Origin of the sequence: Sorangium sp. So ce124, from assembly GCF_051525235.1 — a bacterium.
Classification (GTDB): Bacteria; Myxococcota_A; Polyangia; order Polyangiales; family Polyangiaceae; genus Sorangium; species Sorangium atrum.
The window spans coordinates 11182179-11297521 of record NZ_CP150312.1 but is presented as its reverse complement, the minus strand read 5'-3'; the positions used below and the strand labels follow the sequence as shown (position 1 = coordinate 11297521).

The window sequence follows — 115343 nt, the reverse complement described above, 5'->3', positions numbered from 1 at the left end:
GAGGACGTGCCTCCGGTGCTCCCGCAGGGGGGAGGGCGCCCGGCCTCCGCGCTCTCAACGAGCGGCTCCTGGGTCGTTCCGCTGCGGCTGTATGTGGTCGCCTTGGGTCTTGCCTGCCGCAGGCACGCGAGGCACGCCCGCCGCGAGGCATGTGCTTTCGTCCATCGACGCCTCCGGCACGGGTTTCTAAGCGGCGCAGAGGCTCGACGACAGGATGGGGGTCGCCGAACGCGTACTCCCATCCTGTGGAGGGATGCGGATCGCGTAAGGCTCTCTATGTCCACCAGCGCGTGCACCGTGGCTGCACAGTGAAACGGCCACTGCGCGGAGATTGACTTTCGGATCGCGTTTGCATTTCCTAGCCCTGGGATTCACCGAATAGCCGGGCGACACTGTCTCGACCCAGGGGAGGCGACGTCTTGCCGTACCGCGACAAGCTGGATGCTGCTTCGGGCACGGGGAAGCTCATCACCGTCCGCCGCTATCTCGATCCGGTCGCGGCCCAGATGGACCGCACGCTGCTCTCGGCCAACGGCATCGAGTGCCACGTGTTCGAGGCGGCGAGCTACAACCCGCTGCTGAGCGGCGCCGCCGGCGGCACGCAGCTGCAGGTGCGCGAGGGCGATCTCCAGCGCGTGGAGAGGCTCCTCGACGTCCATCCCGGGGAGGCGGCCAGCAACGACGACGAGGAGGAGGCAGGCGGGGTCCGCTGCCCGCGCTGCGAGCTCGCCTACTGCTTCCACGAGCGCCTGCGCCTCGAGGGCTCGAGCGCCGCCACCGCGCTCACGATCCTCGCCGCGCCGCTCCTGCTGTTCCTGCCGAGGCGCTGGCACTGCCACAAGTGCGGCCACGTCTGGGACGATCCGAAGGAGGGGCCCGCCGCGATGACGAAGCTCGAGGAGGGCGATCCGCGGCCGGTCTTCCGCCTGCGGCGCGCGCACTCGGGCATGGGCCTGTTCCTCGGCCTGTTCGCGGGCTTCTGCGGGGCGCTCCTGGTCACTGCCGCCCTGCCGCGCGCCGGTGGGGAGCTCGCCTTCGCCGTGCTCGTCGGGGCGCCCTTCATCGGCTGGGCCGTCGGCCGCTGGTGGCAGTACGATCTCTGCTCCGAGCCGGGCTGCCGCACGGCGCTGACGTCCGATCGGAGCGAGTGCCCGCGCTGCAGCGGCGCCATCGCCGGCGTCATTCGGTCGGCTGATGAGCACTACGCGGCGGCCGCGGATTTCCGGCGCGAGCTCAGCGCGCTGCGGGCGGCAGACCGGGCGCGCGAGGGCGAGAAGAAGAAGAGAACGAAGAGGCGGCCAGCCAGCGCTTCGGGTTGAGAACGAATGGCCGTGGCTGCCGAACACGCGGATCGCCGCGAACGGTGATCCCGCCGTTCCACGGTTTCGAAAAGCGCCCGGCGAGATTGACTTCCGGATCGCGTTTGGATTTCCTGGCGCTCGCGTGGAGGAGGTCGCCCGCATGCCTGACAGCGCTCTCACCGCCGTGGTCGATGACAAGATCTGGACCCTGGACCGCCCCGTGTGGTTCAGCGGGGTACGGATGCGCGCCCGCACCACGGTCGTACGCCTCGACGACGGCAGTTTGCTCCTGCACACTCCGGCCCCTCCCACCGATGCGCTGACAGAGCAGCTACGAGCCCTGGGCCCAGTGCGCTGGCTGGTGGTACCCAACTGCTGGCATCACCTCGGGGCACCCGCGGCGGCGGCCCATTTCCCTGACGCGAAGGTGGTGGGACCGGCGTCGGCGCTCAACAGGAACAAGGCGTTGAAACTCCACATGGATATCCACGACGCCCAGTTCGGCGAGCAGGTCCCTGAGTTCGAGGCCTTGCCACTTCAGGGCGTGCCGTTCTGGGACGAGACAGTGCTCTACCATCGGCCAACGCAGACCCTGCTCGGCGCAGACATCGTCCTTTGCGCCGGCGCCAAGGACCACTGGACTTTGCGTTATGCCGCGCGCATTACCGGCTTTTACGAGCGGGTGCGCGTACCCCCCGACGCCAGAAAGAAGATTCCGGACAAGGCCGCGGCCGCGCGCTCCATCCGTGCCATGCTGGAGCGACCGGCCCAACGTCTCATCGTAGGGCATGCCGAGGTCATCGGAGAAGGTTGGCGCGACCACCTCGCACAAGCCTGGCGACTTGAGGGCGTGGAGGTGTAAGTCGACAGCGCCGCTTCCACGCGGCGCTCGCCGAGCGCCAGCCCCGTCGATCGGGCGCCCGCCATCAGGCCCATGGTGAGGCGCTCGCCCCGCACGCACCCTCTCCTCTCAACCAGCCGCTGCTCTCCAGCCCCTCCCTCCCCGGCCCCGCGCCGCTCAGCCAGCCTCCGCGAGAAAGGCTGCGAGCTTCTCTGGGTTGCGGTGGGCATAGATCCCTCGAATCACGCCCTCGTCGACGCTCACGCTCACGGCGGCGATCAGCCGATCTTCGTCGTGGACCAGGAGCCCCGGGGAACCGTTGAACCACCGCGCCACGAAGCGGTAGCGGCCGTCGGGATGCGCCGCGGCGCTCCAGACGCGGACGAAGAAGGTGCTCACCGCGTCCGCGCCGCGGAGCACATGGGTCACCGTCTCGGCCTTGCCGCCCCCGTCCGCGTGGAGCTCCACGCCCTCCGCGAGCAGGCTGCGGAGCTCGTCGATCCGGCCAGCGCGGGCGGCGTTCAGGAACGCGGTCAGGAGGCGCTGGTGCTCGGTGGACGACGCCGCGAACTTCGGCCGCGCGTCGCGGACCCGCGCGCGGGCACGGGAGGCGAGCTTCCGGCACGCTGCGCTCTCCTTGCCGAGCAGGGTGGAGATCTCATCGAAGCTGTAGCCGAACACGTCGTGCAGCAGGAACGCGGCGCGCTCGTTCGGCGTCAGCCGCTCCAGGGCGTGCATCAACGCCACCGAGACGGTCTCGTCGATCTGCGGCTCCTCGTCAGGGCTCCGCGTATCCTCCATCAACGGCTCCGGCAGCCATGTGCCCACGTAGGTCTCTCTCCGGGAACGCGCCGATTGCAGCGTGTTCAACGCGATGCGGCTGCACACCGTGACGAGCCACGCGCGCGCGTCGCGGATCTGGTCGACGTCTGTCTGGCTCCACTTCAAGAACGTCTCCTGCACGATGTCGAGAGCGTCGGCGCGCGTGCCGAGCATCCGGTAAGCGAGCCCCTCGAGGAGGGAGCGGTGGCTCTCGAAGAGATGCGTTCGGTGATCCATGACGGTTACTCGATGGCGTTGGACATCAGCACGGCGAAGCGCCAGCCCTGCGCCGTCCGCCGGAAAACATGCGTGTACTTCTGCCGCGCGGCGAAGACGCCCGCGGCGCCGCCGCGCCGCATGGCCACCTCTTGCCGGCCCATCTCGACGGCCAGGTCGCCGCTCCCCTCGATCCGCTCCGGCATCTTCCTGAACGACGCGAAGCTCGCGCTCCGGAAGAGATCCGCTTCGCACGCGAGGAACCGCTCGCGGCCGGAGACGACATCGTGGCCCGGGATCAGGAGCTGAATGTCGTCGGTGCAGAGCGCTGCGTAGGCCTCCGCGTCGCCCTGCTGGATGGCAGCAGCCTGCGCAGCCCGCAGCCCGCCGATCTCCCGGCGATCTTCCTCGGTGAACGGCCCGAGCCACACAGGCTCTCCAGGAGAGGCGAAGAGACGGTCGATCTCGGCCCGCGCGCACGCTATGCGACGCGACCGAGAGACCTCGTCTCCGCTCATCCCCTCCAGCGAGATCACGTCGACCTTCGTGACGCCGATGAAGGCCAGTATCGCCCGCAGCGTGCGGGTCTGAAGCTCGTCCGCGGCGGCGGGCGAGGCGACGCCGCCGCGCGTCGTCACGACGGACGCCGACTTGCTGGTGAGGAGGCCCACGTAGCGCCCTTCTACCTGCGTGAACGTACGGTCATTGCGGATGACGTGATCGAAGTACGCCTTGAGGGTCGATGGCAGCGTGAGGTTGTACAGCGGGCTGCTGATCAGCAAGTGATCGGCCGAGCTCAGCTCGTCGATCAAGGCGTCGGACAGCACGAGGCCCTCGGGCGGCGGCCCCCCGGAAGGCGGCTGGGGCGCGAGAAACGCAGCGATGGTCGCGGCGTCGAGGTGCGGCACCGGATACCGGGCGAGGTCGCGAACGATGACGCGGCCGCCTGGATTCGACTCTGTCCAGCGTACCTGGAAATAGTCCGCCACGCTCCGCGAGATCGACCCTTGCGTGCGGGCGCTTGCATCTATCCTGAGCAGCTTCTTCATGTCCTCTCCGGGTGGGGTCCGCTCCCAGGACAAAGCAGCCCACCCGAATGTGACCGCCGGCGCAGCACGGACGCAGGCGGTCGCGCCCGGCACGTCGGCCCGCCCGCTCCGCCAGGCTCCCCTTGCTCCACGCCAGCGCAGCGGCGCTCGGGGACGAGCTGGCCGCCAGGGTCGTTCACGCGGCGATCGGGCAGCTCCTCGGCCTGCTCGACCGGATGGGCCTGCGCAAGGCGCACGCGGGAGAAAAACGAGACCTTCAAGTTTCGGAACTTGACAGTTCCGGAACCGCCGGGTATCGATAAGTCCAGAGGTCGAGAGGCAACCTGGATGACTCGGAAGGAAGGCGACTCGGTTGAGGTCCAGCCCGCACAACCCGGGCGAAAGCGAGACCACTCGCGCGACGCTGAGATCCTCGACGCGACGCTCGAGGTCCTCGCGGAGGTGGGCGCTGCGGGCCTGACGATGGACCTGGTGGCCGCGCGAGCAGGAGCCGGGAAGGCGACCATCTACCGCCGTTGGACCTCGAAGGCGGAGCTGGTCATCGACGCCGTCGCGCACATGAAGCGCAAACAGGTGGATCTCGAGCATCTGCCCGACACGGGCACGCTCCGCGGAGACCTCCTCGGCTTGTTCAAGCCGCAGTCGATCGAGGAAGCCGAGCACAAGCTCAAGATCATGACCGGGCTCGCCTCGCTGCTCTCGCAGGAGCAGGCGCTCGCCGAGGCGGCAAACAGCGCGGTCGTCCAGCCGTGGGCCGAAGCGCATTTCGCGCTGATGCAGCGAGCCGTCGCCCGCGGCGAGATCTCGGCGTCCGCCGACATCGGCACGCTGTCTCAGGTCATCCCGTCGATGGCCGCCTACCGCACCCTGGTCCAGCGCAAGCCGATCGACCTGGCCTTCCTCGTGTCGATGGTTGACGGAGTCATCGTACCAGCCCTCCGGAATCAGCCCTCCGACGTGCCACCAGACTCGCCAGGTCACCGACCCGATCACGCTGCCTCACGGGTCGACAAATCCCCGTCGCGCCGACGATCCGCGAGCGCGCGGGCACGCTCAAAACCCTGAAAATGCATGGGAGAACGTCATGACCGTCAGCGTTACCAACCACCTCAATTTCCGCGGCGACGCCCGAGCGGCGCTGGAGTTCTACCAGCTCGTGTTCGGCGGTGACATCACCATCGTGACCTACAAGGACGCACAAAACGTCCAAACTCCGTCGGAGGCCGATCAGGTGATGTGGGGCCAGGTCGCTGCCAAGAACGGCTTCCGAGTGATGGCTTACGACGTGCCTTCCCGCATGCCATGGGAGCAGGGTAAGAACGCGTTCTTTGTCTCGGTCCGCGGCGACTCGGCCAAGGAAATCACCGAGCTCTGGGAGAAGCTCTCCGCTGGCGCGACCGTCGCGCAGCCTCTGGCGCAGTCGGGGTGGACGCCCCTCTACGGGATGCTCAAGGACCGCTTCGGCGTCACCTGGGTCCTGGATGTCGCCACGGAGTACAAGGCCCCCTGAGCCAGAGGAAGAACGCGTGGAATCGCCGCGCCCAGGGCCCGACGCTGGGGCTCCCGCGCCGATGAAGACCGAGCGTGGGTGATTGTGCCGCGCTTCGCAGCCTCGGTGTGGGGTCCGCCGGGCGAGGGCCCGCGCGTCGACGCACAGCAGCTTCTTCGCAGGAGACAACGATGGCCCAGATCTTTGGAGCGACGTCGGCCACAGAGGAAGTCCTCGCGGGCCGCGATCTCAGCGGCAAACGCATCCTGGTCACCGGCGTCTCTGCCGGCCTCGGGATCGAGACGGCGCGCGCGCTCGTGGCCCATGGAGCCCACGTGGTCGGCGCAGCGCGTGACCTGGCCAAGGCGGAAGCAGCCACCCGCCGGGCGCAGGCGGCGGCTACCGGCTCCGGCGGCCTGGAGCTGGTAGAGCTGAACCTCGCCTCGCTGGCGAGCGTCCGTCGCTGCGCCGACGACCTGCTGAAGCGCGGGGAGCCGTTCGACGTTCTCATCGCCAACGCCGGTGTCATGGCGTGTCCGTTCGGCCTGACCGACGACGGGTTCGAGCTGCAATTCGGCACGAACCACCTCGGGCATTTCGTGCTCGTCAATCGGATTGCGTCCTTGCTGCGTGGAGGCTCGAGGGTGGTGGCTCTATCGTCCTCGGGACATCGCTACTCGGACGTCGACCTCGACGATCCGCATTTCGAGCGCACGCCTTACGAGCCGTTCGTCGCGTATGGGCGCTCCAAGACCGCGAACATCCTGTTCGCGGTGGAGCTCGATCGACGCCTCCGTGAGCGCGGGACGCGCGCCACCGCTGTGCACCCGGGCGTCATCGAGACCGAGCTCGGGCGCCACCTCCCCGACGACGCCCTCGCGACCTTCGTGGAGCGGAGCAACGCGGACCTCGCTGCTCGAGGCAAACCGCCGTTCGCGCTCAAGACCATTCTCCAAGGCGCGGCGACCTCGGTCTGGGCTGGCGTGGTGGCCGCGGCGGACGAGGTGGGAGGCCGCTACTGCGAAAACTGCCATGTCACAACGAGGGTGACCCTCGACCCGATCGATCCCATCAGCGAAGGGGTCCGCCCGTACGCGCTCGATCCGGAGCGGGCAGCGGCGCTCTGGGCGAAGAGCGAAGAGCTGGTCGGCGAGCGCTTCTGAACCTACTGGCGAGAGCATGCATTCCTCAGAAGCCCACTCGTCTCCCTCGGGGCTGCTGGCCTTGCTCTCCCATGAATGTCGCTTCAGCGAAAATCAAGGCATCGAGATAACGATGGTGGTGATGGCACCTTGGAGGAGGGACGACCGGCAACCCCGGCGTCGCCGCCGGCGCGGCGGCGCTGCTCCCCGCGCTCACCGCGGCGCTCGCCGCGCGCCTCGTCGCGCGGTGGTTCCACCTGGCGGCATGCGCCATAGTGCGACGCGTGTCGCTCGACGCTGCGATCCACTCCGTTGCCGGCGATCCGCTCACCGACATCCTCCGGCTCACCCAGGCCACCTCGGTCATGGCCGGAGGCATCGCCGCCGGTGGCCGCTGGGCCGTCCACTTCCCGCCGCCCGGCGAGATGAAGATCTCGCTCGTCGCCAAGGGCGGCTGCTGGTTCCGCCTGGACGGCCACAAGAAGGCGATCCGCGGCGAGCCGGGGGACGCGGTGCTCCTGCCCGGGAGAAAGGGGTTCCTCGTCGGCAGCGATCTCTCGGCCCCGCCCCTCGACGTGAGGTGCCTGCTGGCCCAGAAGCGCCACCTCTTCTCCACCATCGGTGACGGCTCCGAGGTGCTGCTCCTCGCCGGCGGCGTGACCCTCGATCCGCGCCACGCCGACCTCGTGCAGAGCGCGCTTCCGCCTTTTCTGCACGTGCACGCGACCGCGCCCCAGGCAGCCCCCATCCGCTGGCTCATCGAGCAGCTGCTGGCGGAGCAGACCGCGCGCGGCGCGCCGGGCGCCTTCCTCTCGGCGTCGATGCTGGCGCAGCTGCTGTTCGTCCAGATCCTGCGCGCCCACCTGGCCACGGCGCCACGCCTGCCCGCGGGCTGGCTGCGGGCCCTCCGCGACGAGCGGCTGGCGGCGGCGCTGCGCCTCCTCCACGGCGAGCCGGCGCGCGACTGGAAGCTCGAGGAGCTGGCTCGCGCCGCGGCGATGTCGCGCACCACCTTCGCCGTGCGCTTCAAGGAGGCCGCAGGGACGGCGCCGCTCCAGTACCTCACGGCGTGGCGCATGCGGCTGGCGGAGCGGCGGCTGCGGGACGAGGCAGCGCCGATCTCGCAGATCGCCGCCGCGCTCGGCTACTCGTCGGAGAGCGCCTTCAGCCAGGCCTTCAAGCGCGTCACCGGCAAGCGGCCGCGGGACTACCGCAACGAAGCGCGCGGCTGAAGTTCGTCGATCGTTCCGTACGCTCGCGACAGTCATCGGCACGCTCGCGCATGGTGCGTTCGATAGGCCATCGCTATCGATGAGGACATGCGAACCGTGCTCGTCCTCGGCGGCACCGGGCTCACCGGCCGCCGCCTCGTCAACGTGCTGCTCCAGGAAGGGTTCCTGGTCCGCTGCGCCGTGCGCAACCTCGACGCCGCCCGCGCCAGATTGCCCGCCGCCGCCGAGCTCGTGCGCGGCGACATCGCCGACCGCGCCTCCATCGAGGAAGCGGCTCGCGGCTGCGAGGCCGTGTTCAACTGCGTGCACACGCTCTCGCCGCAGAAGGGCGCCGCGCCCGGCGAGACCTTCGTGGACACCGAGGTGCGCGGCCTGGAGAACGTGGTGGCGGCCTGCCGGCTCCACGGCGTGCGGCGCGTGCTCTACGTGACCTTCCTGGGCATCACGCCCGACACGCGCTCGATCTGGGCACGCGGTCGCTGGAAGGCCGAGCAGATGCTGCTCGGCAGCGGGCTCGACGTGACCATCCTCCGGCCGGGGCAGATCGTGGGACGCGGCGGCTTCGGCTTCGAGACAACGCTGGCCAACGCGCGGCGGCGCGTGGCGCTGATCCTCGGCAGCGGCCGGAACCGCATGCAGAACATCGCGCTCGACGATCTCGTCCATTACCTCGTCCGCAGCCTCGACGAGCCGCGCACCTTCGGCCGGGCCTTCGACGTGGGCGGCGACGTGGCGTTCACCACCGACGAGATGGTCGACGTGGCGGCCCGCGTGCTCGGCCGGCGCCCGCCGTGGAAGCTGCACCTCCTGCCCTGGCTGCTGGCGCCGTTCGCCGGGCTCTTCGAGCGCCTGGCTGGCCTGCCCCGCGGCGCCTTCGCCGACCTGCTGCTGGGCGTGGACGCCGACCTCGTCGGCGATGTGAGGCCGATCCGCGCCATCATCCCGCTCACGCCCATGCCCTACGCGCAGGCCGTCGAACGGGCGCTCGCCGCTGGCGCCTGATAGGCGTCGATGCGTCGTCGCTGGCCCCGGAAACCTTGAAAAGGCAGGACAGGTATCGGCAAGTCCACCACCGCGGCCTCGCCATCCTGGAAGGCTTGCAGCTGGAGGACATGCCGCCCGGCGACCACGACGGATCGCCCTGCCGTTCACGCTGGCCACCCTGGGCGCGAGTCCGGTCCGTGCCATGCTGCGCCCCTGCGCTGCTGGACCGAAGGACGCCTGACATGAGCCTGCAAACCACCCGCGACACCTGCCTTGCCCGCGACGCAAGCGACCCGCTGCGCCACCTGCGCGACGAGTTCGCGCTGCCGGACGACGTGATCTACCTGGACGGCAACTCGCTGGGTGCTCGCCCCAAGGCGTCGCTGATCCGTGCCAGGGAAGTGATCGAAGCGGAATGGGGCGACGGCTTGATCCGTAGCTGGAACACGGCCGGATGGGTGCACTTGTCCCGCCGCCTTGGCGACCTGCTGGCCCCGCTGATCGGCGCCGGCAGCGGCGAAGTGGTGGTCACCGACACGACGTCCATCAACCTGTTCAAGGTGCTGGCCACCGCCCTGCGCCAGCAGCAGGGCACCGCGCCCCAGCGCCGGGTGCTCGTGTCGGAGCGCGACAACTTCCCCACCGACCTGTACATCGCCGAGGGCCTGACCGAGCTGCTGAAGATGGGCGGCGGCGCAGCCTACGAGTTGCGCCTGATCGACTCGCCCAAGGAGCTGCCGCAGGCGATCGGCGACGACGTGGCGGTGCTGATGCTCACCCATGTCAACTACAAGACTGGCTATATGCACGACATGGCCGCCGTCACGGCGCTCGCGCACGAGGCCGGCGCGCTGACCGTGTGGGACCTGGCGCATTCCGCAGGCGCCGTGCCGGTGGACCTCCACGGCGCCCGCGCCGACTTCGCCGTCGGCTGCACCTACAAGTACCTGAACGGCGGCCCCGGCGCGCCGGCCTTCCTGTGGGTGGCGCCGCATCATCAGAACCGCTTCTGGCAGCCGCTGTCCGGCTGGTTCGGCCATGCCCGGCAGTTTGCGATGGAACCCGCCTATGCCCCCGCCGACGGCATCGGCCGCTTCCTCTGCGGCACCCAGCCGATCACCGCGCTTTCGCTGGTGGAATGCGGGCTTGCCGTCTTCCGCCATACCGACATGGCCGCGCTGCGCGCCAAGTCGCTGGCGCTGACCGAGCTGTTCATCCAGCTGGTGGAAGCCCGCTGCGGACAGCATCCGCTGACCCTGATCACCCCGCGCGACGGCGCCCGCCGCGGCAGCCAGGTCAGCTTCGAGCACCCGCAGGGCTACGCGGTGATGCAGGCGCTGATCGCCCGTGGCGTGATAGGCGACTACCGCGAGCCGCGCATCATGCGCTTCGGCTTCACCCCGCTGTATACCCGCTTCGTCGACGTCTGGGACGCGGTGGACGTGCTGCGCGACCTTCTGGAGAGCGGCGCCTGGGACAAGCCGCAATTCCACAAGCGCGGCGCGGTGACCTGATCCACCCGTACCCTGAACGACAAGGAGTCGCCCTCCTGCGGCCAGCGAGCGGCAGCGCCGGCGTCGCCATCGCCCTGGCGATGGGGGCAGGCTGCGTCATCGCGCCGGGCCGGAACGAAGCGGCGCTGGAAGATCTGGCCCGCCGTTTCGGCCCGCGCGTCAGCACCGTGAGGCTCCCCGGCAGCGAGGAGGACGACGAGGGCTTCATCTCACCTCGCCCGCCGCTTCACGGCATATCCGTACGGGACCGGCCAGGTCGGCTCCGCCTCGAGCTCCTGCTGGGCCTTGATCGCCCAGTAGGGCTCGCGCAGCAGCTCCCGGCCGACGAACACCAGGTCGGCGTCGCCGCCCGTGATGATCTCGGAGGCCTGCCGGGGCTCGGTGATCAGCCCGACCGCGCCGGTGCGGATCCTCGCCTCCTCGCGGATCCTCTGCGCGAAGCCGACCTGATATCCCTTGCCCACCGGGATACGGGCCCTCGGGACCAGGCCTCCGGAGGAGGCGTCGATGAGGTCGACCCCGAGGTCGCGGAGGCGGCGAGCGAGCTCCACCGAACCATCGATGTCCCAGCCGCCCTCGGCCCAGTCGGTCGCGGAGATGCGGACGAAGAGCGGGAGATCCGCCGGCATGTGCCGGCGCAGGCGCTCGGCGACGCGCAGGAGGAGGCGCATCCGGTTCTCGAGGCTGCCGCCGTAGGCGTCCGTCCTGTGATTGCTGAGGGGCGAGAGGAACTCGTGCAGCAGGTAGCCGTGCGCCGCGTGGATCTCGAGCACGCGGAAGCCCGCGCCGAGCGCCCGGCGCGCGGCCGCCTCGAACGCGTCGACAACGGCGTCGATGCCCGCCTCGTCGAGCGCCAGCGGGGCCGGATCCCCCTCGGCGAACGGCAGGGCGCTCGGGGCCACCACCGCCCAGCCGCCCTCCTCCGGTGTCTTGAGCCGAGCGCCGCCCCGCCAGGGCACATCGCAGCTCGCCTTCCGGCCGGCGTGCGCGAGCTGGATGCCGGCGATCGCGCCCTGGGCCTCGACGAACCGCGCGATGCGCGCGAGCGGCTCGGCGTGCGCGTCGCTCCAGATGCCGAGATCGGCCGGCGTGATCCGGCCGTCCGGCGTCACCGAGGTGGCCTCGACCATCGCGAGCGCCACGCCGCCGACCGCGCGGCTGCCGAGGTGGACCAGGTGCCAGTCGTTGGCGAGCCCTCCGCGAGCCCAGTACTGGCACATCGGGGACATCACGACGCGGCTCCGGAAGCGGACGCCGCGGATCGTGAGCGGGCTCAGGAGGTCAATCTCGGGGATGTCGCGGTCGTGCTCAGCGTCCGCCAGGCAGCCGTGGAGCAGGCCGCCGACGTCCTCGGTGACGGCGTTCGTCGCGTGGGTGATGTGCATTCCGGTCCTCCGGTGGAGGGCCCGAGAGGGGCCGTGAGGGTCGCCCGCGCCGGCGTTGCAACGATGCTGCCACGGGGGTGCCGCGCGCCACGCCCGAGATCGGCCGCTGCTGGCGGCCGCCACGAGCATCCGCCATGATGGTTCGGGGGCTCTCGTCGGTTCGCGTTCGCAGTTCGTGTCCACGGGGCGGGTCGCCCTGCTCGCGCCGTCCCCCCGCGACCCGGCCGCGCTCGCTCCCGGCTCGCCGACAACCCCGGAATCGAATCAACAGGAGCCCTGAATGAGCATGGAACGACAGGAGATCTCCTCGTGGGCGGCGATGCCGTCCGTGCCCGACCACGGCGTCGCGCGCGCCGCGCCGTGGGCGACGTGATCGCTGCCCTGATATCCGACAGCTGCCGTCACACGACCGCCGCCGATCTCGACGTTTCAGGCGGCTTCATGATCTGAGCGATCCGCTTCGCGAGCGCACAGGACATCCCGAGCCGGGGACCTCTCCACCCGCCTGACGAAGCCCAGCACAACGAGGGCCATGAGCGCGCAGTAGGCCGCCAGCGGCCATGCCGTATCCCCAGGCAGCAGGATGACGAGCGTCGTTCCGACGATTCCCACGACCAGGCTCTCGATGCAGTAGTAGAGCGCGGTAGCGGTGCCGGCGACGTGGCTGAAGCGCTGGAGCGCGCCATTCGCCGTCACCGAGCTGGCGAACACGATGCCGATCGCGATGATCCACATGGGCGGGATGAACGTCCAGAACGACGGAGAGGCCATCACCTGCCCGACGGCGAGCAGCGCGGCTCCCAGGAGCAGCATCCCCATCCCGCGGACGAGGCTCCCGGCCCTTCCCCATCGCGCCACGAATCGCTTCGCGAACCGGGTCGTCGCGATCATGACGAGGGCGACGGTGGCGAAGGCGAGGCTGAAGACGAGCTGAGAGAAGCCGACCCGATCGATCAGGATCCGTGACGCGGTCGAGAAGAAGACGAAGAACGCGCCCATCGCCGCGCTGAAACCGAGCGTGTAGGTCCAGAACGACGCGTCCGCCAGGATCCCACCGAGCGCCGCGCGTGGCTTCGACGCGTTCACGGGCCGAGTCTCGTGCCACCTCGGCGCCGCGTTCAGCGCCGCCGCGGTGGCGGCGACGCCGAGCGCAATGAAGATCGCGCGCCAGCCGAGGTGGTCCGCGAGCAGAGCGCCGAGCGCGGGTCCCAGCGCGGGCACGAACGCCAGCATCGAGCCGAACAGGCCGTAGATCACCGTCCCCTCGGCGCGCTCCGCATAGACGTCGCGCACCGTCGCGAAGGTCGCGACGAGCGCCGCGGCCGCGCCCAGCGCCTGAAGAATGCGAAGAACGACGAACGCTGCGGCGGATACGGCGCCCGCAAGCAGATACGACGCGGCCGCAAACAAGGCTGCGCCGCCCAGCAGGACCGGCCGGCGGCCAATCCTGTCCGAAATGGGCCCGAACACGAGCTGTCCCGCGCCCAGGACGACCATGTAGAGGCTCAACGTCAGCTGAATGACCGCCGGCGATGTGCCGAGGATGCCTGGCATGATCGGCACCACCGGCAGGTAGACATCCATGGCCAGCGAGGCCAGCAGGTCGAAAGGAGCCATCAGCAGCAGCGCTGCGGACAGCGAGAAATTCCAGGTTCTTGATATTGTTCGAGGCACGACGATACACCCGCGCAAATGGTGGACATTCGGCGGCGATCTGCCTCCAGGACGGCGTTCGTCGAACGATCGAGAGCAGATGGCCGCAGCAACGATTTCAGGGGTTGCTGCGGCTCAATCGTCTGACTGGGCTGTATCCATCCTTACACCTGGGCGTAGCGTTCGTTGCGGACGGTGACAGGATAGCGGCCATCGAGCCGCTCGTCGAGGGATCACGAAGCCTCGACGCCCAGCCGCTCCTCGCGCGCCCTCCAGCCGTGAGCCACAGTAACGGCAGCGCGAGCTACGGCTTCCCTCCCGGGATCGGCGCATAGGCGTGGTGGATCCGGCGATCGGCGTCACGACCATGAGGCGCATCTCGGAGCCGTTCTTGGTCGTGAACGTCCAGTCGTCGATGCCGGTCGGGAACTGCCGCAGCCTCGCCTCGATCTCGCTCAGATCCTGCTGCCCAACGCATCATCGCAGCGCATGCCGGCGTCATCGCAGAAGGTTGCCGCGACCGCCTCGCACAGGCCTTGCGACTGGAGGGCGTGGAGGTGTAGTTTGCGAAATCGGGGCATGCCCGCCCCCTCGCCGCACAGGCCCCCACAACAACGATCGCTCGTCCGAGCGGCGGCTCCGCATCGGTTACGTGTCACCCGACTTCCGAACCCACGTCGTGATGTTCTAAGCACCGCTCATGGGCAAAACAGCCAAACTGCTTTCGGTCCCGAAAGAGCGGCAGATGGAGGCGCTCCTCGCACGCAGCGCCGAGATCCGCGACGAATTTCGAGCGTGCTTTTCGGTCTCGCCCGGACACCCGAAGACGCACGAGGAGCCGCGGGAGGCCGAAGAGCCCCATTTCGACGGGCTCTGGGTCTTCGGGGACGGGCCCGGCGTCGAGGTGGGCGACACCGGCGCGTACGTCGGAGCCGAGCTCCTTTGCAATCGCGCGCTCGGGGAGCGCTCCTACGTGCAGTACGAGTACCGCATCGAAGCGCTCGATCGTCGTTACAAGGGCGACTACGCTCCGTATTACAGGAGCCGCGGCAGGATCCTGAAGCACATCGGAAAGCGCCTCGAGCTCTTCTGCGCGTACTCGCTGCTCGAGCTCTACGAGTTGGTGAAGGGCCGCGGGGTCGAGGACACGACGCTCGACGCCCTCTTCTCGCCCAGGCACGTGAAGGCCATGTTCACGGCGTTCCGCGTGCCGATCCGCTTCACCGGCGACCTCGGTTGAGGTGCGGCAGTCGCCGATCCGGGCCGCGCTCGCCGGCGCGGGGACGCCCGACGGCGCGGAGCCAGGCGGCCGCGCCGATCGCGATGACGGCGAGCGGGGCGCTCCACCCTGGGCCGCCGGCGGCGGGCGGCGCCGCGCTGCAGCGGACCAGCTGATCCTCGGCGCACTCGGGCGCGAACCCGTGTGGAGGGATGGGGTTGCAGGTCGACGCGGAGAGATCCCGAGGGGGGTAGATCTGGCAGATGCCCGCGATATCGTCCTCGTGCAGCGTTCGGAAGTTCATCGGGTCCGACCTGTCGTACCTGGCGTGCATTGTCGCCTCGGGGCCGGCCATGGAGTGGTCGAGGCCCAGGAAATGCCCGGCCTCGTGCGTGACGATGGCGAGCAGATCTTCCCTCGGCGCGGCGGAGTCGTCCCCGACGGTGAAGTCGTAGAGATCGCTGTTGATCTCCATGTCGGCCCCCCAGAGCTCACCGGTCTTCCTGTCGAACTGCACCGTCGTGAGCGCGAGCATCTCGGTGTTGTGCCCCGAGCTCGCGAGCCACTCCATATCGCGGAAGACGACCACGTTGGCGTTGCCCGGCACGAGGCCGTCGACGATCCTCGTCTTGCCGTCCCTTGCGTTGAGCTCCACCGCTCCACAGGCGACGGGCCCGAGGTTCTGGACGCGGAGCCCCGGCGTTCCCCCGTCGCAGGGCGCCTGCATCCACGTGTCGAACGCGGCATCGAGCACGTCGGAGATCTCCTGGTAGGAGATCTCGCTGGACGCGTCTTCCTGGATGCTGAAACCAATGCAATCGCCCGCCCAGCGGAGCGGCTTGCAATCACCGACCGGCTGGTCGTCCTGTAGGCAGAGCTCCGACCTCTTGCAGGTGTTCGAGCGGCAGTAGGCCGACGCCTGCTGCGCGCTCGCCAGCACGGCGAGCGCGGCCGCCACGCAGGAGCACCATGCACGCTTCATCGACATCGACTCCTCCACGATCGGTTGACCCTACGGCGACGGTAGCAGCGCGCGGCGGGCGCGTGGGGATTTCGCCGGCGGCGCCCTTGCCGCCCGCTGGCCTTCCGCCATCCTGAGCGCGATGGGGCGTGCTCGTGGGTGAGGCGGGCGGCGGAGCCGATCCGGCGCAGGGCGGCGCGGCTCCGGCGCAAGGCGCCGCGGCGGCGCAGGACAGCGCGGCTCCGGCGCAGGGCGGCGCGGGGGCGCCGAGCTTCCTGTGCGACGCGATGCTGGGCGGCCTGTCGCGCTGGCTGCGCGGCGCGGGCTACGACGCCATGTTCGAGCACGGCATCGACGACGGCGATCTCGTGCGCCTCGCGCAGCAGACCGGCCGGGTGCTGCTGAGCTCCGACGCCGGCGTGTTCGAGCGGCGCTCCCTGCGCACCGCGGCCGTGCGCGGGCTCTACGTGCCGCGCGGGCTGCGGCCGACGGAGCAGGCCGGCTTCGTGCTGCGGGAGCTCGGGCTGCCCGTGCGGGACCCCCGCTGCATGGCGTGCGGCGGCGCGCTCACGGCCGCCCCGAAGGACAGCGTGCGGGATGCGGTGCCGGCGGTGGTCGCGGATCGCCACGACGAGTTCTGGCGGTGCGACCGCTGCGGCAAGGTCCTTTGGAAGGGCAGCCACTGGGATGGCATCGTCGCCGGCTTGGCCACCGCGGCCGGCGCCGCCGCAACCGAAGCCCCGGCTCCGCCGCCGGGCAGCCGCAAGCCTCCGCCCTGACGCGGACGGCGGGCAGGATCGATTCGCCGGCCAGAACCGCCCGACGACGACTAGGTCGCTCGCCCGAGCGTCGCGAGCCGATCTGCCCCCCGTGGGCTTGCGACATTCCCAGGAGCGGCGCATGGAGCGCCCGCACGGCGGCGGTGCCCCCGATTGTCGCAGGAGAGAGCGCATGAGATCGCTTGCGGCGCTGATGTCCGAGAGGGTTGTGCGTCTCATCGAGGAAGACGAACCGGATGGCCTGCGACTGGCACCCGGGCACGTCCTGCTGCGCACGCTCGAAGTCGGCGTGTGCGGAACCGACCGAGAGATTGCGGCATTCGCCTATGGGTCGGCGCCGGCAGGGACGGACCGGCTCGTGCTGGGACACGAGGCCCTCGCGGAGGTCGTGCGCACCGGCGCGGGCGTGGCTCGCGTTCGCCCAGGGGATCTCGTGGTGCCGACCGTGCGCCGTCCCTGCAACCGAATCGAGTGCCCGGCCTGCCGCGTCGGGCACCAGGACTTCTGCACGACGGGGCAGTTCGTCGAGCGCGGCATCTCGGGAGCAGGCGGCTTCATGACCGAGCTCTTCGTCGAGGAGGAACGCTACCTCGTCCCCGTCCCTCCGGCCGTCGGCGAGCTCGGCGTCCTCGTCGAGCCGCTGAGCGTCGCGGCCAAAGCGTTCGCCCAGCTCGACGCCATCCTGGCCCGCCTGCCATGGGACAAAGACAGGGCGCAGGCCCTGGTCCTCGGCGCCGGACCGATCGGCGTGCTCACGGCGATGGGCCTTGTCGTGAAGGGCTATCGGACCGTCGTCTTCTCGAGAGAGCCGGATGACGACGATCGGGCCCAGATCGTGCGCAGCATCGGCGCCGACTACGTGTCGAGCGAGTCCACCGACATCCACGGGCTCGCGAGCCGCATGGGCCGGTTCGATGTGATCGTCGAAGCGGTCGGCGTGCCAGAATTCGCGTTCCGGACGCTCCCCGCGCTGGCGGTGAATGGCACGTTCATCCTCACAGGCGTCCCCGCGCCGAGGCCCGAGTTCGGCTTCGACGGCGCCGGTCTGATGCACAACTTCGTCATGCAGAATCAGGTGATGTTCGGGACCGTGAACGCTGACCACGCCTCGTACGAAGCCGCCGTCCGGATGCTGGAGCAGTGCCTAATCCGGTTCCCCGACGCCGTGCGCCGCGTGATCGCGCGACGGGTTGCGCTCGACGAGGCGCCGGCCTTGCTGCGAGCAGCGGGGGGCGGTGTGAAGACGGTGATCCAGATCGGAGAGGCCTCGACGAAGCGGCGCGACGGAGGGCTTCCGGCTCCCGGACGGAGCGCGGCGCGATCGGCCTCTGCGGGAGCGAGGGAGCGGTGAACCAGAGGCGAACGCTGCGAAGTCAAGCCTGGTGGGACGACGCGGGCAATCCGGAGATGACGGCGCTGTACCTCGAGCGCTTCCTGAACTTCGGGCTGACCCGCGGAGAGCTCCAACGCGGGCGCCCCATCATCGGGATCGCCCAGACGGGGAGCGATCTCGTGCCGTGCAATCGCCACCACCTGAGCCTGGCGGACCGCGTCAAGGACGGCGTGCGTGACGCCGGCGGGATCCCGCTGGAGTTCCCGGCGCACCCGCTCCAGGAGACGGGCAAGAGGCCCACTGCAGCCCTCGACCGGAACCTCGCGTACCTCGGGTTGGTGGAGGTGCTCTTCGGCTACCCGCTCGACGGCGTCGTGCTGACGACGGGCTGCGACAAGACGACGCCGTCCTGCCTGATGGCGGCGGCGACGGTCGACCTCCCCGCGATCGTCCTCTCGGGCGGGCCGATGTTGAACGGGTATTACCAGGGAAGGCTCGCCGGCTCGGGGCTCGTGGTCTGGGAGGCGCGCAGGCTGCTGGCGGCTGGCAAGGTGAGCTACGCGGAGTTCATGGACATGGTCGCCGCGGCTGCGCCCAGCGCGGGGCACTGTAATTCCATGGGAACGGCATTGTCGATGAACGTCCTCGCCGAGGCCGTCGGCATGACGCTGCCAGGGTGCGCGGCGATCCCGGCGCCCTACCGGGAGCGGGCGCAGATGGCGTACGCTACTGGACGTCGGATCGTGGAGATGGTCCACGAGGACCTGACGCCGAGCGCGATCATGACCAAGGCCGCGTTCGAGAACGCGATCGCCGTCGCCTCTGCGATCGGCGCATCGACCAATTGCCCGATCCATATGAATGCCATCGCGCGCCATGTCGGGGTCGACTTGACCGACGACGATTGGCAGAGGGTGGGGCAAGACGTCCCCTTGCTCGTCGACTGCCAGCCCGCCGGGCGCTTCCTGGGGGAGGACTTTCATCGCGCGGGCGGGGCCCCCGCGGTCATGAACGAGCTGCTCCGCGCGGGCCGCCTCCACGCCGACGCTCTCACGGTATCCGGACGAACCGTGGGTGACAACGTGGCCAGCGCCGTCGCCACCAACCGCGACGTGATCCGACCGTACGAGGACCCCCTCCGCAGCGCGGCAGGAGTGCTCGTCATGAGCGGGAACCTCTTCGACTCGGCCGTCATGAAGACGAGCGTGATCTGCGATGCCTTTCGCGACCGCTACCTGTCGGATCCAGAACATCCGGATGTCTTCGTGGCGCGCGCCGTCGTGTTCGAGGGGCCGGAGGATTACCACGCTCGCATCAACGACCCGTCGCTCGGGATCGACGAGAGCTGCATCCTCGTCATGCGCAATACGGGGCCGGTAGGTTATCCCGGCTCCGCGGAGGTGGTGAACATGCAGCCCCCCGACGCGCTGATTCGACGTGGGTTGACGTCGCTGCCCACGCTCGGCGACGGCCGCCAGAGCGGCACCTCGGACAGCCCCTCGATCCTGAACGCGTCGCCCGAGTCCGCGGTGGGAGGGGGCCTTGCGCTGCTCCGGACGGGGGATCGCATCCAGATCGATCTGCGGCGGCGCCGCGTCGACGTGCTGCTCTCCGACGCGGAGCTCGACAAGCGCCGCAAGTCCCTGAAGCTGCCGCAGCTCGAGAGCCAGACTCCATGGCAGGAGATCTACCGGAGCACGGTCGGTCCGCTGTCCAGCGGCGCGTGCCTCGAGCCTGCCCTTCGGTACCAACACCTGGTGCAGCTTCGCGGGCTGCCCCGTCACTCCCACTGAACGGTTCTGGAAACGGAGGTGAACCCCATGAGCATGGAAAGGACGGGGCCGGTCGTCGTGCTGGACTACGATTTCGGCGACATTGACGTCGAGCGCTCTCTCCTGGAGCCGGCCGGCTTCGAGGTCGTCGCCGCGCAGTGCAAGACCGAAGAGGATGTCGCGGCTGCCGCCCACGACGCCGCCGGCGTGCTCACGCAGTACGCGGAGGTCAAGGAGCGAGCGATCTCGGGGCTCCGGCGCTGCCGGGTCATCGCCCGGTACGGCACGGGAGTCGACACCGTCGACGTCGCGGCGGCGACAAGGCGCGGGATCCGCGTGACCAACGCGCCGAACGACTGGTGCGCCGACGAGGTCGCCGATCACGCCGTGGCGCTCCTGCTCACGCTCGCCCGCAAGCTGCCCGCCTACGATCGCGCCACGCGCCGTGGCTCCTGGTCCTGGCAGGACGGCCGGCCGATCCACCGGATACGGGGAGCGACCCTGGGGCTCCTGTCCTTCGGCGCGATCGCCCGGGGTATCAGCGCGAGGATGGCGAGCTTCGGCGCGCGAATCATGACGCACGATCCCTTCCTCGACCCGGACGAGATCCGCGCCGCGGGCGCCGCGCCGGTGCCCTTCGGCGAGCTCCTCGAGCGCTCCGACTACCTCGTCCTCCAGGCGCCGCTGACGACCGAGACGCGTGGTCTCATCGGGGAACGCGAGCTCCGGCGCATGAAGCCGACGGCGATCCTCGTGAACACCGCCCGCGGCCCGATCATCGACGACAGCGCGCTCTACCGGGCGCTCAAGGAGGGCTGGATCGCGGGCGCCGGGCTCGACGACATCGCCGAGGAGCCGGCCAAGCGGCGCGACTGGAAGCCCACGAGCCCGCTCCTCTCGCTCGACAATGTCGTCATCACGCCCCACGCCGCATACTACTCGGACGAGTCGATCGAGTTCGTCCGACGGTTCGCGGCCAACGAGATCGTCCGAGTCCTGTCCGGACAGGAGCCGATGTCGCCCGTGAACCTCATGGCCGCTTGAGGCCGCCGCCTCGTCGACGCCAGCGGGCACGATGGATGCCTCCGAGGGAGGCATCCATGAAACAATCAGCCCTGAACCAGTCGAAGGAGCTGTGGGTCGACGTGAGTGTACCGATCCGTAACGGGATGGTGCACTGGCCGGGCAACCCCGAGGTAAAGATCGTCCAGACGCAGGATCTCCAGCGCGGCGATCCCGCGACCGTCTCCCATCTCTCGCTGGGCACGCACACCGGCACGCACGTCGATGCTCCGGCTCATTTCATCGTCCACGGCGCGGGCATCGACCGTGTTTCGCTCGAGCGGCTCATCGGGCCAGCGCGCGTCCTCGATCTCGGAGAGTATGATCGCATCACGCCGGCCCACGTCGATCCCGCCGACATCCGCCCCGGCGATCGCGTCCTGTTCAAGACGGGAAACTCCGCGCACTGGGACGAAACGCAATTTCGCTCGGATTACACCTATCTGTCATTCGAGGCGGCCAATCACCTGGTCGAGCGAGGCGTCTGGACCGTGGGGATCGACTACCTGTCGATCGGAGGCATGGATCGCGGGGCCGAGACGCACCATGTCCTGCTCGCCGCCGGAGTCTGCATCATCGAAGGGCTGGATCTCTCGCGCGTCGAGCAGGGTTGGTACGACCTGGTCTGCCTGCCGCTGCGCCTCGAGGGTCTCGACGGCTCTCCTGCCCGGGTCGTCTTGCGCCGGCGGCGATCGGAGAGATCGGAGAACGAAGCGGCGCCCGAGATGCGGCGGTGACCGGGCGTCGTTTTGCCGCAAGGAGGCTGGCTATGGAGGTTGCGAACATTCGTGATGTGCCGATCCCGGCGAGTCGAGTCGGCCTCGGGACCTGGGCCATGGGCGGGTATCAATGGGGCGGCGCCGACGACGACATGTCGGTTCGAACGATTCACGCGGCGCTCGACCTCGGGATCAACCTGATCGACACAGCGCCGGCCTACGGGTTCGGCCACTCCGAAGAGGTCGTCGGACGGGCCGTCGCCGAGCGGGGTCAGCGCGACCGGGTCGTCCTTGCGACCAAGGTGGGCCTCGAGCGCCGCGGGGACGCGCTCTTCAGGAACGGGACGCGAAGGCAGATCTTCGAGGAGATAGAGCTCTCGCTCAGACGGCTGCGCACCGATTACATCGATCTCTATCAGGTTCACTGGCCGGATCCGCAGACCCCCTACGAGGAGACGGCCAGGGCCCTCCTCGAGCTCCAGCGTGACGGCAAGATCCGCGCGATCGGCGTCTCCAACTATTCGATCGACGCGATGGTCCGGTTCCGCGCCGTCGCGCCGATCGCCTCGGCCCAGCCGCCGCTGAACCTCTTCGAGCGGCAGGCGGAGGGCGACATCCTGCCGTGGTGCCACGACAACGGGGTCGCCACGCTCACGTACGGCGCGCTCTGCCGCGGGCTCCTGAGCGGCGCCATCGACGAGAAGACCGCGTTCCAGGGGGACGACCTCAGGAAGACCGATCCGAAGTTCCAACCCCCACGCTTCGCGCAGTACCTCGAAGCCGTGAGGCGCCTCGAGCGATTCGCGCGTGACCGCTACGCTCGGAGCGTGCTCGCGCTCGCGGTGCGCTGGGTGCTCGACCAGCGGGGAGTCTCGGTGGCTCTCTGGGGCGCGCGACGACCGGATGAGCTCGCGCCGATCGGCGATGTGATGGGCTGGCATCTCGACGACGAAGCCCGCGCTCACATCGACGCCGTGCTCGCCGAGACGGTGCGCGATCCGGTGGGTCCCGAGTTCATGGCGCCGCCGGAGCGCCGAGAAGCCATGGCTCCGGCAGCCTGACCCCTACCCACGCCAGAAGTCCGGTCATCTCCGGCCGGGCTTCTGGCGGGCAGAGCGGGTCGCCGTCACGTGGGTTCGAGCTGGTCCGAGCTCCCTCGGCCCCCGAACGCCTCACGCCGCTCTCGCCCCGGGCTCCGGGCGCGCCCGACCGAAGGCGTCGCTCCTGCCCCAGCGCCCAGGGATCTCGAGGAGTCGAATCTCCCCGAACTCGCCAGGGACCGCCGGATCGACGAGCAGGCGATCGCCCATCGGCTCCAGCCCGAGCACAGCGCGCAGAAAGAGCATGGGAGCCCCCGTGGCCCAGGCCTGCGGGCTGCACGCGGTCGGGTACTCGACAGGAAACTTCGTAAGCTCTCGTGGATATCCAGCGAACGCCTCCGGCAAGCGGTAATGGAAGAACGGCGCCGCGGCCAGGTTGCTCGTCGCGATGCGCCCCGCCTCCACCCTGAAGCCGTAGCGCCGGAGCCCGAGCGCGATGAGCGAATTGTCATGCGGCCAGACCGTGCCGACGTGATACCCGATGGGATTGTACCCGCCCTCGTCGTCGGCCATGGTGCGCACGCCCCAGCCGCTGAACAGACGAGGGCCGACGAGGTGCTCGACCACCCTCTCCACCTTCGACGTCTCGACGATACCGCTCCAGAGCAGGTGGCCGATGTTGGACGTCAAGGAATCGACCTGGCGCTTGTGGCCATCCAGAGCGAGCGCGAAGAACCCGCGATCGTCGATCCAGAAGTCTTGATTGAATCGACGCTTCAGCTCCGCCGCCTCTCGCTCCAGGCGCGCCGCGAGCTCGGGGTCCCGCCAGAGCTCACGAGCGAGCCGGGCGCTCCGCACCTTCGCGTCGTAGACGTAGCCCTGGATCTCACAGCACGCGAGGGGCCGTGGCGCGAGCGTTCCATCATGAAATACGATGGAATCCCACGAGTCTTTCCAGCACTGGTTCTCCAGTCCAGTCTCGGGGTTGCGCGTGTCGTATTCGACATACCCGTCGCCATCGCGGTCACCCCACTCGTCGATCCATCGAAGAGCGGCGCGCGCGGTGTGTTCCATGGCCAGGACGAGCTCGGCGTCGCCGGTCCAGCGTTCGTACTCGTCCAGCAGGACCAGAAAGAGCGGAGTCGAGTCCGCGGAGCCGAAATAGGGGGAATGGGGCCGCTCTTCGAAGGCTGTCAGCTCGCCCCATCGAACCTCGTGGAGTATCTTTCCTGGCTCCTCGTCGCGGAAGTCGTCCCGGCGGCTGCCCTGCCGGCGCGCGAGGTAGCGGAGCGTGGAGCGCGAGAGCTCGGGGACGAAGGGCAACGCTTGCAGGCTCGTGATGATGCTGTCGCGGCCGAACGCCGCCATGAACCACGGCAGGCCAGCGGCCGGAATGGCGGCGTCCGGCATGAGCTTGGAGAAGAATCGAAGCGCGGCGAGGTCGATGAGGCTCCGCTCATAGGTCCGCGCGAGGGCGTCGTTCGAGGTGATGAGCCGTGGCGCCCTGTCGATCCAGCTCTCGAGGCTGGTGCCGATGTTCGGTCGCGCGTGGTTCTCGCCATGGGCGTACTTCACCCGACTGTGCCGCTCCTCCAGGCCGTCGATCGCCGCCAGGACGTCGAGGCAGGTGCTCCAGCTGCCGTGCGGCTCGATGTGCACCCGGAACGTCAGGCCGGTTGGATCGACCTGCGCGGGCTGCGACGCGGAGATCCATGTTTCGCGCACGAATCGCTCGCGACGGTATCCGAGGACGAGCCGCGCGTCTTCGATGCGGTGATAGCGCTCGCCCTTCTTCTGGAGCATGTCCTTGACCTCGAACAGATCGGCGAAGTCGGCGGCGGCCTGGATGCGGACCTCGAGGTCGACGGGGGCCTTTCCGTGGTTCATGAGCAGGAGGTCCTCGTGGAACCCGTCGCCCGCGAACCGGGTTCGGACGATCGACAGGGTCGATTCGACGTACATGGCGGCGGGCCTCGGGACGAGGAAGAACTGAGCCTGGAAGTACTGCACGTCGTCGGTGGACAGCGCGGCCGGGACGATGCCGTCGATCGTCAGGATCCATTCGGACAGAAAGCGCGTATCGAGGTGAAAGAGGCCGAGCGGCCGGTTGACGGAGTGTTCGATGTTGCCGCGCACGTCGCTGACGACGAAGGTACCGCCGTCCAGGATGCTCACTTGCCGTTCCATGTGCCCCTCCGATTCCCGTGACGAACTTTCACCGCGTCGCCTCGAGAGTCTGTTCGTCCCCCGGGCAGAAGGCGCTCTGAAACATCTGTGCGACGGCCATGTCTCCTCGCACGCCGACGCGGCCCTGCATGATCGCCGTGATCAGGTTCTGCTCGCCGCGCAGGATCCTCAAGAAGTCGTCGAGCGAGCACGAGAGCTGGCAATCCTCGCTCGCGCTCTCGGGCGCGATCCCGAATTCCCCGTCGTTGACCTCCACGACGACCCGCTCGTCGTCGCTGAACTCCAGGGCGCAACTCTTCCGTGTTCCTCGCAGACGGGCGTCGCGCCGCCCCGCCACGAGGGCATTGATGAGCTTTCTTGCTTGCAGCATGACAGATCCGTGTGTCCGGGTTGCCAAGTACACCTTCGCGCCTCCGGCGGCGAGGCAAGGGGCGTGCCCATCCGCGTGCTGTCGCGGAGCAGCTCTCGGCGGATTGCCAATTTGGTGCATGAGCGAGCAAACGTGGTGGGGCACGGCGCTGCGGACGCGGATCGGATCAGGCAGTCTGGGCGGCGAACGATCGGCTCCAGGATTGCGGTCCAGGCACGGACATGCATAGTGTAGCGATGTCAGCTCCGCTCGAACACTACGGTCTCATCGGTGACACGACCACGGTCGGTCTGGTCTCGCGTTACGGCTCGCTCGACTGGCTCTGCCTGCCACGCATCGACTCAGACGCGTGCTTCGCGAAGCTGCTCGGACGCGACGACCACGGCTACTGGACCATCCGGCCAGCCACGGCGATACGAAGCTTGGAGCGGCGCTATCGGCGGGACACGCTGGTCCTCGAGACCGAGTTCGCCTGTGAGAGCGGCCGCGCGCGCCTGATCGACTTCATGCCCCCGGGCGTCGCCCCGCGCGACGCCAGCCGGCTCGTCGACGGAGCCCACGACGTCATCCGCATCGTCGAAGGAATTGAGGGCGAAGTGCCGATGCACTCCGATCTGAGGGCGCGGTTCGGCTACGGCCGCGTGATCCCGTGGATCCAGTGTGACGGAGGCCGAGCGACGCTCACGTCTGGACCCGCCGCGCTTGCGTTCAGCAGCCCAGCATCGCTTGACCCCGACTGGAACGCCGCCCGATTGGAGACGAACTTCGTCGTCCGCGCGGGTCAGCGCCTTCCGTTCACCCTCACGTTCTACCCGTCGCATGAACACGCGCCGGCTCACCCCGTCGATGCGGAGCAGGAGCTCGCGCGAACCGAGCGTCACTGGCGAGAGTGGGCGGGCCGTTGTCGCTACCAGGGCCGCTGGCGTGATGCCGTCATGCGGTCGCTCCTTACGCTGAAGGCGCTCACCTATGCGCCCACGGGTGGGATCGTGGCGGCGCCGACCACGTCCTTGCCGGAGGACCTCGGCGGCTTTCGCAACTGGGACTATCGCTACTGCTGGTTGCGCGACTCCACGCTCACGCTCGACGCCCTGATGCGCGGCGGGTACCTCGAGGAAGCTCAGGCCTGGCGCGACTGGCTCATGCGCGCGGTCGCCGGCGCTCCTGCGCAGCTGCAGATCATGTACGGCGTGGCCGGGGAGCATCGGCTCACCGAGATCGAGCTGCCGTGGCTCCCGGGATACGAGGAATCGAGACCGGTGCGGATCGGCAACGGAGCCTACGATCAGTTTCAGCTCGACGTCTACGGCGAGGTGCTCAACACGCTTTACGACGCCCATGCACAAGGCCTGCCGGATCTGCCGCACACGTGGGACCCCATCGTGGAGATCGTGGACTTCGTCGAGAAGTCCTGGCAGCGGCCGGACGAAGGCATCTGGGAGGTGCGCGGGGCGAAGCAGCTGCACTTCACGCACTCGAAGCTGATGGCCTGGGTGGCCGTGGATCGCGCCATACGCATGAACGAGGAGTTCGGCGTTGGCGGACAGCATCGACTGGAGAAGCGGCTCCAGCGCTGGCGCGCGTTGCGCGAGGAGATCCGCCTCGACCTGCTCGATCGCGGATTCAACACGCGCGTCGGCGCGTTCACTCAATCGTACGGCTCGGAGGCCCTCGACGCCAGCGTGCTCCTGATCCCGCACATGGGCTTCCTGGCCGCGGATGATCCCCGCATGCTGTCCACCGTCGCGGCGATCGAGAAGGGCCTCACCCGGGATGGCCTCGTCCTGCGCTACGCGACCGAGACGGGGGTGGACGGCCTGCCGGGGCACGAGGGGACCTTCCTCATCTGCAGCTTCTGGCTCGCCGACAACTACGCGATGGTCGGCCGCCTCGACGAGGCGGAGGCGCTCCTCGATCGCCTGGTCTCCCTCGGCAACGATGTCGGCCTGCTCGCCGAGGAGTACAGCCCCGAGCTGCGTCGCCAGCTCGGCAATTTTCCGCAGGCGTTCTCTCACATCGGGCTCGTCAACACCGCTCACATCATCGATGCAAGGAGAGCTGGGAAGGAAGTGTGCTTGCCATCTGCGGCGTAGTATGCCGTATCCGTGAGCAGGAGAGACGATACCGTGAAGCCTACCTAACCGCGAGAGCCGCGCACCATCCGTCGAAGATCGGACCCTGACGACAAGGAGGGCGAGGCCCTCAACAACGCCTTCGACCTGTTGCGTGAGATGACCTCGGCCCGCAGGCTGTCGACCCTCGTGAGACGACCGACGCGCGCGGAAGTCCTCCAGGCGGCCGACGACCACATCGGGTATTTCCCGCTCGATGAGCCCCGCGAGCGAGCGCGCGAGCTCCGGGAGGCGGTTCTTACCTGGAGAGAGGGCGAGGAGGTCCCGCAGGCAGTGTACGAGGCGGCCCGGCGTTTCTGTCTTTCGCTCGGCATAAGGGTGCCCGCCTGCGGCTGGGAGAACGACGACGGCTATCAGGTCCGGGCGATCGATCGCGACACGGGCGAAGCCGAGCCGCCGCCCGCGGCGGAGGCCGCGGCCGCGCCGCGGAGCTACGGAGACGCGTCGAAGAAGGCGGCTTGGCTGGCCCAGGCGGTCGCGGGCGCCGTGAACATCGCCGGCGCGCTCGCCTCGCCGCGCTTGTGGGCCAAGGCGACGTCGTGGCCATCGCGAGAGCACCTGATCGAGCACGTGGACCAGCTGCTGTCCGCCTTCGGAACGGAGCTCGATCAGCAGAAATTCGCCGCGCCCGCCCGGAGGCTTCGCGCGCTGCTGTCGGCCTGGGAGCCAGGGCCCGAGATCCCCAAAGGCATCTCGGCGGCCGCCCGCGAGCTACTCGCCGCGCTGGGAATCCAAGAGCCTCCCGGCGGGTGGGACGCGCCCGAGGGGCCGCTGGAAGGGCCGAGCAACGACAACGCATAAGGCATGCTCGCCGGCGGCGCTGCACGTGACGCGAGCGCACGACGCGCGGTGGACGTTCCCGCCGCGGAGAGCGACCATGGGAGCGGCCATCAATACAGCGGCTGGTGCTGGGGCGAGGCGCTCGTCCTACCCTACTCCGGATCGAGCAGGGTAACCGGTCGCGGCGATCCCGCGCGCGGACCTACGGCGAGAAGCGCATCATCTCGGTGGAGAAGCCGTCGCTGCCCTGATTCGCCTTGTCGCGCGTCTCGTCGAGCACTTCCGCGATGCCGCCCGGGCCGCCTTCGCCGATCTCGAACGTAACGCGATCCAGGGTGAGCTGCTCGTCGTCGGCGTAGGCGATGCCGATCGAGGGCCCGCCTGAGCCCCCGCCACCGTAGCCGCCCATGCCGCCCCAACCGCCGTAGCCGCCTCGGCAGGCGTGTTCGCCGAGCATGGGCGGATCCAGCCCCGGCGGGCCTCCTTGCACGCCCTGCCCGCCGAACTGGCCTCGGCCCCCTCGACCTCCGCCGCCGCCCGGGCCCGTGATGACGCGCGTCTCCCGCAGGGTCAGCTTGCTGCCCGGATGGGCGAAGATGGCGATGCTCGCGCCGCCCGCAGCGCCGCCGTAACCGCCCTTGCCGCCGCAACCGCCGCCGCCGCCCGAGCCTCCCGACGCGCCGCCCAGCGCCGCGTTGCCGCAGGCGCTCCGGCCACCCGGCGCGCCGCCGCCCCCTCCGCCCCCCTGGCCGGGCGCTCCCGTGCCGCCCTGGCGGCCGGGCACACCTTCCCACCCGGCCTCGGTGAGACGTCCACCCTCGCCGGCTGCGCCAGGCTCGCCCGGCGCGCCGTCTGCCCCACGGCGACCGTCCTCGCACCGGGCGCCGTCCTTTGCGCCCGCGCCGCCCAAGCCTACGTAGCTCGAGTTCGAGGCCGTCAGCGGCTTGCCGTCCTCGGCATCGCCACCGCGGTCCGGGGTCCCGTCGCCCCCTTTGCCGCCCGTCGATACCATGTCGCCGCACACGGTTGTCACGGCGGGCGCGCCGGCCACGGTCGCTGCCGAGCAAGCGTCCCTGCCGATCGCTCCGATCTCCCCGTACGATGGCTGCGGATCGACGTAGACCGCATCCTCGCCGTGCTTGCCTCCCCCGCCCCTGTCCGCCTCAATCACGCTCCGAAGCACCTCCACGACCGCGCCCGGCTGGAGCTTCATCGCGATGGAAGAGCGATCCGGCTCCACCATGCGCCTCTGCTGCACTTGCATGTCCACGATCGTCGATACGCCATCGGTGGCCCCTTCGCCGTCGTCCTGCGCTGCCACCACGGTGATCGGGGGACCCCCGGCGTCTGGAGAAAGGAGCGTTACCACCCCGCTGGCTGACCCTTCCGTGTAGTGGATCCATCTCGCCCAGCAAACGAAGCCGCCCCACAGATCGATGCCGGAGCGCAAGGTGATGCCCTCAGCGTAAGAGTCGGTGCAGGCGAACACCCGCCCGCGAGCACGCGGCGCGAGCGCGACCGCACGGGCGAGCGTCTTCACCGGTTTCTCCATCGTGCCGGGATTGCCGTCGTCTCCAAACGACCGGCTCGCGAACACCCCGCACCCAGCCTGCACGCGCAGCGCGGCGAGCCCCTGGATACACTCCTCCTCCGAGGGCGCGGCCGAGGGCTCTGGGTCACAGGTGCCCCCCTCCGCGCACGGTGGGACGAACGGCTCTGCTCCGCACCCCAGGGCGGCTGGAGAGGACAGCAGAAGGACCCATGCGGTGCTTGTGATCTTCATGTTCCTCTCTCGGTCAATCCCCGTGCGAAATCCCTCATCGGGGCGCCGCAATCAGCTCGGGGAATTCCCAGAGGACGGCCGTACAGCCGTCCTGCCCTTTGGCTTTGTCGTCGCTCGGATCGCCTCCGTGTCCCCCGGCACCGGGGGCTCCCCACCTCCAGTCGGCGCTCTCCGTGAGGTGAACACTGCTGTCCACGCGCGCGACGGCGATGGAGACGCCCCCGAGCCCTCCGCCGCCATGGCCGCCTTTGCCTCCTGTACCGCCGAATCCACCCTCGCATGCAAAGTAGGCTGTGCCTGGGATAGCTCCAGGGGCGCCGCGTGGCCCGCCCTTGCCCCCCTCTTGCCCCCTCCCTCCGTTGCCGCCGCGACCCCCATCGCCGGTGAGGATGTCGGTCTTGTCCACCATGACGTGAGCATGCAAGGCGATGATCCCGAAGCTACCGCCTCCATAACCGCCGCCTTGGCCACCGCGCCCCCCGCAGCCTCCACCCCCGCCCGAGCCACCGGACGGTCCGCCTTGCGGATCCACAGGGCGGCACTGCCCGTTCGTTCCGACGCCGCCCCCGCCGCCGCCTCCCTGGCCGATCCTCCCGTTCTGGCCGTCTTGCCCCGAGAAACCCTGCCAGCCGCGCGCGCTGATGGTTCCGTACTTGAGCGGCTCCTCCACTCCCTTCCCGGCTCCGACCCCGTTCGCGCCGGGCCCTCCATCGCCACCCCACTCGCCCGGTGTACAGCCCATTGGCCCGCCCTTTCCTCCCTCACCGTTGTGCATCGCGCCAGCCCATGGCGGCGGTGCGCCTGGCTCGCCGTCGCCGCCCGCCGCGACGTCGCCGTCGCCGCCTGCGCCGCCGATCGAGCTCGTCCCGTCCTCGCACACGGTCATCGCCGGCGGAGCGCCCTCGGTCCAGTCCGCTATGCACCCGGGCGCGCCCGGATGGCCAGGTGCCCCATCCGGCGCCCGCCACGGCGCATCCCGGGGAGCGCCATCGTTCCCATCCGCCCCATCGGCACCGTTCCCTGCCAGGATCTCGCTCGACACCACGTTCACCGCGGCGCCCTCTCGCACGATCATCGCGATGGACGACCCGCTCGGCCGAATCGCGTCCGCCGCCACGAGCCGCACGCCGAACACCACCGACGTTATGCTCGCCTGTCGCGCCTCCACGATGAGCGGCACCCGCTCCGGCGCCGGCGCGATCTCGGTGAGGCGGTCCTTGCCGCCCCAGGTCCACGCCTCCGCGCCGCAGTCCCGGCCGCCCCAGATTGCGACGCCCGACGGCAGCGAGATCCCCTCCTCGAAGTCCTCCGCGCAGGCGTACACCCGCCGCGTCCCCCCGGGCATCGACGCCTTATCCACCGCGCGCTGCAGCGTCCTGACGGGCGCTTCCCTCGTCCCGTCGCTCGCGTCGTCCCCGCTCCGCGCGACGAACACCCCGCATCCGTCCTTCGCCGGGCTCGTCGCGGGATCGCCGTCACACGGCGACGCCGGCAGCGCCGGCGGCGTCTCGCCGGGGAGCGGCTCGCAACTGTACGTCGTCGTGCAGTCCTCGGCATAGGAACACCCTGCGCCCCCCGCTGCGCTCCCGCAGCCGAGCGCGATCGCCGCGACCGAACGCAGCGTTCCTCGACCTTGCCGCCCGCGCGTTCCCATCGCCCCTCGTCGCCTCACCACACCCCCTGAAGAACGAGCCCGGCCTGCGTTCCCGTAGCGCTCGGAATCACATGAACGCCTTCACGGGCCGGCGTGCCGCCGAGGAGCCATCCCTCCGCGAGGAACGATGCCGCCGTCGCGACCCCGAACACGGCCCCCGTCACCAGCGCCACATTGCCGAGCGTGGCGAACCGGCCCCGCTCGGCCACCTCGTTGCGGATCTCCGCGCACGGCGAGGGCGCGTTCGGCCACCAGCACGTCGTCGGCGTCCAGCCTTGCCGGCGGCGCACCATGTCGCGCTCGGTCAGGTTGCCGTCAATCACATCGGCCCGCAGCAGGAACACCGTGCCGGCCGCCAGCGCCGCCGTGGCGAGCGCCACGCCCCCGATCCGGAGCTCCGTCAGGGGAAGCGACCGCCGCGCTGCCGGAGGTGGCGACGGGGCCGCCGGCCGCACCGGGCCGGCGCCGGCCGCCGTGAGCGCGCCGCGCTCCTGGGCGCCGCGCTCGGGCGCGCGAGGCAGCTTCAGGGTCAGCGAGCTGGCCTTGCCCGCCTGCCCGTCGAACGCGCCCACCGCCTCGCTGTGGCCATCCAGCCGCGCCCGCACGGTGTGCTGCCCCGGCTCCAGGAACAGCTCGTACGTCGGCGCACGGCGACCCAGCGCCTTGCCGTCGACGAAGACCTCGGCGTCCGGTGGACTCACACCCAGATAGAGCGTCACCACCCGGCGCTCGGCCTTCAACAATCCTTCTTCGGCGCGCTCCAAAAGCGGGCTGCGGAGCGCGCCGCGGTGTCTCAAGCTCTGCGCCAGGTGGTCTGCCGCGCCTCGATAGCTGCCCAGCGCCAGCTCGCACAGGCCGAGCTCCGCGGCGATCTCGGCGCGCTCCGCGTCGGTCGTCCACGCCGCGTCGACCGCCTTCAGCGCCGCCTCGTACGCCGCCTCGGCCTCGGCCCATCGCCTGGCATCGCGCGCCTGCCGAGCGCGGCGCAGCAGATCCTCCGCGGTCGATGTCTCCTGCGGCCCCGCAAGCCCTTGGGGATCCTGCGCGCTCGCCACGCCCTCCAGCGCCGCGACGACGCCGACAAAGACGCACGGCAAGACGGAGAGGAGCGCATGGCGCACCCCACGCTGGATACTCCTGCGCGCGAGCCCATGTCAACGCGCACGGTCCCGCGACCGCCGAGCCTCTTCGTATATCCGTCTCGCGGTCCAGTGAGCTCACGATGGTCGGAAATCGTCCTCAAGCGACCGGACGCATGAGAATTTCAGCAATGATGATGCAATGCGTGACTCCGCTCCGGAAGGCTTGAGGACGGAACGAGCACCGCGCCCACGACGGCTGCTGGGCCCCCGTTGAGATCCGCAGCGGGCGGAGGTGTGGCGGCGGCGGAGGAGAGCTCACCGAGCCGCTGGTCCTTTCTTCGGGCTCGCCCATCGTAGGGCCACTCGCCGCGCCTCCTGCGAGGGCTCGGTCGATTTTTTGACCGTCGGGCCGGGCTCGGATCGTCTGCTGGACCGTGGACCGACCAACGCCGACCTGCCCTGTACCCGCCCGCGTGAGATCGCTCATCAGCTACGCTGGGGTGCCCGAGCGGGACCGCGACGACGTCGCGCAAGACGCCATGGTGCGGCTCTGGGAGCGGCGGGAGCAGGCCCGATCGGCGAGGAACCCGAGCGCGTGGTGCGACAGCGTCGTCCTGAACACGGCCCGCGATCACCGGCGAGCGTCGCGCAGGCGCGAGGAGGCGCTCACGGGCCTCGACGAGGCGGCGCTCTGCGACGAGCGGGAGAGCCCCGAGGAGCACGCCATCGCTCGCCAGGAGGCGGAGCTGGTGCGGCAGCTCATCGAGGAGATCGGCGAGCGGTGCCGCGGGGTGTTCATCGCGTGCGAGCTCCTGGAGCGGCCGATCGCCGAGGTCGCCCGAGAGCAGGAGATCCCGCTGGAGACGGCACGAAGTCGGCTGCGCCGGGCCTGGGAGGAGTTCGAAGAGGCGGCGGCCCGCAGGGAAGCGAGGCAACGAGGCCGCGGCGCTCGCCGGCTGCGCGCCGCGCTGTTCCCGCCCTGGCTCCTGGAGCGGTGTTCCTGGTGGCGACGTAGCCCCACGCGCTGGGTGGCGCGAGGCTTTGCCGTCGCCTGCGCGGCGGCGCTCGGCGCGCTGGCCGTGGGCCCGATGGAGCCCCTCGAGCCTCTCCACCCCTCCATGGCCATTCTGCTCTCCAGGAGGACGACCGGGCCGGCAACCGAACAGGCCGCGAGGGGCCCCGCCGAGCCGGCGCGCGTGAGCGGTGCGCTGGACGGGGCGGTGATGGCCCTTCCGGCGCTGGATGGGGCGGTGACGGCCCCTGCCGTCTCCGCCATGCCGACAGGCTGGCCAGCGGCGCAGCGCCGCCCGAGGATCAGCTCCCGCGAGCAGGAGCTGATCGCCCGCGCACGGACAGCCATGGCGGCCGGTGATGTCGTGTCGCTCGTCGAGGCGCGACGCCTGCTGGAGGAGCATGGACGCAGATTCCCGCGCGGTCGCCTGGCTGGTGAACGCGAGGCGCAGCTGGCCGGGCTCAGGTGATGACCGCGCAGTAAACATCGACGCGAACGACGTGGCCTTCGTCACGGAGGCGGTGCTGGACCACCGTGGTTCGCGGCCTTTGTCATAGGGGATTGAGCGCTTCCTGAGCGGGCGTCGCGCGCCGTGCGACGTCCGCTCAGGAGCGATCGTGTCCGCGCGCCGACGAGCGTTCGCGCGGGGCATTCACGTTTCACCTGGAGGCGAGCCATGGAGCTTCTGGCGCTGCCCTCGCGAGGGGCGATGATGCATTCCATCAGAACACACGTCTTCACCGACGAGCCGGCTCCTCCGGCCCGGCACGACAGGACGGCTCGTTCGAGCGCATCCGGCGCGCCTCGCACCGCGCAACGGACAGCGGCGCAGCCGAGACCCAGGAAGAACAAGGTGAAGCCTGCCGCAAGCCCGTCTCGGGCTCATGCGTTCCAATGCCTCCTTCAGGGAGAAACGATTCGGCGCGTTCGCCGGTGGCTCGCGCGGCTCCGTGTGCCCGAGCGCGATCGGCACGACCTGAGCCAGGACGTCTTCCTGGCGGCTGTCATGAGCTTCGGCAGCTATGACCCAACGCGTGGCCCGATCGCGCGGTGGCTGAACGGGCTCGCGGTGAACCTGGCTTCGCGTTACCACGCGAAGGCATCTCGGCGGAACGAGGTCATCACGGACCCCGTGGAGCTGTGTAAGGCTGGCGAGCGCGCGACCGCCCTCGAGCTCCTGCTCGCAGCGGAGCGGCGGCGCCTGCTGAGATCAGTCGTCCGGGAGCTGCCGTTCGAGCTGCGTTCGGTGCTGGTCCAGCGCGACCTCCACGAGATCCCCATGAGAGACATCGCCGAGACGAGAGAGATGCCCCTCAGCACGGCGTACAAGCGGCGTACGAGAGCGCTTCACAGCGCGCAGGAAGCGCTCGCGAGACGCCTGGCTGCGTGGGATTAGCGCTACGCGAAGCCCCGGGTTTACACGCGACCGGGTAGCATGGTGAAGCAGCGAGAGAAAAAGCGGTGATGTCCGGAACCAGATCGGTGCAACCCGCGTTCCAGACACTCGCCCGGCGCGTCCCGGACACCCGAATCTACCGAATGCACCGCACGCGACGGGTATGGCGCCGATGAGCACCTACGGCGTCCTCGCGCACCGGGCCCCGAAGGGGACGCCGCTGATCGACGGGACGAGGCCGTTACGTCGGGACGAGAGCAGGTCCGGCGCAGTGGACCGGGGCTGCTCCGAGTCATCGAACTCGAAGCTCCCGCCGCGGAACCCCCGGCCCGTGGCGCTGGTCAAATTGGCGCAATCATTACATTCGTTTGGATAGTCTGCTGCGTACCAGTCCAGGACCCACTCCCGCAGGTTCCCGGCCAGGTCCGCCTGCCCCCACCTCCCGTCTCCCTTCGGCGACCGCGACCCGACGGCCTGGATATCGCTGAACGCACACTCGCCAGACGCAGACCGATCCCCTGCGCAGTCATACACCGCATAACTGTTATCGATTCTGGTCGAGCTCGCCGGATTCGACCACGGATACGCCCGCTGCTCGTCTCCTCCTGCCGCCGCGTAGTTCCACTCCGCCTCCGTCGCTAGCCGGCCCCCATCCCACGCGCAGAACGCGAACGCCACATACCAGTTCAGGCAGTTCATCGGCAGGTGCTCGGTACCTCCGTCGGTGTCGTCTCTCCACGTCTTGTAGGTCGGGCTGCAGTTGACTGCTGCCTTCAATGCCGCTGCGTCCGCGGGCAGGTTGCTCGTCCACTCCGCATTCCACCCGCTCCCCTCGATCAGCGGGTGAGCCCCCGCTCCCGGCGCCGGCTTGCTCCCGGGATACGCCTCCACGAACCTGCGGAACCGCCCCACCGTCACCTCGAACCGCTCCAGCAAGAACCCGCTCACCGTCGCTGGATACCTCGTATCGTTGTCCCGGTTGAACGTGCCTCCGGGCGCCGCCTCCGCGGTCGCGCAGCAGCTCTCGTCGCTACCCGGCCCGCACGTCTCGGCCAGTCCGACGCAGCTCGGCGGCACGCACTTCCCTCGGTCGCATACGGGCGCTGCCGCAGGACATGGCTCCGCCTCCTCCCACGCCCCGTGTTCGTCGCACCGCTGCGGCCGGTCGTCCGAGCAGCGCACGTCCTCCGGGCCGCACTCGCCGATGCACGTTCCGTCGACGCACGTCTGCCTGGCGCATGGATCGCCGTTCTCCCACCGCCCATCGACACATCGCCGCGGCGTGTTCTCCGAGCACTTCGTCTCGCGGCCTGAGCACTCCGGGACGCCCCCACCCACGCTCTCGCCGCCGCTGCCCTGCGCCGAAGCGCCGGTTCCACCCGCCCCACTCCCCGGAGCATCACTGTTACCGGTACTGCCGGGCGCACCGCCAGACCCTTCACCTGGTTCGTAGCTGGACGAGTCCGCGCCGATTGAACATGCGCAGCCGCCCGACACGGACACCGCAATCCCTGCCAGAGCCGTCGCCACCGACACGTTGAACCACGTCGAGCCTGCCATGGCGGTGCAGTCTCGTCCTCTCGCGGCCCGGTAGTCAAGGGAGCAGAGAACGTTCTGCCCTGGACGCAGGTACACCTCCACTGAGCTCGTGCTACGTGCGCGCCGACGACGCGGGACGCGGGTGCTGGACCGCTACAGGCACGTGTTGTCGACGACCACGCCGGTCTCCCGGAAGCGCAGGGTCCCCGGCTCCCCGTCGAGCGTGATGGTGATATCCATGTCGATGACGCACGGGATGCCGGTGTCCGGCTCAGCCTCCCACGTCATCGTCCCGGTGGCCCCGGTCACCGCATAAGCGCGCTCGTCGGGGTCCGGCATGCCCGTGTCAGTGCAATCGCCCATCTGGTCGGTGAGCGCCACGTCCAGCACGCCCCAGAGCCCCTCCAGCTCGATCCCGGCATAGAGCGGATCGCTATCGGCGAACGACGCGATCGAGATCACCAGACACCGATCCTCTCGCAGGTCCGCGTGGTGCACGTAGACACGGTCGTGATCGGCGATCACGTAGTCTGCGCTTGCGCAAACCGTATCCCTCGACGCGTTCACCCCGGCCGCGTGCGCCATGCACTCATTGCAATAGGTGCGCTGATCGCACCCGCAGACCCCCTGACATTCGTCCGGACATCTCCCGACCCGCGGCCTCGGCGCGCATTCGCCCTGCGCGTCTTCGGCGCACGTCGTGTCGGGCGTCGCGCAGTACTCCGCCTCGCCGCAGGTCGCTCCCACGTCCCCTCCGCAGGCGACCGGCGCTGCGCCTCCGCCTCCGCCTCCGCCGTCGCCGGTCGTGCCGCCGCCAGCGCTGCTGCTCGCGTCGCCGCCAGCGCCGCCGCCTCCGATCGGCGACACCTGTTCGTCATCGCTGCAGGCGGCGAGGAGGAGTCCGCACAGCAAGGAGCCAAGGAGCTCATGTCTCATGAACGGACTATGCCATGACCGCTCCCCGGAGAGGAGCGGTCACGGCGCTGTCATGCCCCTTCCTATCCTCGAGGCGCCTGGCCCCTTGCGGAAGCGCCGCCGCGCTGCCGCCGGCGAACCGCGCCGGCCAGCGCCAGCGCGATCGCCGCGAGCGGCGCCCCGAGCGAGCCGCGCGCGCCGGCCACGGTGCAGCCGCAGCCGCCGTCCGCGCCGGAGCCGCCCGCGGCGGCCCCGCCCGAGCCGCCGCCGCCCGAGCCGCCGCCGACACCGCCGCTGCCGCCCGTGGCGCCGCTGCCGGCCGGATCCGTGAGGCCGCCGCCCGCGCCGGAGTCCAGGCCCGAACCCGTCGAGCCGCCGGTCCCGCTGGCCGCTGTCGTGCTCGTGTCCTCCACGCAGGCGCCGCCGGAGCAGGTCTGCCCGCTCGGGCACACCGCTCCAGCGCACGAGTCCACGCACGTACCCGCGTCGCAGCGCTGGCCAGGCGGGCACTCGACGCCGACGCAGGCCGACTCTCTGCAAAGCCCGCTCGCCTCCTCGCACGCGCGCCCGCTCGGGCACGGCGTGCACGGGCACTCCGGCTTGCACACGCCGCCGTCGCAGACCGTGCCCTCCTCGCAAGTCACGGTGCTGCACGGGTCGACGCACACCCCGACCCGGCACACCGTCGGGAAGGGGCACTGCACTCCATCACAAGGCGCGCGGCACCGCCCGCCGACGCACACCTCGCCCGCGTCGCACGCGACCTCGGCGCAAGCTGGCTCGACACAGAACCCCGCGGCATTACATGCCTTGTCCGAGGGGCACACGAACTCGCCCCTGCCGCACGCCTGCACGCACACGCCCCGGTCGCAGACGTGATCCGGCGGGCAGAGCTCGCCTTCGTCGGTGGCGCCGTTGCAGTCGTTGTCGAGCCCATCGCAGGTCTCCTGCGACGACGGCACGAGCCCCTGGCAGGTGAGCCCACCCGCCGCGCACTGGGTCACCCCTGGCGCGCACACGCCGGGCAGCCCGGTGTCGCACGGCTCGCCGCCGCCGGTGCAGGTGAGGCCGCTGAAGAAGTAGACATAATCGTTGTAGTCGCCATCGTTGTTGAAGTCGCCGGGGTTCGGGCCGACGTCGCCATCCTCGAACGCGACGTAGAACGCGTTCGGCGTCACCGTCGAAGCGTAGATGACGGCGGTGACCCAGGGCCCGGGCGCGGTACAGCCCGTGCACACCTGATTCCACCGCTGCTCGGAGTAGTGGATCTGCGAGCCGAGGAGCGCGAAGCCGATCTGCCCGCCCGCATAGGCGAGATCGCTCCGGATATCCGCGGCGGTGATGACGGTGCCAACGGCGGAGCCGGCGGGGACGATCTCGTGGATGTCGCCGCGCGCCGGCGGCGCCGTGGCAGCGGGATCGACGTTGTACCAGCCGACCCCGAGGCGAGACCCTGTCTGCCTGAGCACCAGCTCCGCCGTGAAGCCGCAGAGCGGCGAGAACGTGGACGGCTCGGTGTTCCCATCGGCCTGGTAGTCGAGCGCCTCTCCCCGGTTGGTGAACAGGGTGTAGAGCTGGACCTCGTTGTTCCTCGAGTCCCGCGGCATGACGCTGCCGTTCGGCTGCGTGACCAGCGCGCTCGCGGGGAGCGACGAGAGGCCGATAAAGAGCGCTCCCGAAAGGATCAAAGCGCGTTTCATCACCTGGTGATACAGAGACGCGCGCCCCAGCGTCAACGGAAACATTCCGTGACAGCAGACAGGCGAGATGTCGGGCGCCCGCCTACAACACCGCTCCGCTGACGCTCATGAGCGTGAAAGCCTCTGCGCTCGCGGCGGTCCGCTCAGGCGACGCTGCGCGCGGGCCCGGACGCGGGCGCGACGCCGTAGGTGACGCGATAGCGCTCGTACCGCTCGAGGAGCTCGCTCGTGGTCTTGGGCATCGGCACGCGCGCGCGTGTGATGTACGAGATCACGTTCTTGCCACGGACGATCAGCTCGACGCCCTGGGCCGCCTGCTCCCGCTCGTGGGGCGAGGCGTCCTCGCCGAGCAGCGGCCGGAAGGCGGCGAGCTTCTCCGCCGACACGACGAACGACGTCCAGACCTCGAAGATGTCGTCGTCGGTGCGCAGCGTCTCGCACTTGATCTTGGCCGCGTGCGCGAACTCGCGGGCCAGGCGGTCCAGCCCGGCGAACGTCGGCGAGCCCGTGAAGGTGGCGATCATCGCGTCGCGAATGCCGTCGATCGCCCTCATGCTCTGGGCGATCTTGACATACCGGCTGTTGTAGAACGCCTCGATCGGGAACGAGAACGCCTTGAAGGGCTCGCCCCAGAGCTCGTCGAGCCCCTCCTCGCCGCTGCGGTGGAGCACCATCTTCCCGAGCGTCAGGGCCTCGAGGAGGTGCTCTCCGCACTCGCGCATCAGGGCGTTGTCGGGCTCGATGGTGACGCCGAGCTCCTGGATCTCGACGAGCTTGGTGAAGATATCCGCCGCCCGATTGAAGATCGCGCCCGCGAGCATGGCGGCCTTGACGCGCTTCCGCTGCGGATCGGCCTCCGACTCGAAGGCGAGCCGCGCCTCGTCCAGCCGTTTTCCTGGGACGTTGATGCCGTGCTCGACGTGGTTGAACAGGCGCCGCGTCAGCGCCTCGATGAGCCGCTTCTTCGCGAGCAGCGTGTCGGCCGGCGCCTCGTAGGCCTTGATCCAGTAACCGTAGTAGTAGACCCGCAGCTGGCCGTCGATGACCTGCTTTTTCCCGAGCGGTATCGCGCTTTCCATGGCCCGCCTCCGATCGGCTGCCAGGCGGCGCCCCTGCGCGGGATGCGCGCGGGGGAGCATGCCCGTGCGACAGCCGAGTAGCATGGGCGCAAGGCGGCCCGCAAGCCGTGAGCGACGCGATCCGGCGGAGTCCTCCGCCGGAAACCGGGACTTAACCGACAGGAAAGACAGCGGCTCGCGGCGTCGCCGCGGCCGAGCGCCAGCCCGCGCGCCCGCCGACCTCGGGGGCTACTGCGCGCACCCCTCGAGCTCGGCCATCATGCGCCAGAAGGCCATGGCCTTGTTCTCGCAGGCGCCCTGGGTCGTGTGCGTGTGCTCGTATTCCGTGTTGCCGGACGTCTCCACGTCGTAACGCGGGTGCTGCATCGGGATCTCGACGCCGCCCACCGTCGCGGTGTGCCGCTCGCCGTCCGCGTAGACGTCGAGGTCCTCGAAGTCATAGAGGATCTTCCCGTGATCCCGGCAGAAATCGCGGATCTGCTGGTTGCGCTCCGTACGGTTCACGCCGTTGTATTCCTCGTCGCCGGGCCCCGTCATGTAGATGAAGGTCACCTCCGGGAACTCCTCCCCGAGCGCGTCGAGCACGTCGAGGTACCGCTGCACGTCCTCCTCGGTCTGCTCCGAGATCTCCGAGGACCACGCCCACATCGAGTACCGGATCTCCGGGTGCGCGCCGAGGATGGTGCGCACGTCGTTGATCCCGGCCTCGGTCGCCCAGTACTCCTCGCCCGGGATGAGGTTGGTGTCGATCATCCCGTCCCACATCAGGAAGGCGCCTTCCTGCTGCGGGACGTCGCAATACTCCGTCTCGAAGGCGTAGGTAGGCGTCTTCGCCTCGATGCTCTCGGCGCCGACGATGATCTGGAAGCCGTGCGAGCGGTGGGCGTAATGGAAGACGAAGTCCCCCGACGTGAGCGCCTCGGTGCAGCTCGCCGGGATGCCGTCCAGGCTCGCGTGCCGGTGGTCGAAGGTCCGCGCGTTCGCGGGATCGGGATTGGGATCGCCGCCCGACGCCGTCGTCACCCCGCCGCTCGACGCCGACGTCGACGTCGACGCGCCGCCCGACCCGCTGGTCGCCCCGCCGCCCGACCCGCTGGTCGCCCCGCCGCCCGACCCCGTGGTCGCCCCACCGCCCGACCCGCTGGTCGCCCCGCCGCCCCCGCCCGTCCCACTCCCGTCTGCCGGGCTGTCGTCTTCTCCGCAGGCCAGCACGCCGAGAGCGAGGGAGAGACCAGCAACGATGATAGTTGAATTGCAAAACAATTTGTTCATTGCAGTGTGGATTCTAGACGGAGGCAAGGAGATCGCAATAGATCTCGCAGGCGGTCTCGTGCTGCCGCGCGGGGGTCCGGATGTGGGGGCGCCGTGGTTTCTGGCGGCGCGGGCTCCGGCGGACCGCCGCGGAGGCCCGGCGTGCTGCGCTGCGCAAGCGGGGCCCCGGTGCGCCGGCCACCTGCGCGCCACCAGCGCGCAGCGTCGGCCCGCGCGGCGTCCGCGCTCGCCGTCGTCGCGAGCGCATCCCCCTCGCCGAACACCGCTGCTGTCAGGAACTTCACTCACCGACGGCGCTGCCGACGCCCGCGACGGCGCTGTCGACGCCCGCGTCGGACCGCGCCTGTCACGGCGCTCCGGGGAGCCATCTCGTGGCTGTATCGCGCCCGAGGCGCCCGGAACGTGGCGCGCAGAAGGACAATCCATCTAACATCTCCCGGCTCATCGTGGCCGGCGCCTTTCCTATCCTGTACGCTCCCCTCGCCTCCCCTCGGCTATCAGGAGGAAGCCATCACCATGCAGTTCGCTCCGGATTCCGTCGTAGGTGGGAAGTATCGTCTTGAGCGACCTCTCTCGCACGGCGGGATGGGCTCGGTGTGGGTGGCGCGACACGTCAACTTGGGCTCTCTCGTCGCGGTCAAGTTCATGGACCCGACCTATGCTGCGTCGTCGACGTTCCTCGCTCGCTTCGAGCGTGAAGCGAGGATCGCAGCGAGCCTTCAGAGCCCACACGTCGTCTACGTCCAGGACTTTGGCGTCGACGACGACACTCCGTACCTCGTGATGGAGCTGCTTCAGGGTGAGGACCTGGGCACGCGCCTCGAGCGCGTCGGCCGGCTCTCTCTCGTGGACGCCACCCTGATCCTCCTGCAGGCCGGCAAGGCCATCCGTCGCGCGCACGACGCCGGCCTCGTCCACCGCGATCTCAAGCCTGCCAACCTGTTCCTCGTGCGTGTGGAGGGAGAGCAGGACGAGGTCGTCAAGATCCTCGACTTCGGCATCGTCAAGGAGACGGGCGCGGTGCTGACGGAAGAGGTGACCCGCACCGGGGAGCTGCTCGGCTCGCCCCACTACATGAGCCCGGAGCAGGTCCGGGGCGAAAAGGACATCGACCAGCGCAGCGATCTCTGGTCGCTCGGGGTCATCCTCTTCTATGGCATCACCGGCGAGCTGCCCTTTCAGGGGGCCCAGCTCGGCGCCGTGATCGCCAACATCCTGGTCGGTCCGGTGCCCAGCGCGTCCCTGATCGCGCCCGACCTGCCGCCGGAGATCGATGCCTTCTTCGCGCGGGCGCTGGCCCGCGAGCGGGCGGAGCGCTTCCAGTCGATCGGAGAGATGATGGGCGAGCTCCGCCGTATCGCGGGCACTGCGTCGCCATCGATTCCGGATCTGCAATCCCCGTGCTCCGGCGTGCCGAGCACCGCTCGGCCGAGGCTCAGCGGGACGATAGCGCTCGACGCCGCCCAGCTCGACGAGCCAGCATCCGCGCCTCGCTCGGCGGGCCCCGGCACCCTGACCATCGCCGGATCGACGGCGCAGGAGGCCGGACAGCAGCGGCCTCAGCGCGCGATGCTGGTGGCCGGCATCGCGATGACGATGCTGCTCGGCGCCGGCGTCACCATCGCGGTGGGCGGGGGCGGAACGAGCGGCGGGGACGCAGTGGGCGCGAAGGTCGCATCGGCCGGCGCGCCGGCGTCAGCGGAGGTCGCCGCCAGCGTGTCGGCAGAGGTCGGGCGCTCCTCGGAGCCGCTGGAGAGCGTGACACCCGCGGTGCCCGCTGCGGAAGCGACGGGCTCGGCAGCGGACGTCGCCGGCGAGACCGCGGCGCCCTCGACGTCCACCACGGCAGCACGGCCGCCGTCGAGCGCCACGCCCAGGCCACCGCACACGGGTGTCCCCGCTCCTGCCAGGAGGCCGCCAATCCCGCCGACGACTACGCCGGGGCTCGACCGCGCACCGATTCCGGAGGTGCCCTTCTAGCGCGGAGACCTCCTTGTTGGCATTTCATGAGAAAGATTGAACAGGGAGGCGGGGAGATTTGTAGGATTTTCCTCCCCGTCTCCCCGCCTCCCTGTGAATTCTCTCGAAAAAAAAATCGAGGGGTGACTTCAGCTCACCGACAAGACACGTGTCAGCGCCCCGCGTTTCGATGCCGGCGACGAAGCGTCAACAGCGCAAGCCCCATGGCGACGACCGCTGCGTACGAGCTCTTCGGCCTAGAATCGCCGGTAACGACCGCGCACCCGCCTGTCTCACCCGATTCACCTGCAGAATCCGAGCCGGCGCCGGAGGTGGCGCTGTCAGCAGCGCCGCTCGTTCCGCTCGTTCCGCTCGTTCCGCTCGTGCCGCTCGTGCCGCTCGTTCCGCTCGGGTCGCTGCCGCCCGTCGTGGTGACTTCGCCGCCGCCGGCGGGCTGCCCGCCAGAGCCGACGGTCACCCCCTCGCCCACGCCTCCGCCGTCACCCGAGGCGCCACCGCTCCCCGCAGCAGGCCCGGCGCCGCCGACGTTCTGGTCACCCCCGGAGCCGTCGCCCGAGCCACCCGTGCCGCCGCTGCCGGCAGCCTCGGAACAATCGGTCTCCGGATCGGCGCCACCGGCCTTGTCGAGACCGAAGAACGCGAGGATGGCGTCGGCCTCGTACGCCATGGAGTGCGCGCCGTTTCTTCCTGACCAGGCCTCGAACACCGTCTGGTTACACTCGTTCTTCCAGAACTGGCGATCATAGGTGGTCCCGCCCGATGTGATCATGTCGGTCGAGGTCGGGGTCTCGCTCAGCTCGAGGACGTTCGTCCATTCCTTGATCGCCTCGGCCTGGTTCTTGTAGTTGATCGTCGCGTCCGCCGTGCCGTGGAAGATCTGGAGGCGGGGGCGATGCCCCGTATACCCAGGATACATCCCGCGGACCAGGTCTCCCCATTGCTGCGCCGACTTGCTCGTCCTGCCCCCCGCGCAGTTGTTGCTCCATTGCTGGCCCGCGTCGAAGCCGTCCGCCCAGCACCCGGCTGCCACCCCCGCCCTCGCCGCGCCGGCCCGGAAGATGTCCGGGTACACCGCCAGCATGGCTTGCGTCATCATCGCACCGGAAGAGCCGCCCATCACGTAGACGCGCTTCGGGTCGCCTTTGTACTTCTCGAGCGCGTACTTCACCATCTGAGCGACGGCCTGCGTGTCGCCTCCGCCGTCGTGGGTCAGGGATTTCGTTGTGCCCACATCCCAGCAGTTCCGGCCGGTGGCCTCCGGAAGGATGATGATGAAGCCGTTCTTGTCGGCGCCCGCTTTGACACCCGAGATGCTGTTGAAGAACGAGCTCACCGGCGTGCTGCAAGAGTGGCAGCCCACCACGATGGGCGGGTTCTCGGCCAGCTTGTCCGGCACGTAGATGTTCATGTTGACGTAGCTCGGGACGCCGTTCGCTCCCCACGTCGCCCGGCTCACCGCCTGCACTGACGCCGCGTACACCGGCATGGCCGCGAACAGCCCCAAAGAGAACGACGCGACCACGAAAACGCGATTCTGAAATCGACGCATGTTCGATGACCTCTAAAGCTGGCGTCGCCGACGACGGCGCGCGATTGGCGCGTGGATGCTATCGATAGAGGAACTTTGACGCAAGCCGCGTCGGGTTCTTCCAGCTGAAGAAAATTGAACCAAGACCTTGCGCATCATGGAGCCTTCTTGCGCTGTGGATGGCCGTGAACCCGCAGCTCACCCCTTCACGCCGGGCGGGCCGCCTTTCGACCTCGCTGCCGCGCACCGCTCTGCATAGACGGCCGGTGTGAAGCCGACCTGGGCCTTGAATTCCCGGATCAGGTGCGCTTGATCATGATACCCGAGCTCCTGCGCGAGCGCCGCCCACGCGACGGGCGCGCCCGTGGCCACGCGCTCCGCGGCCTCGTGGACGCGCGACCGCCGGATGATCCACTTGGGCCCGACGCCGATGTACCGCTCGAACGCGCGGTGCAGCGTGCGGACCGAGACACCCGCGACCCGGGCGAGATGCTCGGCGCGGTGGATGTCGCGGTCTTCCTGCGCGCGGACGGCGAGCGCCATCGCCTCGCCGAGCCCGGCGTCCTCCGGGCCCTTGCGCGCGCGCAGGAGCTCCTCCACGGCGCGGATCGCGACGGCGTCGTCCGGCTGGTCGAGCGCGGCGCGCTCGAACGGCCCGGCCGCGTCGCCGAAGATCTCGGCGAGGGGGACGACGCGGTCGACCAGCCGGCGCATGGGGAGGGGCGCGAACGGGAAGAAGCCGCCTGGCTTGAACTTCGTCGCGACGACGCGCCCCGTGCCCTCGAGCCGGACGACCTCGCGCCGGGTTCCGATGCCGTGCACCGCGGAGCCCGGCGCCTCGATGGCCAGGTTGACGCAGGGGTGCGGCAAGACCTCCTGCTCGAAAGGAGCGGCGAGCGACCAGCGGACGACCCAGTGCCAGTCGACGAGCCTGGCCAGGTCCGGCGCGGGCGCGTGGCGGTGCAGCTCGAAGAAGCGCTGGAGACCCGCGGCGGGGTTCAGGATGCCGCGGGTGGGGTCCTCGGGGGTGATGCTCGGGCTCATGATCGCGCGTGGCGCTGTTTTACAATACGGCGCCTGGCCCGGGCAGTAGAAGCGTCCGCCCAGGAGGCAGCAACATGGCTGATTCGACCACGACCCCGAGGGGCAACCTCGTCTTGTTCCATTCCCCGAACTCGCGCTCGGTGGGCACGCGCATCCTGCTCGAGGAGCTGGGCGCGCCCCACGAGCTCCGCGTGCTGAACATGAAGGCCGGGGAGCAGCGCAAGGCCCCTTACCTCGCCGTGAACCCGCTCGGGAAGGTGCCCGCGATCCTGCACGACGGCGCGCTCGTCACCGAGCAGGTCGCGATCGTCATTTACCTCGCCGATCTGTTCCCGGAGGCCGGCCTGACCCCGGCCATCGGGGATCCGCTGCGCGGGCCGTACCTCCGGTGGATCGCGTACTACGGCTCGTGCTTCGAGCCGGCCATCGTCGATCGGGCGATGAAGCGCGATCCGGCCCCGGCCGCGACGTCTCCGTACGGAGATTTCGATACGATGTTCGGCGTGGTGGCGGAGGCGCTCCGGAAGGGGCCGTATCTGCTCGGCGACCGATTCACGGCGGCCGACGTCCTCTGGGGCAAGGCGCTGGAGTGGATGGTGAAGTTCAAGCTCGTGCCCGAGCTGCCGGAGGTGACGGACTACGTCGCGCGGGTGTGCAGCCGGCCGGCGTTCACGCGGATCGCGGCGAAGGACGCAGAGCTCGCCGCGGCGCTCGAGGCTGCGGCCGCAGCGGAGGCGCGGGCGAGCTGATCGCCGCTCAGCACGCCGTCTGCTCCGGCTGCCCACCCAGCTGTTTCACCGCCCTCGATCCCGCCTCGATCCCGCGCCGCAGGCACTCCGCCTCGCGCGCGCCCTGGAGCTCCGCGGTGATGAACCCGGCCGCGAACGCATCGCCGGCCCCGGTCGTGTCCACCACCTCGACCTGAGGCGCCGGCTCGTCGAGGCGCACGCCCTGCCGTCCGCCCACCGCCGCGCCCCGCGCGCCACGCTTGATGATCACCCGCTCGAAATAGGCGCCCAGCGCGATCATCTGCGCTGTGAGGTCACCCGCGCCCGAGAGCGCCTCTGCCTCGTCGGCATTAGCGAGCAGCGTCGACATCCCTCGTGTCCACTCAAGGAAGTCCCCGACCCCCACCTCCCGCAGGAAGCCCACGGACGCGGCGTCGAGGGCGATCGGGACGCCGCGGCGCCGCGCCTCTTCGGCGAGCCGCAGCGCTGCCCGCCGAGGCCCTCCGGCGAAGAGCGAATAACCCGAGAGGAGCACCAGCCGCGTCTCGTCCAGGAGCCCCACCGGCATGTCCGAAGGCTCGAGCGCGAGGTTCGCCCCACGGTCGGTGAGGAAGCTCCGCTCCCCGTCGGCGTCGACGAGGATGACCAGCACGCCCGACGGATTCTGCGGGTCGGCCACGAGGATCGGGTCGACATGGAAGCTCCTGAAATAGGCTTCGAGATGCGGCTTGTCCCTGGCTCCGACCCGGGCGACGAACGACACCTTCGCTCCCATCGAGCCGAGCCACACCGCCTGATTGGCCCCCGAGCCTCCGGGGCGGCTCTCGATCTTGGCGCGCCGGTCCGAGCCGCGCACCAGCGGCCCCTCGGGGCGGACGATCACGTCCGTCATCACGTCGCCCACCACGAGCACGCGGCCGGCCTCGCTCATGCCTTCGACTTCGTTTTCGACTTCGACTTCGACTTCGACTTGGGCCTGGCCCCGAGTTCGCTCATCGCCACCGCGATCTCCGCCGCCACCGCCGCGTTGTTCTCGACCAGGGCGATGTTCGCGATGAGGCTCTTGCCCTCGGTGAGCTCGAAGATGCGATTCAAGAGGAACGGCGTCAGGTCCTTCCGGCTCACCCCCTCTGCCTCGGCGCACCGGATCGCCTCGTCGATCCGCGCCTCGATCGCCCTGGCGTCCATGGCATGGCTCTCGGGGATCGGGTTGGCCACCAGGACCCCGCCCATGCCGAGCTCGAACTGCAGCGCGATGACCCTGGCCGCTTCCTCGGCGCTCTCGATCCTGTGGTCCACCTTCTGCCCGCTCTGCCGCGCCCAGAAGGCCGGGAAATCCTCGGTCTTGTAGCCCAGGACCGGAACGCCCTGGGTCTCCAGCGTCTCCAGCGTCTTGGGAATGTCGAGGATCGACTTGGCCCCCGCGCAGACCACCGCCACCTGCGTCTGACTCAGCTCCTCGAGGTCGGCGGAGATGTCGAAGGTCGTCTCCGCCCCGCGATGCACGCCGCCGATGCCCCCGGTGGCGAACACCTGGATACCGGCCCAGGCCGCCGCCATCATCGTGGTCGCCACGGTCGTCCCGGCCATCCCGCCCAGGACCAGGAGCGCCGCCACGTCGCGCCGCGAGGCCTTGGCCGCCTTGCCGCCCCCCCTGGCCAGCCGCTCGAGATCGTCCCCCTTCACGCCCACCTCGAGCTTGCCGTCCATGATGGCGATCGTCGCCGGCACGGCGCCGTTCCGGCGGACTACCGCCTCCACGCGCTGCACCATCTCGAGGTTCTGCGGATACGGCATGCCGTGCGTGATGATGGTCGACTCCAGCGCGACCACCGGCCGGCCGCCAGCGAGCGCTTTCCTGACCTCGGATGAGATGGAGAGATAGTCCTTGATCGACATGCTGAGATCCTTGGGCGGCGAGGGTTTGGCGGCTATAGAGGCACCGGGCACGAGCGTCAAGCGGCCGCAACATTGCGGTACCGCGACCTCGCACCCATTGCCATTTTCGTTTCTATTTCGCCCCGTCCCCCTCTGTGCCCCTGTTGCTGGCTACGCCTGCGCCAGGCCAGAAGGATCCCTTCAGAGGACAGCGCGTCCAGACGGCGTCGACAATCAAGGTTTTCGTGGCCGCCGATGGCAGTGGACATCATGCCCCCTGCGATTCGGCCGCCCCGAAAGAGCGACGCCATATCGACAATTTATCTACACATCGAAAGGGCGCCTCCACTCCACAGCGTGCGGGCCGATGTGTCGAGAACCGTGACATGTCACGCCGAGAACCGTGACATGTCACGCCGAGAACCGTGACATGTCACACCGAGAACCGTGACATGTCACGCCGAGAACCGTGACATGTCACACAGGATCGGGCCGCATGTCGCGCCAGGAGTCTCATGACTGGCGTACGGGGCGCGGCTTACGGGGAACTCTGGCGATTCCCGAATGTGGCACGTGACATGCAATCGCGCTCGGAAGAGCGAACATGAGGCGCATGCGCAACGTCGCGTACGCGCCGAGCCTTGCAGGATCAACAAATCCGCGGGCCGAAACTGCCTCGCAGAGCGACAACCATGAGCGCGTCGTACTGGAGCATACATACCAAACGTTCGGGGAAGCCGATCGTTGGTCAACCTTGGGAAAGTGGAACGGACACATGAAGAAGCTCGCTACGTTGACAATCCTCCCCGCATTGGGTCTTCTATTGAGCTCGGGCGACGTGTCGGCTGGAGCGACAATGAACGCCGCCGCGTGCCACCTGGTCAATGGCGTCGATGTATCGCGCGCGACCAACGCCATCATGAATCTATCGAGCAATTCAATGACCGTCCATTGCGCAATCCCGGTAGACCATCAACTCGGAGGAACGGTGACTTTTCGGGTCCGCATGTTCGACAACAACGACACGAACGGCGCGAACACGATATGCATCGGATACGCACACGACCAGGACGGCAACGGGCTCGGCGAGACTCCAATCATTGAGTCAGGGACCGGGACCTTCACCGGGAGCGTGGCAAAAACCGCCACGATCACCGTTTCGCCGCAGAGCGCTTCACACATATACGGCGTCAGCTGCTTGATTCCAGGAGGTGGATCGTCTGGCCTCCAGACCGTGCGCGTCTACTAGATTGATTCGAACCAACCGATCCGAATCATGTAGATCCTGAACTCGGGGCGTCCATGCGGGAACCAGTGATTGAACGACGATCGCACCGGCTGTTCATCCTGCTAGCCGGCATAGCAGCGCTGCTAGGCGCATACGTTTTGGGGCGCATTTCAGCTCCCTCGACGATCGAGCGCGAGGGCGGATTGATTTCGGAGGACGGTCGGCGCCCCGGAGCCCTGAAACGCGGAGCTCATCGTCCGCGAGCCGCGGCATTGAAGGCTGCGATCCGTTCGCAGCATGGCTCGGCGGGCGAGGATACGGTCGGCCCTCTCGAGTCCGACCAGCCTCGCACCAGCGGTGAGCGGGACGGCGAAGAGCTCGATAGTATAGACGTGCGCAAGCCGCTCGAGCCCGAGGAAGAGGAGCGTTCGTTGCACGAAGCGCGAATCGCGTTCTGGGACAAGTTGAGCGCGCGAGTCGACGCCGAGCCGCCTGATCCAACATGGCGTCGTGAGACAGAGCCGGTGATCACACGGGTGATTCCCGAGCAGCTGGGTCCACAGGTCAGCGTCCACGATGTCGTCTGTGCTTCCAGCCTTTGTCGCGCGAAGCTGACCCACCCCGAATGGCCACGCATTCCCAACGATAAGTTCCTCCAGTTTTCCTTGAACCGCGGATCGCTGGGACCGATGGAGATCCAGCTGGACACGCGGGAGAAGGGCGCCACCGTTCTGTTTTTTTTGCGCAGAGAGCATGCGCCCGCAGAATACGAGCTGTGATATTCGCTCGGGCTGCAAGGGCACGTGCCAGCTCAGCGTGATGAACAATCGCAGATTCTCTCGAACCAGCCCATGAAGGACCGCCTCCTCGAGACCTAGGATCCGGTGGACTGGTACCGCCGCTCCCCGAAGCGCCAGATGCGCAGCGACACGAGCAGGAACGCCACGCCCACGAGCGGCGACGCCCAGCGCGCGGCCTCGGGCAGCGCCGGGACCGTGGGGCGATCGAGCAGCGCGCCCGCGGGGATATAGCTCACGAACGCGAGCGGCACGACGAACGTGAAGAAACGCCGGAACCAGTCGCGGTACAGGGTCAGCGGGTACTGCGCCGCCTCCGTGCCGCCATAGGTCAACGCGTTCATGATCTCCAGCGACTCGATCGTCCAGAAGCACAGCGTGGCCTGGAGCACGAGGAGCCCGTAGAACACGCAGGCGCCGCCGACAACCGCGCCGGCGAGCAGCGCCAGCTTGGCCGCTGTCCACCCCACGCTCAGCGCGCTACCGGCCCACAGGAGCATCACGAGGCCGACAGCGAGCCGCCCTGCGCGCAGGAACTGGAACTCCCCGGTGGCGACCTGGAACGCCGTGGAGCGCGGGCGCAGGAGGAGCCTGTCGAAATCGCCCGACCTCACCATCGCGGAGAAGGTGTCGAACCCGCGGCCGAACGACTCGGCGAGCGCGAACGAGACGTTGACGAGGCCGAACAGCAGCGCCACCTCCGCGAAGCGCCACCCTCGGACCGCGCCGAACCGGTCGAACAGCGCCCACGCCCCGAGCAGCTCGATGCCCACCGTGATGAACTGCCCGACCGACCACATCACGAACGACGCGCGATACTGCATCTGCGCCCGCAGCGACGCGGCGGCGAGCCGGAGGTAAAGCCTCGTTGCATCGAGCGACATCTCGTCTGTTCCCCCTCCGTCAACCGCCCTGCACCACGAGCCGGCGCAGGCCGCGCGCGACCATCGCCCTGCCGAGCGCCACGAACGCGGCGGTCCACAGCGCCTGGTGCAGCAGCACGCCGGGGAGCGCCCCCGCGGGCAGGTGCCCGAGGTAGAGCCGGAACGGCGCGTCGACCATGCCCCGGAACGGCAGCGCATCGAGCCACGGCAGCATCCACGGCGGAAACAGCGGCAGCGGCACGATCATGCCGGAGGCGACGAGCACGAGCGACGGCACGATCCGCGCAATCCCGTCGCCGGACGTCGTCCACAGCATCGTCGACGTCACCGCCGTCGCGAACGCGCCCACGAGCGCCGCCGCGCCGACCATCGCCGCCGCCCACGCGCCCGCGGCGGCCAGCGACGGCGGCAGCCCCATCCCGAGGAGCGGCACCGCGACCGCGAACATCGGGACCGCGCGCAGCAGCGTCGGCGCGACGCGCGCGGCGAGCGCGCGGGCGAGCCAGAGCGCGTGGAGATCGAGCGGGCGCGCCAGCTCGTAGCCCACCGCGCCGGTGCGGATCAGCTCGCGCACCTCGGGGTCGGGGTTCGTCGAGAACGGCAGCAGCTGGAAGAACGCCTGTCCGAGCCACGTGTACGTGATCGCCTGCCCGAGCGCCATCGGCGGCGGCGCGCCCGACATGGCGTTCCCGTAGAACGCCTCGAGCACCATGACCTTGATGAACCCCCAGAACAGCTGCGTGCCGAACCCGGCCGCGGCCGCGGCGCGGTACTGCAGGAGCGCGCGGCAGCGCGCCCGAAACACGGCGGCACAGGCAGCGAAATTGCCCGCAAAGCTCTCGAACGGCGCGCTCACGGCGGCGCCCCCGCCTCGCCGCCCTCGCCGTAGAGCCGCGCCACGATCTCGTCGATGGGCGGGTTCTGCACCAGGAGGTCGCGCACCGGGTAGCGGGCCGTGACGCGCCCGACCAGCTCGGCCGTCGAGATGGCGGCGGGGTCGAAGCGCAGCGTCACGCGGGCGCCCTCGCGGCGGATCACCTCGGCGCGCGGCTCGGCGATCTCCGCCGCGGGGTCCGCCAGGTCCACGATGAGCCAGCGCTCCGCGGTGACCTGCGCGCGCAGCGCCTCGAGCGAGCCGTCCGAGAGCACCCGCCCCCCGGCGATGAGGATGACCCGCGAGCAGAGGGCCTCGATGTCATCCATGTCGTGCGTCGTCAGGATCACCGTGACGCCGCGCTCGCGGTTGAGCCGCTGCACGAAGCGGCGCACAGCGAGCTTCGAGACGGCGTCGAGGCCTATCGTGGGCTCGTCCAGGAAGAGCAGGTCGGGCGCGTGGAGCAGCGCGGCCGCGAGATCGCACCGCATGCGCTGGCCGAGGCTGAGCTGCCGCACCGGCGTGTCGAGCAGCGGCCCGAGGTCGAGCATCGCGACGAGCTCGTCGCGCGCGCGGGCGTGCTCGGCCGCGCCCACGCGGTAGATGTCCCGGAGGAGCTCGAACGAGTCGATCACCGGCAGATCCCACAGGAGCTGGGTGCGCTGGCCGAACACGACGCCGAGCCGCCCCACGTGCGCGACGCGCTCGCGCCACGGGACGCGGCCGGCCACCTCGCATCGCCCCGAGTCCGGCACGAGGATGCCCGCCAGGATCTTGACCGTCGTCGACTTGCCGGCGCCGTTCGGCCCGATGTACCCGACGAGCTCGCCCCGCTCGAGCGAGAACGAGACGCCCGCGAGCGCGTCGACGGCGCGGTAGCGCGGGCGCACGAGCCCGGCGAGCGCTCCCAGGGCGCCCGGCCGGCGCTCGGCCACCCGGTACGCCTTGCGCAGGTCCTCGACGACGATCAGCGGCATGACGGCGGGCAGGGTCTCACGGCGGCCCGGGAGCATACTGGACCTGGGCCGAGCGGCCAGCGCCGCGAGCCCCGCGCCGCCTTCGCCGTGCGCTGCCGGCCTTCAATGCCGGATACACAGACGACGCTTCCCGCAGAGGATTATCCGACGGCTCGGGCCCCGCCACCAGATCTCCCTGTTCGCGCAGGGCCCGCGGCCCAAGCTCACCACGAGCGCGCGCGGTCCGATTCCGCGATGGCCGCGCCGGCGCGCGCGGGTTACGGTACCCGCCGCCTCGATGCCGCCCGATCACAGCGCGCCCCCTGGCGATCGATCCCTGTTCCCGTCGTTCGACGGCCCCGCCGGCTTCGACCGGATCCGCGCCGACCTCCCGGCCTTTCTCCCGGCGATCCGCGTCGTGTGCGAGCGCCACGGGCTCTCGTCGGGCGGGCTCTCCGCCTTCGCGCACGGGACCAACGTGGTCGTCTCGAACGACGCAGGCCAGATCATCAAGCTGTTCCCGCCCTTCCTCCGGCACCAGTTCGAGGCCGAGCGCCTCTCGCTGGGGCGCTTCCACGGGACCGTCCCCGTGGCCACGCCGGAGCTCCTCTGGCAAGCGGAGCTCGAAGGCTGGCCCTACCTCGTGATATCGCGCCTCCCGGGGCGCACGCTCGAAGAGGCCTGGCCCGCGATGAGCGGCGCTGAGCGCGCCGAGGCGCTCGCCCGCATCGGCGAGATCATGAGGGCCGCCCACGCGCTGCCCACCGCTGGACTGGAGAGCATCGATCTCGGCTGGGATGCGTTCCTGGAGCGCCAGATCGCCGGATGCGAGAGCCGGCACCGGCGGATGGGCTTGCCCGAGCGCCTCGCCTCGCAGATCCCGGCTTACCTCGAGTCTGCCCACGCCCTCCTGCCGAGGTCCGTGGTCCCGGTCCTGCTGACCGGCGAATACACCCCGCAGAACCTCCTCGTGACCCGAGCGGACGGGAGGTGGCGCGTCACCGGCATGATCGACTTCGCGGACGCGTGCCTCGGAGCACCCGAGTACGATCTCCTGGGCCCGTGCCTCTTCCTGGCAGCCGGCAGCGCGGACCTCCAGCGCGCCATCCTCGGCGCCTACGGATACCCGCCTGCCGACCTGGGCCCAGCGCTGAGTCGCAAGCTGATGGCCCTCGCGCTGCTGCACAGGTACAGCCACCTCAGGTTCCAGCTCAGGCTCGAAGGATGGGAGTCCCAGGTCTCCTCGCTCTCCGAGCTGGAACAGACGATCTGGCCGTTCTGAAGCAGGATCTGCCTGTCGCTGCCCGCGAGCTCGGCGGCTCGCGGTCGGCGCGCCCCGTCGCGATCACCTGGCCGCGAGCAGGGCGGCGACGTCCTCGCAGGTGTGCTCCTCGACGGCCCGGCAGTTCGCCAGGTCAGCCCACGGCCTCCAGCCGCACCCCTCGGCGTCCTCCTCGCACGCTGCTTCGACGTCCGGGGAGACGACGAGGTCGCAGATCTGATGCGGCGACGGCGCCTCCCACACCGGCGTCGGCCCGCACTCCATCCCTTCGCGCCCGCAGTGCCTCTCGCGGGTCTGCACCAGCGCGGTGCCGTCGCCCAGCACCAAAATCAGCGATTCGGTCTCGTCGATGTACGGGCCAGGCGTGAGCAGCGAGCTGAGGACGCCCGTGCTGCCGCCGATGACGAGCTTGGCCGCGCACGTGAGCGCCTCTGGCGGGATCGGAGAGATGTGCACGACGACCCGCTCACAGCTCAACTCGAAGCCGCAAGCGAAGAGATCCAGGGCCGGATCAGGCACGTCCGCGCCGCCGCCCGACGTGGTGTCGGACGACTCCGGTCCGGGATCCGTGTCGTCGCCCCTGTCCGGCTCCGCCTCGGTCTCGGCGCCGTCCGAGCCCTCGACGACGGGCGCGCAAGCGATGATGAAAGGAAGCTGCGCCGCTGCCAGCAGGAGCGCTCCTTGAATGACGCGATGTGCTCTCATGGTATTGCCCTTTCGACGAGTCTGTGGAGACTGTGCCAGGCATGGCGCAGAGCAAACGGCGCGCCACACCGTCCTCGCATCGCGGCGGCGCCGTGGCGCTCCGCGGCTCCAGCAACCATCCGCAGGCCCACAGCGCCGGGGCGACGACGTCGCAACCCGCGGCGCCGCGACATGGACGCGCCGCCTTCAGCTCTTGCCAGCGACCCACGATGGCACAAAGGGGCCACGATGGGTCACCACCACGGCACATGATGACACAAACCCCGTGCCTCGAAGGTCTGTTGGAGCGCCCGAAAGCCCCCTCTTGCAATGGCGCTGTTCTCGAAGCAGTATCGCGGCGGAACGGGCCAGCCTGGCTATACCCCTCTCTTGGTTTATTTGTAACGAGCATTACTTATTCTTGTTCACTTCGAGGCAGCGTGGCTGATGCGGCAACTTGGCGTTTTGAATGTCGTTGCGGCGTCGCTCTCGACGGTTGCAGAGGCTCAGGGAAACATCGTTTACCGAAACAACGCCTTCTTCCCCATCGACGAGCGGAACTTCATAAACACTGTCACTCATCACCGCTGCGGTAAGCCAGGGGACGCGCGCGCCGTGCAACAGCCACCTCGATGCATGACGGCATCCACCCGCGCGCCGCGACGACGAAAATGGATGCCGACCCGAAAAATCGAGGCGATTGCGTGATCAGATCAGCGCGCTGCGGGAATTCTCCCGGGCCACACCAGCGAGGTGCAACCTGGGTGACACCCAGCCAACTTGTGCAGAGAAGGCGTACGCCGCCTCCGAGCTTCATCTGTCGCGCCGTGGTGATCACCGGGATCGCCGCGGCGTGATCGCTCGGAACAGCGCCTCGTGATCACCGGGATCACGGTCGCGATCGCGCGGATCGCCGCATGGATTTGGACGATTGCATAGGAGCGCCCGGCCTCAGCGCCGGAGGTCACGGCCCGTGTCCAGCGCGGGCGCGTCGACGACGCCGGTCAGCCGCATCAACGAGGGAAACACCGTTATGAGTTACGCACGCATGGCCATCAGGAAGGGTCGAATCGGATCCTCGCTACTCTGCTTGCTGCTCCCCATGTCGCTCGCTTCGCTGGCCGCCTGCGGGTCGGATGGAGCGAAGGGTGATCCGGGCGATCCGGGGGAGCCGGGCGCGCCCGGTGAGCCGGGCGAGCCGGGGCCGCAGGGCCCGCCCGGCGAGACGCCGGTGTCGCCGGTCGACCCGGTGACGGGCTCCCTGGAGAAGTACGTTTCAACCGAGGGTGGAGCGGGTCGCTTCGCCCTCGCCGTGGGCGGCAAGGTCGCTCCGCTGGTCGTCAGCGAGAGCGATTATGCGGGCGTGAACCGCGTCGTGGACGACCTCGCGGCGGACATCCAGCGGGTGACCGGCACCGCCGCCGCCGTCAGCCACGAGATCCCGGCGTCGGCGAAGGAAGTGGTCCTCGTCGGGACGGTGGGCAAGAGCCCGATCATCGATCAGCTGGTGGAGGGCGACAGGCTCGATGTCTCGGGCTTGACCGGGAAGTGGGAGACGTTCGTCACGCAGATCGTCGAGCAGCCGATCGAGGGCGTGGACCGAGCGCTCGTCATCGCGGGCAGCGACCAGCGCGGCACCATCTTCGGCGCGTACGACCTCTCCTCGCAGATCGGCGTGTCGCCCCTGTACTGGTGGGACGACGTCCCGGTGCAGAAGAAGCAGGCGCTGTTCGTGCTCCCCGGGCAGCACACCCAGGGCGAGCCGAAGGTGAAGTACCGTGGGTTCTTCATCAACGACGAGAACCCGGCGACGGGCAACTGGGCGGCGAAGATGTTCGGGCCGGGCAAGGCGGAGGGCTTCCCCGGAGGGCTCAACCACCTTTACTGGGAGAAGATCTTCGAGGTCGCGCTCCGCATGAAGGCGAACTACATCTGGCCCGCCGTCTGGGGCCGTGCGTTCGGCGAGGACGACCCGGAGAACCACGCGACGGCCACGCGGTACGGCGTCGTGATGGGGACCTCGCACGAGGCCCCGATGATGCAGGGTATCGAGGAGTGGAATCGCCACGTGGTCGCGGCGCAGAGGGATGCGGCAGGCACCATCACCAAGCCAGGGAACGATCCGTACGGCGGCACCGGCGAGTGGCGCTTCTCGGTGAACTCCGAGGCGCTGAAGAAGCACTGGACCAAGGGCATCCAGCGGATGGTCGACCAGAAGATCGAGGGCGTCGTCACGCTCGGCATGCGCGGCCCCGGCGACGTCAGCCTGCCCCCGGCGGACGGCATCCCGCTCATGCAGAATATCGTCGCGGCCCAGCGGAAGATCCTCGAGGACGTGACGGGGCAGGACGTGACGACCATCCCCCAGGTCTGGACGCTGTACAAGGAGATCCAGGGCTACTGGGACGCCGGCATCACCGTGCCGGACGACGTCACGGTGGTCTATTGCGACGACAACTGGTCCAACATGAAGCGCCTGCCGAAGCCCAGCGAGAAGCGGGCCGGCGGCTACGGCCTCTACTACCACTTCGACTACGTCGGCGGCGGCCGTAACTACAAGTGGGTCGACACGATCCTCCTGCCCAACGTCTGGGAGCAGCTCCACCTCGCCTACAACTACGGCGTGGATCGGCTCTGGGTCGTCAACGTCGGAGACTTTAAGAACGAGGAGCAGCCGCTCCAGTTCTTCCTCGACTACGCGTGGAACCCGGATCGCTGGCCGGTCGAGCGCATCGGCGACTGGGAGCGGCGGTGGACCGAGCAGCAGTTCGGCTCCGAGCACGCGGACATCATCGCCGACATCCTGCACAGCTACTCGCTGCTGCAGTCGGATCGCAAGCCGGAGCTGACCAACCGGAAGATCACCGTCGATTACGATCTCCTGGTCAGCGCGCCCACGACCGACGTCCCGGATCCCGACACGGCCGCGGTCACGTACGACGACGGCGCGAGCCCGTTCAGCCTCACGAACTACCGCGAGCTCGAGAGCGTCACGGAGGAGTGGGAGGCGCTGGCCTCGCAGGCGGAGTTCGCGGCGAGGCTCCTGCCGGAGGAGGCGCAGGACGCCTACTTCCAGCTCGTGCTCTACCAGGTGAAGGCGACAGCCAACCTGTACGCGCTGCGCCTGGCAGGGTTCAAGAACAAGCTCTACGCGGCGCAGGGGCGCGCGGCCACGAACGACCTGGCGGCCGTCGCGGAGGCGCGGCTCCAGGACGATCTGGCGCTCGCCTCCTACTACAACCACGATCTCGCCAGCGGGAAGTGGGAAGGGTTCCAGACGCAGCCGCACATCGGTTACGGCGCGCCGGGGAACCCGTCCTGGCAGCAGCCCGAGTACCAGTACAACAACATCCAGGAGTTCATCTGGCCCGAGCTCGTCTCGATCGATGTCCCCGCGGCGGCGGAGCTCGGCGTGGCGATCGACGGATCGAGCAACTTCTGGACGGCCGACGGGGCAGGCGACGGGAGCGCCGCGACCCCCGTGCTGCCGGCGTTCAGCCGGTATCAGACGCAGCCCGAGCAGTACATCGAGGTGTTCAACCGCGGCAGCGCGCCGCTCGAGTACACGATCGACGTCGCTCTCCCGGTCGAGTGCCCCTCCGGCTGGGCCGCGAACACGCCGTGCCCGCCGTGGCTGAACGTCTATCCGAGCCACGGTATCGTCGACAAGGAGGTGCGCGCGACGGTGAGGGTGGACTGGGTCATGATCCCCACGAACCAGACGTTCCCGGTCGATGTCCCGATCACGGTCACCGGCTCGGACGGGAGCTCGGTGGAGGTCATCGCCCGCGTCGAGGATCCGCGGCAGGTCGCGTGGAAGCCGAACCGCTTCATCGAGGCGAACGGCTATGTGTCGATGGAAGCCGATCACTACAGCCGCGCGATCGGCACGGATGACGTCGAGTGGAAGGTGCTCCCGGACATCGGGCGCACGGGGTCGGGCGTGACGCCGTTCCCGGTGACGGCCGAGACCCAGGTGCCCGGCGCCGAGTCGCCTCGCCTCGAGTACGACATGCACCTCACGAGCAGCGGCCCGGTGAACGTGTATGTCTACGTGTCGCCCAGGAACAACTTCCAGAACTGGGCCGATGGCCTGCAGTACGCGGTGTCGTTCGACGACGGTCCGATCCAGAAGGTCAACACGAGCTACGCCGTCGAGCTCAACGGCAACGGCAACAAGATCTGGGAGCGGCACACCTCGGACAACGCCAACATCATGCGCACCAAGCACACGATCGCTGCGGCGGGTGACCATACGCTGAAGGTGTGGATGGTCCACCCGGGCGTGGTCGTCCACAAGATCGTGGTGGACGCCGGTGGCGTGAAGGAGAGCCTCCTGGGTCCGCCCGAGAGCTACTGGATGGGCAAGGGGCCGGAGCAGCAGTAACACATCGTCTGTGAGCAGTCCGAGGGCCCGCCGCGCACAGGCTGTGCGGCGGGCCCTCGCCATTGATGCGCCCAGACGCGGGCGCTTCTTTGAGATAGCGTGAGCTCAGCGGCATCAGCTGCATCTCTCCAGCCGCTGCGGCAGGCCTGTCGACAGCGGATCTTTCTACCGGCGGCGCCGCGATCGCGAGCGCGCCCTCTTCGTGCGCCGTGATCGCGCGAATGGCCAATGGTAGGATCCTCGCCGGGGTCAGGGATGCTGCGACAGAAGCTGGGATGGATGGGTGTGATGGCGCTGCTTCCGGCGCTCGCCGCGTGCGGTGAGAGCTCGGGGGCCGGGGCGGCCGGCGGGGGCGGCGCCGGTCAGGCTGCGTCGACGGGCGCCGAGGCGTCCACGGGGAGCGGAGCGGGCGGCGCGAGCGGCAGCACGAGCGGCAGCGGAGCCGGCGCGGGTGGCACGTCCGCGAGCACCGGCGGCGCGGGCGCGGGCGGCGCGGGCACGGGCGGGAGCGGAGGCGACGGGACGCCGGGCGCGCCCCAGGGCTTCATCCTCGGCGCGGACATCTCCTGGGTGCAGGAGCGCGAGGCCGGAGGCAAGGTGTTCCGCGACATCGACCCGCGGACGGGTGAGCTCGTCGAGAAGGACATCCTCGAGATCCTGAAGGCGCACGGGTTCAACTGGATCCGCCTGCGCCTGTTCAATGACCCCACGGCGGTGTACGCCGACGCGGCCGTCGACGACGACCCCTACTCGCCAGAGGGCTTCTGCGATCTCGAGCACACGATCGAGATGGCGCGGCGCGTGAAGCGAGCGAACATGGGCTTCCTGCTCGACTTTCACTACAGCGACGTGTGGGCCGACCCCGACGATCAACACAAGCCCGTCGCCTGGACCGATCTCGAGGGCGACGCGCTGGCGAGCGCCATGCGCGAGTTCACGCGGGACGCGATCGAGCAGCTGAGCGCCGCCGGCGCGCGGCCGGACATGGTCCAGATCGGCAACGAGATCCCGCAGGGGCTGCTGTGGCCTGACGGCTTCGTCACCGGGCAGGCGTTCCAGGGGCTGGGCTCGCTCCTGAAAGCCGGGATCCAGGGCGTCAAGGACGCCGACGACACGATCACCGTCATGCTGCACCTCGACCGCTGCGACGACAACGCGGCGACGCGCTGGTGGGTCGACGGCGTGCGCGGGCAGGGCGTCAAGTTCGATGTGCTCGGCCAGTCCTGTTACACCGAGTACCAGGGGCCGCCCTCGGGGTGGAAGGCGAACTTCGATGATCTCGTGAAGCGCTATCCCGACCTGAAGTTCGCGGTGGCGGAGTATTCGTGGGAGAAGCGCGCCGCCAACGACCTGATGTTCAACCTCCCGGACAAGCGCGGGCTCGGCACCTTCATCTGGGAGCCGACCGAGTGGCACGAGCGCATCTTCTCGCCGAGCGGCGATGTCATCGAGAGCATGATCGCGCCCTACGATCAGATGAAGGTCGACTACAAGGACTTCTAAAGCGAGCTCATCCTGGAAGGCCGCCGCCTTCTGCTTCAGCGCGCGGATGTCGCGCAGCGGCGAACGACCTGCCGGTCGAGTCCGGTCCCCGAGGAGCACTTCGGCTGGCTCGGCGCGCTCTCCGCGCTCGACCCCCCCCGGCACACGGAGCCCGAGCGCACGGCAGGCACGAGCTCCCGCAGGCTGTGGAGTGACGGCGGCGTCCTTCGACCCATGGGTTAAGTCGTTAATATGGCATCGATTTTTCGTGCGTGTGTGCCAGATCGCAGCGACGAATGCGCTGCCGACCGGGGCGACGTCCCGCAGTTGGCGCTTGACGTTTCGGAAGGCTTTGGATTTCCTTCTCCCTGCGTTGGTTCGTCGAGTTCTCGTCGTTAGGCCAGAGCGCGCCGCCGACCCTTCTCCCTCGGGAGGCGCCAGGGCTAGCACTGGGCGCCAGGAGGAGAGCGGGAGAGGACGGGGGCGCAGCGGGTGAGCGGCTCCCGGCAGGGGGTCGCGAAGCGCTGTGGTTCCGTCAGCGCTCAGGGGGAGCGCCGTTCTCGAGCACACGCAGAACCAGCGTCGGCCGACGAAAGCGAGCGGGGCGCAGATCAATGAACCGAAACAGTCAAGCGCACCTCGGTGAGGACGCTTATCAGATCACGGAGACCGTGGCCGTATTGCCGCGCAGCATCTGGCGGCGCGCGCGCCGCGCGACCTCCGGCGCGAGCGCGCTGCTGCACTCGCTCCGGCACGAGGTCGCTCAGCCGCGCCGGGTCTTGGAGCTCGAGCTGCAGATGTGGCGTCGAGTCGGCACGCTCGCGATCGACGGCGACGTGCGCGAGGTGGACGGCGAGCTTTCGCTCATCGTCGAGGACTTCGGAGGCGCACCGCTCGAGATCCCCGCGAAGGGTCTGGAGGTCGGAACGTGCCTGGAGCTCGCGCTCGGCATGTCTCGCTTGCTGCATCGCTTGCACGAGCAGGGGCTGCTTCATGAGGACGTGAGCCATGGCAGCTTTCTGGTCAACCTCGAGACTCGACGCGTCGAGTTTGCCGATCTCCTGGCAGTCTCCGAGGACGCGGCAGGCGGCGCCGCTTGCGAGCCCGCGCCCTCACTCGCCCACGTCGCGCCGGAGCGGACGGGCCGCCTCAACCGCCGCCCCGATCACCGAGCAGACTACTATTCTCTGGGCGTCACGCTCTTCCAGATGCTGACGGGCCAGCTGCCGTTCGCGGCGAGCGATGCCATCGGCTGGGCTCACGCGCACGTGTCCAAGCGCGCTCCGCTCGTCACGGAGTTGTCGCCCGACATGCCGCCAGTCCTCGCACAGCTCGTGTCCAAGCTGCTCGCGAAGAATCCTGACGAGCGCTACCAGAGCGACCACGGGCTGCTGAGCGACCTGACCACGCTCTGTGAGAGCTTCCGGCGAACGCAGACCCTCCCTGCCCTGGTCCTGGGGGTGAACGACGTTTCCAGTCGATTCACGGTCAGCCGAGACGTGCAAGGACGCGACGCCGAGCTGTCGGCGCTGGGAGGCGCCCTCCGCGACGTGTGCTCCGGCAAGAGGCTGCTCGTGCTCATGCCAGGAGCCGCGGGCGCCGGAAAGTCCGCCGTACTCGCGGAGTTCCTGCAACGGCACGGCGGAGCGCCGGCGCGCCTGCTGTCGACGGCGTTCGAAGAGCGAGCTCAGGCAGTGCCGCTGTCTGGGTTGGCGCAGGTGCTACGACGCCTGGCAGGGGACCTGCTGTCGCTCTCCGAAGCCGAGCTGACGGAGCTGCGGCAGCGCGTGACCGCAGCGCTGGGGCACAACGCAGGCATGATGACCGAGCTGGTGCCGGCGCTCTCCTGCGTCACCGGTCCCTCCACGTCCATCGTCGCGTTGAATCCCATCGAGGCGCAGCGCCGGTTGCAGCATGTCTTCGTCTCCTTCATCCGTATCTTCGCCACGCCGGAGCGTCCCCTCGCCCTCGTCCTCGACGATTCTCAGTGGCTCGACGCCGCCTCTGCCGAGGTGCTGTCTGCCATTTTGACGAACCCCGACTCGAGTCACGTGATGGTGCTGGCCGCGCTCCGCGGCGGTGATGTCAGCGACGTACCGACGCTCCTGAACCTGCAGAGAGCGTTGCGCCGGGCGAAGAAGGTCGTGCTGACATTGCCGCTCGGGCCGCTGTCCTCCGAGGCGGTCGCGGAGATCGTGGCTCGCTCGCTGCGCGCGCCTGTCGCTGAAGCCCGCGGGCTCGCGGAGATCGTGAGGCGCAAGACCGACGGTAACCCGTTCTTCATCGGTCAGCTGCTCGTTTCCTTGCATCGACGGGGCATCCTGCGCCTGGAGGTCGAGCGCGGCCGATGGTCCGCTGATTTGCAGCGCGCGGAGGCGCACCCCGCTTGCGACAATGTCGGCGCGTTGATGGCGGAGCGCCTCGAGAACCTCGGTCCCGACGCGGCGAGGCTGCTGTCTGCCGCAGCGTGGTTCGGCATGCGCTTCGATCTGCAGACCCTGTCGGAGGCCGTGGACAGGCCGCTCGCGGCGTGTCTTGAGCTCCTTCGGGAGGGGCTGGCCCATGGCCTCCTGTCCGAGGTCTCCGTCGAGGCTCCGGCGGAGCCGCCAGCGCCTGGCCGGAGCCACGCGTCTGCATCGTACGCCTTCGAACACTCGCGCGTGCAGCAGGCAGCGCTCTCACGCGCCAGCGACGCGGAGCGTGTGGCAGTTCATGGTCGCATCGGACGGATCCTGCGCGAGCGCCTGCGGGGCGATCGCGCGCCGAGTCGAATCTTCGAGGTGCTTCATCATTTGAACGCCGCTCGCGGCGCGATCCATGACCGAGAAGAGCACCTCGATCTCGTGGAGCTCAACCTGACCGCGAGTCACCAGGCGCTTCAGAGCGGCGCGTGGAGCATCGCGGGAGCCCACGCCGAGATCGCCGTCGAGCTGCTGGTCAGCTGCGAGAGCGAATGTTCGCCGGATCTGGCCTTTCGAGCGGTCTTCGCGCGCGCCGAGACAGCGTTCGTGCTGGCTGATCCGCATGTCGAAGCGCTCTGCGAGGAGGCGTTCAGGCTCGCCCCCGACCGCCTGGCGCGCGGCCGAGTTCATGTCCTGAAGACCCGGATCCTCGAGCACGGCGGGCGAATGCTGGAAGCCGTGGTCCAGGTACGCGCAGCGCTGGCCGAGTTCGGCGTGCGCTTGCCGGAGGCGCCCGACGAGATCAACCAGGGCATCGGTGAGGGTATCGGCAAGCTGCAAGCGCATTTGGCGCGCGTGACGATCGAGGGCCTGGCGGCTCTTCCGACGGCAGAGGACGCAGGGTCGCGCTTGGTCCTCGAATTGCTGGCGCAGGTGATTCCCCCGGCGTTTCAGACCTATCCGCCCTTGTTCTTCCTGGCGGAGCTCATCATGTTCGACCTGGCGCTATGCCGCGGCGTCGACGCGGTCTCGTGCAAGAACTTCGCCGACTGCGGCATCATCCTCCTCGCGATGCTCGGGGACTACGATGCCGCCTATCGCATCGGCCTGGCTGCCTTCGAGCTCTTGAAGCGCTTCTCGCCGACCCCGGTCGAATCGGGCGTGTGCTTCGTGTTCGTGGGCTTCCTTGCACACTGGAAGGCGACTTACCGAGATCTGTTCGCGGTTTACGACCGAGGGGAGAAGAGCGGGCTCATGCTCGGCGACCTGCAGCACGTCGCCTATGCCAAGAACGATCGCGCCCAGCGCTCGTTCTTGGTCGGTGCGCGGCTGCGGGCCTGCCGCGAGCAGGTGGCGGAGCTGCGGCAGTACCTGACGCACATTTCGGCGGCAGGGCAGCTGGTCAATGCGCTGGTCGTCGAGCGAGCCGTCGCTCGATTGACGGCACGCGAATCGGAGAAGCAGGCCGTCGCCGCGGCCGACCACGAAGCGACCGCCGTGGTGGTCGCCGAGAAGAGCACCCAGTACTCCTACGCCTATGGGCAAGCCCAGATGATGACGAGCTTCATCCTGGGGGACTTCGCTTCGGCGCGTCAGTGGATGGAGTTCACCCGGGAGTTCTTGATCATCGCGGCGGGGCAGTTCTCGCTTCCCGATTACAAGCTCTTCGAAGGGCTGCTGGCGGCGAGGGCGTGCCGCGAAGGAGGCCCGGAGGCGCGGGAGGCCCTGCTCGCTGTCATTGAGGAGAACCTGAAGCAGCTCGAGGCTTGGTCCCGCCTGTGCTCGGAGAACTTCGCTCACAAGGCCCACTTCTTGGCCGCCGAGCACGCGCGCCTGACGGGGCAGCCGCTGCAAGTCGTGCTCGCCCGCTACCGCGACGCGATCAGGACGGCCGGAGACGGGTTCATCCACCTGCGGGCGCTCGCCCACGAGCACCAGGCCCAGATGTGGCTATCGCTGGACGATCCCCTTCACGCCAAGACATGCCTGGAGGCGGCTTACCGGCTCTACGCTGGCTGGGGCGCCACGGCGAAGCTCGAACTGCTGGCGCGTGAGCACCCCGCTTTGCTCGCGGATATTATCCGAGGAGACGTCGCGACACCACGCGGCGCGATGGCGGCCGGCCAGGATTTCGACAGCACGTCCCTGCTCAAGGCGACGCAGAGCATCTTCGTTGAGGTCGAGACCGAGCGGCTGTTCGCCGCGCTGATGGCCACGTTGATCGAGAACGCCGGAGCAGAGCACGGCTGCCTCGTCTTGCGAGACGACACCGATCGCGCGTACTACGCGGAGGCGCGCGCCCATGTGGAGCGGCCGATCACGAGCCTTTCGCAGCGCGTGGAGTACTCGGAAGCCGATTTTTTGTGCCCCACCGTCGTCAGCTACGTGCTGCGCACGGGAGAGGCCGTCGCGCTGGACGACGCGTCGAAGGCCAGCGCCTTCCAGGCGGACCCGCAGATTCGAAAACGGGGCATACGCTCGGTGTTGTGCGCTCCCATCATGCGCAAGGGCGACGTCCTGGGCGCGCTGTACGTGGAGAACAACGTCAGCGCGTATGCCTTCACGCTCGATCGATTGGCTGCGTTGCAGGTGATTGCCAGCCAGGCAGCGATCTCGATTTACAACGCACAACTCTACGAGAGCCTGGAGCGACGCGTGGCCCAGCGCACCGAGGAGCTGGCGCTCAAGAACGGTCAGATCGCTTCGATGCTCGACAATCTGGACGAGGGCGTCTTCACGATCGGCCGGAGCCGGCGCGTCGAACCGGGATACTCTCGACGATTGGCGGAGATCCTCGGCAATGCCGAGCTGGTCGGTCGCGACTGCCTCGCGCTGCTGTTCGACGGCTCCAACGTGCGACCGGACGCATGGAGCGCGGCAGAGGCAGCGCTCAGCTGCGCCTTCGGTCAAGAGCAGTGGCTGGCGGAGCTGAACACCCATCACCTGATCCGGGAAGTGGAGCGTACGGGTCCCGGCGGCAAACCCCAGTTCCTGGAGATATCTTGGAACTTCATCGAGTCGGAAGCGGGCCAGGTGGAGCGCATGCTGGTCACGGTTCGCGACGTGACGTTGCTGCGCAGCTTGAGGCAAGCGGCGCGCAACAAGGAGCGCGAGGTCGACATGATCGTGCAGGCGCTCGATCGCGGCGTCGATGCAACACGAGCGTTCTGCGCCGACTGTCGCGCGCTGCTGGCCGCGAACCGCGCGGCGCTCGGGCCGCATGTCGAGAGCTCCGAGCAGACCTGTGATGCCGCCTTGCGCAACCTGCACACCCTGAAAGGCAACGCGCGCCTGCACGGCTTCACGCACCTGGTGGACTGCCTGCACTCTGCGGAGCACGCCTGCCAGGCGTTGCGCCGGGAGCCAGAGCGACCGAGCGACAGGCACGAGCTGCTGGAGCGATTGGACGCCGTCGAGCGGACGGTCGCGGAGTACGAGTCGGTTTGCCAGCAAAGGCTGACGGCCGTGATCAAGAGGGTGGATGAACGGAGCGAGGGTGTCCTTCACGACATCCGGGGCCTGGTCGCGACGGCCGCTCCCACCGACGCGGCCGAGGAGCTGGCGCGCAAGCTGCGTGGAGTCCTCGCGCGCCTCGACCCTACGTCGGTGGCGCGCTTGGTCGACGAGACGCGCGAGATGTTGCCGAGCCTGGCCGCGGAGCTCGGGAAGCCCGCGCCCGCGGTGCTCACGGAGCGGGCCGAGGCGCAGCTGGCCAGCGACTGGACGGGACTCGTGAAAGACATCCTGGTTCAGTGCTTCCGCAACTCCCTCTATCACGGCATCGAGAGGCCCGACGTGCGAGCGCTCGCCGGCAAGCCAGCGCAGGGCCGCATCGATGTTCGTGTGCGGAGCGGACCGAGCGCGCTCGAGCTCCAGATCTTCGACGATGGCAGCGGGCTTTCACTCGAGAAGCTGCGTCGGCGGGCGGGCGTTCATGCGCTGCCCGATGAAGCCCTGGGCGACCAGATCTTCCTGTCCGGCATCTCGACCGCAGAGACGATCGGTCAAGTAGCCGGTCGAGGTGTCGGGCTCGACATCGTGCGCGCGAGCCTCCGGGCTCGCGGCGGTGACGCCCTGGTGCGCTTCACCGGGGAGGAGCGCGATGGCCACCGGCCGTTCATGCTGGTCCTCCTCATGCCGAAAAGCGCGCTCGCCTCCCGCTCCTTGGAGCCCCCGGTCGCTCGGCCCTCTTTCTCGCAGACCGCCTGACGCGCGCCTCGACCGCCACGTCGACCCGCGGCGCCTCGGCGCCCTCGGTCGCGGCGGCTCGCATCTGCATCTGTCGCGCGCGCCCGCGACGGGTATGCTGGCCGGCGTCGTGGACTGGGATGACGTGCGCCATTTCCTCGCGCTCGCTCGAACGGGCTCCGTCCGCGCGGCGGGCTCGATGCTCGGCGTGAGCCACTCGACCGTGGCGCGGCGGGTCGAGGCCCTCGAGGCGCGGCTCGGCGTGAAGCTGTTCGACAGGCACCGCGACGGGTACCAGCTGACGGACGCGGGCAACGAGATGGTCTCGGGGGCGGAGCGCGTCGAGCGGGAGATGGCCGCGCTGGAGCGCGGCATCGCCGGGCAAGACGCGCGGCTCGAGGGGCCCGTGCGGGTGACCTGCACCGACCCGTTCATCGCGAAGATCCTCCTCCGCGCCCTGGCCGGCCTCTGCGAGCAGCATCCCGGCATCGAGCTCGAGCTGGATGCCGACGCCAAGAACCTGGATCTGTCGAAGCGCGAGGCCGACGTCGCGGTGCGCGCGCTCTCGCCCGGCGCGTCCCCGCCGGAGCACCTGATCGGGCGGCGGCTCGCCCCCATCACCCTCTGCAGCTACGTCGCGACCGCGCACGCTGCCCGGCTCGACCCCGAGCGCGGCGCGCGCCCCGCGCGCTGGCTCGGATCCAGCGTGCACAGGATCGTCAAGGAGCTCGTCGCGTCGTCGAGCTATCCCGAGGTTCCGATCTGGGGCACGTTCGAGTCGATGGCGATCATGATGGAGGCCGCGCACGCGGGCCTCGGCTTCGCGATGTTACCCACGTACGCCGGCGATCCGGAGCCCGGGCTGCAGCGCCTCGCGAGGCCGGACCTGCGCCACGTCGCCGATTTCTGGCTCCTCAGCCACCGCGACCTCCGGGACAACGCGCGCCTGCGGGCCGCGCGCGAGGGCATCACCGCGGCGATGACGGAGCGCGCGGCGCTGTTTCGCGGCGAGGCCGAGGGGTGGCGCGAAACTGCGCCCCTGCGTCACGAAACTGCACCGGGCGCAGCCGCGCCGCGTGCGTAGACTCATCGACCACCATGACCACCATGACCGCCGACGCCAAGTTCTGGGACGACCTCGCCGAGAAGTACGCCGCCAAGCCGGTGGCGAACGTCGCGGCCTTCGAGCGCAAGAAGGCCATCACCCGCGAGCGCCTGCGCCCGGCCTCGACGGTCCTCGAGATCGGCTGCGGCACCGGCTCGCTCGCCCTGGAGATGTCGCAGTTCGCGGGCCACATCCACGCGATGGACGTCTCTGGCGAGATGATCCGCATCGCCAACCAGAAGAAGCAGTCCCAAGGCGCGACCAACGTCACCTTCCGCCAGGGCACGCTGGACGGACCTACCCCGTACGAGCCCGAGCACTTCGACAGCGCCTGGGCTTACTCCATCCTCCACCTCGTCCCCGATCGGAGGCGCACCCTCAAGACGATCTTCGACCTCCTCAAGCCCGGCGGCTCGTTCATCTCGTCCAATGTCTGCCTCGGCAGCACCTGGCTACCTTACGGCGCGATCATCACGGTGATGCGCTGGTTCGGGAAGGCGCCGTTCGTCTACACCTACGATCGCGAGACGATCCTCCGCGAGATGCGCGAGGCAGGGTTCGTCGAGATCGAGGAGAGGGACGTTGGTGCTGGGAAGATGGTTGCGTTCCTCGTGGCGAAGAAGCCGGGGTAGGACGCAGCTCGCTGCGACCGACCCTCATGCGGCCAGCCAACCCTGGTCCCGATTCGAGATCGGATGCTCCCCGCGGCGCTCGGCCACGGAGGACGGGGATGCGCGAGCAACGATAGCGGCAAAATCCGAGTCAGAACCGCGGCAAGAATCGGCGCGATCCCGTGCCAGCATAGTTGGTCAAGCTCTCCGTAAAGCACCGATGAGCTTGGGGGACAGTCCCCTACAATCCACGTCACTTCATGTCGATTTCGCGACGCCTCGTTGCTCGTCGAATTCTTGCTCCGACCCGCTTTTCACTCGGCAGGTCTGCTAGCACACTACATTCATTCGCTGGAGCCGATCGTCTCCGGGCGAAGCACGGCGAGCAGGTGGCAGGGCGGCGGGGGCGTACCATGCTCGCGACAGCTCGCCCCCTCGACGCGTGGAAGCCCATGAAGGCGTCCCGAGCCTGCGGACCGGCCCGGGCGCTCGCATCCACGTTGACCCGTGTCCGCTCCTGGAGAACACCGATGTTCAACCTCACCCATCATCGCCTCTCGCTGCTGACCTTGCTCGGCGTGCTGGCCGCGCCAGCGCTCGCCTGCGAAGCCCCGCGCGAGGGCGGCCTCGCGGGGGACCTCGCCCAGGCCGAGCTCGACGTCGAGGACGATGTCGGCGCGCTGGCCGCTGCCGATGTCGCCGTGGCGGACTATTTCATCGCGACCCATCCTGACTACCGAAAATGCGTCGCGCCGATCTGCGGCGGCCATTTCGTCGCTCGCGTCAACACCAGCGTGACCCGCTGCGCCGATGGGACTTGGCAAGAAGAATGCCACATGTTCGAGCTGGATCTGTCCGGGCTCGGCCTCGACCGCTCGACCGAGGCCAAAGCCAGAGAGGCGTTCGGCGCCGGGCAGGCGCTGGTCCGCGGCGGCCTGAAGCAGGTCGCGCTCGGCGACCTGCGGTCGCGGCCGGCTGACGTCCTCGTCGCCAGCGAGATCTGGCTCGGGGCGACGGGCAATACGCCGAAGGGCCACTTTTCTCGGGTCGACAGCACCGGGATCGTGTGCGTGACGTATCCCTGTCCCTCCTTCTCCGAGCATGGCCTGAACACCGACCTGAGCGGTCCGCTCGACGGCGTCGATCTGTCCGCGTCCGGGGCCACGGCGAAGCAGGTCGAAGGCGGCATGAAGGCGCTCTCCACGGCCGGTCTGCTCGTCGCCGGCCAACATGCGATCATCACCGGTCCGGCAGGCTCGATGAACCGCCTCGACGCGGCGGAGTTCTACCTGCGCCTGAAGTGACGCCGGCTGTGCGGCGCGATGCTGCGCGGAGATGCGATGGCGGAATGATGCCGGCCCTCTCGTGTCTGCCCGTGCCCGCCCGGATCCAGGGCCGACGCGCCCGCGCCCGATAGCACTGTTTCACCTCTCGAACGCCGCCGTTCCAGCTCGCTGTCTGGTGTCGCCCACCGTGTCGACGCATACTCTGGACATGATCCTGGCGCGGTTGCCGGGCGGGGCGGCTCGGATGCGCCTGCCTCCGGACCTCCGGCTGCGGCGGGCTCATCTTGTGGCTCGCCGGTGCAGAGGGCATGACGGAGGATGGAACCTGGCCTCGCGCTTGGCCTGGAAGTTAACCCAGCATAACAACACATTGGCAAACGAATGAAACACACTTATCACGTGACGGCCATGCGCGCCCTGCTCTGCAGCCTCGTCGCCGGAGGCATCTCGCTGAGCGCACCCGCTCAAGCTCAGACGGTGTTCGGAGTCTACGAAGGAGAAGCTTGCCCCGCAGGATACACGCCGCTCGCCCCAGTCGACGCCTTCTGGACGTTTCTCGCCCGCTGCGATGAGCTCCCCTATTCAGGGGTCTTTCGTCTCGCAGACGGGGCTTCGATAGACGGCCCGTGGAACAACTGCCAGCAGCACGCCAACGATACCCGCGAGCTGGAATACACGCTCTGCAAGCCCAACTACCAGCTCTTTGACATTGACGGGACCACCTTTGCGGTGGTGAGAGGCGGAGAGCAGTGCCTGGAAGGCTTCGAGCACGTGGACTTCGCTACCGCCTCCGCCTACTCGGATGAGATATGCACTCACGTCGGGTACTGGGGGATCGCGAGGATCGGCGGAGGGGGATCGATCGACGGTGTAGGCTACGGTTGCGGCATCCGCGCGACCGACTCTCGCCAGCTCGGTGATGCCATCTGCGTAGAAATCGAGTGAAACTCCCGAACCAGAGGCAGCTCGCGCGATCCCTGCCGACCTGGCGAGCACCTCACCTCGCCCGCGCGTCCCGCCCGCCCAGGCACACGCCCACGTAGTCGGCGACCATCCTCTCCAGCGAGAACCGCTCCCGCGCGCGCTCCCACCCCGCCGCCCCCATGCGCGCCCGCCGCGCCGGATCGGCGCCGAGCTCCACGAGCGCCGCGGCGAGCGCCTCCGCGTCGCCCGGGGGCACCAGCCGGCCCGTCACGCCGTCGTCCACCTGCTCGGACATGCCGCCGACCGCGGTGGCCACCACCGGCAGCCCCTCGGCCATCGCCTCCAACGACGCGTTCGGGCACCCGGCGGGCTCGGCGATCAGCGCGAACACGTCGAGCTCTCGCAGGAACGCGCGCGTGTCGGCGAGCTCGCCGACCCACTCGACCGGCAGCCCCGCCGCCATCCGCCGCAGCTCCTCGGCGTGCGCCTCGGCGCCGCGCTCCACGCCGCCCGCGATGCGCAGCACGTGCGGCGGCAAGCGCGGCGCCGCGAGGCGCAGCGCGGCGAGGAGCTCGTCGAGCTTCTTGTGCGGGTGGATCCGCGCCGCCGTCCCGATCGCGAGCAGCGCGCGCCCGCCGCCGGACGCGTGCGAATCGGGCGGGGTCGAGCGCGGCGCCGCAACGGGGCGCGGGCCGAGCGCGACGCCGTTCGGCACGACGTGCGCCGGCGCCCCGAGCACCTCGGCGGCGAGCGCCGCCTCGGCCCCGTACTTGACGATCACCCCGGCGAGGCGAGCGCCGTAGTCGCGCGGCGCGCGGTAGGGCAGCCCGCGGCGCGGCGACGCGAAATACCGGCGCAGCGAGGCGAAGTACATCTCGCCCGGGCTGATGTCGAAGAGCGGGACGTCGAGCAGCCCGTCGGCCAGGAGCACCTTGTGCTCGGCGATCACGTTCCACATCAGCACGGCCTCAGGCGGGTCCTCCTCGATCGCGCGCAGCAGCCGCTCCACCGCCTCGGCCGGCTCGATGTCGGCCGGCGGAGGCACCGCCAGCACCGGGATGCCTGCGGCCTCGAGCGCGCGCCGCCCCGGCGTCGGGTACTCCGGCTGCTCCTCGATCACGGCCGCCCGGCCACGCACGCCGGCCGCCACGACGCCGAGCAGCAGCCGGCGCGCGCTCGACTGGGCCCCGCCCATCGAGAAGTTGTTCGTGACGAGGAGCAGCCCGTCGCCCCGGCGCAGGCCGCGGTTCCGCGCGATCGCCCGCGGGTAGAGCCGCGCGTAGCCCTCGGCCATCCGCGCGAGGCTGAAGTGCCGCGCCACGACCTCCCGGCCGCTCGGCGGCCCCACGCCGGCGCGCGCCTCCGCCGCGACCTCCCGGCCGCCTGTCGACGGGTCGCGCGCATCGCCCGCGGCGCCGGCGCGCGCCGCGGCCACGATCGCCCCGGCGATCCGCTCGGGCGCGGCGTCGATCGGCAGGTGGACCATCGCCGGCGTCTCGGCCGCGATCTCCGCGGTGCCGCCGGCGCCGGTCGCGACGACCGGGAGGCCCGCCGCGAGCGCCTCCAGGTGCGCGAGGCTCAGCCCCTCGTGGGCGCTCGGCGACACGAGGACGTCGGCCGCCGCGAGCAGGCCGGCGACGTCGCCGACCGCCCCCGCGAAGCGCACCTCGGCGCGCAGGCCGAGCCGGTCGACCTCGCGCCGGATCTCCGCCTCCGCGGCCAGCGCCTGCTCGCTGCCGGGCGAGGCGCTCCCGGCGATGACGAGCCGAGCCGCCCGCGGATCGCCGGCCGCCGCCAACGCGGCCCGCGTGGCCGCGAGGATTCCAGGCAGCAGGTGCAGCCGCTTCTGCGGCCGCGGGTTCGCCACGGCGAGCAGCACGAGGTCGTCCGGCGCGATCTCGAGACGCCGCCGCCACGCCACGGCCTCCGCCGACCCGGACCGGCGCGCCGCCTCCGCAGGCGAGAGGTCGATGCCGTTCCAGACCGTGCGCGCCGGGATCGGCAGCGCGCGCTCCGCGAGCTCCGCCTCGACCGCGCGCGCACACGCGACGAGCAGCGCCGCGTCGTCCGGAGCGAGGCGCTCCAGGCCCGCCGGCCAGCCCGCAGCCACGTTGTGCACCGTGACGAGCGGCCGGAACCCGCGCGCGGACAGCCGCGCGAGATCCTCGGCGTCGAGCAGGTGCGCGTGCGCGAGATCCGCGCCCCACGCGGCGAGCCCGCGGGCGAGCGCGTCGAAGCGCGCCTCCCGATCGCCGCGCGCATCGGACAGATCCAGCGCCCCCGGCGGCGCGGCGAACGTGGCGCGGGTCGGCCGGTACACAGCGCAGACGAGCGAGCGCACGCCGCGCCGCGGCAGCTCCCTGGCGAGGTCGATCGCGATCCGCTCGGCGCCCCCCTGCTGCAAGCTGGTCACCACCTGCGCGACCCGCGGCGCCGCGTCGTCGCACACGTCGAGCGGCGCGTGCCGCACCACGCGCGCCCGCCGCGCCCCGAGCTCGCCCTGGAGCGCGGCGTCGAGCGGCTCGCCCGCGCGGAGCCGCGCCGCGACGCCCGCGGCGAGCGCCCCGTCGAGGTACACGCTCGCCGCGCGGGGCAGCCCCGGAGCGCGGCGGGCGCGCGCGGCGCGGCTCAGCTCGCCGCCCGTGGCGCGCAGTAGCTCGGCCCACGCCGTGGCGTCGGCGTCGGCCCACGCCGTGGCGTCGGAGCGCGCAGGGACGATCGCCGGCAGATCGATCGGCGCAAGGACGGCGCCGAGCGCGCAGAGCGGTAGCCCGGTGTCGCTCGGCGGCGGGAACGGCTCCGGCTCGAGCGCGGCGGAGGGCGCAGGCCAGGCGCCCCCGCGCACGAGCCACACCGGCCCCGCCGCGAGCTCCTCCGCCGCGGCCGCGAGCGGCGCCGCCGTGAGGTCGACCGGCGCGAGCCCGGCGAGCCGGAGCGCGCGCAGCGTGCGGCCGGCGCGGGCGCGGTGCGCGGGCGCCTCGGCGAAGACGGCGCAGAGCGGGCGGCGCATGCGGGACATGCGGGACATGCGAAACATGCGCGATCGAGCGGCGCGGCTCAGTAGGCCGACGGATAGCCGCGGAACGGCGCGGCGGCGGCCACGTCGGGCGCGCTCGAGATGCGGTCCCTCGAGCGTCGACCCGCGGCGCCCACGGCCGCGCGCGGCGCGGCGGACGGCGCCGCGGCCCACCCGGCCGCGCGCGGCGCTGCCCACGCGGCCGCGCCGATCTGCTCCACCTCCACCGCGGACGGGACGCCGCCCGTGTAGACGAACTGCCCGCGCGGGCCCGGCTCGATCGGGACCGACGCGCGCCGCATCGCGCCCTTCACGAGGCACCGGTAGTGGAGCACCGACCCGTGCAGGTGCGGGGGCGCGTGCAGCCAGAGGCCGTCGCCCTGCGGCCGGAACGTCACGCCTGGCGGCCCCCCGGCCATGGGCCTGCGGCCGACCGCGCGGTGCACGAGGAGGCCGATGAGGCCGACGACGGCGCTGGCCAGGACGACGCCGCCGCCGACGAACCCCACCATCGCCGCGGTCGACCAGGAGCTCGAGCGAGGCGCCTGCGCGGTCGCCGCCGGCGGCGGGGTCGGCCCGGGCGCGACGGCAGGCGCGCTCGCCGAGAGCGCGGCGACCACGCGGAAGCCGTTGTCCGCGTTGCGGCTGCCGGGGTCGTTGCGGTACCGCGCCGCGGCGCGCAGGTGCTTCGCGTCCTTGAGCCACGACCCGCCGCGCAGCACGCGCCGGGGCTTGTCGCCGGCCGGGGGCGCCGTCTGCTCGGGGTCGACCGCCGCGCCGGGCGCATAGGGGCCGTACCAGTCGCGACACCACTCGTAGACATTGCCGCTCATGTCGTGCAGGCCGAAGGCGTTCGGCTGCTTCTGCCCGACAGGCCTCGTCCCGCTCCCCGCGTTGGCCTTGAACCACCCGATGGCGGCCGCGGCGCTTTCGTTGTCCCCCGCATAGAACCGCGTCTGGGTCCCCGCGCGGCCGGCGTACTCCCATTGCGCCTCGGTCGGCAGGTCGAAGGCGCGGCCGGTCTTCTGCGTCAGCCAGCGGGTGAACTCGCCCGCGTCCTTGAAGGTCACCAGCGTCACAGGGTGCACGTCGGTCTGCGGGAAGCCGGGAGTCCTCCAGGTGAACTCCTTGCGCTGCGAGAGGCCCTTGCCGTCGAACCCGAACCCGCCCGAGGCGCCGACCTCGGCCTCCGTGCGGTAGCCGGTCTCCGCGGCGAAGCGCGCGAACTGCCCGACCGTGACCGGAAACTTCCCCAGGTAAAAGTCGCGGCCGAGGGTCACGTCCCGGACCGCCTCGTCGTCGCCGCGCCCGGCCTCCGCGGGCGGCGAGCCCTGGCGGAAGCGCCCCGCCTTCACCAGCACGAGCTCGAGCTGCACCCCCCCGAGGTCGATCGCGACGGCCGGGGCCGGGTCCGCGGCCCGCGCCGAGGCCGGAGCGAGGAAGGCGACGGCCGCCCCGAGGACGATCGCAGGAGGGAGGCGGCAGGCGGTGGCGCGAGGCTGCACGGGCCCACGCTACCAGAGAGCGCGGCCGAGGTGCGCGCGCAGCGACGCGAGCGGCGTGAGCGCGCGAGCGACCGAGCGACGGTGCACGCCCGGATCGCCCTCGCCCCGCCGGAAGAGCGGGCGCGCCGGCGCGCCCCTACCTCGCTGCCTTGCGCCGCGCTCGCGACATCACACTTATCAAAACGTCTTTACAGTTCTTCACTCAACACATGATCTGACCTGCACCAGCGCGAAAACAGCGACAAAACAGCCCGTCAATGCCGCTCCGGGTGCCCCGTCGGGGCCTGGATCGAGGCTCGACAGGCGCTCGTCCGCATGGCATTCAACGATGCTCGACGCCGGACGCAACCGCGGTCGAGCGCAACCTGGCGACAACTCACGGCGAAGCGAAAGGATGTACGCACTGTCGACCGAGGCGTTCGATGTGCCATGGCATATGAACGGACGCGGGGCGCGTGGCTCGTCCTCCGGCGCTGAGGATGTCGACTCCTTGCTGCGTGATGGCCTCCTCATGACCGATCGTCCAGCGTGGGCGCTCACGACGAACGCCCCGCAGCTCGCCTTGAACAGCGAGCTGCGAGCAGCGGAACGAGCACAGCCTGTCCTTGCTCTCGCGGCAGACTCACATGTGCGTGGCGGGGGGACTCCCCCGTCCTGCGTGGATGAGGGAACCGCCAAGTCGCCACAGGAGCCCCGCGCCGCTGCGGGTGGCAGCGAGGACGGTGGGGAGGTTTTCGCGTCGCTGAGCGTACGTGTCGACGTGGCCAGCGGTACGATCGTCCACCCCCGCGCTGTCGCGTTTGATCTGCAGCGGGGCGCCGACAAGGACATTGCTTTTGGCGGCGGCAATCACTATTGCATCGGGGCGACGCTGGCTCGCCTCGATGTGCGGCTCGCCATCGACACATCGCTCGGCCGCTCCCCGAGATGGGGCTCGCGGGACCGGCCGAGCTGGCGCGGCCGCCCTCGATCCTGGAGATGACTTCATGATGCGTCCGACTCCGCCCTCGGCGGGGTGAGGTCGGCCGCGGACATGCCGGCGCGGACCAGCCGGCGTCGATCGATTTGCCTGGGTGCGCGCCCCCCCGCGAGCCCCCGGGAGCCATGTGCGCGCGACACGACGGGCGCGCGCGAGATGCGATATCAACATACGGCAGGGATCAACGCATGCGAACAACGACCTCACTCATCGCTCTCCTCGGTGCAACTGCGCTCTTCGGCTGTTCTTCCTCGAGCCCCACCCCTCAACCCTCCGAGGACGAGATCCTGGCGCCGCCGGCCGAGGGCACCGGCGTGCAGTATCGGATGGTCTCCACGCTCCAGCCGGCGCAGGAGATCGAGCGCTGCCAGCTGTTCGTCGCGCCGGCGGAGGGGCTCAACGTCAACCGGGAGGTGGTGCGGTTCTCCGGCGGGAGCCACCACGTGCTCCTGTACACGACGCCCTACACGTCGATCCCGACCGAGACGCGCCGCGGCGTCGCCCTGGACGCGACCCAGGTCCACGACTGCAACGACGGCCCCCAGGCCGACTGGGAGGTCAACGGCGTGGTCGCCGGCTCCCAGTCGCCCGACGGCAACTCCTTCCTGGGCGATCTCCCGGAGGGCGTGGCGCTCAAGGTTCCGCCGGGCACGGTGCTCCTCATGAACACCCATTACCTGAACTCGTCGTCCAACCCCATCGAGACCGACGCGCGCATCAACCTCTACACGATCGCGGACGATGAGGTGGAGGTCGAGGCGGGCATGCTCTTCCATTACAACCCCTTCATCAGCGTGCCGGCGCACGGAAGCTCCACGGCGCGGATGCGTTGTGTCACCGAGAACGATATCTCCGTCGTGAGGATCCAGTCGCACATGCACCGGCGCGGCGTCGGCTATGTCGCGAACAAGGTCGCTCTCGACGGCACGATGACGGAGCTCTATGCCCACGACAGGTGGGAGGGGGTCCCGTCGAAGGAGTTCTCGCCCTTCCTCGAGGTCAAGGCGGGAGAGTCCCTGGACTACCACTGCGACTTCAACAACGTCGAGGATCGCAACATCGCGCAGGGCCTGACCACCCGCGACGAGATGTGCATGCTGATCGGGCCGTACTTCCCGCGCTCCCCGGCCTACGAGAACTGCCGGACGGAGGAGGGCCTGGAGGCCGCGACGTGGTTCGGCGACGGGCAGACCACGTGCGCCCAGGCGTTCGAGTGCCTCGGCAGCGCCCAGGATGACGCCGCGGCCTACGGCTGCGTGGTGAACAGCTGCGAGAGCGTCGGCCCCCAGCTCTCGGCGGCGCTCGCCTGCCAGATGACGGGAGGGAACGGCGCCTGCATCGAGGCGTGCGACGGCCAGGACGCCGAGGCCTGCAATACCTGCATCGGCACGGCGTGCGGCGCGGAGATGGAGGCCTGTCAGGCCGCGACGTGCGACTGACGTCGCGATGACGGTCGCCGCGGGGCGGCCCTGCGCCACCCCGCGGCGATCCTCCCACGCCCGGAGGCGATCCTCCCACGCCCGGGGGCGATCCTCCCGCTCCCGGAGGCGATCCTCCCACGCCCGAGGGCGATCCTCCCACGCCCGAAGGCGATCCTCCCACGCCCGAAGGCGATCCTCCCGCTCCCGTACCGCCAGCTCAGGGAGCCGCGAGGAGCTGGGCCGCGAGCTGGATCCCCAGCTCCTCGGCCTTCGCGTGGTCCTCGACGGGATCGACGACCGCCCGCGGCCCCGCGAAGGCGATGTAGGTGACGCCGCTCGCCACCCCGGCGCCCGGCCGCTCGATGCCCACGGCCTGCGCCATCGCGTACGAGCCCATCCCGATCGTATCGCACTCCCCGGTATCGCCGAGGATGCCATAAGCGACCGTGTCGCCGCGGATGACCGCCACCACAGCGCCCAGCTCGACGCCGGCGTCTCTGTGGTTCCACGCCACCGCGGCGCATTCGTCGGGCCAGCTGTTGGGGGCGACGACGAACGGGAGGTGGACCGAGTCGAGCGCATTTCCCTGCGAGTCGGCCAGCGCCGTGTGAGCCGTCGACGAGGGACACTCGGTGGACTCGTGGGACAGACCGTCGCAGTCGATCCCCATCCCGGCTTGCCAGAAGTACGCCCCGTTCAGCTGGCAGACAGGGATGCCGGGCTCCGCGCTGCCGTCGAACGCGTTCCTGAAGCTTCCCGACGAGGCCGGGCGGCACGACGCCGTGAGCGCGAGCAGCTCCGCCGCCGTCGGAGGGCCCGGCGGCTGACCCCCGCCGGCGCCGCCCTCGCCGGCGCCGCCGCCGCTGCCCCCGTCGCCTCCCCCGCCTGTGACGCCCTCACCGGCACCCCCCTCGCCGGCGCCAGCGCCTCCCTGGCTTGCGCCGCTCCCGCCTGTGCTGCCGCCGCCTGCGCCGCTCCCGCCCGCGCCGCCCTGGCCGACGCCGCCCTGGCCGACGCCGCCCCCGCCTGTGCCTCCCACGCCCTGGCCGACGCCGAACTCGAGATCGCCGATCCCGGAGATGCTCGTGCACGCGCTGCCGCCGGAGAGCACCAGGGCCGCGAGCGCTCCGACACGCCAGCCCCTCCTCGCGCGCGGCGCCAGCGTTCGCATCAGAACTTCCCCTGCAGCTCGATCCGCCCGAGGCCCACCCCGGCGCTCCAGACCACGCCGCGCGGCGCTCGCGGCGGCGCGCCCGCTGCCGCAGGCGCGCCCGCGGCATCGGGCCCGCTGCCGCCGCCGGGCCGGACCACGACCAGCACGACGCCCGTCGCTGCCGCCGCCGCGCCCACGATGAAGCTCACGGTGGACACATGGCCCAGCGTGGCCGCTGCATCCGCGTCGGCCTGCAGCTCGGCCGGGCAGCGCCGGCCCTCGCAGCGCGACCTGATGTCCGAGACCTGCGACAGCGACATGAGGCCGGTCACGGCGCCGACGCCGATGCCCACCGCCCCGAGCCCGAACGCGACGCCGGCGGGGACCAGCGAGCCGCCGGCCTCCGCTCCTGCCGGCGCCGCGGGCTCGGCGCGGGGCGGCGCCTTCACCGCGGCCGCCTCCAGCGCGGCGCGCACGCCCGCGAGCTCGGTCTCGGCGTCCTTCCGCGCCTCGAGGAACGCGGTCGGCGGATCCTCCGGGAGCGGCTCGCCGAGGACCTGCTCGTACAGGTCGCGCGCGGCCTCCAGGCGGTCGAGCTTGCGCTGGCACCGCGCCATGTAGAGCACCAGCGTCGGCGCATGAAAGAGGCGATCCGCCTCCTGGAAGACGTCGAACGCCTCCTGCCAGCGGTCCGCGCCGTACAGCTTGAGCCCCTCGTGCGCCTTGGTCCGGGCGGCCTGCTGCGCCTCGGCCGAGGCGCCGGCCGGCGGTGGCGCCCCGAGCGCCGGCACGGCAGCCAGCAACGCCACAACGAACGCACACCGGCGAAGACAGTTCGAGAGCATCATCATCCTTGTCCGTCAGAAGCCGTCAGAGACTGGAGCAGAAGCCGGAGAGGGCGCCGCGGCCGTCGCCTGCTTCACGGCCCGCGCTCCCGCGCACGCCGCCTCGCCGCCGCGGGGGTCGACACCTTAAGGGGAAGAGCGCGCCACCGTCCAGCGACGACTCCGATGACCGGCGCCGTGATCTCCCAGGATCCCCGGCGCGCCCGCCGCCCGCCCGGCGACGTCACCGCGACGCCGCGGCGCTGGCCGGGGACCGCGGGCGCCGCGCCGATCAATGGCAAACGAGCGAAACGAGCGGACCGGCGACGACGCCGCGTCGAAACGGATTTGATACATGGCGCATGTTACGGCTTCATGCATGACTTGCCCCCTCAAACGCTCGGATGAAGTAGCGGCGCGAGCTCGATTGAGGCTCGACAATGTCCTGACGGACGAGCGGTCGCTCGTGGACCTGCTCCGGGTGGTCACCGTCGACGTCCACGAGGCAGCGAGCGTCGAAGAGGCGCTGCATCGCACCATCACGCACATCTGCAATCACCTCGGCTGGCCGGTTGGGCATGCGTACATGCCGGCCGCGGACGATCCGTCTCTGCTCCTTCCCACGGCGCTCTGGCACCTGAACGATGAAGCAAAGTTCGCGACGTTCAAGGCTGTCACCGAGGCGACACAGTTCACCGCGGGGCTTGGTCTTCCCGGGAGGGTGCTCGCCTCGAAGCAGCCGGCGTGGGTGCGCAACGTCACGACGGACGCCAATTTCCCGCGCGCCAGGCTCGCGAGGAACCTGGGCGTGAAGGCGGGGTTCGCGTTCCCCGTGGTGGTCGGCGGGGACGTCGTGGCCGTGCTGGAGTTCTTCTCCGACGCCGAGCACGCGGACGACGGGAAGTTCACGGCGACCATCGGCCGCATCGCGCGGCAGCTCGGCCGCATCTTCGAGCGCAAGCACGCGCAGGAGATGCTGAGCAGGGAGCGGGACTTCATGGCGGCCGTGATGGACCTCGTCGACGGCCTCATCGTGGCGCTCGACGCGCAGGGTCGCATCGTCCGCACGAACAGCGCCGCCGAGCAGGCGCTGGGGAGCGCGCGGGGGCTCCGGGAGGCGCGGTTCCTCTGGGACCTCACGCCGGATCCGCGCGCGTCGGCGCAGCTCAAAGGCCTCTTCGAGCAGCTCGGCTCGGGCGGATCGACGAAGCAGGTGGAGGTGCCGTGGACGGCTGCAGACGGGGCCCGCCGGGTGACGGCGTGGTCGGGCGCCGTCCTGCGCGGCAGGGACGAGCGGGTCCGGTTCGTCATCATGACCGGCATCGACATGACGGAGCGCAAGCGCGCCGAGGAGGAGCGCGCGCGGCTGCAGGAGGAGGTGATCAAGGCCCAGGACGCCGCGCTGGCGAAGCTGTCCATGCCGCTCATCCCCATCCGCGACGACGTGGTGGTCGTGCCGCTCATCGGCCCGCTCGAGGCCGGGCGGGTGCGCCGCATGATCGAGGCGCTGTCGCGCGGCATCGCGGATCGCCGCACGCGGATCGCCATCATCGACCTGACCGGCGTGGACGAGATCGATCCGCCGGCGATGGAGGCGCTGCTCGAGGCGGTGCGGGTCGCGGGCCTCCTCGGCACGCAGGTGGTCCTCACGGGGATCCGCCCCCAGGTCGCCCACCGCCTCGCCGAGCGCGGCGCGAACATGGGCCGCTGCGCGGTGAAGAGCTCCCTCCAGAGCGGGATCGCGTTCGCGATGGCGAGCCGCTGAGCCGACCAGCGCGCCCGACGTCGGGTGTCGTCCGTCCGCAACCGGAATGGCATCCTCACTGCATGGAACAGGGACGAACGCGACACCGCCACGCCATCGTTCCGTGCTGTAATGCGACGTTCCTGACAAACCCCTCGTTTTGCTCACATTTTTAGAGAAGAATTCAACAGGGAGGCGGGGAGACGGGGAGAACGGAGTGATTTCACTCCCCGTCTCCCCGCCTCCCTGTGAATTTTCCCGAAGAATTCGAGGGGATGCTTCAGGAGACGATCCCCAGAAAGGTCGGGTGCAGCGATATGCGATCGACGTCTTCTTTCTTGAAGCGATGCTCATGGATTCGACTGCCTCTGCTCGCCGCGGCGCTCGCCATGCCCGCGTGCGCGGCCGATCTGCCGCTCGACGAGGATGAGGGCGCGGAGGCGGAGCTCCTCGGCGAGCACAGCGATGCGCTGTCGACGCGCGTCCGGCTCATGGCCGCCAACATCACGAGCGGCAACAACCAGAGCTACGATCCCGGGCACGGCAAGCGCATCCTGCAGGGAATCAAGCCCGACATCGCCCTGCTGCAAGAGTTCAACTACGGAGGCAATACCGCGTCCGAGATCCGCGGCTTCGTGGACGCGACGTTCGGCGCCGGGTTCAGCTACTACCGCGAGAGCGGGGCGCAGATCCCGAACGGGATCGTGAGCCGGTGGCCGATCGTGGCGTCCGGAGAGTGGGACGACACGTCGGTGAGCAACCGGGACTTCGCGTGGGCGCGCATCGATATCCCCGGCCCCGGCCACGTGTTCGCGATCAGCGTCCACCTCCTGACCTCCAGCGCGTCGGCGCGCAACACGGAGGCGCAGGACCTCGTCTCGTTCATCGAGGCGAACGTGGCCCAGGGCGATTACCTGGTGATCGGCGGCGACTTCAACACGGGGAGCCGGACCGAGGCGTGCGTCTCGAGCCTCTCGGACGTCGTCGTCACGGCCGGGCCCTATCCCGCCGACAGGAACGGGAACGCGAACACCAACGCCGGCAGGACGAAGCCCTACGACTGGGTGCTCGTCGACGGGGACCTGGAGGCGTACGAGACGGCCGTCGTCATCGGCGGGAGCAGCTTCGCGAACGGCCTGGTGGCGGACACGCGCGTCTACTCGCCGCTGTCCGAGATCAGCCCCGCGCTCTCGTCGGACAGCGGCGCCTCGAACATGCAGCACATGGGCGTCGTGCGCGACTTCCTGGTCCCCGACGGCGGCGGCGGGGCCGGCGGCAGCGGCGGGGCCGGCGGCAGCGGCGGAGCCGGCGGCAGCGGCGGAGCCGGCGGCAGCGGCGGAGCCGGCGGCAGCGGCGGGGGCACGGGCACCGCCGCCGTGATCATCAACGAGGTCCTCGCGAACGAGCCGGGCAGCAACACGGCGGGCGAGTTCGTGGAGATCGTCAATGTCGGCACGGCGGCGGCCGCCCTCGCCGGCTGGACGCTGTCGGACGGCACGTCGACGCGGCACACCTTCCCGACCGGCGCGTCGCTCGGGCCCTCGACGGCCATCGTCGTGTACGGCGGCGCGTCCGCCGTGCCGAGCGGCAGCGGGGCCGTCGCGGCGTCCACGGGGTCCTTGAACCTCGGCAACAGCGGGGACACGGTCACGCTGCGAAACGCCTCGGGCACGACCGTGGACACGGTCACCTACGCGAGCGGGCTCGCGGCGCAGGACGGCGTCTCGATGAACCGCAGCCCCGACGCCTCCCCGGGAGCGCCGTTCGTCCTGCACAGCACCCTTGGCGCGAGCGCCTCTCCGGGCCTTCGCGCGAACGGCTCGGCGTTCTGAGGCGCCGCTCGCACGAGCGTGGATTGCCCCGCCGGCCCCGGGTCGCCGTGACCCGAGGCCGCCCCGGACCACGGTTGCAGAGGAGTCGATCGGGCTGGTCCCGCAGAGCGGCCAGCCGGCTCCTTCGCTCCGGATCTCCACGACAGCCCATCGAGGTCGAGCGCCGGAGCGCCGCGTGCGCAGCCAGCACGAGCCTGCTCGCGGCCGCGCGAAGCGTATACCCGGAGGCAGGTACACAGGGTTGACGGTCAGCGCCAGGGCTCTAGAGGGTGAACCGCGTCAAGGTCGGAGGGACCTGACGTACAGCCGATCGTTCGAGACAAGCATCGTTCTCTCAATGGCAGGAGGGGTGATCCATGAGCAGGCTACGCCGCGGTCTCGCTACCCTGGCCGTCGTGTCGCTCACGTCGGCGGCCGCCTATGCGCAGATGATGATCTATGCGTACTCCGGGCCCGTTACCAGGGCCGGAGGGGTCACCGGGACCACCCATCGAACGTTCACCTATGTGTCGATGGGCAGATGGGAGGCACGAACGAAAAATATCTGGAGTGATGGGCTACAGGACCCCGAGCAGGTGGATTACTATCTCGAGTACGACAGAGGGCCCGGGAAGGTCTGCTTGAGCCACGAGAACCAGGACCCGATCTGTCTCCTGGACGACGGGATCTACACGTATCGCGCGTGGCCGGGGTCCCCGAGCGCCGAGGTGAAGTGGTGGAAGCAGCAGGGGAACGGGTACTGGCAGTCAGGGAGGCCGTGATCGGCGCGCCGCGCTACGGCCGCTCCTCGCCTCCCCGGGCGCGCGCCGCGAGCACGGCCGGAGCGCCGCGCCGTAGCGCCGGAAGCCGCCAGAGCGACTCGACGACGCCGAGCACGACATAGGCGCCGAGCCCCCGGGCGAGGACGAGCGCTGGCCCCCAGCGGACGGAGAGGAGCGCGATCGATCCGAGCGCGAGCGCGATGGCCAGCAGCGTGCGGGGGCCGGGCCGGAGATCCTTGAACGAGCGGAACCGGAGCGTCGACACCATCAGCATCGAGACGAGCAGCGTCGTCGCGAGGACGGGTAGCTCGACGCCGGCGCCGCCGAGCTGCCCGTCCGCGCCGCGGTGGGTCATGACGATCGCGATCAGCATCCCCGCCGCGCCCGTGACGGGGAGGCCCACGATGTACCTCGCGGGCGAAGGTGGCCTGCCCGCCCCGCCCGTGGAGAGGACATTGAAGCGGGCGAGCCGGATCGCCCCGCACGCGGCGAACATGGCCCCGCCGAGCACGCCGGCCAGACCCAGGCGGTGGAGCGCCCACTGGTACACGAGCAGCGCCGGGGCCACGCCGAAGGAGACGAGATCGGCCAGCGAGTCGAGCTGGACGCCGAACGCGCTCTCGGTCCGGGTCATCCGCGCGACGCGGCCATCGAGCGTGTCGGCGAGCATCGCGAAGAGGATGAGGAGCGCGGCGCGCTGGAAGTCGTCGTCGGACCGCGCGGAGGCCGAGAGCCGTATCGCGTCGAAGCCGCAGAAGACCGAGGACAGCGTGATCAGGTTGGGGAGGAGATACAGGGTCCGCCTCGGCGCCGGCCGCGGCCGCTCCAGCGCCACCTCGCCGCGCGGGCGCTCGGGACGCGCCCTCGTCCCCTGCCCCGGGCCCGCGGGACACCACGGCCCGACGCCGGTGTCCCACGCTGCTCGATGATGTTCTGACATGGTGACGATCCCGCGGGACATCGGCGCAGCGCGGCAGAAGGCCGCGGCCCGACGAGCACGGCCGGCCGGCCTCGTAATCCATGAGGCCGCACGCGTTCAAGCCGCAGGCCAGGCGGCGGCGCGGATCGCCGCTGGGACCGGACGATGCATACGCTCGTGGGGAGGAGGGCCCGCATCGAGACAGGCTTTGACCGATTCTGGTTGACAGGCGCTCGATCGCGCCGAGTGCCGCGCGCGGCGGTTCTCACCAGGGCAGCCGCGGGCCTCCGATCATAGTTTGCCGAGCTCCCAGCGGTTTCCTGGGACAGGGGCCAAGCCGTCGTCGTCAGCCCTGTAGCATGACGTTTCGTCCTGGTTGCCCACCGCCGGGGAACGCAAGGGGAGCTGCACGACGAACGTCGCTCCAGCGTTCGGTTTGCTCTCCACCCGGACGGTCCCGCCATGCGACGTCACGATCCAGCGCACCAGATACAGGCCGAGGCCGAGGCCGCCGAAATTCCGCACCGACACCGCGCGCTCGAAGCGATTGAAGATCCTGGCCTGATCCTCCTCGGCTATCCCGATCCCCTGATCTCGGACGGTGATCAACGCCGAGTCCCCCTGCCTGCGCACGCCCACGTGAATGGGCTGATGCATGCCGTACTTCATCGCGTTCGACAGGAGGTTGAGCAGGACCTGCTCCAGGCGGGACCTGTCCCAGACCCCAGCCACCGGCTCGTCCATGTCGAGCTCTGCCCGGCAGCCGGCCGCCGCGAGCTGCGGCGCCACCCGCTCGACGATGTCGCGGGTCAGGCGGGTGAGCTCGATTGGCTCGCACGCCAGCGTCAGTCGTCCGGCGTTCAGCCTCGAGACATCGAGCAGCTCGTTCACCAGATTCCCGAGCCGCGCGCTCTGCCGATGGAGGACGCGGAGCATGGTCTCGATCCGCCCTGGGTTGAGGTGCGCAGACGGGTCGTGGCGCAAGAGCCGCTCGATCCTCTGAATCTGCATTTGCAACGACGTGAGCGGGGTCTTGAGCTCATGAGAGGCGATCGTGAGGAATTCGTCCCGCCGCCCGATCGCCTCGCGGGCCAACGCGTACAGCCGGGCGTTGTCGAGCGCGAGGCCGGCACGTCGCCCCAGCTCCTCGGCCAGCGCAAGGTCGGCGGGCCCATAACGACGCTGCGGCGCCGTTGCGAGCAGGAACATGACCCCGAGGCATCGATCGCGCGCGCTGAGCGGAACGCGAAGGTAGGCGTGGACGCCGAGCTGCTGCATCAGGGGCAGGGCGCGGGCGTCCCCGATCTCGGCCTCGGTCGACGTCGCCGCCGCGGGGGGCGTCAGCGCCTGGATCTCTTCGAGGCGCACCCCTGAGGCGGCGGTGCCGAAGATCGCGTCGTCCTCGGAGAGGACGCTGACGAGGCACTGGTCGGAGAGCTCGGGCACCGCGAGATCGGCCACGCTGGCCAGCGTGGCGTCGTAGCCCAGCGCCATCAGCTTGCGGCTCGCCTCGGCCAGAAAGCGCTGGGCCCGCTCGGCCTGCTTGCGCTCGGTGATGTCGGTGGAGATGCCGCAGAGCGCGCGCGGCGCGGCGCCCCCGCCGAGAGGAAATTTGACCGACAGGAAGGTGCGCGGCCCATCGGAGAGCGGCAGCTCCTCCTCCCATTCCATGGGCGTTCCCGCCTCGAGCACCTTCCGGTCGTGGTCGCGAAGGGCCTCCGCGATCGGACCGGGGACGATCTCCGCGTCGGTCTTCCCGAGGAGCCGCTCGCTCGGCACGCGAAACAGGTCGCACACGCGCTGATTGGCGAGCAGGAAGCGGCCCTCGCGGTCCTTGAGGTAGATGGCCGCCGCCGAGTTGTCGACGATGCCCTGGAGGATCTCTTGATTGGCCTTGAGCTCCTGCTCCGCCCTCCGCCGCTCGGAGTTCTCCTCCTCGAGATCGGAATAGAGCATGGCATTCTCCAGCGAGATCGCCGTCTGCGAGGCGAGCAGCTCGAGCACGTTGAGCCGCCCGGGGGTGAACGCCCCGGCGACCAGGCTGTTCTCCAGGTAGAGGACGCCGAGCAGCCGGGTCTGGCGCGCGATGGGGAGGCATAGCAACGACCTCGGCCGCCTGCGCGTGAAGTACTCGTCCTCCAGGAACGGGTGAGGGGCGGTGGCGTCGTCGAGCAGCACGCGCTCGCGGCTCCGGCGAACATAGTTGAGGATCGATCGCGGGAGCGCCGCCGTCGACGCCTCGCCCAGATCGAGCGATCGCACCGCCCCCCCGCTCGCCTCGATGGCGGCCGCTGTCGACAGGCGCTCGCCGCGGACGAGGAGCACATGCCCATCGTCGGCGCCTGCGTGCTCGACCACGACGCGCAGCAATGTCTCGAGCAGGCGCGGCAGCTTCAGCTCCCCGGAGATGCTCTGGGATGCCTTGACCACCGAAAGGACGTCGAACTGCTCGGCCCGCAGCGCGAAGGTGACGGTGGGGGCGATGGGCTTGCGCTCCACGAGGTGGGGGTAGCGCTGGTCGAGCTGCTCCACCTTGGCATGAGCGCCCCAGCGGAAGTAGCCGGCGCGGGCCATCTGCAGGTAGGCATCGGCGGCGATGGGAAGGCCGCGCGCGCGGGAGAACCCCGCAGCGAGCTCGCACGCGATGGCCTCGTGCTGGACGAAGCCGTGCTCCCGCGCCGACGAGATGGCTTGCTCGTAGAGCCGGCTCGCCTCGGATTCGTGTCCCAGGAGCCGGGCGATCTCGGCGCGCACCAGGGCGTGCTTGTGGAGGAAGTTCTCGGGGCAGTTGTCCGCCCACACGCCGAGCTGCCTCTCGCCCGCGAGGAGGCCCTCGGGGAGCTCCCGCTGCGACGACGGCGGCTCTTCGCAGGCGGCGGCGAGCGCGAGCGTCCGATAGAAGACGAACTCGACGATCAACGGTCCCATCTCGAACCGCCAGGCTTGCTCGGCGCTGGCGATGATCGTCGCCGCGACCGCCTCCTTGGGGTGGCCGAGCACGAACAACGCCTGTGCTTTCAATATATAGTAGAAGCAGTGAGCCCCCTCCAGATCCTTCGGATCCAGCCGCGCCTCGAAGGCCGCCTGATCCAGGACCGATCCATCCAGCATCGAGAGGCGGACTGGCCGCCCTCGCAGCGTCTGGATCAGGCAATGAATACCGAGGAGAATGTCATGAGAGAACGCATGACGGGCTCTGCGCACGAAGCCAAGTCGATCTTCGACCTCATGAAGGACGTCCTCGAGAGGCTCGCCGCAGGAGAGCGGGAACAGCGGGGAGAACTGGCAGTTGCTGCATGCCAGATGCAGATCGCCGGACTCGATCGCGGCGTTGAAGCCGATACGCGCATAAGAGGGAGCCTCCCGGTAGTGCCGCCGCCAGAAGCTCAGGTGATGACCGAATATGGTAAACACGTAGGACTTCGTGAGGAGGCTGCTCCCGTCCGCCAGGCCGCAGGCGAGCTCGCCGAAGCGGAACGCCTCCTTGTATCTCCAGTACCTCCGGCCGATCTCGACCGCGAAGGTGCTGTACGCGTGGGCGGAGCTCTCGGCGTTGCCGTGGCGCAGGCTGAGCTCGATCTTGCGCACGACGATGAGATACATCAGGTTCGGGTCCACGAAATAAGAGGCGAGGGCCACACCTCGCAGGACCCCCATCGCGACCTTGATCTCCGGGTGCGTCATCGGGGGCAGGCGGATCAAATCCTCGATCGCCCGGTCCCCCAGCGCCTGCCACACGCGCTCGGTCTCTTCTTCGGCTTGGGCGTCGGTGGGATGGATCGGTAAATCGATGCCGAAGGCGCGGAGGCACCGGAGCCCGAGCTCCAGCGCGCCGGCGCTTTGCCTGCGGGTCACATGAAAACCGACCGCGAGCTCGACGACCGCGGCCCTCTCGAGCTCGGTCCGGGCTCGAGACATGAGCTCTTCGAAGAGCGGCTCGGCGTCTTCGAAGCTGCCTGTGACGTACGCGGCGTAGGCGCGCTCGAAGGTCAGGTTGTAGGTCAGCTCGTACTGCGTCTCCCAGCGGTCCGGCGCGAGCAACGCCATGCCCGCGGCGAAGTGGGCGGCCGCGCCGTGGAACGCCGCCGCGGCCTTGGCCTTCCTGCCGGCCCGGAGGTTCAACGCGGCGAGCTCTTCCCTCTCCGCCCGGGAACGGACGAGCGCCGCGCCGCGGTTGAGGTGACCTACGACGTCGAAGATCATGTCGTCACGGTCTTCCGCGCGCTGTCGCTTCAAGAGCAGCCAGCCGATCCCCAGGTGCACCTCGGCGAGCCGTCCCGCCGGGATCAGCGCGTAGGCGGCTTGCTGCACCCGATCGTGGAGGAACCTGTAGGTCCCGCCCTGACCCACGATCAACCCCTCCTGCACGGCCGCCTCGAGCGCGTCGCGGAGCTCTGCCGCCGACCGCTTCGCGACCACCGCGAGGGTGTCGAGATCCAGGCGGCTGCCCAGACACGCGGCGAGCTTGAGCGCCTCCAGCGCCAGGACCGGGAGCCGCCTTAGCTTTTCCATCATCAGCTCGACGACGTTATCGGTGAAGCCCTTGTCGCGGATCGCGGCGATGTCCCACCGCCACGCGCCCGCCTCCGCGTCGAGGGTGATGAGCCCCTCCTGATGCAGCGCGATCAAGAACTGGAGCACGAAGAACGGGTTGCCACCGGTCTTGTCGTAGACCAGCCGCGCGAGGGGCTCGGCCTGCGCCGCGCTGGCGTGGACCGCCTCGGCCACGAGCGCTCCGACGTCAGCCCCCGAGAGCGGCGCGAGGACGACGTCGGAGACGACGGCGCCGCGCTTCTTCGCCTCGGCCAGCATGCGCGGAAGCGGGTGCGCAGGGGCGACCTCGTTGTCGCGATAGGCGCCGAGCAGGAGCAGGTGCGCGGTCTCGGTGCACGTCACGAGCTGCTCGACGAGCTTCAAGCTGGCCGCGTCGGCCCATTGAAGATCGTCGAGGAAGAGCACCACGGGGTGCTCTTTCTGGGCCGTCGCCGCGACGAAGCGCTGGATTGTCGCGAGCAGCCGGCTCTGGGCTTCGGTCGCCGGAAGCTCGGGCATGGGCTCTTGCGGGCCCACGAGCTGCTCGATCTCGGGCAGCACGTCGGCAAGCAGCCGACCGTTCGGGCCAAGGGCCTCCCGGAGACGCTGCCGGAAGCGGTCGACCCGCTCCTCGCTGGCGGAGAGGATCTCCTGCAAGAGACCCCGAAACGCCAGGAGGAAAGGAAGGTAGGGGATGTTCCTGTTGTATTGGTCGCATTTGCCGGAGAGGAAACACCCCCGCTCCCGCACCACCGGGCTGTGCAGCTCGGCGACGAGCGACGTTTTGCCGATGCCCGAGTACCCCGACACGAGCACGAGCTCCGTCCGGCCCTGCGCCACCACCCGCTCGAAGGCGGCGCGCAGCGCCTCGACCTCGCGCTCGCGTCCATAGAGCCGCTGCGGGACCTGGAAGCGGTCGGAGAGGTCACGCTGCCCGAGCGCAAAAGCTTTGATGGTGCCGGTGGCCCGCCACGCTGCGAAGCACGCCTCCATGTCGTGCCGCAGGCCGAGCGCGCTCTGGTAACGCTCCTCGGCGGCCTTGGCCAGCAGCTTGAGCACGACGGCGGACAGCGGCGCGGGAACGGAGGGCAGGATCACGTGGGGCGGGGTCGGCGTTCGGGCGATGTGGCAATGCACCCATTCCAGGGGATCGCGCGCCTCGAAGGGCAGGCGGCCCGTCAGCATCTGGTAGAACGTGACCCCGAGGGAGTACAGGTCGGTCCGCTCGTCAATCCAGCGGTTCATCCGGCCCGTCTGCTCCGGGGCCATATAGGCCAGCGTCCCCTCGATGAGGCCGGCGCGGGTGAGATCCTGGGACTCGCGAGGCGCTCGGGAGGCGATCCCGAAATCGGTGATCTTAACCTGGTCGGTATCCGGGTTGTAGAGCAGGTTTTGAGGCTTGATGTCCTTGTGGATGAGGTGATGCCGATGCAGCTCGGCGAGCGCCGCGGCAATGCGGAGGGCGAGGGGGAAGAAGCGCTCGAGCGGCATCGGCTCGCCGGGGGGAGGATCAAGCGGGCGGCCCCCGAAGTCCTCCAGGATCAGCGCAGACTGGCCGTGGAGCGCGTCGATCGCGTAAGGCTTGACGACGGCGGGAGCCTCGATCGCGCTGGCGATTTCGTACTCGTGGAGCAGCCGCCCGAGAGCGCGGGGGTCGGCGTGGTCGCGTCGCAAGACCTTGAGCACTACCGGCCGGTCGTCTTCTTTACGACGCGCTCGAAAGACGAGGGTATCTGCCCCTTCGTGGAGAAGCTCGAGCTTGACATACTGTGAATCCCTGGCCATGTGCGAGCCTTGGAAGACGATCGGGCTAGGTCAGCGCGATGCGCGCCAAATTTATAGAGTTGTCGGGGACGGTTGCACATCGCGCAGAGATGCGCAGGCGGGCCGCCGTCGACTGTCAGGGCGTTGAGGTGGGTGCGGGCGAGCTCGGGAGCCAGGCCGTCGCCCGGTCGCCCGCCACAACGGACGTCAGAGCAGCACGGCGATGACGCCGGCCCCGATGAGCGCGACGGCCCAGGCCCGATCGAGGTTGAACCAGGCGGTGCGAAGGATGGCGACGCCGAGCTTGTGATAGACCACGAGCGCGACGGCAGCGGCCGCCACCATCATGGCGGCCGTGTGCACGAGGACAGCGGCGAGGTAGCCGAGAGGGCTCGCGAGCGACAGGCCAGCCGCGTCGTGACACCCGCCGTGGCACGGAGCGGGGTTGCCTTCGCCGAGCAGGAAGACCGGGAGCAACATGAGCCCCGCGCCGTGCGCGGTGGCCATCAGGAAGGACCACCAGGTCAGGTCGCGGAAGCCGACGCGCATCCCGACCCACCTCGGGTGCCGCGGCCTGACCAGCTTGAGCACGCCGAACGCGACGAGCGCGGCCGCCGTGAGCCACCGGAGCGCCGCGGCGGGGACGCTCGCGAGCCCGACCCCGAGCAGCGCGACCGTGAGGCCGATCGACGCCGCGTGGCCGAGCGCGATGGGGACGAGCGCCCGCCGCACCGCGCCGCTGCTCTTCTCCTGCAGGCCCAGGGCGACGGCGAACAGCCAGCCCATGCCAGGGTTGACGCCGTGATAGGCGCCGAGGAGCGCCAGCGTGAGCCAGGGCATCATGGCCGGCTAGGGGTAGCAGAACGAGTCGGACGACGCGTCGCCCCCCTCGAGCCGCACCTGGTGAGGGCGCAGCGCGCCGAAATCGACGAAGAACTCGGGATCGACCGCGATGCCCCCGCCCGCGGCCACATCGACCTTGGCCATCCAGCCGCCCACGCCCTCGGGATAGAACTGCTCGTCCCACGATGCGTAAAGCGAGTTCGTGAAGTAGACGCGCCGGCCGTCGCGGCTCACCTCGACCATCTGCGGCCCGCCCCGCAGCGGGCCGGAGCGGCGATGCGCCGCCCGTCGCACGATGCCGCCGAGGTGCACCGAGCCGGCCAGCTTCGGGTGGAACGGGTCCGATACATCGTACTGGCGGAGCTCGCCTGTGCCCCAGCAAGACACGTAGAGGAAGCGATCGTCGAGGGAGAGGTTGATGTCGGTGATCAGCGGCGGCACCGCCTTGAAGCCCTTGAGCAGCGGCGGCAAGAGGTCGGGATCCGCGGGCTCGGCCGGCACCTCGATCACCTTGCGGATCGCCCACCGATCGCCGTCGCGATGCCAGAGCCAGATCGAGGCGGAGAGGTCCTTGACGCTCACGACGACGCCGACGAAGCCATACGCCTTGGTCGGGTCGTGGGCGGGGCGGAGCTCCAGCGCCATCTGGTGCTCATCGCCGAGATCCAGCGCCTGGAGGTGCTTGCGTTTCCGCAGGTCCCATACATGGACGCGGTGTCCGTACTTCTTGCCGAGCAGGAGCTCCGGATTCACGCCGTCCTCGATCATCTTCGGCGTCCCCCACTCGCTCGTGAGGAGGGTGTCGTGGCCGAGGTGCCACCAGAAGTCGTAGTGGAGGAACTGCGGTCCGCGATCGATCTCCCATCGGCCGAGCACATCGAAGCTCTCGCAGTCGAGCACGAAGATGCCCCCCGGCCCGTCGCCGTCAGGGCCGCCGAGCGCGCTCACGTAGATGCCGTCGGGGCCGCAGTGCAGCGTGTGCGGGCGCGAGTAGCCGGCCCGCTTCGCGATCTCCTCGGCGCGCACCGTGTGGACGAGCTCGGGGCGGCGCGGGTCCGGCTTGACGTCGAAGACGAAGATGTTCGACGAGCGGAGCGCCGGGAGCAGGAGGAAGCGGCGCTCGACGTGGGGGTGCGGCGCGTAGGGGCACAGGGCGGCGCTGCACGCGTTCCAGCCGGAATGGTGGAGCTCATCGCCATAGGTCGGCAGCTCGTTGACCGAGACCAGCGTGCCGTACGCCGGCGACCTCGGATCGAGATCGACGACCGTGAGCGCGTCATGGCGCAGCTCGCCCGGGCGCTTCAGCGCGGCGCCCGCGTCGAGCGCGGTCACGTAGGCCAGCCGCTCGGGCGGCGCCTCCATCGCCAGGCGCGGCGACGGGTAAAAGGTGGGATCCGGACGAAACCGCATGCGCTGCGTCTCCTTGGTTCTGGGCGTTCGCGTGTCCTTCAGGCGCCGCCGGCGAGGACCAGCGCGCGCTGCCCGCGGCACGGGGCCGTGAAGGGCGGCAGGCGACCTGGCCGATACGCCTCCTCCCCGGGCGGCTCCGCGCGTCGGGCCGGACCAGATCAGACCGTCTACGTGGATCCGCTATAACAGATGCATGGGACCGGGTCTACCGTCCCGGCAGGCCCCGCGCTGTGTCGGTGTTACAGGGGTCGACGCGGCGCTCGAGGCGCCGGGCGAGGCCGGCGCTCGCTCGGTCGTCAGTCGTCGGTCGTCGCTCGATCGCCGGCGCGCTCCGGGCCTACCCCTTCAGATCGGTGCTGAGAAATACCTCGTGGATATCGAGCTTGCTCGGGCCCGCGAACATCTCCTTCGGCGCGCGGTTCCTGTGCGCCTCCGCGAACGCGGGGCTCCGCGTCCAGGCGATGAAGTCGTCCATGGACCGCCACCAGGTCTTCACCTCGTAGAACCCCTGCGCGTCCGGGTCCGGGCTCCACGCGCCGGTCGCGTGATCCAGCTTCATCGGCCTCGGCCTGTGGACCTCGTTCCGGATGAAGCCGGGCGCCTGATCGACCAGGTGGACCCTGTTCTTGAAGCGATCCTCGAAATCGGCCTCGTGGCCCTCGGCGACGGGGATGCGGTTGGTGACGACGATCATCGCTCCTCTCCTTCTTGCTCGTACGGGAGGCCCGCACGCTGCGGGCGACGGAAGAGCTTAGCAGCGCCTGTGCCCGACCGGGCCACGCGGCGCTCACCGCCCTGCTCGCGCGCTCCCGCGCTGGCGCCGCTCGCACGCCGCCAGAATGCCTGGGAATCCCTCCGGGCTCAATGCAATGCCGCCGGCGACACGCAACCGATCAGAACCATCGCTACGGGCTCACCCTAACCGCTCCGACGTCAGCGGATCTCGCGCACTCGAACGGTACAGACCGGCCCGGAAGACAGGCGGGAAAGCCCCTATGGGCTCGCCAGACTCGAGCATTCCTCAGCGGAGCACGGAAAATCGCACGGAGCGGGCCCTTGTTGAATACCTCACAACGATGCTTGCGTGATCGTGAGTCGCATGATACTCGGATGGCGTCCGGGGCAACGATCATGCCCTGTTTGCAACGAACGGAGCAGGGAACGACGCGCAGCGATCCGCCGGAGCACGACGTCATCGCAAGGGACATCGACCCCCGGCCTCATCTGGCCTCGCTCGCCTCGCCTGTTCCTCCCGGGCTCGCGGCGTCTACGCCGTGCGCCGATCATCGAACCAGAGGGATATGACAAGCCACGTCCTCATCACCGGTGGAGCAGGGTTCATCGGCTCTCACGTCGCCGACGAGCTCCTGCGCCAGGGGGCCCGCGTCCGGGCGCTCGACAGCCTGGTCCCTCAGGTGCACGGCCCCGACCGCCGCCGCCCGGCGTACCTCGACCCGGAGGTCGAGCTCATCGTGGGTGATGTCCGCGACCGCGACGCGGTGAGGTCGGCGCTCCGCGGCGTGGACGCGGTTGTCCACTTCGCGTCCGCGGTCGGGGTCGGACAGAGCATGTACAAGATCGCGGAGTACACCTCGATCAACAACGTCGGCACCGCCGTGCTCCTCGAGGAGCTCGCCGAGAAGCCGGTCTCGAGGCTGCTCGTCGCCTCCAGCATGAGCGTGTATGGCGAGGGGCTCTACCGGACGGCCTCCGGCGCGGTCGTCCCCGGCGCGAGCCGGCCGCTCGAGCAGCTCAGGCGCGGCGACTGGGAGGTCCGGAGCGAGGCCGGCGAGGCGCTCGTGCCCATCCCGACGCCCGAGTCCAAGCCCCCGTCGCTCGAGTCGGTCTATGCGCTCTCCAAGTACGACCAGGAGCGGCTCTGCCTGATGATCGGGCGCGCCTATCAGATCCCGACCGTCGCCCTCCGCTTCTTCAACGTCTACGGCCGCCGCCAGGCCCTCTCCAACCCGTACACCGGCGTCCTCGCCATCTTCGCCGCGAGGCTCCTCAACGGCCGTCCGCCGGTGATCTTCGAGGACGGGCTGCAGCGGCGCGATCTCGTGAGCGTCACCGACGTCGCCCGCGCCTGCGTCCGGGCCCTCGGCGCCGACGCCGCGGTCGGCCAGGTGCTCAACATCGGCAGCGGGCGGTCGTACACCGTGCGCGAGGTCGCCGAGCGCGTCCGCGAGGTGATGGGGAAGAGCGGTATCGAGCCCGAGATCGTCGGGAAATCCCGGCTGGGCGACGTCCGGCACTGCTTCGCCGACATCGGCGCGGCGCAGCAGAAGATCGGGTATGCGCCCCGGGTGTCGCTCGAGGAGGGGCTCCGCGATCTCGCCGACTGGCTCGAGGGGCAGGTGGCGAAGGACGCTGTCGCCCAGGCCCGCGCAGAGCTGGAATCCAGGGGGCTGACGGTATGAGCGCCGCGGCGCTCGATCCGGGCGGCGCGACCCTGGCGGAAGGACGACCGGCGCTGATCACCGGCGGCGCCGGCTTCATCGGGGCCAACCTGGCCCACCGCCTGCTCCAGGCGGGAGAGGCGGTGATCCTCTTCGACAACCTCTCCCGCCCCTCGGTGGCGCGCAACGTCGAGTGGTTGAGGCGCACCCACGGCGACCGCGTCACGCTGATCACCGGCGACGTGAGGGACGCCCGCGCTGTCGCGGCCGCGGTCCGGCGCGCCTCCAGCGTCTTCCACTTCGCCGCCCAGGTGGCCGTGACGACGAGCCTCGTCCAGCCGGTGGAAGACTTCGAGATCAACGCCCGCGGGACGCTCAATGTCCTCGAGGCGATCCGCGCGGAGAGCGCCCCTCCGCCGCTCCTCCTCACGTCGACCAACAAGGTGTACGGCGGCCTCCCCGACGTCCCACTCTCGTGCAGCGGCCGGCGCTACGAGCCCACGGATCCGGAGCTCCGGGCCTCCGGCGTCTCCGAGGCCCGCCCGCTCGATTTCCACAGCCCTTACGGCTGCTCCAAGGGCGCGGCGGACCAGTACGTCATCGATTATGCCCGCACCTTCGGGCTCCCCGCGGCGGTGTTCCGGATGAGCTGTATCTACGGTCCTCGCCAGTTCGGGACCGAGGACCAGGGGTGGGTCGCTCATTTCCTCCTCCAGGCGCTCCGGCGGGAGCCGATCACCCTCTACGGCGACGGGATGCAGGTGCGGGACGTGCTCTTCATCGACGACCTCGTCGACGCGCTCCTCCTCGCCCGCAGGGACATCCGGCAGATCTCGGCGTCGGCGTTCAACGTCGGCGGGGGCCCGGAGAACACCCTCAGCCTGCTCGAGCTGCTCGACCTCATCGAGGAGCTCGACGGCAAGCGCCCCCTGATCGGCTTCGAAGGGTGGCGGCCGGGCGATCAGCGGTACTACGTCTCCGACTGCCGCCGGCTCTCCGCGGCCACGGGGTGGTGGCCGCGCGTCCGGGTCCGCGAGGGGGTGCGCAGGCTGCACGGCTGGCTGCGGGAGATGACGGAGACGACCGGCGCCGCGAAAGCCGCCGCCGGCGCCGGCCAGCCCGCGAAGGAGCCGTGCGCGGGGGGCGTCCGGTGAGGTTCGCGCTCGTCAACCCGGCCTGGAGCTTCGAGGGGAGCATCTATTTCGGCTGCCGCGAGCCTCACCTGCCCCTCGAATACGGCTACGCCAGGGCGCTGCTCGAGGCCGCGGGGCACGAGGCGACCGTCGTCGACGCCCAGGCCCGGGGCATCGACGACGGCGCCCTCCGCGACGAGGTGGCCGCGCTCCGCGCCGACGCGATCGTGGTGACAACCGCGCCGAGCTACCTCTTCTGGCGCTGCGCGCCGCCCGAGCTCCGCGTCCCGCAGCAGGCGCTCCGCGCGCTCCACGGGCTGCCGGGGCTCCGGCTCGCGGTGGGCCCCCACGCCTCCACCACCCCCCGCGCCACCCTGCGCAAGCTCGGCGTCGACGCCGTGGTGATGGGCGAGTGCGAGGACGTGCTGGTGGAGCTCGCCGATCGACCGCGATCGCGCTGGGGCGAGATCGACTCGATCGCCTGGCAGGAAGGCGATGAGGCGCGCGTGCAGGGCGGCCCGCGCGCGTCGGACATGGGGCGGCTGCCGGCCCTCCGCTGGGACGAGGCCACGGTGGCGCGCCACGCCCACCACCACCACCGCTTCGACGCCACGCCTATCGGCCCCGGCGCGGAGGTCGAGGCGTCCAGAGGGTGCCCCTACCACTGCACCTTCTGCGCGAAGGACAACTTCCGCGAGGGCTACCGCAAGCGCCCTCTCGACGTGCTCCTCGACGAGCTCGATGGGCTCGTCGCCCAGGGCGTCCGTTACGTCTATTTCATCGACGAGATCTTCCTGCCGGATCGCCCGCTGCTCGAGGCGCTCGTCGATCGCCCGGTGTCGTTCGGCGTCCAGATGCGCGTCGACAACTGGAGCCGGGAGATGCTCGACCTGCTCGGGAGAGCGGGGTGCGTCTCGATCGAGGCAGGGGTGGAGAGCATCACCCGGGAGGGCAGGAGCCTCCTTGCCAAGCGCTGCAAGCTCTCGACCGAGCAGCTCGGCGATCTCCTGATCCACGCCAAGAAGAGCGTCCCCTTCGTCCAGGCGAACCTGATCCAGTCGCCGACCGACGATCCCGCGGACGTCGCCGCCTTCCGTGAGCGGCTCCGGCAGCACGGCGTGTGGGCGAACGAGCCGGTGCCGATGTTCCCTTACCCGGGCTCACCCGAGTACACGATGCGCTGGGGCGCACCCGATGATCAGGCGTGGGAGCGCTCGGTCGCGGACTACCTCGATCGGTTCGATCGCTTCAGCGACCTCCAGGACAGCCGCCCTCTCCCGCTCTCCGCGCTGGAGATCGCGCCCCCCGGCCATGGCTGACGCCGCGCGCGCCCCCGGCTCCGTCCTGATGACCGCCGACACGGTGGGGGGCGTCTTCTCCTATGCGATCGAGCTCGCGCGCGCGCTCGCGGCGCGCGGGGTCAGGACGTCTCTCGCCACCCTGGGCGGGCCGCTCTCCGGGCCCCAGCGCGAGGCCGCGGGCCGCGTGCCCGGGCTCGCCGTCTTCGAGAGCTCCTTCCGGCTCGAGTGGATGGAGGATCCCTGGGACGACGTCGCGCGCGCCGGGGACTGGCTCCTCGAGCTCGAGGAGCGCCTCCGCCCGGCGCTGATCCACCTGAACGGCTATGCGCACGGCGCGCTCGACTTCCGCGCCCCGAAGCTCGTGGTGGCCCACTCGTGCGTCCTCTCGTGGTGGGCGGCGGTCCTCGGCGGGGAGGCGCCGCCGCGGTACGATCGCTACCGGCGCGAGGTGGCCCGGGGGCTCGCCGCCGCGTCGGCGGTGGTGGCCCCGACCCGGGCGATGCTCGACGCCCTCCTGCGCCACCACGGCCCGCTCCCCGCGGGCTCGCGTACGGAGGTGATCCCCAACGCCGCCGATCCCGCGCGGTTCGCCCCGCGCTTGAAGGAGGAGCTCGTCCTCGCGGTCGGGCGGCTCTGGGACCAGGCCAAGAACATCGAGGCGCTCGGCGAGGTGGCCCCTCACCTGCCCTGGCCGATCCAGGTGGCCGGGAGCGACGTCCGCCCCGGCGGGGGCGCGGGCGCGATCCCCCACCCCTCGCCCCTCCCCTGGCTCGAGCGCCTCGGCGAGCTCTCGCCCTCCGCCGTCGCCGCCGCGCTCGGCCGCGCGTCGATCTACGCTCACCCGGCCCGTTACGAGCCGTTCGGCCTGTCGGTCCTGGAGGCGGCGCTCTCCGGGTGCGCCCTGGTCCTTGGCGACATCCCCAGCCTGCGCGAGGTCTGGGGGGACGCGGCCCTCTACGTGGATCCCGGCGACACGGAGGCCCTCCGGCGCGCGCTCTGGACGCTCATCGACGCGCCCGGCGCGCGGCGCGAGATGGCCGCGCGCGCCCGCGCCCGCGCCCTCGGCTTCTCGGCGCGGCGGATGGCCCGGGGCTACCTGCGCCTCTACGGCGAGCTCCTCGGCCGCGGGCCCAGCGAAGAAGCGCGCTCGCCGGCGCGCGGGGCGGCCGAGGTGCTCGAGCGGCGCGGGACCTCGGGGTTCGCGGCCGCGCCCCCCGCGAAGAAGGCGAGCGCGCCATGCGCATAGCCCTGTTCTGCCACTCCCTGCTCTCCGACTGGAACCACGGGAACGCGCACTTCCTCCGCGGCGTGGTCACCGAGCTCGCCGAGCGCGGGCACGAGGTCCGCGCCTTCGAGCCGAGGGACGCCTGGAGCCTCCAGAACCTCGTCGCCGATCACGGCGAGGCGCCGCTCCGCGAGGTGAGGGAGGTCTATCCGCGCGTCGATCCGATCCGCTACGACCTTGCCTCGCTCGACCTGGACGAGGCGCTCGAGGGCACCTCGCTGGTCATCGTCCACGAGTGGAGCGAGCCCGAGCTGGTCGCCCGCATCGGCGCGCACCGGGCACGCGCGCCGCGCGCGCCGTACCGGCTGCTCTTCCACGACACGCACCACCGGTCGGTGACGGATCCCGGGGCCATGGCGCGCTACGACCTCACCCGCTACGACGGCGTCCTCGCCTTCGGCCGGGTGATCCGCGACCTCTACCTCGCGCGCCACTGGGCCCGCCAGGCCTTCGTCTGGCACGAGGCCGCGGACGTCCGCGTGTTCCGCCCGCGCCGCGGGGCCCGGCCGGAGCGCGATCTCGTGTGGATCGGCAACTGGGGCGACGAGGAGCGCACCCGCGAGCTCGACGCGTTCCTGATCGGCCCTGCGCGCGATCTCGGCCTCTCCGCCCGCGTGCACGGGGTGCGCTACCCCGAGCACGCCCGCGCCGCGCTCGACGCGGCCGGCATCGAGCACCGGGGCTGGCTCCCCAACTACCGCGCTCCCGAGGCGTTCGCGCGGGCCAGGGTGACCGTCCACGTCCCGAGGAGGCCCTACGTCGCCTCGCTCCCGGGGATCCCGACCATCCGGCCGTTCGAGGCCATGGCCTGCGCCATCCCGCTCGTCTGCTCGCCGTGGAGCGACGCGGAGGGGCTGTTCTCGCCCGGCCTCGACTACCTCGTCGCCCGGGACGGCGACGAGATGAAGCGGCACCTCGCGGCCCTCCTCGCCGAGCCCGCCCTGGCCGCCGAGCTGGCGGAGCGGGGGCGCGCGACGATCCTCGCGCGCCACACGTGCGCCCACCGGGTCGACGAGCTCCTCGCCATCTCCGCCGAGCTCGGCGTCGAGGTCGACCGCCCCGCGCCCGCCGCCCCACCCCAGCGAGCCACGTCATGAACCGACGCAACCCACGCCCGACCCCGAGCCGATCGCTCGACATCGCCTTCTTCGGATCGAGCCTCGTCTCCGCCTACTGGAACGGAGCCGCCACCTACTACCGCGGCATCCTCAGCGCCCTCGCGGCGCGAGGGCACCGCATCACCTTCCACGAGCCGGACGCCTACGATCGGCAGAAGCACCGCGACATCGAGGACCCGCCGTGGGCCCGCGTCGTCGTCTATTCCGGCACCGACCCCGCGGAGCCCAGGCGGCTCGTCGAGCAGGCCCGGAGCGCCGACGTGGTCGTCAAGGCCAGCGGCGTCGGCGTCTTCGACGAGCTGCTCGAGGCCGAGGTCGCCGCGCTCGATCGGCCGGGGCTCACGACGATCTTCTGGGACGTCGACGCCCCGGCCACGCTCGAGCGGGTCCGCGCCGCGCCGTCGGATCCTTTCCGCGCGCAGATCCCGCGCTACGACCTGGTCTTCACCTACGGCGGCGGCGACCCGGTGGTGCGCGGCTACGAGGCGCTCGGCGCGCGGCGCTGCGTGCCCATCTACAACGCGCTCGACCCCGAGACCCACCTCGAGGTCGCGCCGGATCCTCGATTTCACTGTGATTTTGCGCTGCTCGCCAACCGCCTGCCGGACCGGGAGCGGCGCGTGGAGGAGTTCTTCCTGCGGCCCGCGGCCGCGCTCCCCGGGCTCCGGTTCCTCCTTGGCGGCAGCGGCTGGCAGGACAAGGCGATGCCCTCGAACGTCCGTTACGTCGGGCACGTCTACACGGCGGACCACAACGCCTTCAACGCCAGCGCCCGCGCGGTGCTGAACGTGGCCCGCGACAGCATGGCGTCGGTCGGCTTCTCCCCGGCGACCCGCGTCTTCGAGGCCGCGGGCGCGGCCGCGTGCCTCGTCACCGACGCGTGGGAGGGGATCGAGCTCTTCCTCGAGCCCGGGCGCGAGGTGCTGGTCGCGAGGAGCGGCGACGACGTCGCGGAGATCCTCCGGACGCTCACGCCCGAGCGGGCCCGCGCCATCGGCAGGGCAGCGAAGCAGCGCGTGCTCGCGGGGCACACCTACGCCGAGCGCGCGAGGCAGGTCGAGGCGCTGCTGGCCCGCCCCGACGGCGCAACCCTCACCGCGAACACGCCGCCGTGAAGCCCATCTCCTTCGTCTTCCTGGGCCTGTCGATCACCTCGTCGTGGGGCAACGGCCACGCGACCACGTACCGCGGGCTGCTCAGGCGGCTGGCCCAGCGCGGGCACAGCGTGCTGTTCCTGGAGCGGGACCTCTCGTTCTACGCGGAGAACCGCGACCTCCCGAGCCCGCCCTACGGCCGGACCGAGCTCTACCGGGGGCTCGACGATCTCCGCGCGCGCTTCGCGGGCGCGGTGCGCGACGCGGACCTCGTGGTCGTCGGGTCCTACGTGCCCGACGGCGCCGAGGTCGGCGCCTGGGTGACGGAGACGGCGCGCGGGAAGACCGCGTTCTACGACATCGACACGCCGGTGACGCTCAAGCAGATCGAGCGGGGCGGCGCCGGGTACCTGTCTCCGGCGCTGATCCCGCGGTACGACCTGTACCTCTCGTTCACGGGCGGCCCGACGCTCGAGCGGCTCGAGCGCCGCCACGGGGCGAAGCGGGCGCGAGCGCTCTACTGCTCGGTGGATCCGGACGAGTATTTCCCGGAGCGCGCGCCGCCCCGGTGGGATCTCGGCTACCTCGGCACGTACAGCGCCGATCGCCAGCCCACGCTGGACCGGCTCCTCGTCGCGCCGGCGCGCCGCTGGGGGCGAGGCCGCTTCGTTGTCGCCGGCCCGCAGTACCCGGCGGACCTCGGCTGGCCCACCAACGTCGATCGCACCGATCACGTCCCGCCGGGCGATCACCGCGGCTTTTACGGCGCGCAGCGCTTCACGCTCAACGTCACCCGCCGGGACATGATCGAGGCGGGGTACTCGCCGAGCGTGCGCCTCTTCGAGGCGGCGGCGTGCGGCGTGCCGGTGATCAGCGACGACTGGCCTGGGCTCGACGAGCTCTTCGAGCCTGGCAAGGAGATCCTGGTCGCCCGCTCCCCGGAGGAGGTGCTCCACCTGCTCCGCGAGCTCCCCGAGCGGGAGCGGATCGCGATCGGCCAGCGGGCGCGCGAGCGCGTGCTCGCCCGACACACAGCGGCGCACCGCGCCGAGGCGCTGGAGAGGTACACCCGGGAGCTGCTCGACGAGCAGGACGCGCCGGAGCGCCCGGGGGACCGGGAATGAGGACGTCGACGTGGCGAGTCGACCTGGAGAGGAGGTCAGAGAGACATGAGCGCAGCGCTGCGCATCCTGGTGACCGGGGGCGCCGGATTCGTCGGCTCCCACCTGTGTGATCGGCTGATCCGGGAGGGCCACGAGGTCGTCGCGCTCGACGACTTCTCGACGGGCTCCCGCGACAACGTCGCCCATCTCCTCTCTCACCGGCGCTTCCGGCTGGTGGAGCACGACGTCATGCAGCCGTACGAGCGGGAGGTCGATCGCATCTACAACCTCGCCTCGCCGGCGAGCCCGCCGCATTACCAGCGCGATCCGGTCCGGACCACGCTGGTCAACGTGGTCGGCGCGCTCCACGCGCTGAAGCTCGCCGAGGGCTGCGGGGCGCGGGTCTTCCAGGCGTCGACCAGCGAGGTCTACGGCGATCCCGAGGTCCACCCGCAGCCGGAGGACTACCGGGGCGCGGTGAACCCGATCGGGATCCGCTCCTGTTATGACGAGGGGAAGCGCTGCGCCGAGTCGCTGGTGATGGACTTCCACCGGCGCGGCGTCGAGGTACGCCTGGCGCGGATCTTCAACACGTACGGCCCGCGGATGGCGCTCGACGACGGTCGGGTGGTGTCGAACTTCATCGTACAGGCGCTCCGGGGTGAGGACCTCACAGTGTACGGCGATGGATCCCAGACGCGGAGCTTCTGCTACGTGGACGACCTCATCGAGGGGATCGTCCGGCTGACGGAGCACCCGGCCGAGACGGGCCCGGTGAACCTGGGCAATCCCGAGGAGTTCACGGTGCTGGAGCTCGCCGAGGAGGTGCTCCACCTGACCGGGAGCCGGGGTCAGGTGGTGTTCCGCCCGCTGCCCGAGGACGATCCGAGGCAGCGGCAGCCGGTGATCGACCGCGCGCGGCGGGTGCTCGGGTTCGAGCCCAAGGTGCCGTTGCGCACGGGTCTTCGCCGCACGATCGAGGGTTTCCGGAGCGCGCTCGGGCTGGGCCATCGCGCACCTGGGCTCCCTGTGTCGGACGATGACGCACCGTTGCCCCGGGCTGCGAACGGCTGAGTCGAGCCGACCGTGGAGCCGGTGCGGCGCTCATGATACCGTGAGCGCTCTGACGCCCGATTGTCGCACAGGGCCGTGCGGCGAACGGCAGGGGCACTACGCCCTTAACTTAGAGCGAAGGAGAGCGGCATGGATCTCAGGGCATGGTGCGCGGCGCTCTGCGCGGCGACGGTGGGTATCGCGGGCTGCGGCGGGGACTCGGGCACGGGCGATACCGGCGGTTCGCCGGGCGGCTCGAGCTCGGGCGATGCGCCGGCGGGGGGTTCCAGCGGCCAGGGGGGTTCCTTCGGCGATGGGGTTGGCTCCGGCATCGGGTCCGGGTCCGGCAGCGGGACCAGCGGAGCAGGAGGCAACGGCGCGACGGGGTGCGAGCACGTCGATGTCGTGTTCGCGCTCGACAACTCCTCGAGCATGGATGAGGAGAAGGCATCGATGCGCGACGTCGTGTTCCCGGCGTTCGCGCAGGCGTTGCTCGATATCGATGGCATCATCGACTTCCGCGCGGCCGTGATGGACGCCTGCCCGCTCCCCGCCACCTTCCACACGCGCGGCGCCGCGGGCGACTGCTCGTTCCAGAGCGGCAAGGCGTGGATGGAGAGCACGAGCACCGACCTCACGGGCGAGTTCCAGTGCGCTGCCGACCTCTATGCGGACGACGTCGAGTGCACCGGCGACAGCGACGACGAGCAGCCCGCGTCCACCGTCGCCGCCGCGCTGGAGCCGCCGTTCTCGACCGCCGAGAACGCGGGGTTCCTCCGCAACGACGCGCTGCTCGTCGTGGTGGCGATCACCGACGAGGACGAGCAGCCCGTCCCGCGCCAGACGCCGCGACAGATCCACGATCGGCTGGTCGCCGCGAAGGGTGACGCGAAGAACGTGGTGTTCCTCGGCATCGGCGGGAGGCGGCAGTGCGCGGGCGCTTATGGGGACGCGGAAGAGGCCGAGGACATGCAGACGCTCGTGGACCTGTTCGCCGCCGACGGCCGTGGGTTCTTCTGGGACCTGTGCGAAGGGCACCTCGAGGACGGCCTCACGAACGCCCTCGCGGCGATCGAACAGGCGTGTGGGGAGTTCGTGCCCATCAACTGACCCCACCTGCGAGGCCAGCTGACGAAGGGCGGCGCCATGAGGCGCCGCCGGCAGGCTACCGCGGCAAGCTCTCCTGGTCTTCCTCCGGCGCTTCGCCCTCCTCGGCGCCGAGCTGATCGACTTCCTCCCACAACGCATCGAGCTCCAGCCGGAGCCCTTCGCGGCGCCCTCGCGAAGAGATCCTTGACGGCATCCGATGTCATCGTTATAAAAAGTAACACTGTTACGAACGAGGACGTGGACGGCCTCTGCGCCGCCCGGAGACCAGGCGACACGGACATGGCGAGCTCGCGCCCGAAGACCACGAAGACCAGCGGCACGACCCAGGCGGAGCGCCTGCAGGCGTCGAGCTTGCAGCGCCGCGAGCAGCAGAAGGAGAACCTGCGGGGCGCGATCCTGGCGGCGGCGGGCGAGCTGTTTCTGGAGCAGGGCTACGAGGCGTTCTCGATGCGCCAGGTGGCCGAGCGCATCGGCTACTCGGCGACGACGATCTACCGCTATTACGAGGACAAGGACGACCTCCTGTTCGCGATCGTCCACGACGGCTTCACCGAGTTCCAGCGGGCGCTCGTCGCGGCCGCCGAGAGCACGGCGGACCCGATCGAGCGGCTCGTGGCGCTCGGCGCCGCGTACGTTCGCTTCGGCATGGATAACCCGGTGCACTACCGGCTGATGTTCATGCAGCGCTTCGACTTCGTCTTCGACCAGCGGAAAGCGCGGCAGCAGCCGATGATCGACTCGTTCGACGTCCTGCAAAACGCGGTCGCGTCCGCGATGGATGCGGGCCTGATGCAGCGCGGCGACGTGGAGCGCCACAGCCAGGTGGTCTGGGCCCTGGTCCACGGGATCACCGCCCTCGGCCTGGCCGACCGCGGCCGCTTCACCGCCGATGACGTCGGCCGGACCATGGAGATCGCCATGAAGATGATGGTCCGGGGCCTGCGCCCCTGATCGCTCTCTTTTTTTCTCGCAAAGTTAACACTGTTACGAATAGTTTCATCGTTACAGTCAGCAGTCGGTGGAGGGTATGATGGATAAGGTCTTTGGACTGAGCGGCTTGCTCGTGATGCCGTTCTGGTTCCTCATGATTTTTCTGCCCCGCGCTCGATGGACGCGGCGGATCATGGAGTCGCCGCTCGTCGTCGTCGCGCCCGCGCTGCTCTACACGGCGCTCGTCCTCCCGGTCATCGGCGAGGTGCTGCCGATCGTCAACCAGCCGAGCCTCGCGGCGGTCGCCCCGCTGCTCGGCTCGCCCGCGGGCGCCACGATCGGCTGGGTTCACTTCCTCACCTTCGATCTCTTCGTGGGCCGGTGGGTGTACCTCGACAGCCGAGATCGCGACATCTCGCCGTGGCTCATGGCCCCGGTGCTCTATCTGACGCTGATGCTCGGGCCGATGGGGTTCTCGCTCTACCTCGCCGTCCGCGCGATCGCCGCTCGATCGGCGCGCGCCGTCGTCACGACCGCGGCGCAGCGCCGCGCCGGGGAGGCCTGACATGAGCGCGCGCTCTGTGACCACCTCGCTCCAGCTCCCCCGCTCGATCGAGGAGCTCCTCAGGCGGAGCCCCGTCCTGTTCGCGGCGGCCGCCGCCCACGTCGCGCTGCTCGTCTTGCTGCTCGCCGTCGCCCCGCTCGACGCGCGCCTCGTGATGGGGGTGAACCCGTGGATCAAGCCGGCCAAATTCGCCGCCTCGATCGCCGTCTACCTCCTGACGATCAACTGGCTCGTCGGCGATGTCGCGCTCCCGCCGAGGGGCCGCAGGGCGGTCGTCTGGGGCACGGTGGCGATGGTGAGCTTCGAGATGATCGCGATCACCGCGCAGGCGGCGCGGGGCGTGGCGTCGCATTTCAATCAATCGACGCTGTTCGACGGCGCGGTGTTCGCGCTCATGGGCATCGCCATCCTCGTGAACACGGCGCTCGCGGCGTACCTCGCGTACAGGTTCTGGGCGACGCGACCTCCGCTGCCGGCTCCCTACCTCTGGGGCATCCGGCTGGGTCTCCTCCTGTTCCTGCTGGCCTGCGCCGAAGGCGGCGTCATGTCGGCGCACAACGCGCACGGCGTCGGCGTCGCCGACGGCGGGCCCGGGCTCCCCGTCGTCAACTGGAGCACCCGAGGAGGCGACCTGCGCATAGCCCACTTCTTCGGGATGCACGCGCTGCAGGCCGTCCCGCTGGTCGGGTACTGGCTGTCGGCGCGGGCGTCGGGGTCGGCGCCGCGCATGCGGCGGGCGGTGCGATGGGTCATCGCGTTCGGCGTCGCCTACGGCGCCGTCGCGCTGGCGCTCTTCCTGACAGCCCTCGCAGGCCGACCGCTGATTCGAATGTAGCGCGCCGCGCGAGGACGGCGGTCCTGCGCTGCCGGAGGCGAAGAGGCGAGCCCGCGCGGACCGCCGACGATGGCGCGTGACGATGGGCGCGAGCAGGGAGTCGTCAAGCCCATGACCTCGCCTGCGACGAATTCGTCGCGTCGTCGTCACCGACGGACAACAACAAGCAGGCGCCACGCCACACAACTGACACAAATTCCGTCTAGGCTCTCCAGCGCGTCTGCGCCTGCCGCTGTTTCCCACCCGTGAGGCTCGCCATGCCTGACAATTTCGTCGTCCAATCAAGCGCCCTGCCCTCTTCCACCAAGCTCGTAGCTTTTCATGGAACCGAGGGTATCTCGAAGCTCTATCGCTTCGAGCTCTACCTGGTGATGACGAACGACGCCGGCCAGAGCTTTGATATGGCCGCGGCCGTGGGGCAGCCGGTAAGCATCTCCCTGGAGCGGAGCGACGGCGGCGAGCCCTTCCTTCGAAGCGGCGTCCTCGGGAGCATCGAGCTCATCAACGAGTTCGTCGGTCGGTCCGTCTTCAGGGCCACGATGGTCCCGCGCCTCGCCCTGCTCGCCATGTCGTTTCACAGCCGTGTCTTCACCGCGCAGGCGATCCCGGAGATCATTCAAGCCGTCCTTCAGAAGGGCGGCGTCACGGACTGCGCCCTCCAGCTCCAGGGATCCTACGCCGCCGAAGAGCATATCTGTCAGTACCGCGAGAGCGACTACGCCTTCATCACCCGGTGGATGGAGCGCGAAGGCATCTATTATTACTTCGAGCATGGGGAGGGCGGCGAGACGCTTGTGCTGGTCGATGACAAGTCGGCCCATCAGCCGCATGGCGGCAAGCCCATTCGTTATTACCCGCAGCCGGGCGGCGCCAACACCGCGAAGGACACCTTCCACGCCTTCACCTGCCGGCATGACGCCATGCCCGGCACGGTCCGCCTCAAGGACTACAACTACGCGACGCCGGCCGTGCCGGTCACCGGGCAGGCGTCGGTCAGCCCCAATGGCTTCGGCGAGGTCAGCCTGTACGGCGCGCGGTTCTTCTCGTCGGGCGACGGGGCGCGGCTGGCGCGGATCAAGGCGGAGAGCCTCGCCGCGACCGGCGTCGTGTACCAGGCGATGGGCAAGGCAGCGACGGTGGTCCCTGGGTTCACCTTCGAGGTCGAGGACCACCCGCGGGCCGCGTTCAACACGAAGTACCTGGCCATCGAGATCGAGCACTGGTCCAACCAGGCCCCGGACATGCCCGAGCTCCGCGACTTCACGACGTGGACCGACAACTACCGCATGGAGGCCAAGGCCATCCCCGTCACGACGCAGTTCCGCGCGCCGCAGGTCACCGAGTGGCCCCGCATCTTCGGCACCGAGATCGCGATCGTCGAGGGCGCGGCGGTCAGCGAGTACGCGCAGATCGACAGCCATGGTCGCTACCGGATCAAGTTCCTCTTCGACGAGAGCGACCTGAGCGGGGGGAAGGCGTCGACCTGGGTCCGGATGCTCCAGCCCCACGGCGGCGGCATCGAGGGCTTCCACTTCCCGCTGCGCGCCGGCGTCGAGGTCATGTGCGCCTTCGAGGGCGGCGATCCTGACCGGCCGGCCATCGTCGGCGTCGCGCCCAACGCGCTCACGCCGAGCCCGGTCACGTCGGGGAACAACACGCGGAACGTGATCCAGACGGGCGGGCGGAACCGGCTCGAGCTCGAAGACCAGGCCGGGCAAGAGCGGGTCACGCTGTCGACGCCTTATGACAACACCTACCTCCGAATGGGGGCGCCCAACGGCGGCGCGTCGTATGAGGTCAAGTCGCAAGGCCACGCTTATGTGTGGATCGGAGGCAGCTCCGAGAACATCGTGACTGGCAACCGAACGGCGATCACCGTGGGCATCTCCGAGAGCGTGATCGGAGGCTTCAGCTTGAGCGCCGTCGGGGGGTACGCCGGCAGCTTCATCGCTGGATACTCACAGAACGTGATCTTGGGCTATCGCCACACGACCATCCTCGGCAATGAAAAGACGATCCTCCGCGGCAACCGAAAGACCACCATCACGAAGGATCGCACCACGAAGATCGGGGGCGACGACACGTTCACGCTCGTGGGCGATCGCCTCGCCACCATCAGGGGCAACAGCAGCTTGCGCATCATGGGGAAGCGCAACACCCAGATCAGAGGCAAGGACGACAGCACCTTCTTCAACGGGCGAGAGACGACGGTCTTCGTATCGAACAAAAATACGATCAACGGCACCAGCGAGACCGATGTCAACGGGACCCGACGCACAGACGTCCGCGGCCATGCCACCAGCCACTTTTACGCAGGGCGAACGACCACCGTTCACGCGGGGGGAAGCTCGAAGACGATCAGAGGCGGTAACACCGCCAAGATCTATGGCGGCAGAAAAACCACGGTCTATGGACCGAGCTCGAGCACCATCCATGGCCCCGCCGAGAGCAAGATAACAGGCCTCTACACGACCAAGATCGGCTCGCGCGTCGAGGTCATCAACGGAACAAAATACGAGAACATCAAGGGGCTAGCGTTCAAACGTGCCCCCTTGGAGATAAAGAAATTGAACGCAGCAGAAATCTCGGCAAAGGGCTACAAGGCCTCAGCCGAGATCATGACGATCAAAACTCGACTCGGTCTCTCGAATGCGGACTTGCACATCCTGAAGTAATTCACCCATCGAGTGTGGAACAGGCTCGCGCCCGGCGCTGAGCCGAACGATCCATCGAGCCCGCTACCCTGGAGTCCGTCGGATGAAAATCGTCAAGCCCATGCGCCTCGGGGTGGTGCCGAGGGTCTTCATGCACCAGCGCACCCCGCACCTCGTGGTCACCACCTTCGTCGGCTTCTCCTACGACCGGCCGGCCCGGCTGCTCTATGAGCCCACGGTCTGGAAGATCGCCATGGAGGAGCTCGGCGAGGACGGCCTCCTCGACGAGTTCAACCCCAAGACCCGGGGCGAGCTCCTCGTCACGGGCCGCTGCTATCCGCCGGGGCGCACCGCCCGCCCCGCGAGCTCGGTCCGCGTCCAGCTGGGGCCCATCAACAAGAGCCTCTACGTCATCGGCGACCGGACGTGGGGGATGCTCGGCATGTCGGATCCGACGCCCTTCACCGAGATGCCCGTCACCTGGCGAAACGCCTTTGGCGGGAAGGACTTTGCCAGGAACCCGCTGGGCAAAGGCCACGGCGACAAGAGCGCGGCGCTCCCCAACATCGAGTCGCCCAAGCACCTCATCCACGCGCGCAGCGACTGCCCGACGCCCGCCGGCCTCGATGGCTACGACCTGACGTGGCCCCAGCGGTTCTCCAAGATCGGCACCTACGACGCGGCGTGGCGCGACGAGTGCTTCCCTGGTTTTGCGCGGGATCTGGACCCGACGCTGTTCAACATGGCTCCGGAAGACCAGCAGATCGACGGGTTCTTCAGGGGCGACGAGACCTTCGTCGTCGAGAACATGCACCCCGACAAGCCTCGGATCGAAGGCGCCCTTCCCGGGGTCGTGAGTCGATGCTTCGTCTGCCTCAAGACGAGCGACGGCGTGGAGATCCACGAGCCCGCGATGAAGCTCGACACGGTGCGTCTGTTCCCGCACCGCGAGCGTGGGGTCGTCCTCTTCCGCGGCGGCATCGAGATCTCCGAGGACGACGCAGACGACGTGGTGGCGGTGCTGGTTGCCTGCGAAGCCATGGGTGCCCCCAGGCCCGCCGCGTATTACCACGACTACCTCATCCCCCGGCTTGGCCTTGAGAGCAACGATCTCCCGGATGACCAGGACGACACGCTCATGCCCGAGCCCGAAGATCCGGAGGCGCCGCCGCTGCCCGATGACACGCTCTCCGGGCTCGCGTCAAAGCTCAGGCGGGAAGGGTTTCTGGGAGGCACTCCGGCTCGCTCCGTCAAGCGCGCTGCCAGAGCCGCGGCCGGCGCCGGCGTCGTCACCGCCGGTGTCCACGGAGCGGGAGCAGCGGAGGGCCTCGACTTCGAAGCGGCCGAGGCCGAGCTCGAGAGGGACCCCGACATCGAGGCGACCGAGGCCGAGCTCGCCGAGATGGGGATCGACCCCGGGCACCTCGCCGCCGCAGCCGACGCGGAAGGGGCGGAGCCAGCCACGGACTTCCCGGAGGGCACGGAGGAAGAAGAGAGCCCTGCATGGTCCCAGGCGGACGCGGGGGTGAGCCACGAGGCGGACACGGAGCCACTCGCGTTTGCGGCCCCGACGACGACCCCCGCCCTGGAAGACGACCCCGAGGAGGCCGAAGCGCTTCGCGCGCAGGAAGCGCTCATGGAATGGGGCAAGAAGCAGCTGCGAGACCGTGGCATCGATCCAGAGGCGCACCTCGCCCAGGAAGAGCCCTCCAACGACCTTGCGTCCCTCGATGACTCGGAAGAATCCGAAGAGGCCGTGGTCCGCCTGGTCGAGGGTCGGCTCAGCGGCGGGCTGACCGCGCACGGGGTCGACGTCGGCGCGTTGCTGGCGAGGACGCGTCAGAACGCCGCCGACGGTCCGAGCGAGATCAGGATGTCGGAGGTCCGCGAGCGCGTGCGGCAGTCGCTGACGAGCGAGGGCTTCACGCCGGAGAAGAGCGAAGAGCTGGTGTCGTCGCTGGATTGGCAAGCATTCGAGGACGAGACCCAGGCCGCCGCTGACGAGGACCTCGACGACACATTCCACCTCCCCGACGAGGCGCCCGAGGCTGCCCACACCCTGCCCGAGGACGAGGCCTGGGGCGGTGAGCCTGCGGACGACGAGGGCTTCGCGTCTGCGGAGGATCTGGACGACAGGGCTTCGTCCTTCGCCGAGCTGGGCGAAGACGGGCCTCGGCTCGCGCACCTCCTGGCGGCCTCCGCGCCCCTCGACAGCGAAGAGTCCCTGCGACTTCGCAGCGAAGTGGAGGCCGGGCACAAGGAGGGGCGGAGCTTCGCGGGGTGCGACCTCACGGGCGCCGATCTCTCTCACCTCAACCTCGAGGGGATCGACCTCGAGGGCGCCATGCTCGAGTCGGCCTTTCTCACCGGGAGCATCTTGCGAAGGGCGAAGCTCACAGGCGCCGTCCTGGCGCGAGCCAACCTGGAAGCCGCGGATCTCTCGGAGGCCAAGCTCAACGGAGCCAATTTCGGTTCGGCGTGCCTGCGGGACGTGAAGGCAGGTGGAGGCGTCGATTTCGGCGAGGCCGTGCTCGTCAAGGCGGACCTCTGGGGAGCGGATCTGTCCGACGCCAATCTCTCGCGCGCCGACCTCTCCGAGGCCAATTTCTGCGACACCAACCTGGAGAACGCCGTCGCGGAAGAGGCGACGTTCCAGCAGGTGGACCTCACGGGGGCGCGCCTCGTGGGCGCGCGGCTCTCGGGGTGCACCTTCAACGAGGTGAACGTGACCGAGGTCGATTTCACCGGCGTCGACCTGAGCTCCGCCACCTTCATCGCCGCCCAGGGCGACCGCGCCATCTTCCGGAACGTGATGGCAAAGGACCTCACGAGCGTGATGGGCTCGTCCTTCGCTGGCGCAGACTTCGCCGGCGCGACCCTCGCCGGCGCGAACCTGATGGGGACGAACCTCGCCGGCAGCGACCTCTCCGACGCCGACCTGCGCGGCGCGCTGCTCAACGAGGCCGACTTGACGGAGGCGAGCCTCGATCGCGCGAACCTCGCCGAGGCCATGCTGACCCGCGCCAACCTCACCGGGGCGTCGCTCTACGCCGCTGACCTGAGGCAGAGCATCATGAACCATGCGTGCGTCCAGGGGGCCAACTTCGAGAAGGCCAACCTGTTCAGCGTGTGCGCCGATCGAATGGTTGGAGATGACGACACGAGCTTTGCCGGCGCCAACCTCAAGCGACTCAGGGTAATACCGGCTTAGAGGGAGCATGGACAGGGAAGCGCTGCGCAAGCTGATCGAACAAGAAGAGGTCGTTTCGGAGCTGGACTTGTCGGGCTTCGACCTGTCGGGGCTCGACCTCTCCGGCGGGATCTTCGAAGATGTCCGCTTCACCAACGCCAACTTCACCGGCGTCAAGGTGCGCGAGGCGATTTTTCACCGCTGTGACCTCGCGGGAGCCAACCTGAAGGGGCTGGATTTTCACCTCGGCACGGCCATGGACTGTACGTTCGCGGGGGCCGTGCTCGCCGACGCCTCGCTGGTCGGAGCGAACGTCTCGGCCGTGGACCTCGAATCGGCCGATCTGACCGGAGCCGACCTCTCGTCGGCTACCATCGACCATTCCGAGCTCAAGAACGCCCGATTCGTCCGTGCCAACCTGACCGACGGCACCCTGTTTGGCGTCACGCTCGAGGGCACGGACTTCTCTCAGGCCAACTTGACCAGGGCTGTCTTGTTCCGTCAGGACCTGTCCCAGGCCATTCTCACGGGGACTACCCTCGTGGAGGCGATCCTGATCGAGGTGCGGATGGGGCCCAAGGACTTCCGGCGGATGGACCTCAGCAGAACGCAATTTACCAGCGCCGACCTGCAGGGTTGCGACTTTTCGGGGGCCACGCTGACGCAATGCGGCTTCAAGGGCGCCAACTTGACCGGGGCTCGACTGGACGGCGCCGTCGCCCGGCTGGCCGACTTCGTCGAAGCGACCCTGATGAACGCGAGCCTCACCCAGGCCGACCTGAGCCAGGCGCTCTTCGTCGACGCGCGCGCGGGCGCCACGAACCTCTCGGGCGCGCGGCTCGAGATGAGCGTCTGGCACCGGGCGAGGTGCCCGGGTGCCCGCTTCTGCCGGGCAGACCTGAGCCATGCAGACTTCTCCCACGCCGACGTGTCGTCCGCCGACTTCTCCGATGCGACGCTGTCGCGCGCGCGGCTGCACCGCGTGACGGACAAGGGCACGATCTGGCCGCCGAGCAAGGCGCTGGCGCACGGCGACGACCAGGAGCTCAAGGAAGCAGAAGACTGGCAGGCCAACGTCCTTGGGAGGCCTGCCGGCAGTCAACGCACCCCTCACTCATGAGGAAACCATGCAGAGCGCAGCAAGAGCGAGACAATACCAGCGGGAAGCCTACGGCGAACACGGCGCCGTGCTCCGCATCGATGGCTC

Annotated in this window: 85 protein-coding genes and 2 pseudogenes (1 of these 87 only partly in view); 53 read left to right on the top strand and 34 right to left on the bottom strand. The window is 69.7% G+C overall.

Annotation, left to right across the window (positions count from 1 at the left end):
• The first annotated feature begins 419 nt into the window (after positions 1–419).
• Positions 420–1319 carry a hypothetical protein gene (locus tag WMF19_RS42430; protein WP_437895580.1) on the top strand — a complete coding sequence of 300 codons (900 nt, stop codon included), beginning with the start codon at positions 420–422 and terminating at the stop codon, positions 1317–1319.
• A 142-nt stretch (positions 1320–1461) separates the two neighbouring features.
• Complete coding sequence (locus WMF19_RS42425; protein ID WP_437895579.1) at positions 1462–2163, top strand: DUF4336 domain-containing protein; 702 nt, start codon at positions 1462–1464, stop codon at positions 2161–2163.
• 156 nt (positions 2164–2319) lie between these two features.
• Here the strand turns inward: WMF19_RS42425 and sigJ are convergent, their stop codons facing one another.
• Both sigJ and WMF19_RS42415 read right to left on the bottom strand, forming a co-directional pair.
• A complete protein-coding gene (gene sigJ, locus WMF19_RS42420; RefSeq protein ID WP_437895578.1) occupies positions 2320–3201 on the bottom strand; it encodes an RNA polymerase sigma factor SigJ in 882 nt (293 codons plus the stop codon).
• A gap of 5 nt (positions 3202–3206) precedes the next feature.
• Positions 3207–4229, bottom strand: a complete 1023-nt coding sequence (locus WMF19_RS42415; protein ID WP_437895577.1) for an NAD(P)H-dependent oxidoreductase — start codon at positions 4227–4229, stop codon at positions 3207–3209.
• 327 nt (positions 4230–4556) lie between these two features.
• On the opposite strand from WMF19_RS42415, the gene WMF19_RS42410 reads away from it, so the two are divergent.
• The 7 genes and pseudogenes from WMF19_RS42410 to WMF19_RS42380 form a co-directional block, all read left to right on the top strand.
• Positions 4557–5294 carry a TetR/AcrR family transcriptional regulator gene (locus WMF19_RS42410; RefSeq protein ID WP_437901736.1) on the top strand — a complete coding sequence of 246 codons (738 nt, stop codon included), beginning with the start codon at positions 4557–4559 and terminating at the stop codon, positions 5292–5294.
• A gap of 19 nt (positions 5295–5313) precedes the next feature.
• A complete protein-coding gene (locus tag WMF19_RS42405; RefSeq protein WP_437895576.1) occupies positions 5314–5739 on the top strand; it encodes a VOC family protein in 426 nt (141 codons plus the stop codon).
• A gap of 170 nt (positions 5740–5909) precedes the next feature.
• On the top strand, positions 5910–6881 hold the full coding sequence (locus WMF19_RS42400; protein WP_437895575.1) for an SDR family NAD(P)-dependent oxidoreductase: 972 nt from the start codon (positions 5910–5912) through the stop codon (positions 6879–6881).
• Between the two features lie 263 nt (positions 6882–7144).
• Positions 7145–8092: an AraC family transcriptional regulator gene (locus WMF19_RS42395; protein ID WP_437895574.1), complete on the top strand. Its 948-nt coding sequence runs from the start codon at positions 7145–7147 to the stop codon at positions 8090–8092.
• An 87-nt stretch (positions 8093–8179) separates the two neighbouring features.
• Positions 8180–9094 carry an SDR family oxidoreductase gene (locus WMF19_RS42390; protein WP_437895573.1) on the top strand — a complete coding sequence of 305 codons (915 nt, stop codon included), beginning with the start codon at positions 8180–8182 and terminating at the stop codon, positions 9092–9094.
• Positions 9095–9318: 224 nt separating this feature from the next.
• Positions 9319–10590 (top strand): kynureninase, encoded by a 1272-nt coding sequence (gene kynU, locus WMF19_RS42385; protein ID WP_437895572.1) that lies wholly within the window; start codon positions 9319–9321, stop codon positions 10588–10590.
• A gap of 50 nt (positions 10591–10640) precedes the next feature.
• Positions 10641–10787 (top strand): annotated as a pseudogene (locus tag WMF19_RS42380) (alcohol dehydrogenase); the annotation flags it as partial.
• A 12-nt stretch (positions 10788–10799) separates the two neighbouring features.
• Here the strand turns inward: WMF19_RS42380 and WMF19_RS42375 are convergent.
• Together WMF19_RS42375 and cml are read right to left on the bottom strand one after the other, a co-directional pair.
• The gene (locus WMF19_RS42375) at positions 10800–11975 is read right to left on the bottom strand and encodes an NADH:flavin oxidoreductase/NADH oxidase (protein ID WP_437895571.1); all 1176 of its coding nucleotides are present in this window, start codon (positions 11973–11975) and stop codon (positions 10800–10802) included.
• 429 nt (positions 11976–12404) lie between these two features.
• Entirely contained in the window at positions 12405–13649 is a 1245-nt protein-coding gene (cml, locus tag WMF19_RS42370) for a CmlA/FloR family chloramphenicol efflux MFS transporter (RefSeq protein ID WP_437901735.1), read from the bottom strand.
• 724 nt (positions 13650–14373) lie between these two features.
• On the opposite strand from cml, the gene WMF19_RS42365 reads away from it, so the two are divergent.
• The gene (locus WMF19_RS42365; protein ID WP_437895570.1) at positions 14374–14868 is read left to right on the top strand and encodes a hypothetical protein; all 495 of its coding nucleotides are present in this window, start codon (positions 14374–14376) and stop codon (positions 14866–14868) included.
• Here WMF19_RS42365 and WMF19_RS42360 read toward each other — a convergent pair.
• The gene (locus WMF19_RS42360) at positions 14849–15829 is read right to left on the bottom strand and encodes a matrixin family metalloprotease (RefSeq protein ID WP_437895569.1); all 981 of its coding nucleotides are present in this window, start codon (positions 15827–15829) and stop codon (positions 14849–14851) included. The genes WMF19_RS42365 and WMF19_RS42360 overlap by 20 nt on opposite strands.
• 134 nt (positions 15830–15963) lie before the next feature.
• Here WMF19_RS42360 and WMF19_RS42355 point away from each other — a divergent pair, with 134 nt between their 5' ends.
• The 6 genes from WMF19_RS42355 (at position 15964) to WMF19_RS42330 (ending at position 22534) form a co-directional block, all read left to right on the top strand.
• A complete protein-coding gene (locus tag WMF19_RS42355) occupies positions 15964–16587 on the top strand; it encodes a Mut7-C RNAse domain-containing protein (protein ID WP_437895568.1) in 624 nt (207 codons plus the stop codon).
• A 172-nt stretch (positions 16588–16759) separates the two neighbouring features.
• Complete coding sequence (locus WMF19_RS42350) at positions 16760–17938, top strand: glucose 1-dehydrogenase (RefSeq protein WP_437895567.1); 1179 nt, start codon at positions 16760–16762, stop codon at positions 17936–17938.
• A complete protein-coding gene (locus tag WMF19_RS42345; RefSeq protein WP_437895566.1) occupies positions 17935–19713 on the top strand; it encodes an IlvD/Edd family dehydratase in 1779 nt (592 codons plus the stop codon). The genes WMF19_RS42350 and WMF19_RS42345 overlap by 4 nt, the downstream gene beginning before the upstream one ends.
• Positions 19714–19740: 27 nt before the next feature.
• Positions 19741–20736: a C-terminal binding protein gene (locus tag WMF19_RS42340; RefSeq protein WP_437895565.1), complete on the top strand. Its 996-nt coding sequence runs from the start codon at positions 19741–19743 to the stop codon at positions 20734–20736.
• 56 nt (positions 20737–20792) lie between these two features.
• Positions 20793–21491, top strand: coding sequence for a cyclase family protein (locus WMF19_RS42335; RefSeq protein ID WP_437895564.1), 699 nt, complete (start codon positions 20793–20795; stop codon positions 21489–21491).
• Between the two features lie 32 nt (positions 21492–21523).
• Positions 21524–22534, top strand: a complete 1011-nt coding sequence (locus WMF19_RS42330) for an aldo/keto reductase (protein ID WP_437895563.1) — start codon at positions 21524–21526, stop codon at positions 22532–22534.
• Positions 22535–22645: 111 nt separating this feature from the next.
• On the opposite strand, the gene WMF19_RS42325 is transcribed toward WMF19_RS42330, so the two are convergent.
• Positions 22646–24700, bottom strand: coding sequence for an amylo-alpha-1,6-glucosidase (locus WMF19_RS42325; RefSeq protein ID WP_437895562.1), 2055 nt, complete (start codon positions 24698–24700; stop codon positions 22646–22648).
• 28 nt (positions 24701–24728) lie between these two features.
• Positions 24729–25070 carry an SCP2 sterol-binding domain-containing protein gene (locus WMF19_RS42320; RefSeq protein WP_437895561.1) on the bottom strand — a complete coding sequence of 114 codons (342 nt, stop codon included), beginning with the start codon at positions 25068–25070 and terminating at the stop codon, positions 24729–24731.
• Positions 25071–25306: 236 nt separating this feature from the next.
• Here WMF19_RS42320 and WMF19_RS42315 point away from each other — a divergent pair, with 236 nt between their 5' ends.
• Complete coding sequence (locus tag WMF19_RS42315) at positions 25307–27163, top strand: glycoside hydrolase family 15 protein (protein ID WP_437895560.1); 1857 nt, start codon at positions 25307–25309, stop codon at positions 27161–27163.
• A 168-nt stretch (positions 27164–27331) separates the two neighbouring features.
• Positions 27332–28003, top strand: a complete 672-nt coding sequence (locus WMF19_RS42310) for a hypothetical protein (RefSeq protein ID WP_437895559.1) — start codon at positions 27332–27334, stop codon at positions 28001–28003.
• A gap of 181 nt (positions 28004–28184) precedes the next feature.
• On the opposite strand, the gene WMF19_RS42305 is transcribed toward WMF19_RS42310, so the two are convergent.
• Genes WMF19_RS42305 through WMF19_RS42295 form a run of 3 tightly spaced genes read right to left on the bottom strand, consistent with a single transcriptional unit; the run spans position 28185 to position 32540 of the window.
• Entirely contained in the window at positions 28185–29765 is a 1581-nt protein-coding gene (locus WMF19_RS42305) for a hypothetical protein (RefSeq protein WP_437895558.1), read from the bottom strand.
• A 34-nt stretch (positions 29766–29799) separates the two neighbouring features.
• Positions 29800–31419 (bottom strand): hypothetical protein, encoded by a 1620-nt coding sequence (locus WMF19_RS42300; protein WP_437895557.1) that lies wholly within the window; start codon positions 31417–31419, stop codon positions 29800–29802.
• Positions 31420–31433: 14 nt separating this feature from the next.
• The gene (locus tag WMF19_RS42295) at positions 31434–32540 is read right to left on the bottom strand and encodes a PEGA domain-containing protein (RefSeq protein WP_437895556.1); all 1107 of its coding nucleotides are present in this window, start codon (positions 32538–32540) and stop codon (positions 31434–31436) included.
• Between the two features lie 434 nt (positions 32541–32974).
• Between WMF19_RS42295 and WMF19_RS42290 the strand changes: the two genes are divergently transcribed.
• Both WMF19_RS42290 and WMF19_RS42285 read left to right on the top strand, forming a co-directional pair.
• The gene (locus WMF19_RS42290) at positions 32975–33982 is read left to right on the top strand and encodes an RNA polymerase sigma factor (protein WP_437895555.1); all 1008 of its coding nucleotides are present in this window, start codon (positions 32975–32977) and stop codon (positions 33980–33982) included.
• 207 nt (positions 33983–34189) lie between these two features.
• Positions 34190–34909, top strand: coding sequence for an RNA polymerase sigma factor (locus WMF19_RS42285; RefSeq protein ID WP_437895554.1), 720 nt, complete (start codon positions 34190–34192; stop codon positions 34907–34909).
• Positions 34910–35089: 180 nt separating this feature from the next.
• On the opposite strand, the gene WMF19_RS42280 is transcribed toward WMF19_RS42285, so the two are convergent.
• From WMF19_RS42280 to WMF19_RS42260, 5 genes are all read right to left on the bottom strand, one after another.
• Positions 35090–35986: a formylglycine-generating enzyme family protein gene (locus tag WMF19_RS42280; protein ID WP_437895553.1), complete on the bottom strand. Its 897-nt coding sequence runs from the start codon at positions 35984–35986 to the stop codon at positions 35090–35092.
• A gap of 615 nt (positions 35987–36601) precedes the next feature.
• Positions 36602–37384 (bottom strand): hypothetical protein, encoded by a 783-nt coding sequence (locus tag WMF19_RS42275; protein WP_437895552.1) that lies wholly within the window; start codon positions 37382–37384, stop codon positions 36602–36604.
• A 62-nt stretch (positions 37385–37446) separates the two neighbouring features.
• Complete coding sequence (locus WMF19_RS42270; protein WP_437895551.1) at positions 37447–39063, bottom strand: hypothetical protein; 1617 nt, start codon at positions 39061–39063, stop codon at positions 37447–37449.
• Between the two features lie 143 nt (positions 39064–39206).
• Positions 39207–40142, bottom strand: a complete 936-nt coding sequence (locus WMF19_RS42265; protein WP_437895550.1) for a hypothetical protein — start codon at positions 40140–40142, stop codon at positions 39207–39209.
• Between the two features lie 228 nt (positions 40143–40370).
• Positions 40371–41354: a hypothetical protein gene (locus WMF19_RS42260; RefSeq protein WP_437895549.1), complete on the bottom strand. Its 984-nt coding sequence runs from the start codon at positions 41352–41354 to the stop codon at positions 40371–40373.
• A gap of 576 nt (positions 41355–41930) precedes the next feature.
• Here WMF19_RS42260 and WMF19_RS42255 point away from each other — a divergent pair.
• Positions 41931–43394: a protein kinase domain-containing protein gene (locus WMF19_RS42255; RefSeq protein WP_437895548.1), complete on the top strand. Its 1464-nt coding sequence runs from the start codon at positions 41931–41933 to the stop codon at positions 43392–43394.
• Positions 43395–43545: 151 nt separating this feature from the next.
• Here the strand turns inward: WMF19_RS42255 and WMF19_RS42250 are convergent, their stop codons facing one another.
• Positions 43546–44943: an extracellular catalytic domain type 1 short-chain-length polyhydroxyalkanoate depolymerase gene (locus tag WMF19_RS42250; RefSeq protein WP_437895547.1), complete on the bottom strand. Its 1398-nt coding sequence runs from the start codon at positions 44941–44943 to the stop codon at positions 43546–43548.
• Positions 44944–45120: 177 nt separating this feature from the next.
• The gene (locus WMF19_RS42245) at positions 45121–45966 is read right to left on the bottom strand and encodes an AraC family transcriptional regulator (protein WP_437895546.1); all 846 of its coding nucleotides are present in this window, start codon (positions 45964–45966) and stop codon (positions 45121–45123) included.
• Between the two features lie 74 nt (positions 45967–46040).
• Between WMF19_RS42245 and WMF19_RS42240 the strand changes: the two genes are divergently transcribed.
• Positions 46041–46715: a glutathione S-transferase family protein gene (locus WMF19_RS42240; RefSeq protein ID WP_437895545.1), complete on the top strand. Its 675-nt coding sequence runs from the start codon at positions 46041–46043 to the stop codon at positions 46713–46715.
• Between the two features lie 7 nt (positions 46716–46722).
• On the opposite strand, the gene WMF19_RS42235 is transcribed toward WMF19_RS42240, so the two are convergent.
• Both WMF19_RS42235 and WMF19_RS42230 read right to left on the bottom strand, forming a co-directional pair.
• Positions 46723–47625, bottom strand: a complete 903-nt coding sequence (locus WMF19_RS42235) for a carbohydrate kinase family protein (protein WP_437895544.1) — start codon at positions 47623–47625, stop codon at positions 46723–46725.
• Complete coding sequence (locus WMF19_RS42230; protein ID WP_437901734.1) at positions 47622–48593, bottom strand: pseudouridine-5'-phosphate glycosidase; 972 nt, start codon at positions 48591–48593, stop codon at positions 47622–47624. Before WMF19_RS42230 ends, WMF19_RS42235 begins: the two co-directional genes overlap by 4 nt.
• Before the next feature lie 754 nt (positions 48594–49347).
• Here WMF19_RS42230 and WMF19_RS42225 point away from each other — a divergent pair.
• Positions 49348–49821 carry a hypothetical protein gene (locus WMF19_RS42225; protein ID WP_437895543.1) on the top strand — a complete coding sequence of 158 codons (474 nt, stop codon included), beginning with the start codon at positions 49348–49350 and terminating at the stop codon, positions 49819–49821.
• A gap of 65 nt (positions 49822–49886) precedes the next feature.
• The gene (locus tag WMF19_RS42220; RefSeq protein ID WP_437895542.1) at positions 49887–50579 is read left to right on the top strand and encodes a hypothetical protein; all 693 of its coding nucleotides are present in this window, start codon (positions 49887–49889) and stop codon (positions 50577–50579) included.
• 95 nt (positions 50580–50674) lie between these two features.
• Here WMF19_RS42220 and WMF19_RS42215 read toward each other — a convergent pair whose 3' ends face one another.
• From WMF19_RS42215 to WMF19_RS42205, 3 genes are read right to left on the bottom strand one after another with little or no spacing between them, the layout of a single operon-like run.
• Positions 50675–51481, bottom strand: coding sequence for an ABC transporter permease (locus tag WMF19_RS42215; RefSeq protein ID WP_437895541.1), 807 nt, complete (start codon positions 51479–51481; stop codon positions 50675–50677).
• 19 nt (positions 51482–51500) lie between these two features.
• Complete coding sequence (locus WMF19_RS42210; protein WP_437895540.1) at positions 51501–52337, bottom strand: ABC transporter permease; 837 nt, start codon at positions 52335–52337, stop codon at positions 51501–51503.
• Positions 52334–53332: an ABC transporter ATP-binding protein gene (locus tag WMF19_RS42205; RefSeq protein WP_437901733.1), complete on the bottom strand. Its 999-nt coding sequence runs from the start codon at positions 53330–53332 to the stop codon at positions 52334–52336. The genes WMF19_RS42210 and WMF19_RS42205 overlap by 4 nt, the downstream gene beginning before the upstream one ends.
• Positions 53333–53609: 277 nt before the next feature.
• Here WMF19_RS42205 and WMF19_RS42200 point away from each other — a divergent pair, with 277 nt between their 5' ends.
• Positions 53610–54593, top strand: a complete 984-nt coding sequence (locus tag WMF19_RS42200) for a phosphotransferase family protein (RefSeq protein ID WP_437895539.1) — start codon at positions 53610–53612, stop codon at positions 54591–54593.
• Positions 54594–54656: 63 nt separating this feature from the next.
• Here WMF19_RS42200 and WMF19_RS42195 read toward each other — a convergent pair whose 3' ends face one another.
• Positions 54657–55298, bottom strand: a complete 642-nt coding sequence (locus WMF19_RS42195) for a hypothetical protein (RefSeq protein WP_437895538.1) — start codon at positions 55296–55298, stop codon at positions 54657–54659.
• Positions 55299–56310: 1012 nt separating this feature from the next.
• On the opposite strand from WMF19_RS42195, the gene WMF19_RS42190 reads away from it, so the two are divergent.
• From WMF19_RS42190 to WMF19_RS42180, 3 genes and pseudogenes are all read left to right on the top strand, one after another.
• Entirely contained in the window at positions 56311–59664 is a 3354-nt protein-coding gene (locus WMF19_RS42190) for a glycosyl hydrolase 115 family protein (RefSeq protein ID WP_437895537.1), read from the top strand.
• Between the two features lie 288 nt (positions 59665–59952).
• Entirely contained in the window at positions 59953–61167 is a 1215-nt protein-coding gene (locus tag WMF19_RS42185; protein ID WP_437895536.1) for a glycosyl hydrolase 53 family protein, read from the top strand.
• 593 nt (positions 61168–61760) lie between these two features.
• Positions 61761–63146 (top strand): annotated as a pseudogene (locus WMF19_RS42180) (serine/threonine protein kinase); the annotation flags it as partial.
• 47 nt (positions 63147–63193) lie between these two features.
• On the opposite strand, the gene WMF19_RS42175 reads toward WMF19_RS42180, so the two are convergent.
• Positions 63194–63430, bottom strand: coding sequence for a hypothetical protein (locus WMF19_RS42175; protein WP_437901787.1), 237 nt, complete (start codon positions 63428–63430; stop codon positions 63194–63196).
• Between the two features lie 376 nt (positions 63431–63806).
• Between WMF19_RS42175 and WMF19_RS42170 the strand changes: the two genes are divergently transcribed.
• The 5 genes from WMF19_RS42170 (at position 63807) to WMF19_RS42150 (ending at position 71683) form a co-directional block, all read left to right on the top strand.
• Positions 63807–67757, top strand: coding sequence for a GAF domain-containing protein (locus WMF19_RS42170; RefSeq protein ID WP_437901732.1), 3951 nt, complete (start codon positions 63807–63809; stop codon positions 67755–67757).
• Positions 67758–67851: 94 nt separating this feature from the next.
• Entirely contained in the window at positions 67852–68820 is a 969-nt protein-coding gene (locus WMF19_RS42165; RefSeq protein ID WP_437895535.1) for a LysR family transcriptional regulator, read from the top strand.
• Positions 68821–68834: 14 nt separating this feature from the next.
• Positions 68835–69473 carry a class I SAM-dependent methyltransferase gene (locus tag WMF19_RS42160; protein WP_437793712.1) on the top strand — a complete coding sequence of 213 codons (639 nt, stop codon included), beginning with the start codon at positions 68835–68837 and terminating at the stop codon, positions 69471–69473.
• A gap of 557 nt (positions 69474–70030) precedes the next feature.
• Entirely contained in the window at positions 70031–70756 is a 726-nt protein-coding gene (locus WMF19_RS42155) for a DUF6748 domain-containing protein (RefSeq protein ID WP_437901731.1), read from the top strand.
• A 390-nt stretch (positions 70757–71146) separates the two neighbouring features.
• A complete protein-coding gene (locus WMF19_RS42150) occupies positions 71147–71683 on the top strand; it encodes a hypothetical protein (RefSeq protein WP_437895534.1) in 537 nt (178 codons plus the stop codon).
• 52 nt (positions 71684–71735) lie between these two features.
• Here WMF19_RS42150 and WMF19_RS42145 read toward each other — a convergent pair whose 3' ends face one another.
• Complete coding sequence (locus WMF19_RS42145; RefSeq protein WP_437895533.1) at positions 71736–74690, bottom strand: glycosyltransferase; 2955 nt, start codon at positions 74688–74690, stop codon at positions 71736–71738.
• 29 nt (positions 74691–74719) lie between these two features.
• Positions 74720–76183 (bottom strand): formylglycine-generating enzyme family protein, encoded by a 1464-nt coding sequence (locus tag WMF19_RS42140; protein WP_437895532.1) that lies wholly within the window; start codon positions 76181–76183, stop codon positions 74720–74722.
• A gap of 1167 nt (positions 76184–77350) precedes the next feature.
• Here WMF19_RS42140 and WMF19_RS42135 point away from each other — a divergent pair.
• Entirely contained in the window at positions 77351–78601 is a 1251-nt protein-coding gene (locus WMF19_RS42135) for a hypothetical protein (protein ID WP_437895531.1), read from the top strand.
• Between the two features lie 199 nt (positions 78602–78800).
• Here the strand turns inward: WMF19_RS42135 and WMF19_RS42130 are convergent, their stop codons facing one another.
• Together WMF19_RS42130 and WMF19_RS42125 are read right to left on the bottom strand one after the other, a co-directional pair.
• The gene (locus tag WMF19_RS42130) at positions 78801–79754 is read right to left on the bottom strand and encodes a glycoside hydrolase family 75 protein (protein WP_437895530.1); all 954 of its coding nucleotides are present in this window, start codon (positions 79752–79754) and stop codon (positions 78801–78803) included.
• Entirely contained in the window at positions 79754–80587 is an 834-nt protein-coding gene (locus tag WMF19_RS42125; protein WP_437895529.1) for a tetratricopeptide repeat protein, read from the bottom strand. The genes WMF19_RS42130 and WMF19_RS42125 overlap by 1 nt, the downstream gene beginning before the upstream one ends.
• A gap of 400 nt (positions 80588–80987) precedes the next feature.
• Between WMF19_RS42125 and WMF19_RS42120 the strand changes: the two genes are divergently transcribed.
• The 3 genes from WMF19_RS42120 (at position 80988) to WMF19_RS42110 (ending at position 84897) form a co-directional block, all read left to right on the top strand.
• Entirely contained in the window at positions 80988–82325 is a 1338-nt protein-coding gene (locus WMF19_RS42120) for an STAS domain-containing protein (protein ID WP_437895528.1), read from the top strand.
• A gap of 296 nt (positions 82326–82621) precedes the next feature.
• Positions 82622–84136, top strand: a complete 1515-nt coding sequence (locus WMF19_RS42115; RefSeq protein WP_437901730.1) for a lamin tail domain-containing protein — start codon at positions 82622–82624, stop codon at positions 84134–84136.
• 356 nt (positions 84137–84492) lie between these two features.
• The gene (locus tag WMF19_RS42110; protein WP_437895527.1) at positions 84493–84897 is read left to right on the top strand and encodes a hypothetical protein; all 405 of its coding nucleotides are present in this window, start codon (positions 84493–84495) and stop codon (positions 84895–84897) included.
• Between the two features lie 13 nt (positions 84898–84910).
• Here the strand turns inward: WMF19_RS42110 and pssA are convergent, their stop codons facing one another.
• The 5 genes from pssA to WMF19_RS42085 form a co-directional block, all read right to left on the bottom strand.
• Complete coding sequence (gene pssA / locus WMF19_RS42105; protein ID WP_437895526.1) at positions 84911–85837, bottom strand: CDP-diacylglycerol--serine O-phosphatidyltransferase; 927 nt, start codon at positions 85835–85837, stop codon at positions 84911–84913.
• Between the two features lie 270 nt (positions 85838–86107).
• Positions 86108–92134, bottom strand: a complete 6027-nt coding sequence (locus tag WMF19_RS42100) for an AAA family ATPase (RefSeq protein ID WP_437895525.1) — start codon at positions 92132–92134, stop codon at positions 86108–86110.
• A gap of 186 nt (positions 92135–92320) precedes the next feature.
• Complete coding sequence (locus WMF19_RS42095; protein WP_437895524.1) at positions 92321–92956, bottom strand: hypothetical protein; 636 nt, start codon at positions 92954–92956, stop codon at positions 92321–92323.
• A 6-nt stretch (positions 92957–92962) separates the two neighbouring features.
• Positions 92963–94366 carry a selenium-binding protein SBP56-related protein gene (locus WMF19_RS42090; protein ID WP_437895523.1) on the bottom strand — a complete coding sequence of 468 codons (1404 nt, stop codon included), beginning with the start codon at positions 94364–94366 and terminating at the stop codon, positions 92963–92965.
• Between the two features lie 337 nt (positions 94367–94703).
• Complete coding sequence (locus WMF19_RS42085) at positions 94704–95060, bottom strand: antibiotic biosynthesis monooxygenase family protein (protein WP_437895522.1); 357 nt, start codon at positions 95058–95060, stop codon at positions 94704–94706.
• 607 nt (positions 95061–95667) lie between these two features.
• Between WMF19_RS42085 and WMF19_RS42080 the strand changes: the two genes are divergently transcribed.
• The 9 genes from WMF19_RS42080 to WMF19_RS42040 all read left to right on the top strand — a co-directional run bounded on the left by WMF19_RS42080 (position 95668) and on the right by WMF19_RS42040 (position 105962).
• Positions 95668–96786, top strand: a complete 1119-nt coding sequence (locus tag WMF19_RS42080; protein WP_437895521.1) for an NAD-dependent epimerase/dehydratase family protein — start codon at positions 95668–95670, stop codon at positions 96784–96786.
• Complete coding sequence (locus tag WMF19_RS42075) at positions 96783–97919, top strand: SDR family NAD(P)-dependent oxidoreductase (RefSeq protein ID WP_437895520.1); 1137 nt, start codon at positions 96783–96785, stop codon at positions 97917–97919. The genes WMF19_RS42080 and WMF19_RS42075 overlap by 4 nt, the downstream gene beginning before the upstream one ends.
• A complete protein-coding gene (locus tag WMF19_RS42070; protein WP_437901729.1) occupies positions 97916–99217 on the top strand; it encodes a TIGR04295 family B12-binding domain-containing radical SAM protein in 1302 nt (433 codons plus the stop codon). Before WMF19_RS42075 ends, WMF19_RS42070 begins: the two co-directional genes overlap by 4 nt.
• Positions 99210–100445: a glycosyltransferase family 4 protein gene (locus WMF19_RS42065; protein WP_437895519.1), complete on the top strand. Its 1236-nt coding sequence runs from the start codon at positions 99210–99212 to the stop codon at positions 100443–100445. Before WMF19_RS42070 ends, WMF19_RS42065 begins: the two co-directional genes overlap by 8 nt.
• On the top strand, positions 100436–101581 hold the full coding sequence (locus WMF19_RS42060) for a CgeB family protein (protein WP_437895518.1): 1146 nt from the start codon (positions 100436–100438) through the stop codon (positions 101579–101581). Before WMF19_RS42065 ends, WMF19_RS42060 begins: the two co-directional genes overlap by 10 nt.
• Positions 101578–102717, top strand: a complete 1140-nt coding sequence (locus WMF19_RS42055) for a CgeB family protein (RefSeq protein WP_437895517.1) — start codon at positions 101578–101580, stop codon at positions 102715–102717. Before WMF19_RS42060 ends, WMF19_RS42055 begins: the two co-directional genes overlap by 4 nt.
• Positions 102714–103820, top strand: a complete 1107-nt coding sequence (locus WMF19_RS42050; protein WP_437895516.1) for a CgeB family protein — start codon at positions 102714–102716, stop codon at positions 103818–103820. The genes WMF19_RS42055 and WMF19_RS42050 overlap by 4 nt, the downstream gene beginning before the upstream one ends.
• A gap of 45 nt (positions 103821–103865) precedes the next feature.
• Positions 103866–104873 (top strand): UDP-glucuronic acid decarboxylase family protein, encoded by a 1008-nt coding sequence (locus tag WMF19_RS42045; RefSeq protein WP_437895515.1) that lies wholly within the window; start codon positions 103866–103868, stop codon positions 104871–104873.
• 129 nt (positions 104874–105002) lie between these two features.
• Positions 105003–105962, top strand: a complete 960-nt coding sequence (locus WMF19_RS42040) for a hypothetical protein (RefSeq protein ID WP_437895514.1) — start codon at positions 105003–105005, stop codon at positions 105960–105962.
• A 55-nt stretch (positions 105963–106017) separates the two neighbouring features.
• Here WMF19_RS42040 and WMF19_RS42035 read toward each other — a convergent pair whose 3' ends face one another.
• Positions 106018–106155: a hypothetical protein gene (locus WMF19_RS42035; protein ID WP_437324642.1), complete on the bottom strand. Its 138-nt coding sequence runs from the start codon at positions 106153–106155 to the stop codon at positions 106018–106020.
• On the opposite strand from WMF19_RS42035, the gene WMF19_RS42030 reads away from it, so the two are divergent.
• From WMF19_RS42030 to WMF19_RS42000, 7 genes are all read left to right on the top strand, one after another.
• A complete protein-coding gene (locus WMF19_RS42030) occupies positions 106146–106913 on the top strand; it encodes a TetR/AcrR family transcriptional regulator (protein ID WP_437895513.1) in 768 nt (255 codons plus the stop codon). The genes WMF19_RS42035 and WMF19_RS42030 overlap by 10 nt on opposite strands.
• A gap of 76 nt (positions 106914–106989) precedes the next feature.
• Positions 106990–107457, top strand: coding sequence for an ABA4-like family protein (locus WMF19_RS42025; RefSeq protein WP_437895512.1), 468 nt, complete (start codon positions 106990–106992; stop codon positions 107455–107457).
• 1 nt (position 107458) lies between these two features.
• Positions 107459–108292 (top strand): hypothetical protein, encoded by an 834-nt coding sequence (locus WMF19_RS42020; RefSeq protein ID WP_437895511.1) that lies wholly within the window; start codon positions 107459–107461, stop codon positions 108290–108292.
• A gap of 257 nt (positions 108293–108549) precedes the next feature.
• A complete protein-coding gene (locus WMF19_RS42015) occupies positions 108550–110967 on the top strand; it encodes a type VI secretion system Vgr family protein (RefSeq protein ID WP_437895510.1) in 2418 nt (805 codons plus the stop codon).
• A gap of 82 nt (positions 110968–111049) precedes the next feature.
• A complete protein-coding gene (locus tag WMF19_RS42010) occupies positions 111050–114157 on the top strand; it encodes a DUF2169 family type VI secretion system accessory protein (protein WP_437895509.1) in 3108 nt (1035 codons plus the stop codon).
• Between the two features lie 7 nt (positions 114158–114164).
• Positions 114165–115256 (top strand): pentapeptide repeat-containing protein, encoded by a 1092-nt coding sequence (locus tag WMF19_RS42005; RefSeq protein ID WP_437895508.1) that lies wholly within the window; start codon positions 114165–114167, stop codon positions 115254–115256.
• Between the two features lie 7 nt (positions 115257–115263).
• Positions 115264–115343, top strand: the beginning of a protein-coding gene (locus WMF19_RS42000) for a DUF3540 domain-containing protein (protein ID WP_437895507.1). 571 nt of this gene lie beyond the right edge of the window; only the first 80 of its 651 coding nucleotides appear in the window; it begins with the start codon at positions 115264–115266; its stop codon lies beyond the right edge, outside the window.

What these genes read in the sequence shown, in the direction of transcription:
- WMF19_RS42005 (WP_437895508.1), top strand. Translation starts at nt 114,165, where the DNA reads ATGGACAGGGAAGCGCTGCGCAAGCTGATCGAACAAGAAGAGGTCGTT.
- WMF19_RS42315 (WP_437895560.1), top strand. Translation starts at nt 25,307, where the DNA reads ATGTCAGCTCCGCTCGAACACTACGGTCTCATCGGTGACACGACCACG.
- WMF19_RS42250 (WP_437895547.1), bottom strand. Translation starts at nt 44,943, where the DNA reads ATGCGTCGATTTCAGAATCGCGTTTTCGTGGTCGCGTCGTTCTCTTTG.
- sigJ (WP_437895578.1), bottom strand. Translation starts at nt 3,201, where the DNA reads ATGGATCACCGAACGCATCTCTTCGAGAGCCACCGCTCCCTCCTCGAG.
- WMF19_RS42400 (WP_437895575.1), top strand. Translation starts at nt 5,910, where the DNA reads ATGGCCCAGATCTTTGGAGCGACGTCGGCCACAGAGGAAGTCCTCGCG.
- WMF19_RS42305 (WP_437895558.1), bottom strand. Translation starts at nt 29,765, where the DNA reads ATGAAGATCACAAGCACCGCATGGGTCCTTCTGCTGTCCTCTCCAGCC.
- WMF19_RS42360 (WP_437895569.1), bottom strand. Translation starts at nt 15,829, where the DNA reads ATGAAGCGTGCATGGTGCTCCTGCGTGGCGGCCGCGCTCGCCGTGCTG.
- WMF19_RS42415 (WP_437895577.1), bottom strand. Translation starts at nt 4,229, where the DNA reads ATGAAGAAGCTGCTCAGGATAGATGCAAGCGCCCGCACGCAAGGGTCG.
- WMF19_RS42265 (WP_437895550.1), bottom strand. Translation starts at nt 40,142, where the DNA reads ATGGAAAGCGCGATACCGCTCGGGAAAAAGCAGGTCATCGACGGCCAG.
- WMF19_RS42165 (WP_437895535.1), top strand. Translation starts at nt 67,852, where the DNA reads ATGCTGGCCGGCGTCGTGGACTGGGATGACGTGCGCCATTTCCTCGCG.
- WMF19_RS42145 (WP_437895533.1), bottom strand. Translation starts at nt 74,690, where the DNA reads ATGTCCCGCATGTCCCGCATGCGCCGCCCGCTCTGCGCCGTCTTCGCC.
- WMF19_RS42190 (WP_437895537.1), top strand. Translation starts at nt 56,311, where the DNA reads ATGAGTTACGCACGCATGGCCATCAGGAAGGGTCGAATCGGATCCTCG.
- WMF19_RS42045 (WP_437895515.1), top strand. Translation starts at nt 103,866, where the DNA reads ATGAGCGCAGCGCTGCGCATCCTGGTGACCGGGGGCGCCGGATTCGTC.
- WMF19_RS42025 (WP_437895512.1), top strand. Translation starts at nt 106,990, where the DNA reads ATGATGGATAAGGTCTTTGGACTGAGCGGCTTGCTCGTGATGCCGTTC.
- WMF19_RS42015 (WP_437895510.1), top strand. Translation starts at nt 108,550, where the DNA reads ATGCCTGACAATTTCGTCGTCCAATCAAGCGCCCTGCCCTCTTCCACC.
- WMF19_RS42090 (WP_437895523.1), bottom strand. Translation starts at nt 94,366, where the DNA reads ATGCGGTTTCGTCCGGATCCCACCTTTTACCCGTCGCCGCGCCTGGCG.
- WMF19_RS42130 (WP_437895530.1), bottom strand. Translation starts at nt 79,754, where the DNA reads ATGCGAACGCTGGCGCCGCGCGCGAGGAGGGGCTGGCGTGTCGGAGCG.
- WMF19_RS42085 (WP_437895522.1), bottom strand. Translation starts at nt 95,060, where the DNA reads ATGATCGTCGTCACCAACCGCATCCCCGTCGCCGAGGGCCACGAGGCC.
- WMF19_RS42115 (WP_437901730.1), top strand. Translation starts at nt 82,622, where the DNA reads ATGCGATCGACGTCTTCTTTCTTGAAGCGATGCTCATGGATTCGACTG.
- WMF19_RS42095 (WP_437895524.1), bottom strand. Translation starts at nt 92,956, where the DNA reads ATGATGCCCTGGCTCACGCTGGCGCTCCTCGGCGCCTATCACGGCGTC.
- WMF19_RS42255 (WP_437895548.1), top strand. Translation starts at nt 41,931, where the DNA reads ATGCAGTTCGCTCCGGATTCCGTCGTAGGTGGGAAGTATCGTCTTGAG.
- WMF19_RS42240 (WP_437895545.1), top strand. Translation starts at nt 46,041, where the DNA reads ATGGCTGATTCGACCACGACCCCGAGGGGCAACCTCGTCTTGTTCCAT.
- pssA (WP_437895526.1), bottom strand. Translation starts at nt 85,837, where the DNA reads ATGTCAGAACATCATCGAGCAGCGTGGGACACCGGCGTCGGGCCGTGG.
- WMF19_RS42390 (WP_437895573.1), top strand. Translation starts at nt 8,180, where the DNA reads ATGCGAACCGTGCTCGTCCTCGGCGGCACCGGGCTCACCGGCCGCCGC.
- WMF19_RS42300 (WP_437895557.1), bottom strand. Translation starts at nt 31,419, where the DNA reads ATGGGAACGCGCGGGCGGCAAGGTCGAGGAACGCTGCGTTCGGTCGCG.
- WMF19_RS42135 (WP_437895531.1), top strand. Translation starts at nt 77,351, where the DNA reads ATGCGAACAACGACCTCACTCATCGCTCTCCTCGGTGCAACTGCGCTC.
- WMF19_RS42285 (WP_437895554.1), top strand. Translation starts at nt 34,190, where the DNA reads ATGGAGCTTCTGGCGCTGCCCTCGCGAGGGGCGATGATGCATTCCATC.
- WMF19_RS42060 (WP_437895518.1), top strand. Translation starts at nt 100,436, where the DNA reads ATGCGCATAGCCCTGTTCTGCCACTCCCTGCTCTCCGACTGGAACCAC.
- WMF19_RS42175 (WP_437901787.1), bottom strand. Translation starts at nt 63,430, where the DNA reads ATGAAGAACGGGTTACCGTCGGTCTTGCGCCTCACGATCTCCGCGAGC.
- WMF19_RS42150 (WP_437895534.1), top strand. Translation starts at nt 71,147, where the DNA reads ATGCGCGCCCTGCTCTGCAGCCTCGTCGCCGGAGGCATCTCGCTGAGC.
- WMF19_RS42055 (WP_437895517.1), top strand. Translation starts at nt 101,578, where the DNA reads ATGAACCGACGCAACCCACGCCCGACCCCGAGCCGATCGCTCGACATC.
- WMF19_RS42200 (WP_437895539.1), top strand. Translation starts at nt 53,610, where the DNA reads ATGCCGCCCGATCACAGCGCGCCCCCTGGCGATCGATCCCTGTTCCCG.
- WMF19_RS42010 (WP_437895509.1), top strand. Translation starts at nt 111,050, where the DNA reads ATGAAAATCGTCAAGCCCATGCGCCTCGGGGTGGTGCCGAGGGTCTTC.
- WMF19_RS42185 (WP_437895536.1), top strand. Translation starts at nt 59,953, where the DNA reads ATGGCGCTGCTTCCGGCGCTCGCCGCGTGCGGTGAGAGCTCGGGGGCC.
- WMF19_RS42080 (WP_437895521.1), top strand. Translation starts at nt 95,668, where the DNA reads ATGACAAGCCACGTCCTCATCACCGGTGGAGCAGGGTTCATCGGCTCT.
- WMF19_RS42110 (WP_437895527.1), top strand. Translation starts at nt 84,493, where the DNA reads ATGAGCAGGCTACGCCGCGGTCTCGCTACCCTGGCCGTCGTGTCGCTC.
- WMF19_RS42020 (WP_437895511.1), top strand. Translation starts at nt 107,459, where the DNA reads ATGAGCGCGCGCTCTGTGACCACCTCGCTCCAGCTCCCCCGCTCGATC.
- WMF19_RS42195 (WP_437895538.1), bottom strand. Translation starts at nt 55,298, where the DNA reads ATGAGAGCACATCGCGTCATTCAAGGAGCGCTCCTGCTGGCAGCGGCG.
- WMF19_RS42075 (WP_437895520.1), top strand. Translation starts at nt 96,783, where the DNA reads ATGAGCGCCGCGGCGCTCGATCCGGGCGGCGCGACCCTGGCGGAAGGA.
- WMF19_RS42100 (WP_437895525.1), bottom strand. Translation starts at nt 92,134, where the DNA reads ATGGCCAGGGATTCACAGTATGTCAAGCTCGAGCTTCTCCACGAAGGG.
- WMF19_RS42035 (WP_437324642.1), bottom strand. Translation starts at nt 106,155, where the DNA reads ATGCCGTCAAGGATCTCTTCGCGAGGGCGCCGCGAAGGGCTCCGGCTG.
- WMF19_RS42125 (WP_437895529.1), bottom strand. Translation starts at nt 80,587, where the DNA reads ATGATGATGCTCTCGAACTGTCTTCGCCGGTGTGCGTTCGTTGTGGCG.
- WMF19_RS42225 (WP_437895543.1), top strand. Translation starts at nt 49,348, where the DNA reads ATGAAGAAGCTCGCTACGTTGACAATCCTCCCCGCATTGGGTCTTCTA.
- WMF19_RS42235 (WP_437895544.1), bottom strand. Translation starts at nt 47,625, where the DNA reads ATGAGCGAGGCCGGCCGCGTGCTCGTGGTGGGCGACGTGATGACGGAC.
- WMF19_RS42325 (WP_437895562.1), bottom strand. Translation starts at nt 24,700, where the DNA reads ATGGAACGGCAAGTGAGCATCCTGGACGGCGGTACCTTCGTCGTCAGC.
- WMF19_RS42375 (WP_437895571.1), bottom strand. Translation starts at nt 11,975, where the DNA reads ATGCACATCACCCACGCGACGAACGCCGTCACCGAGGACGTCGGCGGC.
- WMF19_RS42065 (WP_437895519.1), top strand. Translation starts at nt 99,210, where the DNA reads ATGGCTGACGCCGCGCGCGCCCCCGGCTCCGTCCTGATGACCGCCGAC.
- WMF19_RS42245 (WP_437895546.1), bottom strand. Translation starts at nt 45,966, where the DNA reads ATGAGCCCGAGCATCACCCCCGAGGACCCCACCCGCGGCATCCTGAAC.
- WMF19_RS42160 (WP_437793712.1), top strand. Translation starts at nt 68,835, where the DNA reads ATGACCACCATGACCGCCGACGCCAAGTTCTGGGACGACCTCGCCGAG.
- WMF19_RS42365 (WP_437895570.1), top strand. Translation starts at nt 14,374, where the DNA reads ATGGAGGCGCTCCTCGCACGCAGCGCCGAGATCCGCGACGAATTTCGA.
- WMF19_RS42335 (WP_437895564.1), top strand. Translation starts at nt 20,793, where the DNA reads ATGAAACAATCAGCCCTGAACCAGTCGAAGGAGCTGTGGGTCGACGTG.
- WMF19_RS42405 (WP_437895576.1), top strand. Translation starts at nt 5,314, where the DNA reads ATGACCGTCAGCGTTACCAACCACCTCAATTTCCGCGGCGACGCCCGA.
- WMF19_RS42320 (WP_437895561.1), bottom strand. Translation starts at nt 25,070, where the DNA reads ATGCTGCAAGCAAGAAAGCTCATCAATGCCCTCGTGGCGGGGCGGCGC.
- WMF19_RS42425 (WP_437895579.1), top strand. Translation starts at nt 1,462, where the DNA reads ATGCCTGACAGCGCTCTCACCGCCGTGGTCGATGACAAGATCTGGACC.
- WMF19_RS42230 (WP_437901734.1), bottom strand. Translation starts at nt 48,593, where the DNA reads ATGTCGATCAAGGACTATCTCTCCATCTCATCCGAGGTCAGGAAAGCG.
- kynU (WP_437895572.1), top strand. Translation starts at nt 9,319, where the DNA reads ATGAGCCTGCAAACCACCCGCGACACCTGCCTTGCCCGCGACGCAAGC.
- WMF19_RS42410 (WP_437901736.1), top strand. Translation starts at nt 4,557, where the DNA reads ATGACTCGGAAGGAAGGCGACTCGGTTGAGGTCCAGCCCGCACAACCC.
- WMF19_RS42205 (WP_437901733.1), bottom strand. Translation starts at nt 53,332, where the DNA reads ATGCCGCTGATCGTCGTCGAGGACCTGCGCAAGGCGTACCGGGTGGCC.
- WMF19_RS42275 (WP_437895552.1), bottom strand. Translation starts at nt 37,384, where the DNA reads ATGAGACATGAGCTCCTTGGCTCCTTGCTGTGCGGACTCCTCCTCGCC.
- WMF19_RS42340 (WP_437895565.1), top strand. Translation starts at nt 19,741, where the DNA reads ATGAGCATGGAAAGGACGGGGCCGGTCGTCGTGCTGGACTACGATTTC.
- WMF19_RS42270 (WP_437895551.1), bottom strand. Translation starts at nt 39,063, where the DNA reads ATGAAACGCGCTTTGATCCTTTCGGGAGCGCTCTTTATCGGCCTCTCG.
- WMF19_RS42350 (WP_437895567.1), top strand. Translation starts at nt 16,760, where the DNA reads ATGAGATCGCTTGCGGCGCTGATGTCCGAGAGGGTTGTGCGTCTCATC.
- WMF19_RS42330 (WP_437895563.1), top strand. Translation starts at nt 21,524, where the DNA reads ATGGAGGTTGCGAACATTCGTGATGTGCCGATCCCGGCGAGTCGAGTC.
- WMF19_RS42215 (WP_437895541.1), bottom strand. Translation starts at nt 51,481, where the DNA reads ATGTCGCTCGATGCAACGAGGCTTTACCTCCGGCTCGCCGCCGCGTCG.
- WMF19_RS42040 (WP_437895514.1), top strand. Translation starts at nt 105,003, where the DNA reads ATGGATCTCAGGGCATGGTGCGCGGCGCTCTGCGCGGCGACGGTGGGT.